This is a genomic window from Paractinoplanes ovalisporus (assembly GCF_016834655.1).
GTDB classification, from domain to species: Bacteria; Actinomycetota; Actinomycetes; order Mycobacteriales; family Micromonosporaceae; genus Actinoplanes; species Actinoplanes ovalisporus.
The window spans coordinates 1-114257 of sequence record NZ_JAENHP010000007.1; the positions used below are offsets into that span (position 1 = coordinate 1).

Sequence of the window (114257 nt, forward strand, 5' to 3'; positions counted from 1 at the left end):
GACATCACGGCGCTGCTGCAGCCCCGGATGGACGCCGTCTACATCGGTGACGCACCCGTGTCGTCGCTGACCACCGTGAACGACCAGCTGAACAACCTCTTCAAGGTCGCCCAGTAGAAGACCGGGATGCCTACCGCCACCAGTGCTTGCCGTTGGTGGCGTTGTAGTAGACGGCCTTGTACGCGGCGTCGGCGATCGTTCCGCAGCCCCGCGGGTTGCCATGCTTCGCGCAGATCGTCAGCATGTCCTGCTTGAACCGGTTGTTCACGCGGTCGAGACTGGCCGACGACGTGTCCAGCCCCTGGTGCTTCGGGCCGAACGTCTTGTTCCCCAGGTCGTGCCGGTGGCAGGCGTCGAGAAACATGGCGTCGAGATCGATGAACCAGGGTGCCGAGCAGCCGTCGGTGTCCCAGTTCAGCGGATCCCTCGACTTCTCGAGGCCGCGCTGGACGGCGACGAAGTTGTCGAGGCTCATGTCCTGAAGGCTGCGGGCCTCGCCGAGCATGTCGGCCCGCGAGGAGCTGCCGACCTTCGTGCTGCGCCCGTCCCAGACGACGTATCCGGTGGTGAAGAAGTTGAGCCGGCCGCCCGCCCACGGACCGGCGGCGTCCACCTCGTCGGTCAGCGGCATGCCCAGCCGGCCCTCGGCGTATCCGTTTCGGGCGTACACCTCGTTGATCTCGCCATGCACCTCGTGGGTGCCGGTCGGGCCGGAGAAATAGATCGAACCGTTGGTGAAACGGCTGCCGTACCGGCCGTTCGAGAACGATTCCCCGCTGGTCGGCAGGCCCAGAACACCACGCTCGGCGGCCATGGAGAAGTACTTGTCGCGGATGACGCCGCGTACGTCCCAGGCGCCGGTTCCGGCCGACCAATAGATCGACCCGGTGCGGAAGTGCTGCCCACGCCCGTTGTTGACGACGGCGAACTCGCCACTGGTGGGCGCGCCGAGAGGGCCGTCCGGGCCGCCGAGGGCCTGGTAGCGGGCGCGGATGTCGAAGCAGACCGGAGTTCCCGCGTACGGGGTGCAGCCGGAATCGCCGTTGCCATAGTGCCGGGCGGTGCCGTACGCGTACACCTGACCGGTGCTCGACATCGCGACCACCCCGCGACCGTCGCCGGTCAGGTCGAGCGCCGTCATCTCCCCGCTGAACCGGGTCGGGTTGGGCTGGGCGGTCGCGCTCCCGTAGGCGTAGAACTGCCCGGCCGAGCTCATCGCCATCACACCCTGGCCGTCGGCGGTCAGGTCGAGGCCGACGATGCGCCCGGAGAAGCCCGACGGGTTCTTCTGGGCCCGGGCGGTGCCGTAGGCGTAGAACTGCCCGATCGAGCTGACCGCCATCGCGCCCCGGCCGTCCGCGGTGAGCGCCACGTCGACGATCTCGCCGCCGAACCCGACCGGATTGTTCTGGGCCCGGGCGGTGCCGTAGGCGTAGAACTGCCCGGCCGAGCTGACCGCCATCGCGCCCTGACCATCGGCGGTGAGCGCGACCCCGACGATCCGGCCGCTGAACCCGACCGGGTTCGGCTGGGACCGGGCCGTGCCGTAGGCGTAGAACTGGCCGGCGGAGCTGACCGCGAGCGCCCCGCGGCCGTCCGCGGTGAGCGCCACGTCGACAATGTCACCGGTGAAGCCGGCCGGGTTGCGCACCGCGGACGCGCCGCCGAACGCGTACATCTCGCCGCGCGTCGACGACAGCAGGTATCCGTCCCCGCCGGACCGGGCCGCGATGCCCGTGAAGGCCCGGCCGACCGCGGCGTCCGCGTCGCCCAGCAGCAGCGGGCTCGCCCCGCCGATCAGGGCCGCGGTCAGCAGGGCGGCGCCCACCGTCCGCCGTGGACGGCGCGTCCGGTGCGGACGCCGGTGCCGGGCCGGTGGGGGAGGAGAGGATTGATTCGCCTGATTCACTCGAACGACTCCAGCCATAGGTCCGATGGCGGTTGATGTCACCGGTCGCAAGACCGGCACCGGCCGCCACCGGTGCCGGCCCGCTCCTGCGAACCGCACTCCGCTCCCCGCGACGGTCACCGTTCACCGAGGAATGTTTCGCGGTCTCAACCTAGGAAGGCCCGACCCGGCGCGATAGCGGGGAAAGCCCTCAGAATCGCGCCGCGGAATGCGAACACCCATGAGGCGAATCATCTTCGGAAGAGCCGGCAACGCCGGAAAGATCAACTCTGCTGTGCGTCCAACCAGCGGAGGATGGCGAGGACGCGCCGATTGTGGTGGGAGTCCGTCGGCAGGTTGAGCTTCCGGAAGATGGCGGTCAGGTGCCGTTCGACGGCGGGCTCGCTGATCAGCATCCGCGCGGCGACAGCCCGGTTGCTGAGCCCGGAGGCGACGTGCCGCAGCACCTCACGCTCGGCCGGGGACAGCTCCTCGGGCGCGGCGTCGGAGATGCGCTGGGCGATGATCGCGTCCAGGACGAGTTCGCCGTCGGCCACCCGGATGATGGCGTCCTTGAGCACCTCCTCGTCGCGGACGCGGTCCTTGACCAGGTAGCCGACGCCGCCCGGGATCTGCTCGACGAGTCGCCGCGCGTAGGCGTGGAACTCGTATGTGGAGAACACGAGTATCCCGACCCGAGGGTGCAGGCGATGCAGCTTCTCCGCGACACGGAATCCCTCCCCGTCGCCGGACGGGGGCATGCGGGCGTCCAGGACCACCACCTCGGGTGGATCGGCCGCGACGCCGGCCAGCAGCGCGGGCCCGTCGCCGACGGCGAGGACGACGTCGAATTCCAGGGCGCGCAACAGCTGCGTGAGGCTGGTCCGGAAGATCGCGCTGTCCTCGGCGAGTGCTACTCGCACGGGATCACCCCCTCGATGACCGTGCCCTCGCCGGGTGCACTGGTGATGGTCAGTTCGCCCCGCAGCGACCGGACACCCTCCCGGAGCGCCTCGAGCCCCGAATCGGGTTCGGCGCGGGCCCCGCCGCGCCCGTTGTCGCTGATCCGCACCGTGGCGACCCCGTCGGCGACTCCGGTGGTCACCGCGACCGCGGTCGCGTCGGCGTGCTTCAGCGCGTTGTTCACCGCCTCACTGGCCAGCCGGTACATCAGGAACTCGACTTCCAGGGGTGTCCGCCGATCGTCGATGTCCAGGGTGATCGGCAGCGGGACGCCGTCGAACTTGCGGCGGAGAGCGGAGTGAAGGCCCTCCTCGAGCACCTCGGGATGGATGCCGCGGGCCAGGTCGCGCAGCTCCTTGACGGCCACCTGCACCGCGGCCTGCGCGTCGTTCACGGCGTCGCCGAGCTCTGTGGTCTGGTCGGTTCCACCCATCTGCCGGCGCAGGTGGACGCGGATCCGGGTCAGGTGCGCCTGCACCGCCTGCAGGGTCGAGTTGACCCCGTCGTGCAGCTCGTGCCCGATGCGTTGCATCTCGTTCAGCGACGCCCGGGTCAGGCGCCGGCGTGATCTCTGCGACTGGGACAGCTTGGTGGTCAGGTCTCTCTGCAGCACCCCGTCGTTCAGAGCGATGCCGCACGCCACGGCGGCGGCGCGGACGGCGTTCTCCCGGCGGTGCAACGTGGGGTCGACCAGGAGCGCGCCGATCGATCGGCCGCCGCGGTCCGGGACCTCGACCTGCCAGCGCGTGTGCTCACCCAGCTCCAGCGGATAGCCGCTCGGCGCCAGGTAGCCCGACGGCGACGCGGACCGTACGGCGAGCACCAGGGTCTGATCGTCGAGAACGCGCCGGAGGGCGGCCTGCATCTGCTCGATGGTCTCGCTGCGGGAGATCAACCGGATGTCGTCCTCGCTGAGCCCGCTCTTGAGCCGGCGCTGCAGGATGCTCACGATGAAGGCGACCGGAGCGACCAGGGCCGCGAGCGTGGAGAGAGCGCGTAGTCCGTCGGTGAAGTGGCCTCTCACGTGCAGTTGGACCGCGATGAGATACAGCCCGCCGACGACTCCGATCGAGACGGCGGCCGCCGTCGCGGGCAACATGTCCGCGCGTTCGAGACCTTGCGAACGCCGTACCCGGTAGATCAGCAGCACGGGCAACATGAGAGCCAGCACGGTCACACCGCCGCCGACCACACTGCTGACGAGTTCGGACAGCGGCCGGTCGGCGACGATCGTGGGCCACCACGCGCCGGCATCCCACCGTTTCCATTCCGGCCGGGAGAGCGCGGCGACGACAAGTTTGCCGCCGAAGACCCACACCGCGAGCGTCACGAAGTAGACCTGCTCATGGCGACGCCGGAGCGCCGGTTCGGGATAGCGCACGAGGGCCAGCCCGCCGACGACGAACCACCCGTATCCGAGAACGAACGAGATCAGCGGAACCGGGCCCACGTGCCATTCCGGTGGCCAGATCCACCACCACGACACGGCATAGCAGAAGGAAGCACCGATCATGCCCCAGCCGAGCCGGCCCGTGCGGCCGTCGGAGAGCAGGAACGCGCCGGTCGCGGCGAACGAAGCGACGTCCAGCAGGTAGAGGACGCCCAGGAGGAAGTCGTCCTCCCACCGGGGCGCCCACGACAACCCGGCGAAGACCCCGGCGACCACGGTGGCGATCACCGGCCCCCACCCGACGACACGTCGGCCCGCCGCCCCGGTGTGGACATCGACCATGGTTCCGATGCTGGCCGAGAGCCGCCGCACCTGGCAATGGCGATCAGCCGGCCGGGGAGCTGGATCTTGATATTGAGGGGAAACCCTCAAAATTCCCGGTGCTACTGCGCGGTGCGCAGCGGCTTCAGGGCCTCGCTCACCTTGGCCAGCTCGTCGAGCACGGCGGTGGCGGCGGCGACGGTGGTCTCGTTCGGGGTGAACTGGCCCGTGTCGTCGATGAGGTTGCGGACGAACGGGATGTTCACCGACTCCGGGATCATGAACATGCGCAGCGCGTACGCGGTGGTCTGCAGGGCCAGGGCCGAGCGGGTGCCGGCGGAGACGCCGCCGTAGCTGACGACGCTGGCCGGCTTGTAGTTCCACTCGGCGTGCAGGTAGTCGAGGGCGTTCTTGAAGGCCGCGCCGAGGCCGTAGTTGTACTCGGGGATCACGAAGACGATCGCGTCGGCGGCGTCGACCTTCTCGCTCCACCGCTTGGTGTGGTCGTTCTGGTAGTTGCGCAGCCGCGGGTGGTGCGGCTCGTCGAGCAGCGGCAGGTTCTCCTCGGCCAGGTCGGCAACCGTCACCTGGAAGCCGCCGTGGGCCTTGGCCGCGTCGACGAACCACTCGGCGACGGTCGGGCCGACCCGTCCCGGACGCGTGCTACCGACGACCACCAGTAAATTGAGCTCGCTCATATCGTTCCCTCGGACGCGAAGTATTTGCGTAAGCAACTTTAACGGATCCGAGGGTGGCCCGTGTGCCCCTGAGTCAGAAGCATCACATGCCTATCTTTCCGGCGATCAGCTCTGACTTTACCGGGCGGACAACGGCAAGGCTGCCCCATGCGCCGGCGTACGGGCCGCGCCGCCGTCAGGCGGCCACGGGCGTGTGGCAGCCGCAGGACTCGCGGTGCTCGATCGAGGCCGGCAAGCGGATCGTCCGGGGCTCGCGCCGCTGGTCACCCAGGCGTTGCAGGGCCATCTGCACCGCCCGGCTGCCCATCGCGTGGAACGGCTGGGCGATCGACGTGACGCTGGGCGAGACGATGTCGGCCCACTCCAGGTCGTCGAAGGCCACCACGGCGAGATCCGACGGCACCCGTACGCGTTCCCGCCGGATCGCCCCGAGCAGGCCCATCGTCATGTTGTTGTTGCCGCAGAACACCGCCGACGGTGGGTTCGGTCCCCGCAGCATCTCCTCGGCCGCCGCGTAACCGCCGCGGACCGTGGACCGGCCGTCCCAGATCAGCGCGGGGTCCACGTCCAGGCCGGCGCCCTCGTGGGCCAGGCGGAAACCGGTCTCACGCTCGCGTGACGTGGACAGGCCGGTCAAACCGGTGATCATGCCGATCCGGTCGTGGCCGGCCGTGATCAGGTGCTCGATCAGGCGCCGTGTGGCCAGGGTGTTCTCGGAGCCGACCTGGTCGAAGCCGCGGTCCTCGAGACGGTCGGCGAGCACGGTGGCGACCCGCGCGTCGCGCAGCAGCGGGCGGGTGCGGTCGCGCCAGCCCGCCGTCGGCACCACGATCATCGCGTCGACGTTGCGGTCGAGCAGTGCCCGCACGGCCGACGCCTCCTTGGCCGGGCTCTCCCCGCTGGCGCTGAGCAGCAGCGTCGCCCCGGCCCGGGCGGCCTCGGCGTCGATGCTGTCGATCAGCTCGCCGAAGTACGGGCTGGACATGGCCGGCAGCACCACGCCGATGGTCAGCTTCGTCTCGCGGGCCCGCGCCACCCGCATGTCGTAGTAGCCGAGCGCCTCGGCCGCCTCCAGCACCCGGGCCCGGGTCTCCGCCCGGACGTGCCGCGTGCGGTTGAGCACGTGCGAAACCGTCGTCAGCGACACCCCGGCCGCCTCGGCGACGGAACTCATCGTGATCACGTCGTCTGTGTTACCCGGGGGTGTCGAGCTTGCGCAAATGCTTGCGCAAACAGTGGAGCCGCATGGCCCTCGATTCTTAGCCTCGACGCAATCCACCCGGTAACGACCAGCGCAGATGTGCTCACGTCGCGGTTTCGGGGTTTGCGCAAGAGGAGTCGAAGAGATGTCTACCGAAGTCCAGCGGGCCATCGACGAGGTCGCGACCGCCGTCGAGAGCGTCACCGAGGCGGAGCTCGACGCCATCGTGGACGAACTGCTCGCGGCCCGGCGGATCGCCGCTTTCGCCGGTGGCCGCGAGGGTCTGGTGATGCGCGGGCTGGTCATGCGACTGTTCCACGCCGGTCTCGACGTGCACTACCAGGGCGAGATGACCACCCCGCACATCGGCGAGGGTGACCTGCTGATCCTGTCGTGCGGGCCGGGCAACATCTCGATGGTCGAGGCCCTGGCCGGTGTCGCCCGGCGGGACGGCGCCCGTCTGCTCTATCTGACCGCGCAGCCGCAGAACCCGCCCGCGGACAAGGCCGACGTCGTGGTCAAGATCACCGCCCAGACGATGGCCGACGACCAGGCGTCCCAGGCCGTGCTGCCCATGGGTTCCGCGTACGAGATCGCGCTCTTCGTCCTGGTCGACCTGATCACCAACCGGGTCCGCGAGCGCCGCGCCGAGTCGGCCGAAGCGCTGCGCTCGCGCCACACCAACCTCGAATAACCCTGCGACACGAACGCCAACCAAACCGACATATCCCCCTTAAGGAGCCACACCAGCATGCGGGTACGCACCCACCTCCGTTGGATAGCCACCGCCGGCGCCGCCGCCCTGCTCGTCTCCGGCTGCTCGGTCGACTCGGGCGGCAGCAGCGAGGGCGGCGCCGCCGCCGGCGCGGCCAGCCCGGCCGCCAACTGCGCGATCGCCACCGCCGCCGACCCGGGCAACTCGCAGCCCGCCGACGACACCCCGATCGCCGAGAACGCCCCCAAGCTCGCCCAGAAGGACACCTACCGGGTCGCCTTCAGCCAGAACGCCAACAACGGCGCCTGGCGCATTGCCGAGACCCAGAGCATGCAGGACGAGGCCAAGCGTCTCGGCTACCAGATCCAGGTCACCGACGCTCAGAACAACCAGTCCAAGCAGATCCAGGACATCCGCAGCCTGATCGCGCAGAAGCCGGACGCGCTGTTCGTGGCCCCGATGACCGAGGAGATCGGCACCGTCATCGGCGAGGCCAAGGCGGACGGTATCCCGGTCTTCCTGATCGACCGCACGGTCTCGGACTCGCAGGCCAAGGCGGGCACGGACTACGTGACGACCATCGTCTCGGACTTCGTGCAGGAGGGTAAGCGCGCCGCGTACGCCCTGGCCAAGGCCACCGGCGGCACCGGCAAGGTCATCGCGCTCGAGGGCACCACGGGATCGTCCTCGGCCGTCGACCGCAAGAAGGGCTTCGAGGACGCGCTCAAGGAGTGCCCCGGCCTCGAACTGGTCGCCACCCAGGACGCCGACAACCAGCGGGCCCGGGCCCAGGACATCACCGAGTCGCTGCTGCAGGCCAACCCCGACGTGACCGCCGTCTATGCCCAGGGCGACGACATGGCCATGGGCGCGATCGCCGCGATCCGGGCCGCCGGCAAGGTGCCCGGCAAGGACATCCTGGTCGTCTCGGGTGACGGCTCCAAGGAGGCGCTGCAGGCGATCGTCGACGGCACCATGGCCGCCAACGTCGAGTGCAACCCGCGCTTCGGCCCCAAGGCGTTCGAGATCATGAAGCAGTACGCGGCCGGCGACGACGTACCCACCAAGATCCTCAACGAGGACCGGCTGTTCGACGCGTCCAACGCCGCCGAGTTCGTGAACCAGGCGTACTGAGTGCGATGACCGACGTGACCCATGAGGGCCCGCTGCTCGAGATGCGCGGGGTGACCAAGTCGTTCCGCGGCGCGCGGGCCCTCGACGACGCGACCATGACGGTCGGCCGCAACCAGATCCGGGCGCTGATCGGGCAGAACGGCGCCGGCAAGTCCACCCTCATCAAGATCTTGACCGGTGTGTACCGGCGAGACGGCGGCGAGGTGCGGCTCGACGGCAACGCGGTCGACTTCCGCTCGACCGCCGACGCCCAGAAGGCCGGCGTCGTCACCATCTATCAGGAGGTGAACCTGGTCCCGAAGCTGTCGGTGGCCGAGAACATCTTCCTGGGCCGGTTCCCGCGCCGTCGCGGCTTCGTCGACTGGGCCACCATGCGCTCCGGCGCCCGCGACGCCCTGGCCAAGCTGTCGCTCGACATCGACGTGACCCGCCCGCTGGGCAGCTACCGCGTCGCCACCCAGCAGATGACGGCGATCGCCCGCGCGGTGTCGCTCGAGGCGCGGCTGCTCGTGCTCGACGAGCCGACGTCGTCGCTGGCCGAACGCGAGGTCGAGACGCTGTTCGGCGTGATGCGCTCGCTGCGTGACTCCGGCGTCAGCATGGTCTTCGTCTCGCACCGCATGGACGAGCTCTACGAGATCTGTGAGGACGTCACGGTGCTGCGCGACGGCCGTACGGTCGCCGAGGAGAGCCTGGCCACGCTCAACCAGTACGAGCTGGTCAGCAAGATGCTGGGCCGGGCGGCGGAACAGGTGGCGTCGGGTGCCCGCACCTCGGCCCGTCCGAAGCAGCAGGCCGAGCCGGTGCTCGCGGTGAGCGGCGCGGCGTCGGCTCCGCGTCTGCGTGACGCTTCGCTTGCGGTGTACGCGGGTCAGGTCCAGGGCGTGGCCGGGCTACTCGGCTCCGGCCGTTCGGAGCTGCTGCGCTCGGTGTTCGGCGCCGACCCGCTCGACGCCGGCGAGATCAAGGTCAACGGCAGGACCGGTTCCCTCCGTACGCCGGGGGAAGCGATCGCCGCCAGGGTCGCGTTCCTGACCGAGGACCGCCGGGCCGAAGGCATCGTTCCCCACCTGTCGGTGCGCGACAACCTGACTTTGGCGCTGCTCCCGAAGCTGACGAAGCGCGGCATCGTCGACCGTAAGCGGCAGAGGCAGATCGTCACCGACTACATCGCCCGCCTCGGCATCAAGGCCCAGGCCGACCAGCCGATCGTCGAGCTCTCCGGCGGCAACCAGCAGAAGGTGCTGCTCGCCCGGTGGCTGGCCACCGAGCCGGCGGTGCTGCTGCTGGACGAACCCACGCGGGGCATCGACGTCAGTGCCAAGGCCGAGATCCTGGCGCTGGTCGACAAGCTGGCCGCGGACGGCATGGGCGTGCTGCTCGTCTCGTCCGAGCTGGAAGAGGTCGTCAGCGCCTGCGACGACGTGACCGTGCTGCGCGACGGCGTGTCGGTGGCCCGGGTCTCCCTCGACCGGCTCTCGGAGGAGTCGCTGATGGCCGTGATGGCGAGCGGCGAGGCGGTGCCGCCGTCCGAAGCGTCTTCGCCGGACGTGCCCCAGAAAGACAAGGCTGATGACTGACCTCGCGACGCGGCCGGCCGAGACCTCGGTCCTCCGCAAGATTGACTGGCCCACGTTCATCCGGCGCTACGGCGCGGCGATCGTGCTGGCCCTGCTGGTCCTGTTCAACATCATCTTCACCGAGAACTTCCTGGACCTGCGCAACATCCTGTTCGTGCAGCTGCGTCAGGCGGCGCCGACCGCGATCGTCGCCCTGGGCATGGCCCTGGTCATCGCGACCGGCGGCATCGACCTGTCGGTGGGCGCCGTGGTCGCGCTCTCCGGCCAGGTCACGGCGGTGTTCCTGCTCGACGGCGTGCCGCCCCTGGTCGCGCTGCCGATCGGCATCCTGGTCGGCGTGGCCGCGGGCCTGTTCAACGGCACGCTGGTCTCCCGGTTCGGCATCCAGCCCATGATCGCCACGTTGGTGCTGTTCACCGCCGGGCGCGGCCTGGCCCAGGTCGTCACCGGTGGCCGCATCCAGACCGTGAACCAGCCGATCGTCGAGTTCCTCGGGCTCGGCGTGGTCGCGGGGCTGCCCATCTCGGTGTTCTCGCTGATCGTGGTCACCGTCGCCATCATGCTGGTCACCCGCTTCACCCCGGCCGGAACCAAGCTGCTGGCGGTGGGCGGCAACGAGCGTGCGGCCGGCCTGGTGGGCATCCGCACGAAGCGGGTCAAGACCATGGCGTACGTGGTCGCGGGTGGTCTTGCCGGTTTTGTCGGCCTGCTCGAACTGGGCCGCATCCAGGCCTCGGACGCGACCAACGCCGGGCTCAACATGGAGCTGGACGCGATCGCGGCGGTCGCCGTGGCCGGCACGACGCTGGCCGGCGGCACCTTCTCGCCCGGGCGCACGATCGTCGGCGTCCTGATGCTCCGGCTCCTGCAGAACACCCTGGTGGCCCACGGCATCCCCCGTGAGGTCGCCCAGATCGCACAAGGACTCATCATCGTGGCTGCCATCTATCTGCTGCGCCGCTCGCGGGACGCGCGATGAGCGCCGCCACCGCCGACGTCGCGACCGTCGGGCACCGGCTCGCCCTCCAGCGTCGCGGCACGGTCGCCGTCCTCGTGCTGGTCGTGCTGCTGGCGTCGCTGCGTTACGGCGACGCGTTCTACTCCGGGATCAACCTGACCTCGTACTTCGACGACGCGGTCAAATACTCCCTGATCGCGCTGGGCATGACCTTCGTGATCATGACGGGCGGCATCGACCTGTCGGTCGGCTCGGTGATCCTGCTGGCCGGCGTGGCCGGGGGACTGGCCAGCCCGCACGGCGCGGTCGTGGCGGTGCTGGTCGGCGTCGGCACGGGCGCGGCGGTGGGCGCGGTCAACGGCCTGCTGATCGCGCACTCGCGACTCGAACCGTTCGTGGTCACGCTGGCCACGCTGCTCTGGGCCCGCGGGCTGGGCCTGCAACTGGCCGACACGCAGACCGTGGTCTACGGCAGCGGGGCGCTGACCTCCCTGGCCCGCGACAAGATCTTCGGGCTGACCACGGGATTCTGGCTCATGGTGGTGCTGTTCGTGATCGCGGCCGTGGTGCTCAAGTTCACGGCGTGGGGCCGTACGGTGCTGGCCATCGGCGACAGTGAGGAGTCGACCTCGCTGCTCGGCGTGCCGACCCGGCTCAACAAGTTCTCGGTCTATCTGCTCTCCGGTGCGCTCGCGGGCCTGGCCGGCGTGGTGCTCGGGTCGCAGACCGGCTCGGTCAGCATGGACACCGGCGTCGGCTGGGAACTGATCGCGGTGGCGGCCGTGGTGGTGGGCGGCACGCTGCTCACCGGCGGCGTCGGCTCGATCGGCGGCACCCTGGCCGGCCTGCTCCTGCTGCAGGTCATCTTCACGATCATCAACTTCGAGAACGGCCGCGGCGGCATCGAGATCAACTCGTACTGGCAGAACGTCGTCCGCGGCGCCTTCCTGCTCGTCGTGGTGCTGCTGCAGACCGGCGTGGGCCGCGGAAGGAAGAAGTCGTGACGGCGACCATCGGCGGCCCGCCGACCCTGCCCTGGGACACGACGACGCTGCACTCGCTGCGCCAGCGGGTCGAGGACCGCCTGCTGGTGCAGGACCGGGTGCTGATCGGCCTGACCGGCCCGCCCGGCGCCGGCAAGTCCACCATCTCGGAGCTGCTGGTCAGCGGTCTCGACGAGCTGCTGCCGGGCCAGGTCGCGCTGGTGCCGATGGACGGCTACCACCTGGCCCAGTCGGCGATCGAGCGGATGGGCCTGGCCGACGTCAAGGGCGCCCCCGAGACGTTCGACGGCGCCGGCTACGTGGCCCTGCTCCAGCGGCTGCGGCTGGAGACCGACACCACGGTGTACGCCCCCGAGTTCCGCCGCGAGATCGACGACGCCGTGGCCGCGGCCGTCGCCGTCCCGCCGCGCGTCCGCGTGATCATCACCGAGGGCAACTACCTGCTGCTGGACACCGCTCCCTGGACCCAGGTGCGGACCCTGCTGGACGAGGCCTGGTACGTCGAACTCGACGACGGCACGCGCATAGACCGCCTGGTCGAACGGCACGTGCGCTTCAAGGACGACCCGGTCACGGCCGAACGCCGCGCCCGGGGCTCCGACCAGCGCAACGCCGACCTGGTGGCCCGTTCCAAGAACCGGGCCGACCTGGTCCTCGTCCACGGTTGACGCCCGCGGGGCCGCGCGGCAGCCTCTGCCCCGCGTGCCCTGCGGGCCGCGCGCGGGGTGGGGGCGCTATCGTCGCCGCATGGGGCGGGGGCGCGAGGCCAACCTGGGTCTCGAACTGCGAGGGGCGCTGCGCGCGTTCGGGTTTCCGCCGGTGGCCAAGGCCCGCCGCGACGGACTGCTGGCCGTCGGGGGTGACCTCGGGCCCGAGCGGCTCCTGGTGGCGTACGCGAACGGGATCTTTCCCTGGCCCTCGTCGGGCTCGGAGTCGTTGCCCTGGTTCTGCCCGAGCCCCCGCACCGTGATCGTGCCGGGGGAGATCAGCGTCAACCGCAGCACACGCCGGGTCGTGCGGCGGGCGCCGTTCACGCTCACCTACGACCGGGCGTTCCCCGAGGTGATCGCGGCCTGCGCCACCGTTCCGCGCGACGACGACGGCACCTGGATCACGCCCGCCATGCTGCAGGCCTACATCCGGCTGCACGAGCTCGGCTTCGCCCACTCGGTCGAGGCCTGGAACGGGCCCAAGCTGGTCGGCGGTCTCTACGGCGTGTCGCTGGGCGGCGCCTTCTTCGGCGAGTCCATGTTCCACCTCGAGTCCGACGCGTCCAAGGTGGCCCTCGTCGACCTGCTCGACCAGCTCCACATGTGGGACTTCCAGCTGGTGGACTGCCAGATGACCACCCCGCACGTACGCCGTCTGGGCGCCGTCGAGTTGCCCCAGCCCCAGTTCCAGGCGCGGTTGGCCAAGGCACTGGAGCGGGACACTCGACGGGGACCCTGGGAGCGGGTGCGTTAGGCCACCGTGGCCGGGAAACGCTGCCACACCCGGTGCTTGGCCAGCAGCGGCTGCAGTTCGGTCAGCGCCGCCGAGCCCGAGTCGGCGCTGATCACGCCGGGGGAGCCGGCGATCCCGGCCTGAGCCAGCACGTCGGCGCCGCCACCCCACGCGGCGATCGCCTTGGCGTGCCGCCAGGCCTCCTCGACCAGCAGCAGCACCCGCGGGTCGACGGTGAGCGAGGCCTCGGCGCCCGCCTTGGCGTCCCGGGCCGGGGCCGCGTCGGGGGCGGGGGCCGGGGCGCCCGCGAGCAGGATGGCGTCGAACTCGACGGACCGGGCGGTGGCGAACGTGCGCTGCACGGTCACGCCGTCGATCTCGCCGCCGTGCGGGGCGATCACCAGGGGCGTCATGCCGGCGTTGAAGATCTCCGTCCGGACCGCGGCCACCCCGTCGAGCCCGGCCGCCGGGTCGACGACGATGCCGATCAGCCGGCCGTCGGCGGGCCACTCGCCGGTCACCTGCGACAGCGCCGGGCTCGGCTCGACCTCGACGAACTCGACCGTCGGCGACGGCACGGGCAGGCCCAGACCGGTGGCCACCTGTTCGCACAGCACCGGGTCGATGTTGGCCAGGCACTGCACCTGGCGCTCCTTGATCGCCTGCTCGTAGCACTTGGCCAGCTCGAACGTGTACGCCCGGATGATGTGCTCCTTCTCGACCGGCGACATGCTCAGCCAGAACTGGCGGACCTGGCTGTAGTGGTCGTCGAACGAGACCGGGTTCTCGCGCACCTTGGTCGACTCGGCCACCCGTACGGGAATGTCGAGGAAACCGGTGTCGGTGGTGGACGGGTTCCCGCCGTCGAGCGAGTTCGGCCGGTACGGCGCCACGCCACCGTGCACCGCGTGCTGGTGGAAGCCGTCCCGCAGCATGTCGTTGACCGGGCAGTGCGGCCGGTTGATCGGGATCTGCGAGTAGTTGGGGCCGCCCAGCCGGGTGAGCTGCGTGTCCACGTACGAGAAGAGCCGGCCCTGCAGCAGCGGGTCGTTCGTCACGTCGATGCCGGGCGGCAGGTGCCCGAGGTGGAACGCGACCTGCTCGGTCTCGGCGAAGTAGTTGGTCGGCACCCGGTTGAGCACGAGCTTGCCGACCCGCTGCACCGGGGCCAGCTCCTCCGGCACGATCTTGGTCGGGTCGAGCAGGTCGATGCCGGCGAACGTCTCCTCCGGGGTGTCGGGGAAGACCTGCAGGCCCAGCTCCCATTCGGGGAAGGCGCCGGACTCGATGGCGTCGTACAGGTCACGGCGGTGGAAGTCGGGGTCGACACCGGAGGCGATCTGGGCCTCCTCCCAGTCCAGCGAGTGCACGCCCAGCTTCGGCTTCCAGTGGAACTTGGCCAGCACGGTCTCGCCGGCCTCGTTGATCAGCCGGAACGTGTGGACCCCGAAACCCTCCATGGTCCGGTAGGAGCGGGGGATGCCCCGGTCCGACATGTTCCAGATGGTGTGGTGCTGGGCCTCGGTGTGCAGCGAGACGAAGTCCCAGAACGTGTCGTGGGCGCTCTGGGCCTGCGGGATCTCGCGGTCGGGGTGCGGCTTGCCGGCGTGGATGATGTCGGGAAACTTGATCGCGTCCTGGATGAAGAACACCGGGATGTTGTTGCCGACCAGGTCGAACGTGCCCTCGTCGGTGTAGAACTTCGTCGCGAACCCGCGCGTGTCGCGTACGGTGTCGGCCGAGCCGCGTGAGCCGAGCACGGTCGAGAAGCGTACGAAGACCTGGGTCTCCTTCCCCTTGGCGAGGAACCCGGCCCGGGTGAGGTCGGTGGCGGTGCCGTAGCCGGTGAACACGCCGTGGGCGCCGGCGCCGCGTGCGTGCACGACCCGCTCGGGGATGCGCTCGTGGTCGAAGTGCGTGATCTTCTCACGGAAATGGTGGTCCTGCAGCAGGATCGGCCCGCGCGGCCCGGCCTTCAGCGAATGGTCGGTGTCGCGCAGCCGCGCGCCCTGGGCGGTCGTAAGGAACTCTCCCTGCTGACTCTTCAGCGTCTTGTCGGCGCCGGTGGGGGCGCCGGTCGGCGTGACGGTCTCGGGGGCGTCCTGCTCGCTCTTGGGCGGCAGCGGCTCGATCGGCGTTGTCGGCTCGTCGACCGTCGGGGTGCCGCTTCCCGGCGAGCCGGGGATCCGGTCTCCGAGCGCCTCGGCGACCTTCGACGCGGCCTTGTTGGCGGCCTTCTTGACGGCCTTCTTGGCTTCCATGAACCCGGTCCTCCAAAAACATTTGCAACATCGCAAAGGAATGACGGGACTCGGCTACCCGGGGCCCGGGTCGACAAACTGGAACCAATAAGAAAAAAGAACCGGTTTCCCCGTACGCATGACACGCGCGCGGCGGGGTACGCGGGGTTCTTTTCAGGCCGGGGGCCAGGGCGGTCGAGTTCCGCGCCATTCAGGCCGGGGCCGGGCGGGTCGAGTCCCGCGCCATTCAGGCCGGGGCCGGGCGGGTCGAGTCCCGCGCCATTCAGGCCGGCGCCGGGCCGGTCGAGTCCCGCACCACGAGGGTGTGCCCGGTGGAGCGCCGGCGGGGACGGGTCGCCGGCGGACGCAGGGCCAGCGCCAGGGCCATCTTGCCCATGTCGGTCATCGGCAGGCGGATCGTGGTGAGGCTGGGGGCCAGGTCGGCGGCGACCGAGACGTCGTCGAAGCCGACCACCGACATGCGTTCCGGCACGGGTACGCCGTGGGCCCGCAGCGTCGACAGGGCGCCCATGGCCATGGCGTCGTTCAGGGCGATGATCGCGGTCGTCCGGGGATGGTCGCGCAGGATCAGCTCGGTCGCGGCCACGCCTCCGTCGCGGGTGAAGTCGGTCTGGATCACCGGCAGGTCCGCCATCGACCGGCCCGCGCTGGTGATCGCCGCCGCCACGCCGGCCATCCGGTCGACCACCGTGTTGAGGTCGGCCGACCCCGACGCGATGGCGATGTGGCGGTGGCCGAGCTCCAGCAGGTGTTCGCCCAGCGCTCGGCCGCCGGCCTCGTTGTCAGGCAGCACCGCGTCGACCCCGAGTGAGTGCCGGCCGATCACGGCGACCCGGCCACCACCCCGTACGTAGGCCGACAGCTCGTCGCGGGCCGCGGTCTCGTGGCGGGTGTCGGCGAAACCGGAGCCGGCCACGATGATGATGCGGACCCGCTGATTGATCAGGTGCCGGATCTGGCGCAGCTCGTGCTCGGGGTCGCGGCCGGAGTGGCAGATCTGCACGAGCAGGCCCTGTTCGTCGGCGACCCGGATGACCCCGCCCGCGATCTCGGAGAAGTAGGGGTCGTCGACCTGGTGCACGACCAGCCCGACGGTCGAGCTGGCGCCGCCGGCCAGAGTTCGCGCGTACGGGTTGGCGACGTACCCCATCTCCTCCGAGATCTGCCGGATGCGCGCCGCGACCTCCTCGCTCACGCCGTCGCGGCCGGCCAGCGCGCGCGAGGCCGTGGCCAGCGAGACGCCGGCGCGTTCGGCGATATCGACGAGGCGGAGCCTCACACCGGGCTTGGGCATGAATCAACTCTCCACGAGCCGGAATCGGGCCGGATCAACGGGTCGGGTCAACTCCACGGACGACAGGGGGACCGCCGGGCGGGCGCCAGGCGGATGCCGGGCGGGTGCTGGGCGGGTGCTGGGCGGTCTGCCGGGCGGGTGCTGGGCGGACTGCTGGGCGGGTGCTGGGCGGACTGCTAATAAGTTTCCGGGGTGTTGCATGTGACGCATCGATCACTTTAGGCTACGTAAGCGCTTTCGCAAGCGCTTACGTCCCGGCAAAGGAGCTGCGAGGATGCGTTCACCCGCGAGACGTACAACCTGGGCCCTGGCGCTCAGTGCCGGCCTGACCCTCGGCCTCGCCGCCTGCGGCGGGGGCGACGAGGGCGGCGGAAACAGCGCCGACGATCCGATCGTCGTCGGCATCTCCCTGCCGCTGACCGGCGACTTCTCCGAACCCGGCAAGGGCGTCCAGGAGGGCTACGAGGCCTGGGCGAAGATAACGAACGACAAGGGCGGCCTCCTCGGCGGCCGCAAGATCGAACTCAAGATCCTGGACGACCAGTCCAACGCGGACCGGGTCGTCGCCGACTACGAGCAACTCATCGGCAGCGACCAGGTCGACCTGGTCGTCGGTCCGTTCTCGACCCGCCTCGTCGTCCCCTCGGCACGGGTCGCCCAGGAATACGGCATGCTCTTCGTCGAACCCGCGGGCGCGGCCGCCGAGGTGTTCAACCAGGGCTTCAAGAACCTGTTCTACGCGGCCCCGGCGGTGGCCGACGACCACTACAACCACCTGGCCGAATACTTGTTGGCGATGCCCGCGGGCGAGAAGCCCAGGACCGTCGCCTATGCGGCCATGGACGATCCGTTCGCGCAGGGTACGGCGTACGGGCTCAAGAAGAAGTTGGAAGCCGCCGGTGTGAAGACCGTCGTGGACGAGGTCTACCCGCCCAACACCACCGACTTCGGCAGCATCGCCGCCAAGATCGCGGCCGCGAAGCCCGACATGGTGGTCGGCGGCTCGCAATATCAGGACGGCGTCAACCTGATCGTGGCCCTGCAGCAGCTGAACTACCAGCCCAAGCTGGCCGCGTTCTCGACCGCCCCGACGAGCCCCGAGTTCGCCAAGGCGATCGGCAACAAGACCGAGGGCATTCTCTCGCCCACCGGTTACAGCCAGGACGCGCCGTACGAGAGCAACAAGGAGTTCGTCGAGAAGTTCAAGGCCCAGTTCGGCAAGGTGCCCGAGGAGGACCAGGCCAACGGCTACACCACCGGCCAGGTCGTCGCGGCCGCGGTCGAGGCGGCCGGCTGCGCCGAGCAGGGCGACTGCCAGCAGAAGCTGATCGACTGGCTGCACGGCAACACGGTCGACACCGTCGTCGGCCCGCTCAAATGGGACGCCACCGGCAAACCCCAGGGCGCCCACATGATCCAGCAGTGGGTCGGCAACGACATCAAGATCGTGCTGCCGGCCGACGCCAAGGAGGCCGACCTGGTCTACCCGAAGCCGGCCTGGTGATTCGATGCCGTCCGGTGCGCTGCTGTTCCAGAGCATCATCCTCGGTCTGCTCCTCGGCGGGCTCTATGCCCTGCTCGCCGCGGGGCTGACCCTCTACTTCGGCATCATGCGGGTGGTGATGATCGCCCACTCGGCGTTCCTCATCCTGGCCGCCTACCTGGCCTGGTGGACCAACGACCGGCTCGGCCTCGACCCGCTGTTGTCGCTGGTGGTGACCGTGCCGCTGTTCTTCGGCGCGGGGGTGCTGCTGCAACGGGGACTGCTGTCGCGCCTGCGCCCGGCCACCCTGACGATGATGTCGGTGCTGATCACGTTCGCGATCGCGCTGATGATCGAAGGTCTGCTCGGGTACGCCTTCACCGGCACCCAGCGCCGCATCCAGCTCGGCTACGGCACGGCCAGCTTCGGGATCTTCGGGGCCCGGGTGGCCGTGGTCAAGCTGATCGCGTTCGCCCTGGCCGCGATTTCACTGGTGGCGTTGTACCTGCTGATGAAGCGCACCCAGTTCGGCTGGGCGCTGCGGGCCACGATCCAGCATCAGGACGCGGCCCGGCTGGTCGGCATCGACACCGAACGGACGGCCGGCTTCGGCTTCGGGCTGGGGCTGGCCACCGCGGCGGTCGGCGGCACCGCGTTGTCGCTCGACACCACCATCTATCCCAGCCTGCACTGGCACTGGATCGGCCCGCTGATGGCGATCATCGTGGTCGGCGGCCTGGGCAGCGTGCCCGGCGCCGCGGCCGCCGCGTTGCTGCTCGGCCTGGCCCAGAGCCTGTTGCAGATCCCGATGGGCGCCACGTGGGCCCAGACCGTGTTCTACGTGGCGCTGTTCGCCACGCTGGCCGTCCGGCCGCAGGGATTCTTCGGAGGCCGTCTTGCCCAACGCTTCTGACGCCGCACACTCGCCCAGAAACGCGCAGCCGCCCGCCGGTGCACATTCGCCCAGCAACGCGCAATCGCCCGCTGGTGAGCGTTCGCTCAGTGACGGGCAGTCGCCCGCCGGTGCACATTCGCCGAGCAACGCGCAGTCGCCCGGTGGTGAGCGTTCGTTCAGTGACGGGCAGTCGTCCGCCGGTGAGCGTTCGCTCGGTGGTGCGCAGCCATCCGGCAGTGCGCATTCGCTCGGCGGCGCCACGGGTCTCCGGGCTGCCCGCAACTGGATGCCGCTGGCCGCCGGCGCCGTGCTGATCGTCGCGATCGCGATGTTCCCGAGTCTCGCGCCCAACCCGTACATCCTCAGCTCAGGGGTGATCGTCCTCAACTGGGCGGTGCTGGCCACGGCGTGGAACTTCGTCGGCGGCTTCACCGGCTACATCTCGCTCGGCCACGGCGCCCTGGCCGGTCTCGGCGGTTACGCGACCGGGCTGCTCATCACGAAAGCCGACCTGCCCAGCTTCGTCGCGCTGATCGTGGCCGCCGTGCTCGTGGCCGCGCTGGCCGTGCCGATCGGGTTCGCCGCGTTGCGCGTTCGTGGCGCTTCGTTCGTCATCGTGTCCATCGCGCTGGTGCTCATCCTGTTGCTCGTCTTCCAGAGCTGGTCGTCGGTGACCGGTGGCTCGCGCGGTCTGGTGGTTCCGCGCCCGTTCCCGGGCATGTTGCGGCCGGAGCATCACCGGGTCTTCTTCTTCCTGTACGGGGGATTGCTCCTGCTCGCCCTGGCCACGTGGTGGCTGCTCGACCGGTCGCGGTTCGGCATGGGGCTGAAGGCGATCCGGGAGGACGAGGACAAGGCGGAGTCGCTCGGGACGCCCACGTTCGCGTACAAGCTGACGGTCTTCGTCGTGTCGGCGGCGTTCACGGCGCTGGCCGGCGGGCTGTACGCGCTGTGGTTCGGCGACCTCGACCCGGTGTTCCAGTTCAGCGTGCTCACCGGCTCGTACATCGTGCTCATGGCGCTGCTCGGCGGCGTGCGCAACCTGTACGGCCCGGTGCTCGGCGCGATCGTCGTCGGTGTCGCGCTCGAATACTTCAAGGTCGAGTTCGGCAACACGCCGCTGCACCTGGTCACGACGGGCCTGCTGCTCGGCCTGGTCGTGATGTTCATGCCGGACGGCGTGATCCCGTCGCTGACCGCGCTCGTCAAGCGGCTGCGCAAGCGGGAGGACAGTTCGATCCGCGAAGTGACCGCGGCCGACCTGGCCGAACAACGCAAGCGCGAGCGGGAGGCGGCCAACTCATGACGCCCGGGAATTGCGCGTTCACTCAACAACGGACAGCGCCGGCCCGGGTGCTCGATCGTGCGCGTTCGCTCAGCAACGGACGGCGGATGGCCGTTCGTGCGCGTTCGCTCAGCAACGGACGGCGGATGGCCGTTCGTGCGCGTTCGCTCAGCAACGGACGACGGATGGCCGTTTGTGCGCGGCGGCCGATGCGCGTCGATGAAGGGGGCTGCGCGTGACGCTCAAGACGACAGGGCTGCGCAAGGCGTTCGGGGGTGTCGTCGCGATCGACGGAGCCGACGTCGCGTTCCAGCCGGGAAAGGTGAACGCGCTGATCGGGCCGAACGGCAGCGGCAAGACGACGTTCTTCAACTGCGTGACCGGCATGATCAAGCCGGACGAGGGTTCCGTGCACTTCGGCGATCGTGACCTGACCGGGCGGGCGCCGCACGTGATCGCGCGGGCCGGGGTCGGACGGACGTTTCAGCTCTGCCGCACGTTTCCGCGCATGACGGCGATCGAGAACGTGCTTTCCGCCGTACGGCCGGGAGGGTTGTTGCACGGTCTGCGCAGCGCGCATCGGAAGACCGAGATCGACCGGGCCCACCACTGGCTCACCCGGCTCGGCATCGAGCACCTGGCCGGGGCGGAAGCGCGCACCATGTCGTGGGGGCAGCAGAAACTGCTCGAACTGGCCGGCGTGCTGATGGCCGAACCGAAGACGATTCTGCTCGACGAGCCCGCGGGCGGCGTGAACCCGGCGCTGCTGGACCGGATCGGCACGCTCGTGCGCGAACTGAACGCCGAGGGCCGCACGTTTGTGATCGTCGAGCACAACATGGACCTGGTCATGAGCATCAGCGATCACATCGTGGTGTTCGACCGCGGACGGCCGATCGCGGCGGGGCCGCCGGCCGAGATCCGCGCCGACGAACGAGTGCTGGGGGCCTACCTTGGTGTCTGAGATCGAACTGGTCGACGTCCAGGCCGGCTACGGACGGGCCGCTCCGGTGCTGCGCGGCTTCAGCGTCGCCGTTCCGGCCGGCACGGTGGTCTGCCTGGTCGGCCCGAACGGCGCCGGCAAGTCCACGGTGCTCAAGGTGGCGTCGGGGCTGCTCGGGCCACGATCGGGCCGGGTCATGGTCGGCGGCCGGGACATGACCGGCGCCGGGCCGCAGAAGATGCTCGCCGAAGGCGTCGCGCTGGTGCTCCAGGGCCACAGCGTGTTCCGTGAGATGACCGTCGAGGAGAACGTTCTGCTCGGCGGATACACGCTCAAAGACCGTACGAGGAAAGCGAAACGCGCGGCCTTCGTCAAGGAACTGTTCCCCGTCGTGGGCGAACGCTGGCACTCGCTGGCCGGGCTGCTCTCGGGCGGCCAGCAGAAACAGGTCGAGTTCGCGCGTTCGCTCATGGTCGATCCCAAGGTCGTGCTGCTCGACGAGCCGTCCATGGGTCTCGACCCCAAGGCCACCAGCACCATCTTCGAACAGGTCGTGCGGATGCGCGACGCCGGGACGGCCGTGCTGCTGGTGGAGCAGAACGCCCGGCGCGCGCTGGAGACCGCCGACCTCGGGTGCGTGCTCGATCTCGGGCGCGTGCACATCTCCGGGCCGGCCGCCGATCTGCTGGCCGACCCCCAGCTCGGAGAGCTCTATCTCGGCGGCCGTCCCGCCGAGAAACCGCCTGCTGTGTGAGGCGGGCCCGGCGACCGTCCCGCCGAGAAGCCGCCTGCTGAGGCGGGCCCGGCGGCCGTCCCGCCGGGGAACCACCTGTCACCCGCGAGATGAGAGGTGTTCCATGCGAAGAACAGGAGCCGTCGCTGTCTCCGCCGTCCTCGTGGCCACCCTGGCCGCATCGCCGGCCGCGGCCGGCAACTCCGGAGCGAGCGACGTCCATCCGTCCCTGCGGCCGAACCTGGTCGCCTACTACGACTTCGACCATCCGATGCGCGGCGACCCCGCGCTCGAACAGGACCAGGGCCGATCCAGCACCGAGATCGAACTGGTCAACGGCGGGGCCGCCATGCGGGTCGCCGACCGTGCCTATCCCGGGGGTGGGCGCGTTCTGCAGACCCGGCAGGTGAACCCGGGCGTCACCGGGAACGACGACTGGAAGGCCGGCACCTGGTCGGCGAGCGGCGTGCGCACGTTGCGCGCGTTCAGTGGCGTCGAGGGCAGCACGGTCATGGGCTGGTTCAAGCGGTCGATGGACGGGCCGGCGGCCGGTTTCAACGCGATCGGACTCGCGGGCGTGCTGACCGGCGATTCCGACGGTCACGGCGTACGGGCGCTGCTGGAACTCATCGATGTGAACGGCGAGCTGAAGCTAGTCGCGCTCGGCCGCCGCATCGACGGCGGCAACTCGCAGACGTTTGCCGCGAACGAGGACTGGAAGACGCTGCTGCCCAAGGACGAGTGGGTGCACCTGGCCGCCACGTTCGACTTCACCCGGGGCACGATGGCGCTCTATCGCAACGGCAAGCCGGTGCCCGGCTTCTATACCCGCACCGACGACCCCTGGCTGGTCAACGGGCCCGGTCCGCATGTCACCACCGCGACCGACCCGCGCGGCATCAAGATCGGCGGGAGCTTCCCGCAGAACACGCTCGAACGCAATCCGTGCGACTGCCGGATGGACGCGCTGATGTTCCTCGACCGCTCGCTGACGGCGCGCGAAGTCGCGAACCAGTACCGCCTCTATTAGGAGCCTCTTCATGCGCCGTATCTTGTTAGCTTTGATCTTAGTGTCCACATTGGTGAGCGCGCCCGCCTATGCCGCCGATCCGGGCCCGATCTACGACCCGGTTCCCACCGAGCCGGTCACCTCGAAGCTCGGGCTGGTCCTCACCGAATACGCCCAGTTCCCCAAGAGCGAGACCAATCCGCCGCTGATCGACCAGCGGCTCAACCGGGTCGCCCGGATCAACACCATCATGGAACTGCCCGACGGTTCCGGCCGGCGCGCGGTCCCCGACCTCAACGGCAACCTCTACATCGTGAAGAACGGCGTCCCGAGCGTCTATCTCGACGTCGCCGCCACGTTCGCGCCGCAGTTCTTCTCGGGCCGCGGCCTCGGGCAGGGCTTCGGATACGTGGCGTTCCACCCCGACTTCAAGCGCAACGGCCTGTTCTACACGATCCACACCGAGCAGGCGTCGCAGACCACGGCGGTGCCCGACTACGCCCAGACGAACGTGCTCTTCCACGGCGTCATCAACGAGTGGAAGGCCACCGACCCGGCCGCCGACACGTTCGCCGGCGCCCACCGGGAGCTGCTGCGGATCGGCTTCGGCGGCCAGATCCACGGCATCCAGGAGATCAACTTCAACCCGACCGCGCGTAAGGGCAGCGCCGACTACGGCAAGTTGTATCTGGCCGTGGGCGACGGCGGGCTCGGGGTGAACAACACCGATCCGCAGAACCTGGCCATCCCGCACGGCAAGCTGCTGCGCATCGACCCCGCCGGGCGCAACTCGCCCAACGGCAAGTACGGGATCCCGCCGTCCAACCCGTTTGTGAACCAAGCCGGGGCGGCCGGGGAGATCTACTCGTACGGCTACCGCGACCCGCACCGGTTCAGCTGGGACCGCGCCACCGGCAAGCTCTACCTGGGGCACATCGGTGAGCACGCCATCGAGGCCATCTACGAGGTCCGGGCGGGCGACAACATGGGCTGGAGCGAGCGTGAGGGTGCGTTCGTCTTCGACAAGACCCCGGCCACGGCATGCGACCGGCTGTTCCCGCTGCCGGCCGACGACAGCGGCTACACCTACCCGGTCGCGGCCTACGACCACAACCCGGCGCCCGGCTGGAACTGCACCTCCGACGTCGGCGTCGCGGTGGCCGGCGGCTTCGTCTACCGCGGCCAGGACGTGCCGGCGCTGCGCGGCAAGTACGTCTTCGGCGACCTCGTCGACGGCCGTGTCCTCTACACCGAGGCCTCGGAGATGCGCCGCGGGCGGGCTCCGGCCACGATCCACCGGCTCAACCTCTTCACGGCGACCGGCACCCCCGTACGGATGCAGGATCTGTCGGCACCCGGGGCGCCCGGCGATCCGAACCGGGTCGACCTGCGGTTCGGCACCGACGCCCGGGGCGAGCTCTACATCCTGGCCAAGGCCAACGGGAAGATCTGGAAGGTCACCGGCACCAGGACGTACGCCGGAGCCTCGGCCGGACACGTACGCGTGGCCCCCGCGCCGCGCGCCTCGAACTGGGCGCCCGTCACGCCCTCGAAGTGGCAGTTCACCAACGGGCAGGTCATCCTGGCCGAGGCCGGCAGCGAGCGGCCCGGACCGCGGCGGCCCTTCGAATACGCGGTGCTGAGCGCCGGGCCGGCGTGGAAGTCGGTCGACATCCGGGCCCAGGTGCGGCTCGACGAGCCGGTGACCCTGACGAACCGCGACGTGATCATCGTGTTCGGCTACCAGTCGGACACGCAGTTCTACTACGCGCACCTGTCGACGGACAACACGATCCTGCCCCACAACGGCATCTTCAAAGTCAACAACGCCGACCGCGAGCGGATCGACTACCAGTGGAACGGCCGCTCGCGCGGAGCGAACCCGGCCGTGGTGGACGAGAAGTGGCACGACGTACGGGTGAAGCACCTGCCGGCCACCGGGGAGATCGCGGTCTACGTGGACGGACGCTCGGACCCGCTGATGACCGCGCGCGACACCACGTTCAGTTCGGGCCGGGTCGGTTTCGGTTCGTTCGACAACCGCGGACGCCTGCGGGACCTGACCGTCACCGGCACACCCGCCGCATAACAGATCATCCTAGGTCCACCCCGGTCATCCACAATCCCGCGTCATCCACAGCCCCCCGAACAGAGATCGCCAAATCCGGTCACTCTGTTCGGGGGTGTCCCCATGCGCTCGTCAAGCGGTGACGGCGCGGGTTTCATCGGGGGCGTCGTCGCGGGGCTCGGCGGACAGGTCGTCGTTGCGGCCTCTCGGGCCAGGCAGATCAGTGCGGCGTTGTGTCTCTTGCCTTGGGCGCGTTCGGGGTCGTGGCTGGCCCGTGACGGTGGACGCCCCGGCGAGGCGAACGCGACGATGGGGTCAGCCGGGTCGATTCGGCGGCCGCCCGGTCGCCGATCTGGTCCCGACACCGGCCGCCACACTTCCCGCATGCAGTTGGGTGACCGGCTCGGATGAGCTCGCTCGCCGAGCTGTGCGGCCGCTGACAGTCCCCGACTGGGAGCCGCCCGATTGAACTCCGCTCGGATTCATCCGCGCCTGGGTGCAGCCATTTCAGGATGCTCGGCAACGATGCGAGCGGCCGGAGCGATCGAACAGCCCGTCAGCGCGCCCTCGGCGACTGGTCAGCCGGGTCCCGTCCCCTACCTGCCACTTGGCATGACTAGTGACGTGTGGAGATTCGGTCGGCCGGAGGTCTGAATCGACTCGGCCCCGGAGTGCCTGGGGGAGTCATCAGCCACGCGACGCGGCGGGCGCGATCCTGGGATAGATGTGTGCTGAAGGGGCGGAAACTGGACAGGACAGCGACGGGCCGGCGTTCCCTGGTTGGGGGCGCCGGCCCGTTCGTGTTGTCCGGGCGGCGGTCAGGGGGTGACCCCTTCCGCGGTGCCGGCGGTGCCGTTGAGGGTGGATTCGGTGCCGGTCACGTCGATGCCGCTGGTCACGTCGGTGACGGTGGGCTCGGTCGGCTCAACCGTCGGCTCGAGGGTGGGCTCAACCGTGGGCTCGGTGGGCTCGCCCGCGGTGGTGTCGGTCGGCTCGGGAGTGGCGGTGGCCGTGGGTTCGGTGGTGGGCTCGCCCGCGGTGGTGTCGGTCGGCTCGGGAGTGGCGGTGGCCGTGGGCTCGGTGGTGGGCCCGGCCGTAGTGGTGTCGGTCGGCGCAGGGGTGGCGGTGGTGGCGGGCTCGGGAGTGGCGGTGGCGGTCGGCGGAGCCGGCGTGGCGGCCGGGCCGGGTGCGGGCTGCCCCATCGGGCCGCCGGGTGCCGGTTGTCCCATCGGGCCGTTGGGGGCGGGCTCGCCCATCGACTGGCCGGGGGCGGGTGCGCCGTCGGGGCCCACGGGCTGGGCCCACGGCTGGGCGGGCCAACCGGCGGGGGCTCCGGGCATCCCGGGCAGACTCGCCAGGTCGGGCAGCTTGATGTCGCCCATGACGATCACGACGACCCGGGGTTCGCCGTTGGGGCCGGGGACGACGTACGACATGGGTGCTCCCGCCGGCGCGGTGGCCGGGTCCGGCTCGGCGGCGAACGCGGACGACGTGGGGCCGAGAGCCAGGGCGGCGCCGGCCGCGAGGCACACGCCGGCGGACAGTTTCCTACGCATCTGATTTCCCTCTCAGGACTTCGCTGGGTCCCGGACAGCTCAACACAACAATGCGTTCGGCAAGCGCGGTTCATCGCTATTCGCGCGGCCATTTTCCGGCGGCCGGAAAGAACAACAATTCGGCGCGGATAATGCTCTTGGAAGCGGGTATGCGGGCACTTCGATGCAGTGTCGCGTCTTCATTTCGTACACCTGGCGCGAAAGCGGACCCCACGCGGTGGACCGTATTTCCCGTGATGAACAGCGCGTTTCCGGATCGGGCGGGCGGGGTATCGCACGGTGCCGGCGTCGGCCGGGGAAAATGCGGAAAGAGGGTCGCCATGGCCTGGATGGACGAGGTGCGGGCACGGGCGCACGCGCGGCTCGAGCAGGCACGCAAGGGCGCGGGGGCGCCGCCGTTCGTGGGCGACATACCCGTCGGTGCGGGAACCCCGGTCGTGGTGGTCGACGCCCCGAGCCGCGACGAGGACGGTCTGCCCCGCCCGGTCCGGGTCGGCGCCGCGTGGGCCTGGCGTCTCCTGCTCTTCTTCGCGGTCGCCTGGCTGCTGTTGCGCATCATCGGCCAGCTGCGCGTGGTGGTCATCCCGGTCATCGTCGCGGTGCTGCTGGCCGCGATGTTCCAACCGGTCGCGGCCTGGCTGCGCAACCGGGGGATGGGCCGGTCCACGTCGGCCGCGCTGGTGCTGGTGGCCTCGCTGATCATCGTCTTCGGCGGCCTCGGCCTGATCATCAACACGTTCGTGGCCGAGATCGGCACGCTCAGCTCCCAGGTCGGCGACGGCGTCCGCGAGGTGCAGGACTGGCTGGCCCGCGGCCCGCTGCACATCTCGCAGCAGCAGATCGAGGACTACATCGCGCAGGCCCAGCGGGCGGTCACCGAGAACCGGGGTGCGCTCACCTCGGGTGCGCTGACCACCGCCACCACCGTCGGCGAGGTCGGCACCGGCTTCTTCCTGACGCTGTTCACGCTGTTCTTCTTCCTGCGTGACGGCGATCAGATCTGGCGGTTCCTGTGTCGGCTGCTGCCGCAGGGCGCACGGGTGCCGACCGCCCGGGCCGGGCACTACTCGTGGCACACGCTGGTCGCCTACGTGCACGCCACCGTGCTCGTCGCGTTCGTCGACGCGATCGGCATCGGCATCGGCCTGTTCGCGCTGCGGGTGCCGCTCGCCCTGCCGCTGGCCGCGCTGGTCTTCCTGGGCGCGTTCATCCCGGTCGTGGGCGCCACGGTCAGCGGGGCCGTCGCCGTGCTGGTCGCGCTGGTCGCCGTGGGGCCGGTCAAGGCGCTCATCCTGCTCGGTGTCGTCATCGCCGTGCAGCAGCTCGAAGGGCACGTGCTGCAGCCGCTCATCATGGGCCGGGCCGTGGCGCTGCACCCGCTCGCGGTCATCCTGGCCATCGCCTCCGGGGTCGTGCTGGCCGGGATCGTGGGTGGCCTGATCGCCGTGCCGCTGCTCGCGGTGCTCAACACCGCCGTCCGTTATCTGGTGCGCCATCCCGACGGGGAGCCGACCCCCGACCGCGAACCGCCCGGCACGGAACCTGCCGCGGAAGACTCGACTCCGGAGGAGCCCCCGCCGGGGCCGGAAACCCCGCCTCCGGCCAAGACTTCACTCGCCTGAGCAACGGGGAGTTGGGCCGCGAGGTGAGCGGCGGGCGGCGTGGTGAGCGGCGGGCGGCGTGGTGAGCGCGGCGGACGGTGGGTGAAGGCCGGGCGAAAGGTGCTGGCCTGACGGGCCGGTCGGCGCGAGGATGGCGGAATGCTGGAGTTGCGCCTGCTCGGCGCGTTCGAGCTGCGCGCCGGGGGAGAACCGGTGACGCTCACCTCCACGCGCGCTCAAGCGGTGCTGGCCTGCCTGGCGTTGCGCGGCGGAACCCCGTACGGACGCAAGCAGTTGGCCTTTGCCCTGTGGCCCGGATCGACTGAGCAGCAGGCGCGCACCAACCTGCGGCACGTGCTGCACACCTTGCGCGGCGCGGTGCCGGGTCTAGACGGACACCTGCGTGTGACGCCGCAGACCCTGACGCTGACCGGTGTCACAGTGGACGTCGCGGCGCTCGGCGGATCCACTGTGGACGAGTTGCGGGCTGCCGCCGACGCCTATCGCGGCGACCTTCTGGAGGGCTGGTACGACGACTGGGTCACCGCCGAGCGCGACGAGTGCCGCCGCCGGATCGTCGAAGTCCTCAACACGCTGGTGCCGCTGCTCGAACAGGCCGGGGATCGGCCCGCCGCGATCCGTTACGCCGAACGGCTGCGCGCCCTCGAACGCCTCGCCGAGGAGCCCTACCGGCTGCTGATCCGCCTCTATGACGCGATCGGCGACCGGGCGCGGGCCGTCCGGACCTATCACGAGTGCGCGGCCATGCTCCGGGACGAGCTGGGCGTCACCCCGTCCGAGGAAACCCTTTCCCTGTACGCGGTCCTGCTGCCACCCGCCACGCCGGCGCCCGTGGTGAGCGCCGTCGCCCCGTTCGTCGCCCGCGAGGACGAACGCCGCCGGCTGATCTCGCTGTGGCGCCGCGCCGCCCCGGCCCACCTCGTCGTGGTCGGCGGCGAACCCGGGATCGGAAAGTCGCGTCTGGCCGAGGAATTCCGCCTCTGGGCCGCGCGGCAGGGCGCCGCCACCGCTTCCGCCCGGTCCTATCCGGCCGAGGGCGAGCTCGCGTACGCCCCGGTGGTCGCCTGGCTGCGCCGGCTCGGCGTGGGCGGCCACGAATCGGGCGGGCTGGAGCCTTTGCTGCCCGACCCCGACCAAGAGCAGGGCGCCCGGCTGCGTCTGTTCGAAGCCATGGAACGCGCGCTGCGCCCGGGACCCGGCGGGCTGCTGCTCGTGGCCGACGACCTGCACGCGGCCGACCGGGCCACCTGCCAGTTCGTCCACTATCTCGTACGGGAATCGCCCGGGCCCCTGCTCGTCGTGGCGACCGCCCGCATCGCCGAGATCGACCCCGGCCACCCGGCGCACACCCTGCTGGACGGCCTGAAGATCCTGGGCCGCTGCACGGAACTGCCGCTGGAACGCCTCGACCGGGACGCCACCACCGCGCTCGCCGGGCGGCTCGGGCACCGGATGTCGGGTGCCGACGCCGCCCGGCTGCACGCCGAGACCGAGGGCAACCCGCTGTTCGTGGTCGAGACCCTGCGCGCGGGATGGGACGCGCTCACCCCACGCGTGCAGGCGGTTCTGGAGGCTCGGCTGCGGCAGCTTTCCCCGTACGCGCTGGAACTCGCCGGAATCGCCGCCGTGGCCGGGTCGTCCGTGCCGGTCGGCGTGCTGATCAGGCAGACCGACGAGCAGCAGGACCCGGCGGCCGGGCTCGACGAACTGTGGCGGCGGCAGATCCTCGTCACCGGCGGCGGGGACACGTACGACTTCAGCCACGACAAGCTGCGCGAGGTGGCGTACCGGATGCTCCCGCCCGCGCGCCGGCGCCACCACCACGCCCTCGTCGCGGCCGCGTTGCGCGAGATGCCCGACGTGGACACGGTCGCCGGTCGGATCGCGGTGCACCTGCTCGAATCCGGCGCGCGTGACGACGCGGTGGACTGGTTCGTGCGCGCCGCCCAGGCCGCCCAGCGGGTCTACGCCGACGCGGAGGCCGTGGGTCTGCTGCTGCGGGCGGCCGGGCTGGTCCGCGGTCAGGATCGTGAACTGGACGTGCTGACCGCGGTGCCCGGGCCGCTCAGTTCGGCCGAGGGATATGCGTCCCCGCGCCTGCGCGAGGTTCTGGACCGGGCGCTCGCGATCGCCGGGCCCGCCCCGGCCGCGCCGCTGTTGCGGGCCCAGGCCATGGCGGTGCTGTCGCGCGGTGACTTCCAGGCCGCGCTGCGGCACGGCGCCGAACTGCGGGCGCTCGGGGAGGACGACGACGTGCTCGCCGTCGAGGGTGACTTCGTGCAGGGCGTGGCGGCGGCCTGGCGGGCGGACAACGCCAAGGCCCGCGAGCATCTGTCCGCGGCGCTCGCCCGCTACCGGCCCGGGAACCGGTCGGCCCACCTTCTCGCGTACGGGCAGGATCCGCAGGTTCTCTGCCTGGTGCGGCTGGCCCACGTGTTCGTGCGGCTGGGCGATCCCGGTGAGGCCCGGCGGCGGCGGGACCGGGCCCTCGAACTGGCCCGGGCCGGCGGCCACCCGTTCACGCTGGGCGGCGCCCTGTTGTTCGCCGCGCTCTGCGACCTCGACCTCGGCGACCGGGCGGTGCTGCCGGAGCGGGCGGCCGAGCTGAACGAGGTCTGCGCGAAGGTCGAGGCGGCGCCGATCCGGGTCTTCGCCCAGGCGCTGAACGGTCTCCTCGAAGGGTGGCCCGGCCTGAGCCGCATCGACGCCGCCCTGGCCGATCCCGGCCGGTACAGCGCACCCGGGGTGCCGGCCATGCTGCTGCGCCTGCGACTGGAGGCGGTGCGGGCGCTCGACCAGCCGGACGAAGCGCGTGCGACGGCCCGGCGCCTGCTCGACGACGGCGTGCTGATCTGGGACGGCGAAGCCCGGGCGGTTCTCGGGGAACGCTGACGGAACGCACCCCGGAGCACACTGCCGGGCATGACAACCACGATTCACCGGAACGCGTTCGGGCACCTGCGCGGCGACTTCCGGGGCGCCCTGCTGCGGCCGGGCGAGGAGGGCTACGACGAGGCGCGGCGGGTCTGGAACGGCGCGTTCGACCGGCGTCCGGCCCTGATCGCCCGCTGCGCCGGAGCCGACGACGTACGGCGGGCGGTCCGCTTCGCCCGCGACCAGGATCTGCCGATCGCGGTGCGCGGCGGCGGGCATTCCGTGCAGGGTTACAGCGTCGCCGACGGTGGCCTGACCATCGATCTGTCGTTGCTCAAGGCCGTCGAGGTCGATCCGGTCACCGCGACGGCGCGCGTGGCCGCCGGGCTGACGTGGGCCGAGTTCGACCTGGCGACCCAGCGGCACGGTCTGGCCACCACGGGCGGCTCGGTCAGCTCGACCGGGATCGCCGGCGTCACGCTCGGCGGTGGCTTCGGGCATCTGATGCGCCGGTACGGCCTGAGCGCCGACAACCTGCGCGGCGCCACGCTCGTGACGGCCGAGGGCGACCTCGTCCGCGCCGACGACGATCTGCTGTGGGCGCTGCGCGGCGGGGGCGGGAACTTCGGGATCGTCACCAGTTTCGAGTTCGACCTGCACCCGGTCGGGCCGGTGGTGCTCGGTGGGCCGATGTTCTGGTCGCTCGACCGGGCCCGGGCGGTGCTCGAGTTTCTGCACGAATGGGCGCCGGGGGCGCCGGACGAACTCGGTGTCGCCCTCGTCGCCACGCAGTCGCCGCCGGTTCCGGCCCTGGCCGGCACGCCGGTGGTGGGGCTGCTGCCGGTGTGGTGCGGCGATCTGGCGGTGGGGGAGCGGGTGCTGGCGCCGCTGCGGGATCTGAGGCCGATCGCCGACCTCGTGCGGCCGATGCCGTACCGGGCCGTGCAGTCGTTGCTCGACCTGGCGGCCTCGCCCGGGTTGTGTTCGTACTGGCGTTCGCTCCGGATGCCCCGGCTGCCGGTCGACGTGGTGCTCGACCTGGCCGCGACCTTGCCGACGCCGTTGTCGCTGCTCAACGGCTGGGTGATCGGCGGCGCGGCGAGTCGGGTCGCCCCTTCGGCCACCGCGGTGGGGGCGCGGACACCCGGGTTCGAGCTGCGCCTGATCGCGAACTGGACCCCGGGGCCGGGCGACGGGGTCGCTCCCACGCCCGGCGAGGTCGCTTTTGCGCGCGGCGAGGTCGTTTCTGCGCGTGGCGAGGTCGTTTCTGCGCGCGGTGACGGGCATCGCGACTGGGTTCGTCGCGGGTGGGAGCGGCTTCGCCCGTACGCCGACGGGCAGTTCGCGACGTTTTTGTCCGACGAGGACCCCGTGACCGCGTACGGGGAAAGCCTCTCGCGGCTGACGGCGGCCAAGGACCGCTGGGATCCGCAAAACGTGTTCCGCCTCAACCCCAACATCCAACCGAGCGTCAGGAGTGCACGATGACCATTCTGGTGACCGGATCGACCGGCAATGTCGGTGCCCATGTTGTTCGTTCGCTCAACGCGCGCGGCGAGCGGGTGAGCGTTCTCGGCCGGAACGTGCAGGCTCGCTCATTCGACGGTGAGCGTTTGTTCCTCGCCTGCGCGAACGTGCCCGAGCAGGTTGCGTTCGAGTGTGCGGCGATCGACGCCGCCGTCGCGGCCGGGGTCAAACAGATCGTGAAACTGTCCGGGCCGGACGCGTCCGTGCATTCATCGCTCGTATTCGAACGGTGGCACGGCGAGATCGAGCAACACCTGGCCGCCTCGGGCATTCCGCATGTTCTGCTCCGGCCGCGCACGTTCATGACAAACCTTTTCGCGTACGCACCGGCGACCGTCCTGCGCGCCCCGGCCGGTGACGCGGCGATATCGTTCATCGACCCGCGCGACGTCGCGGACTGCGCGGTCGCCGCCCTGACCGGGGACGGCCATGAGGGACGGGTCTACACGCTGACCGGGCCCGCGGCCCTGACGTACGCGCAGATCGCCGCCGAGTTGTCGCGCGTCCTCGACCGTACGGTGGCGTTTGTCGACGTCAGTGACGACCAGGCCCGTGGGGGACTGCTGGCCGGCGGGGTGCCGCCGTTCCTCGCGGACGCGATCGTGGACATCTTCCGGTCGCAGCGCGCGGGCACCATGGCGGACACCACCGACACCGTACGGCGGTTGACCGGTCACGATGCACGATCCTTCGCGGAGTTCGCGCGGGATCACGCCGCCGTTTTCCGAGGTTGACTCCCGGGCGCGCCGGGATCACGCCGCCGTTCTCCGGGCTGACTCCCGGGCGCGCCGGGATCACGCCGCCGTTCTCCGGGGCTGACTTCCGAGCGCGCCGGGATCACGCCGCCGTTTCCGGGGCTGACTCCCGGGCGCGCCGGCCGGGGTCAGGGTCGCAGCGTGACGAGGCTGAATCCGGGCCGTCCGGCTGCGTGGGGCCGGCTCCCACCCCGACGATGAGCGGGCGGGATCGGCCTACCTTCACGCATGTCAATATTGAAGATCCGTGATTTGACCCCTAGGTTGCTTGTCAACGGGGATCGGCGGCCTGACCAGGGCCGTCCGTCCTCGCCGGATCACGAGCCGGATCGACGAGGAGGAACCCTTGGACACGCACTCGCGCCCCTCAGCGCTGAGCCGCAGGCGCATGCTGGCCGTCACGCTGGGTGGAGCGGCTACCGTCGCCCTGCCCGCGCCCGCCTGGGCCGCCACCGGGCAGCGTCCCGGCGCCGCGCTGCCGCCCACGCTCACCGGCCACGACATCAACGTGGCCAAGCAGGTCTCGGCCGAGCGCGCGCTCGCCCACCTCAAGGTGCTGTCGATCGGCATCGGCCCGCGCATCGGCGGCACCCGGTCGGAGCGGGTCGCCGCCGGATACCTCGCGGGTGTGCTCGACAAACTCGGCTACGACGTCGAACTCCAGCCCTTCCCCGTCGCCGACAAGTTCCTGGCCCAGCTCAGCTCGCCCCGCGGCCTGCCCAACGACCTGAACTGGCAGTGCGGCGCCTCGCCCCACGCCGCCCTCGACACCAAGGTGCGCGGCGACGTGATCGACGCCAAGCTCGGCGGCGAGGCCGACTACCCGGCCGACGTCAAGGGCAAGATCCTGCTGATCGACTACGTGGCCGACACCCGCGAGACGGTGGTCAACCTGGCCGTCGCGCGCAAGGCCGCCGCCGTCATCTTCCTGCCGGCCGACCTGGTCGAGCCCCGCCGCGCCTCGGCGTTCAGCCCGCAGCTGCCGGGCTTGGCCACCACGCCTGCGCCCATTCCGGTGGTCGGCGTGGCCCAGGCCCAGAAGCACCGCCTGCGCGCGCTGCTCACCCGCAAGCTGACGCTCACCCTCTCCACGGTCGCGCACCGCGGGCTGACCTCGAACAACGTCATCGCCAACCAGCCCCGCCGCTCGTCGACCGGTCCGGTCGTGATGGTCAGCGCCCACTACGACACCGTGATCGGCGCGCCCGGCGCGAACGACGACGGTTCCGGCACCGTGCTCTGCCTCGAACTGGCCCGGGTGCTGCGCAAACTGCCCACGAACGCGCAGGTCCGGTTCGCGCTGTGGGGTTCGGAGGAGCAGGGCCTGATCGGTTCGCGCTACTACGTGGCCCAGCTGCCGCAGGCCGAACGCGACCGGATCCTGGCCGTCTACCAGAACGACATGGTCGCCACGAGCTGGGACCCGGCCACCCGCTACTGGTTGCTGTCGTTCGACGGCCTGGCCAACCGCGCCACCGATGAGGTCGCCGCGGCCGCCGCCCGTCTCGGCTACCAGCCGCGGATCAGCCCGGTCACGTTGCGCGGTTCGTCCGACCACCAGTCGTTCCAGGAGGTCGGCATCGCCGCGGCCAACTTCTCGTGGCGTGGCGAGGAGTCCCCGGCGCTGCTGGAACCGCCGTACCACAGCCCCGAAGACACGATCGCCAAGAACATCAGCCTCGAGCGTCTGCAGGTGTCGCTCGAGCTGATCGGTTCGGCCGCCTACGCCACCGCGCGCTAGACCCCGGCCGCTGTCACGAACCGGCGGCGGGTGTGGTCGCCCATGCTCCGCCGTCGTCGCGGTTCGGTGGCGGGTGTGGTTGCCCATGTTCCGCCGTCGTCGCGGTTCGGTGGCGGGTGTGGTTGCGCATGCTCCGCTGCCATCCCGGTCCGGTGGCGGGTGTGGTTGCCCATCCTCTGCCTCCATCGCGATCCGGTGGCGACGCGGCAGTGCTTATGCTCCGCCGCCGTTGCGCGCCGCCAAAGCGCGCAGCAGCGGCGGGGCGTCGTAACGGTCGAGCATGACTTCGATGAAGCCGAACGAGTCGCCGGCCGCGCGCAACGCGTGGCGCAGGTCGGCGGCCGTTTCGGCCCGGTGGTAGTCCACCTTCGCCCCGGTCAGCGCGGTCACCAGCGTGGCCCAGTCCCAGTTCGCGACGTTGTTGTAGGCGGCGTCCGGGCTCTGCAGCGCCCGCTCGATGGTGTAGCCGCCGTTGTTGAGCAGCAGCACGATCGGCTTGAGCCCGGTGGCCGCGATGCTGCTCAGTTCCTGCACGGTCATCTGGGCCGCGCCGTCGCCGATGATCAGCACCGGGCGCCGTCCCGGGTCGGCCAGGCCCTGCCCCAGCACGGCCGGCAGCGCGTACCCGATCGAGTTCCAGATCGGCTGCCCGATGAATACCGTGTCGGCCGGAAGCCGCAACGAGAGCGCGCCCCAGGCCGACGTGCCCGTGTCGGCGATGAGCGCGGTGCCGCCGGGCAGCCATTCCTGCACGATCGACCAGAGCGCTTCCTGCGTGAGCGGCGCGTCGTCGTCCACATCCGCGCTCATGCCGCCTCGGGGCGTGTCGCCACGGTCGGCAAAACGAACAGAAGCGCAAAGTTCCTTCACCGTACGCATCATGTCCGGGAACCAGCCGTCCACCCGCCGCCCGAGCCCGATCGTCACGGTCGTGGCGTCGAAGTGCACAGTCTGCGCGTCGGCCGGCCGGTGCGTGAAGAAGCCCGAAAGCACGTCGGTGTTCACGGTCCCCAGTTCCAGGACCAGATCCGATTCCCGTACGAGCCGAGCCGTCACCGCGTCGACCATCGTCCCCGCGTAGTCGCCCCGATAGAGCCGATCGTCCTCGTCGACGACCCCCTTGGCGGCGATCGACGTGACGATCGGAATGTTCGCGGCCCGGGCCGCCGCCAGCACCGTCCCCGCCATCCCGAAACGCGCAACCAGATGCCCAGCCACGATCACCGGCCGCTCCGCCGCACCCAGCATCTCCGCGAGCACCCGACGGGCCGGGCCATCGTCCGCAGCCGCAGCCGCAGCCGCAGCCGCAGCCGCAGTCGCAGTCGCAGTCGCAGTCGCAGTCGCAGTCGTGCTCGTTTGCTGCACGCCGGGTTGAGCGATGGTGGTCGTTTGTTGTGCGCCGCGCTGGTTGATGCCAGTCGTTTGTTGTGCACCGGGCCGAGCGTTGGTGGTCGTTTGGTGCGCGGTCGGATGCGCGGGTTCGGCCGTTTGTGATGTGGCTGGATGGCGAGCGATGCCGATTGTCAACGGTGTGGCCAGGGGAGTGGGGTCTACCGGCAGTGCGGCCAGATCCTGGGGGATGCTCAGGTAGGCGGGTTTGCGGTGCGTCATCGCGGCGACCAGCACGGCGTCGATCTGGTCGGTCGCCCGGTCCACGCTCAGCGTCTCCTGGTGCACGGTTACCTCGGCGTAGGCGTTGGCGAACCGGTCGAAGACGCCGTCGGCCAGGGTGTGGTGCACGAGCCGGCGGGTGGCCACCGCGGCGGTGGAGGGGCTGCCGGCGATGTGCACGACCGGGACGTCCTCGGCGGCGCTGCCGGCGATCGCGTTGAGGCAGCTCAGTTCGCCGACCCCGTACGTCGTGACGATCGCGGCCAGGCCCCGGCGGCGGGCGTACGCGTCCGCCGCGTAACCGGCGCCCAGCTCGTTGGGTGAGCCGACCCACGCGAGCCCGTCGACGGTGGCCAGGTGGTCGAGCAGCGTGAGGTTGAAGTCGCCGGGCACACCGAACAGGTGCGTGACCCCGCATTGGAGCAGGCGGCGGCCCAGATAGTCGGCGAGCGTGACGGTAGCCATGGCCGCTACTCTCGCTACGGCTGATCATTCTGAGCAAGATGTGGCCACGTGACTGAGCATTCTGCTCAGATCAGATACCCATTCCCGGGATCGGTCCGGTCATGTTGATCATGCCGAGCACCGCCGGACCCGACCGGCGCGCGGTTCGCGGCAACATGCTGGGGTCGTCGGCGCACGTGATGGTGGCGTCCTCGTCGGCGGTTCCGGACGCGTGACGTGGTCGAGGGCTCTGGTGTGGGGGTTCAGGCGCGGCGGCACGTCTGAGCGGGTCGAACCTTAGAGCGTCTGGTCTGCGGGTGACGGTGGCGCGATTGAGCAGGTCGAACGTCGGGGCGGGGGGCAGGTGGCGGTGCGTCTGAGGAGGTCGAGGGGGGATGTGGGGGTTTGTGGGCGGCGGGCGCGTCTGACGAGGTTGAACGTCGAGTGTCAGGGTTTGCGGGCCACGGCCCCGAACTCGTCGGTCTCGCGGAGGTCGTCGGCGGTCGCGCCGGGTGGTGGACGCCAGCGGGAGCACGGCACCAGGCCGGGGTCGAGCACCTCCAGGCCGTCGAGGAAGCGGGCCAGCTCGGCGGGATCGCGCAAGTGGTAGGAGAGGGGTGCGTTGGCGTTCCAGACGTCGATCGCGGCTGAGAAGGCGGGTCCGTCCAGCACGTTCGTGCCGTCGGCGGTGACCAGGTAGCTGCCCGAGGGCAGGGACTCCATCAAGGTCTGGACGATCGACGTGGCCTCGTCGAGGTCGGGGATGTGGCCGAGGATGTTCATCAGGATCAGGCCGACGGGCTGGGACAGGTCGAGGCCGGAGGAAGCGATGACCGCGCCGGGATCGCGGGCGTCGGCGTCGACGTAGACGGCGCCGGTGGAGCCGGCCGCCAGCACCGTGTGGGCGTGGGCCAGCACCAGCGGGTCGTTGTCGACGTAGACGACCTGGGCCGACGGGGCCACGGCGTGGGCCACCTGGTGGGTGTGTTCGGCCGAGGGGATGCCGGTGCCGATGTCGAGGAACTGGCGGATGCCCTGCTCGGCGGCGAGGAACGTGACCGCGCGCTTGAGGAAGGCCCGGGAGCTGCGGGCCACCACGACGATGTCGGGGTAGAGCTTGGCGAACTCGTCGCCCACCGAGCGGTCGGCGGGAAAGTTGTCGGTGCCGCCGAGCCAGTAGTTCCAGACGCGGGCGGAGTGGGGGACGCCGGTATCGAGCTCCGTCATTCTTGCGACTCTAGTGTGGACGGAAGGCAAAGCACACGGGCCGACGTCAAAGCGCACGCCCGGACCGGGCGGCGGACAGAAGACGAAGCTCAGGGACAAGGCGGTTTGCGGACGGGTGGCAGGCTGCGAATGTGCCTGCGAACCGCGTTGCCCGCCTGCTGTCGCTGGGCTGCGCTGTGGCCGCCGTCCAGATGAGCGTCTTCGTGACGGTCGCCGGACTGCTGCGCCCGGGCTACGACTCGAGCCGCAACTGGATCAGCCAGCTCTCGCTCGGCCCGGGCGGGTGGCTGGCCGACCTCAACCTGGTGCTGTGCGGCCTGTGGCTGGTGGTCGGGGCCGAGGGCCTGCGACGCCGGCAGCGACGGGGCGTGGCCGTGCTCGTCGCCGGGTGCGGCGCTTGCCTGGCCGCTTTGGCGGTGCTGACGACCGACGCCGGGCTCGGCTATCCGCCCGGTGTCGCCCCGACCCACACCACGGCCGGGCTCATCCACCAGATCGTCGGGATCGTTCTCGGCATGGCCGGCATAGCGGCGGCCGCCCTGCTCGGCCCGCGGGCCGCGGCCCGCACGGTCGCCGCGGTCATGGCCGTCACCTTCGTGACGGCCAGCGTGCTGGTGCTGCTCGACGCGGGCGGTGTGCTGCCGGGCAACCCCAGCGGCCTGCTCGAACGGGTCGCGCTGTTCCTAGGTCTGGGTTGGATCGGCGTGACATCGGCGTTGGGCGGGGCGGCGGGGGAGGCCAGAGAAGAGGCCGGCCTGGCGCTGGAGAAGGCGAGGGTCGAGGTCGGCATAACGGCGGCGCCGGGCGCGGCGGCGGGGGAGGCCTGAGAAAAGGCTGGTCTGACATCGGCGCCGGGCGCGGAGGCGGGGAAACGAGGGTCGAGGCAGGCGTGATCTCGGCGTTGGGCGGGGAAGGCGAGGGTCGAGGTCGGCGTGACGTCGGTGCCGGGTGAGGAGACGTGGGAGGCGACGTCGGTGCTGGGCGCGAAAGGGGTCAGAGGTGCGCCATCGGGTTCTTCCGGGAGCGCACCCGGCCGCCCGAACGCAGCTCGAACAGCAACCGCAGCAGGGGGAACAGCGCCAGCAGCAGGCGGGCGGTGATCCAGGCCCGCAGCTGCGACCCGCGCGGCACCAGCGTGCGGTGGGTCCGGTATCCGGCCTCGCTCATCAGCAGGTAGCGCCGGTAGTCGCCGTAACGGTCGGCGATGCGCCGGGCCGATGTGGCGGCGCGCAACCGGGGTGCGTACGCGATGTGCCCGCCGCCGGCCGAGAGGTGGATGCCGAGGTCGACGTCCTCGTGGGCTTCCGCGGCCGCGCACAACGCCGGGCGTGCGGTGCGCCACGCGGACGCCCGGATGGCCATGTTCGCGCCGAACAGCCAGTCCATCCGCCCGACCACCGGCAGGCTCCACGCGCGCCGGATCGCCGCGTCGCCCAGGCCGAGCATCGGGGCCAGCGCCACGTCGTAGTACGTGGCCGGGCCGGTCACCGCGTCGACGCGTGGGTCGTCGAAGGCCCGCCGCACCCGGCGCGACCAGTCGGGCGGCAGCCGGGTGTCGGCGTCGATGCGGCCGATCACGTCCCCGGTCGCCGCGTCGAAGCCACGGTTGCGGGCGTGCTGCACGCCCTGCCGGGGTTCGCGAAGCACGATCACACGGCCCGCGTACGGCGTGAGGACCTCGGCCGTACGGTCGGTGGAGTTGTTGTCGACGACGATGACCTCGTGCACCGGCTCGTGCTGGGCGAGCACGGCGTCGAGGCACGGCCCGAGGAAGTCCTCCTCGTTGTAGACCGGCACCACCACCGACAGGAGGCTCATGGAGCGGGCGGCGCCGGAGGAGTGGGCGGCGCGTGGCGGGCGGCCGGAGACGGAGTTGCGGGCGGCGCGTGGCGGTCAGGCGGCGGTGGAGAAGCAGACGGCGCGTGGTGGGCGGGCGACGCCGGAGGAGCGGGCGGCGCGAGCCGAACCGGTGGAGTCGGAACCCGGCCGAGCACGATGCCGAAATTCTCCCGGTACGCGGCCAGCACCTGCTCGTCGGTGTCGAGCACGGTCTCCGTACGCTGTCCGCCGCCCGTGCGGATCAGGGTGCGCCCGCTGAGCGAGACCCGCCCGTCGCCGTCCAGTCGCGAGCAGACCGGGGCCCGGCCGAAGTGCGAGTCGGGTGACGTGGAGTGCCACCAGCAGGTCGGGATGAAGTCGGTGAGGGCCCGCACCCGGCGTTCGATCCGGTATTGCGGCTTGCCGTCCAGGGTCACGTCGACGTCGTCGCTGCCGTGCACGTCGACCAGCGTGAACACGCCGCCGGGGTCGGTCTGCGGCTCGGTGCGGCGGAAGTCGAGCGGGTCGGTGCTGTGGCGGCCGAACCCGACGTCGGCCAGCCACGGCCCGTCGCCGTCGGGCGCGGTCACCAGCAGTGCCAGGTGGTCGAAGGGCGGGCCGAGCCGTTCGCCGTGCACCCGGGCCCCGACCCGCTCCACCTCGAAGCCCAGGTCTTCCAGGAGCAGGGCGAACAGGCCGTTGAGCTCGTAGCAGAAGCCGCCCCGGCGCCGCCGCACGATCTTGTCGAACAGGGCGCCGGGGTCGAGCGAGATGGTCTCGCCGAGGTGGATGCTCAGGTTCTCGAACGGCACGGTCCGCTGGTGGGCCCGGTGCAGTTCGCGCAGCCCGGCCGCGTCGGGAGTGAGCGGCCGGTCCAGGTCGATCCGCGCGAGGTAGGCGTTCACGTCCATGCTGGACAGCCTAAGCGCGCATCACCGTCGCGATGGGGATTCCGGCCGCGCGCAGGGCCGGGATGAAACCGCCGAGCACGCCGGCCACGAGACCCGCGATGATGCCGGCGATGCCGGCCTCCCACGGGAACTGGACGTCGCTCAGGATCGGCTGCGAGTTGCCGACCAGCATCGTCACCACCTTGAGGCCGGCCGCGGCGGCCCCGATCGCGGCGGCCGCCGTGAGCAAGCCGGTCAGCAACGTCTCGGCCAGCACGATGCCGGCCAGCAGCGAGCGGGGCGTGCCGACCGCGCGGCGCAGCGCGAACTCCTCGACCCGTTCACCGACCGTGGCCAGGCCGACGTTGAGGATGCCGGCCACGCCGATCAGCAGCACGAGACCCGCCATCGAGAAGAACACCAGCCGCATCAGGGTGAGTTGCTTCTCCTGATCCTTGCGCGACTCGACGGTGTAGACGTACGGCTCGTTGCCCAGCGCCTTCAGCTTCGACACGACGACCGGCTCGACCGGCGATCCCGGGCTCATCAGCAGGCGCATCTCGCCGCCGGTCATCGGGTCGGCCATCCGCGAGGTGGGCAGCCAGGTGGTGAGCTCGTCGAGGCGTACGTAGGCCCGGGGTTGCATGTCGCCGTCGTCGACCACGCCCACGAACTGGGGCGTGACGTTGGCCGCGGCGCCCCCGACGCGCATCTCGGCCGGCACCCGATACTGGTTGAAGGCGTCGGCGGCGGCCCGGTTGAGCACCAGCTTGGGCGACATCGCGGGCACCTTGGAGAAGTCGAGCCACTGGCCGGTGACCGTGCGGAACGGCCGGAACTTGCGGACGTCGCCGGAGAGCGCGGTGAGCCGCACCTCCACCGCCTGGCCCTTCACACCCGGCGCGGGCTCGCAGCCCACGTCGTTGCAGACCATGGCCGGGCCCCAGTCCTGGTCGAGCGGCGCCGCGCCCGGGTTGACCGGGAGCACGCCGGGTTCGCCGACGATGCCGCTGACGCCCATCATCGCCACCGCGTCGGAGCGGCCGTGCACGGTGGCGGCCAGCATGTCGGTCGACGCCTGCTCCATCGGCATGTCCATCACGCGGGTGCCGTCGTAGCCCTGGGTGATCTCCAGGTCGGCCAGCAGCGCACGTTCGGCGATGCTGGCGCCGGCCTGCACGACCACGACCGCCAGCACACCCAGGAACAGGCTGATCATCGAGAGCAGGGTGCGCAGCTTGCGGGCCCGGATGCCCTGGAGACCGATGATCAGCGAGGACCGGAACCGGCCGGACAGCCGCCTCATCGGACCGCCACCCGCTCGGTCAGCACGCCGTCGACGAGGTCGTGGATGCGGCCCATGCGCGCCGCGTGGTCACGGTCGTGCGTCACCAGGATCAGCCCGCAGCCACGCTCGGTCGCCGCCAGCAGCGCGTCGATCACCAGCGTGCCCGTCTCGGTGTCGAGCGCGCCCGTGGGCTCGTCGGCCAGCAGGACCTTCGGATCCCGTACGAGGGCACGCGCGATCGCCACCCGCTGCTGCTCGCCGCCGGACATCTTGGTCGGGCGGCTCTTGGCGAGATGGGCGATGCCGACCTGGTCGAGCGCCTCCAGCACCCGGGTCCGGCGCTGCCGCCGGGGCAGCCAGCCCTGACCGTTGACCAGCGCCATCGCCACGTTCTGGGCCGCGGTCAGGTGCTTGAGCAGAAAGAACCGCTGGAAGACGAACCCGAAGTGGGAGCTGCGCAGCTTGGCCGCCCGCCGCTCGGGCAGGCGCGCGATCTCCTGCCCGTCGAGCTGGTAGCTGCCCTGGTCGGGCCGGTCGAACAGGCCGATGACGCTGAGCAGCGTGCTCTTGCCCGAGCCGGACCGGCCCACGATGGCCACGCTCTGCCCGGCGTCGACGGTCAGGCCGACGCCGTCGAGGATCGTGCGGGGCTGTTCCTGGCCCTTGAGAACCTTGGTGATGCCGTCGAGGGCGATCAGCGTCGTCATCCGTTCGGGCCCTTGCCGCCGTCACCCTCGGCGCCCGGCTCGGCCGCGGGCAGGTCAGGACCGGGTACGGCGATCGTCTCGTCGCCCTTGAGCCCTGACTTGATCTGCACGACCTTGCCGTCGGTGAGGCCGAGCACCACGTCGACCGTCTTGCGCTGCTGGTCCGCGCCGACGATGTCGACCTTGCCCTTGCCCTGCACGCCGGCCACCGCCTCGACCGGCAGCACCATGACCTTGGACGCCTTCGCGGTGACCACCTGCAGTGTCACCTGGGCGCCGTTGATCAGCTTGACCCCGCCCGGAGGGGCGCAGACCAGCCGCATGCCGGTCGCCTCGGAACCCTCGTTGCCGCCGCCGGTGTCTTCCTGTGTCGGGGGCTGCGCGACCGGGGGAGCGCCGGACGCCCCGGTGGTCGGCTCGGTGGTGGGTGGCGGTGGCTCCGGGATCGAGCCGGCGGGCAGAGCCGCGATCGTCCCCAGGGCCGTACACGCGAAGGGTCCGGGTCCGTTCTTGATCTGAGCCCGGACGTTGGTGATCGCGCCCGAGATGCGGTAGGCCTGAGCGCTGTCGATCTCGGCGACGATGCCGTAACCGGAGTGCTTGGCCGAGATGATCGGCATGCCGGCCGTGACGTCGGCCCGGTCGTCCATGAGCCGGCCGGCCAGCATCGAGCCCTGCGGGATCATCACCCGGCGCGGGGCCCCGTCGGAGTCCCACACGGTCGCGACCCACTTCGGGCGTACGGCCGGGACTTTGGACGGCTGCTTGTCGAGGTAACGCAGCTCGCCGTCGGTCGGCGCGACGATGCCGAACACCGGGTTGATGGTGACCGAGCCGGCCAGGCTGATCTGGTTGCTGAGGTCCTGCCGCGTCGGCTTGACCGTGGTGAGCACCGTGCCGTGCGCCTCGAGCCCGGGCGTGGTGACGGATTCATCGGACGAATCACACCCGCAGAGCACCGCGGCCAGCAACGCCGCCGCTCCCACTCCGGTCACTCTGCGTGTGTCCATCGTTCCCCTTTGCCTGACTTTTCGGACGGTCGGGTTCGCGTCCCGCGCGACCCGGCCGGGCAGAGGTTACAAGGATCATGCAAGCGTCGATGTCCCAGCGCCGCCCACCTGCGGCAAATACCTTGAGGTGATGGGGAAGTGGCTCCGCGTGATCGCGGACCTCGGCGTCCGAACCAAGATCCTCGGCGCGGTCTGCGTCGCGATCCTCGTCGCGGTCGTCGTGGGAACGGTCGGGCTCAGCGCTCTGGGTAGTTCGAGCGCGGCCGCCGACAAGATCTATGCCAGCAACGTGGCCGGGGTGAACGAGCTCGGCGACATCCGGACGGCGCTGGCGCGGGCCCGCCTCGACGCCGCCAATTTCATGATCTCGGAGACGGCGGCCCGAAAGGACGAGTACCGCCAGGCCTTCGACGCGGACCTCAGCGAGCTGCAGACCTCGCTGGCCGCCTACCGCACCAGCGACCCGGTGGTCGACGACGCCGCGATCGCCGAGCTGGCCGACGACTTCAGCAACTTTGAGCAGCTCACGAAGAACAGCCTGTTCCCGGCCGGCGCCCGCAACGACATCGACGCCTGGCAGACCGTCCGCGACAAGCAGCTCGCCCCGCTCATGGACGAGGTCGAGGGCGATCTGGTCGGCATGCGGTCGGCCGAGAGCGCCGACGCCAAGGCCAACGCGGACGCGGCCCGGGCCGGTTACCACCGCAGCCGGACGATCTCGATCGCGCTGCTGGTGACCGGCGCCCTGATCGCCCTCGCTCTGGGCGCGGTCGTGGCCCGGCAGATCGTCCGCTCGATGACCCGCGTCCGCTACGTCTGCGAGGGCCTGGCCGACGGCGACCTCACCCGTACGGCCGGACTGACGTCCCGTGACGAGCCGGGCCGGATGGGCCAGTCCCTCGACATGGCGGTGACCCGGTTGCGGGAAACGGTGATGACCATCGACCGGTCGGCGGACGCGCTGCGGGGTGCCTCGTCCCGCATGTCCGGCGTCGCCTCCGAGATCGCGGTGTCGGCCGACGAGTCCGCGGCCCAGGCCCAGACCGTCTCCACCTCGGCCGAGCAGATCTCGCGCAGCGTCGACGCGGTGTCGGCCGGCAGCGACGAGATGGGGGCGGCGATCCGGGAAATCTCCCGCAACGCCGGCGAGGCGGCCCAAGTGGCGAGCGAGGCGGTCGGACTGGCCGTCACCACGTCGGCGACCATGACCAAGCTGGGCGACTCGTCGGCCGAGATCGGCAACGTCATCAAGACCATCACCTCGATCGCCGAGCAGACCAACCTGCTGGCGCTGAACGCCACGATCGAGGCGGCCCGGGCCGGTGAGTCCGGCAAGGGGTTCGCCGTCGTCGCCTCGGAGGTCAAGGACCTGGCCCAGGAGACCGGGCGGGCCACCGAGGACATCTCGTCCCGGGTCCAGGCCATCCAGGCCGACCCCAGCGGCGCGGTCGTCGCCATCGAGGAGATCAGTCAGGTCATCGCGCGGATCAGCGACTTCCAGACCACGATCGCCTCGGCCGTGGAGGAACAGACCGCGACCACGGCCGAGATGAACCGCAGCGTCGGCGAGGCGGCCGCCGGCACCGGCCAGATCTCGTCGAACATCGCCGGTGTGGCCGACGCGGCCCGGCGGACGAGCGAGGGTGTCGCCCAGTCCCGCCAGGCCAGCGAGGAGCTGGAGACGATGTCCGGTGACCTCAACGCCCTGGTCGCCCGGTTCCGATATTGATCTCCTTAACGGCCGGGACATCGGGCCGCGACACGTCCGACACCGGGCCTGCCTAGAACTCCTTCATGGACGTACTCGCAGCTCTGGGAAGACGGACATTTCTGCGCGCGGCGGCCGCGGTCGGGGTGGGCGGGATCGCCGCCGCCACACCGGCCGCCCCGGCGTCGGCCTCGGCCGGCATCCTGCAGCCGGGCCGGGGGCCGATCCACGGCAAGCACTATCTGCGGTCACGGCCCGACGAGGTACGGTGGGGATATGTGCCGGCCGTGGGCAGCGCGCCGGTGCTGCGGATGCGGTCGGGCGAGACGGTCACCGTCGACACCGTTTCGCACGAGGGCATTCTGGAGGACCAGGGGCGCGATCCGGTGGCCTGGTTCGCCCGGCACGGGGTGTCCCGGCACGAGGTGCTGGCCGACGCGATCGACATTGCGCGGTCCTACGACCGTACGCCGCGCAATTTCGACGTCGACGGGCCGCACGTGGTGACCGGGCCGATCCATGTGGACGGAGCCGAACCGGGGGATGTGCTGAGGATCGAAGTGCTTTCGGCGCTGCCGCGCGTCCCGTACGGCGTGGTGTCGAGCCGCCACGGCAAGGGTGCGCTGCCGCGGCTCGCCGGGGGCGCGGTCCCGGCCGGGATCACCGAGGCCGAGATCATGCCGCCGGTCGCCACCGACGGACGGGCGAGCGGTGACCCCCGTACGTACGGGAATGTCTCGATCTTCACTCCGGTCCGCTCGAAGCGCGGGAAGCTGACCGGGGTGCTGCCGCCGGCCACGTTCCCGCTGGCGCCGTTCATGGGGATGATGGGAGTCGCGTTCGCCTCGGCCGCGTCGCCGACCGATCCGCTGCTCAACTCGATCCCGCCCACGCTCGGCGGCGGCAACATCGACATCAACCTGCTCGGGGTCGGATCGACGTTCTACCTGCCGGTGTTCGCCGAGGGCGCGTTGTTCTACGCCGGGGATCCGCACATGGCGATGGGTAACGGGGAGGTGGCACTGACCGCGATGGAGGGCTCGCTGCGGGCCACCTATCGGCTCACGGTGGTCAAGGCCGGTCGTCGCGGGGCGCCGGCGGTGGCGTTCGGCTATCCGTTCGCCGAGACCGCCGACGCGTGGATCCCGATCGGGCTGTCGGATCCGGACGGGTCGCGCGACGGGCAGGGCAACGATCTCGATGTCGCCATGCGGCGGGCCGTGGTGAACGCGCTCGACTTCCTGGAGGGCCACCTCGGGATGGACCGGGCGGTGGCCTACGCCTATCTGTCGGCGGCCGCCAACTTCGAGGTGTCGCAGGTCGTGGACCGGACGGTCGGTGTGCACGGGGTGATTCGCAAAACCGACTTCAACTGATTTCCCGTACGGGGCAGCCCGCGTCGCTGGGGTGCGTGGCTCCCGTCGCCCTCCCACGTGCGGGCGGCGGAAGCCGTACGGGCGCTAGATCTTGCCGGTTCCGGCGCCGGCGGTGACCGTGGCCTTGACCGTGTTGTTGGCCTCCGGGGTGTACGAGTAGGGGATCGCCGCGACCGAGGCGCCGTTGCGGACCTGCTCGGTGCCGGAGTTCACCTTGTAGTTGTTGAGCACCTTGAGGTTGCCGGGGTCGGAGTCGCCGGTCTGGGTGACCGTCGGGTTCTTCACGTTCTCGAAGTAGTTGCGCTCGACGTAGACGCCCGCGTTCTCGGTGGACGCCACGCCGTACGAACCGATGTTGCTGTAGTAGTTGTTGAGCACGTGCACCGGGTTGGCGAAGCGCACGCGCGGGTGCCGCTGGTTGGTGCCCTCGAACCAGTTGTGCACGTACGTCACGCGCAGGTGTCCGATGTCCTGCGAGCCGTTGTCGTCGCTGTGGCCCAGCAGCATCGACTTGTCGTGGTTGTGCAGCCGGTTCCACGACACCGTGATGAAGTCCGACCCGCGCTTGATGTCGATCAGGCCGTCGTAGCCGCTGGCCAGATCGTTGTGGTCGATCCAGACGTTGGTCGTGTTGGTCTGCACGTTGATCGAGTCGTCGCTCGCGTTGCGGAACACCATGTTGCGGATGATCACGTTCTTGACGCCGGACAGGTTGAGCCCGCCGCCGGTGATGCCCGAGCCCGAGCCGACGCCGATGACCGTCTTGTTCGACGCGACGTTGTACATGCCGGAGATCGAGATCAGGCCGCTGACGCGGACGGTCTGGGACGTGCTCGCGCTGAGCGCGCTCTTGAGGGCGGACGCGCTCGTGACGGTGACGACGGTGCCGGCCGAGCCGCCCGGGGTGCCGCCGTTGAGGCTGGCGTAGCCGACCGGGCTGCTCTCGGCGGCCGACGCCTCGAGCTGGCCGACGGCGATGACGCCGCCGACCATGAGGACGCCGGCCGAGACGGCGGAGACGAGCGTCCGGCGACGCTTTGTTGCGGGCATGATTCCTCCGTACGTGGGGGGTGCGGCGCCACGTGTCGGTGGAGGCGCGTGGCGCCCTTTCGCGCCGGGTAAGCGCTTACCCGGCGGCCAACAGGGTAAGCATCAATCGTGGTCGATGTCACGGGTTGGCCGGAATCGGGCACCTATGAAAACAATCCACGGTTATTTGCAGGAAGGTTCAAGAAACGTTGTTTGCGGAGATCTTGTCCGCTTGTGATACGGGCCGCCCCCGGAAACGCTCAGACCGCCGCCGCCCGGCCGATGAGCATCCACATGCTGTCGCGCTGCTATGCCGTCGTCACCTGGGCCCTGGTGGCGTCGTACCTGGCGTGGCCGTCCGCGCTGCAGCAGTGGCCGTTCCTCATGGTGACGATCGGCGCCGCCATGCCGGCCGTGGTGCTCGCGCTGCGCCGCGCACCGGCCGATGGGCGGGCGCCGTGGTGGCTGATCCTGATCGCCCTGGTCTTCTACAACATCGGCAACGTCATCTGGATCCGGCTGGCGATGGCCGGCGGCCGGGCCACCGGTGACGGCAGCGCGGCCGACCTGTTCTATGCCGTGGGCGGAGTGTTCGTGCTCGGCTCGGCGATCGCCCTGGTGCGCCACCGCGGCCGCGGCGACGTGGGCGGCGTCATCGACTCGGTGATCACCGCGGTGGCGCTGGGCGGGGTGCTGTGGACCGCGCTGCTCCTGCCCGCGCTCAACGCCCAGAACGTCGGCGCCGGCCGCCAGGCCTCCCTGTTCGTGCTCGTGCTGGTCATCAGCGGCACGCTGGGCGCGATGGTCCGGGTCTCGCTGTCCTCGGCGTCGGGCCGCCTGTTCAGCCTCGGCGTGGCGCTCACCCTGGCCGCGTACGTGGCCTCGGCGCTCACGGTCGACGCCACGGGCGCCCGCCCCGACTGGACGAACGTGGTGTTCCTGGCCGCGTACGCCGCCCTCTGCTCGGCCGCCCTGCACCCGTCGGTGGCCGCGGTGACCCGTCCCGGCGCGACTCCCGACGACGACCTGAGCCGGGGCCGGCTGACCTTCCTGGGCGTGATGCTGGCGCTGACCCCGCTGGTCGGCGGTGGCCGGGCCCTGCTCGGCCTGCCCACCGACGGGGTGCTGATCGCGGTCTCGTCGGCCGCCCTGGTGCCGCTGGTCATGGTGCGCATCGCCCGCCTGGCCGGGCAGCGCCGCGAGGCCGAGCAGGCCCTGCACCGCCTGGCCACGCGGGACGCACTGACCGGCCTGCCGAACCGGGCCGCCTCCCTTGAGGCGCTCGACGCAGACCTGGCCGCCTCGCTCGGCACCGATCGGTCCGCCTCCCTTGACGCCGACCGCATCGCCTCCTTCGGCGCCGGCCGGCCCGCCGCCGAAGACCTGGTGGTGCTCTTCTGCGACCTGGACGGCTTCAAGCCGGTCAACGACCGCCTCGGGCACGCGGCCGGCGACGAGCTGCTGATCGAGGTGGCCGCGCGGCTGCGCGCCTGCGTCCGCGACGGCGACATGGTGAGCCGCTTCGGCGGGGACGAGTTCGTGCTGCTCTGCCGGGGCGCCGACGCCGTGGACGCGGTGACCGCCCGGATCGCCGCGATGGCCGAGCGGCCGTTCACCGCGGGCGGCGAGCAGGTGCTCATCGGCCTCAGCGTGGGGGCCGCGTGGGCCCGTCCCGGCGAGACGGCCGACGAGGTGCTGGGCCGGGCCGACCTGGCCATGTACGAGGCGAAGAAGTCCAAGTCCGTGGGTGCCCTGAGCCTCGTCCTGGCCTGACTCCTCAGTTGTCCCTGAGGCGGGGCAGCGAACCTTTCCGGCCCCCTGAACCTCGTCCCGGCGTGGACGAGCTTTTCCGGGCGGGCTGTCTTGGGCCACATGCTGGCGTGAACGAGCTTTCCCGGCCGGGCCGTCCTGAGCCGCGTGCCGGCCTGAACAAACTTTTCCGGACGGGGCTGTCACGATGTGGCGGCGACCGGACATGGGAAGTGACGTGGGCATCGAGGATGAGGATCGCTTCCGGCAGATCTACGAAGGTTCGTTCGAACGGCTGCTGCAGTACGCGCTGCGGCGGGTCGGGCAGCCCGCGGACGCGGCGGACGTGGTCGCCGAGACGTTCCTGATCGCGTGGCGGCGGGGCCGGCAGATACCGGACGGGGATGAGGCGACGCTGTGGCTCTATGGCGTCGCCCGCCGGGTGCTGGCCAACCACCACCGGGGCGGGGTCCGGCGGGAACGACTCGGCGAGCGGCTGAGACAGCGGCTGCGCGAGACCGTCGGCGCCGATCCGGGTCACGAGGTGCCGGAACGGCTCTCGGTCCGCAGCATGCTCTCGCGGCTGGCCGAGCCCGACCGTGAGGTGCTGATGCTGACGTTCTGGGAGGGGCTGGAGCCGCGGGAAGCGGCGGTGGTCCTCGGGGTGAGCCCGACCGTGGCGCGGGCCCGGCTCTCACGGGCCCGCGCCCGCTTCCGCGATCTGGTGGACCCGTCCGATTCAGTGGTGGCCGCGCGTGGCCGGGAGGAGGAACGATGACCGGCAAGTCGTACGACCAGATGCTGCGCGACGCCGACCCGTACCGCTCGGGCTTGGCCGTCGCACCCGACGAGGAACTGCTGGGTCAGATCCTGGCCGAGCCGCAGACCCCGCGGACCTTCTACCGGCTCGCGGTCGTGGGCGTGGCGGCCGCGGTGCTGGTCGCCGCGGTCGGGGTCGCGGTCGCCCTGAACCGCACGTCGGCCGCGCCTCCGGTGCCCGCCGCGCCGTCGGCCGTTCCGAGCTCGGCTGTCCCGACCGAGGCTGTCCCCTCCCAGGCGGCACCGCCGGCGTCGAGCTCGCTGCTCGAACCGGAGAAGGTGCAGAAGGCGGCCCAGGAGGGTCCACGCTTCGTGTTCGGCGAGCCCGGCTGGAAGATCATCCACCTCGAGCCGTTCGGCGACCACATGGGCGAGATGGCGTGGGAGAAGGGCGACCGCATGATCAACTCGTCCTGGTTTCCGAAGAAGGAGTACGACGGTCGCCGCTCGGACAAGGACAAGAGCGCCGAGAAGGTGAAGGTCGGCGACCAGACCGGCTGGATCGTGACCCTCGGCCTGGGCCAGGACAGGGTGACGACCGAGCCGAGACCCGGCGACGGCGTCTTCGCCACGATCGACGGCGGGCCCGGCTTCACGCGGGCGCAGTTCAAGGCCTTCCTCGCCGAGACGCGCGTCGTCAGCGTCGAGGAGTGGATCGCCGAGGCGAACGGGACGGTCACCCGCGAGGGTGAGGCCGGCGACCGGGCGGCCCGGATCTTCGCCGAGGGCGACCTGCCGGGGCCGCCGCAGAATTGGGACCACGACGTGGTCCGGACGATCACGACCGGGGACGCCGTCGCCTTCGACACCACGCTGACGAAGCTGACAACCTGCGCCTGGCTGGCCGAGTGGAACAAGGGCGGCGCCGCCCGTACGGAGGCCGGAAAGGTTTTGAAGAACAGCCGGAACTGGCCGCTGCTGACCGACCTGGAGAGCCGCGGATCCGACCTGCGGAAGACCATCACGAGGATCACGGACGACGTCGTGAACGGCGGCGCCACCGAGGCCGAGGTGGAGGCGTACCGCAAGTCACTCTGTTGATTTTGCTGTTTGTCCGGCGTGGGACCGGGGAAGAGGATCACGGACCGTTTGATCCGATTCGAGGAGATGTGATGAGTGCTGTGACTGATCCCGCCACCGTGAGCGAGTGCCTTCGCGCCGGGGCCGGCTTCTCCCAGGGCGACCTGAACTGGATCGCCGAGCAGTTCGGCACGCTCGACTCACGCCTGGCCGCCTTCCACGCCGACTCGACCGAGCTCGAGGTGTCGGTGAAGGACCGGGAGGCCCGCGGGCAGAAGGTCACACTGGAGTGCTGGATCGCCGGACGGCAGAAGATCGTCACCACATCGACCGAGGAGGACCTGCGGGCGGCGCTCAACGACGTCCGCGACGACCTGCGCCGCAAGCTGAACGACTCGAAGACCAAGCAGGAGCCTCGCCACAACCGTCACCTGCGCGAGGCCGGCGAGGTCGAGACCGACGGCGAGCTCGTCGAATAACGCTCAGGAACCCGGTCGCCGGGTGCTGCCCTCGTCCACGATTCTCGTCGCGATGTTGTCGAGAGCCTGGTCGATCAGCGCCCGGTCGGCCGGGTCGGTCATCGTGATGTCCTCCAGGCGCGCGTCCAGCCAGTTGCGGTAGGCGCCCTGCACCCGGTCCAGCTGCTCCTGACCCGCGTCGGTGAGCCGGACCGTGTCGCCCTCGCGGCGGGCGTAACCGGCCTGCACGAGGCCGGTGAAGGCCGGCTCGATGACTTCGGGCGGCATCCGGTGCGTACGGGCAATGGCCGTCATCTCGGCATGGCCGCGTGCCCGCGTGTGCAGGTGTGTCTGGCCCACCGCCCACAACTGGGCCGGTGGCAGCGTGGTGCCCGACTCGGCGACCAGCCGTTCGATCTCGTCGCGGTCGTCGCGGGCCTTGAACATGGTGTCGCTGATCGCGCGTTCGAGCTGGGTGAGGCGGTCGCCGGACTGCGGCGGCGAGAAGCCCTCGCCCACGTCGGTGGCGGCGGCGCGGGCGCTGTCCCGCAGCGGCAACTCCTTGAGCAGCCATGCGACCAGGAATCCGAGCAGCGCCACCGGGACGACCCAGCGGAAGACGTATCCGATCGTCTCGGCGTACGCGGAAATGATGGGTGCCGCCTGCGCCGCCGCGAGCTTGTGCAGAGCCTCGGGACTGGCCGCGGCCTCGGGCGGCGCGCCGGCCGCGAACGCGTCGGCCAGGTTCGGCGTCAGCTGGTTGGTGAACAGCGTGCCGAAGATGGCGGTGCCGAACGAGCTTCCCAGCGTACGGAAGAAGGTCACGCCGCTCGTGGCGGTGCCCAGATCCCCGTACGGGACGGTGTTCTGCACGACGATGGTGAGCACCTGCATCGACAGGCCGATCCCGGCGCCCAGCACGAACATGTACAGCGACTCGAGCCAGGCGCTGGTGTTCTGGTCCATCGTGGACATCAGGTAGAGGCCGAGCGTCATCACGGCGCCGCCCGCGATGGGGAAGGCCTTGTACCGGCCGGTCCGGCTGACCAGGTTGCCGGACAGGATCGAGGTGAGGAACAGCCCGGCCACCATCGGCAGCGTCCGCACGCCCGAGTCGGTGGCCGAGACGCCGTTGACGTACTGCAGATAGGTGGGCAGGAACGTCATCGCGCCCAGCATCGCGAACCCGACGATGAAGCTGAGCGTCGAGCAGACGGTGAACACCGAGTTCCGGAACAGATGCATGGGCAACATCGGTTCCCGTACGCGGGTCTCGACCACCACGAACGCCGACAACAGCACCACCGCCGCCGCGAACAGACCCAGGATGACCGGTGAGCCCCACTCGTACTCGTTGCCGCCCCACGACAACGCCAGGATCATGCTGGACGCGCCGGCCGCCACCAGGCCGATGCCCGCGTAGTCGACGATCGGCCGGGCCGCCGACCGGATCGAGGGCAGCGCCCGGGCCGACATGGCCAGCACGACGATCGCCACCGGCACGTTGACGTAGAACGCCCAGCGCCAGCTCAGATGGTCGGTGAACAGCCCGCCCAGCGTCGGCCCGACCACGGTCGTGACGCCGAAGACCGCGCCCAGCGCACCCTGGTAGCGGCCGCGGTCGCGCAGCGGGATCACGTCGGCGATCAGCGCCATCGCGGTCACCATCAGCCCGCCGCCGCCGATGCCCTGGATCGCCCGCGCCCCGATCAGCATCACCATGTCCTGGGCGACGCCGCACAGCACCGAACCGCCGACGAAGACGACCGTGCTGATCTGGAAGACCAGCTTGCGGCCGAACAGGTCGCCGAACTTGCCGGCCAGCACCGTGCTGACGGTCTCGGCGAGCAGGTAGGCCGTCACGACCCACGACATGTGCCCGGCGCCGCCCAGGTCGGCGACGATGGTCGGCAGCGCGGTCGACACGATGGTCTGGTCGAGGGCCGCCAGCAGCATGCCGAGCAGGATCGCCGTGAAGACGACGTTCACCTGCCGCCGGCTGAGCACCGCGGGCGGGGCCTCCTGGGTCGTCACCGTGGCCATGCGCCCAGTCTTTCGGCCCGGCCCGCCGGGTGTGGCGACAATGCGGAAATGGAGCGGGGCTCAGCGCGGGCGGGCCAGGCCCAGGTCGTACGCGACAATGGTGGCCTGCACCCGGTCCCGCGCCCCGATTTTGGGCAGCAGCGCGTTCACGTGGGCCTTCACCGTGCCCGCGCCGATGCCCAGGGCCGCGCCCACTTCGGCGTTGGACAGCCCCTTGGCCAGCTCGACCAGCACCTCCCGTTCGCGTGGGGTCAACGCGTCCAGCCGCGGGTCGGGCACACGGGCGGCGGTGAGCGCGCCCGCGGCGAACGCATCGATCAGGCGCCGGGTGACCGCGGGGCTGAGCATCGCCTCACCACCCGCCACGGTGCGGATCGCGTCGACCAGCACGGCCGGGTCGGAGTCCTTCAGCAGGAAACCCGACGCACCCGCTTTCAGGGCCTGATAGACGTACGCGTCCTGGTGGAAGGTGGTCAGCACGATGACCCGGGGCGCGGACCCGGCCGCGGTGACCTGGGCGGTCGCGGTGAGCCCGTCCATGCCCGGCATGCGCACGTCCATCAGCACGACGTCGGGCCGCACCCGGGCCGCCAGATCGACCGCGGCCGCGCCGTCACCGGCCTCACCCACCACCTCGAGGTCGTCCTGCGAACCGACGATCGCGCACACGCCGGCGCGCACCATCACCTGGTCGTCCACGACCATCACGCGGATCGTGATGATGACACCTCCTGAGCCGGGCACAGGCCGTCGAGCAGGCCACGCATCGCCGCCAGGGCCTCGCGGGCCGCCTCGATGACACCGTCCAGGTCATTGTCCCCGGCCGCTTCCGGCACCCGGGCGGCGGCGGTCAGAACGGTGGCGCGCAGCCCCGCCGCGACCCGGGCCCGCTCGTCACCGGCCCGCAGCGCGGCCTCGGCCGACACCACCGCCACGGCGTTCTCCTCGTGGTCGAGGCGGCGCTGCCGGCGGCGTCGCGCGGCGAATCCGGCCAGCCAGCTCCCGGAGAACGGGGCGGCCAGCAGGAACCAGCCGAACACGGCCATCACCAGGAAGCCGGTGGGCCACGGGAAGTTGGGATCGCCGACGGTCATCATCAGGCCGAAGGTGACCGCGGCCGAGAACAACCCGGCCACCAGGCCGATCCAGGTGAGCTTCGGGCGTTTTCCGTACGCGGCCAAGGCGTACAGGGCCGTCAGATCCGCCCCCGTGCTGAACAGGAAGAGCCAGGCCTCCTCGGGCGGGAGCACCTCGGTGGCCACCAGCAGCGGGCCGGACCAGCCGGTCAGCGCCACCGCGATCAGCGCCGTCCACGGATGCTGCCGCCGCCACAGCAACGGCGCCGCGTGCGCGACCACCGCGAGCAGCACCAGTGTGGCGGCCGCGGGCGACGCGCCCTCCTCGTCGATCAGGAGGCCGACCCCGGTCAGTGGCAGCAGAAGAGCCAGAAGGACCAGACCCGCGTCCAGTACGACCTGACTCCGCAGCCAGACGCGCAGCCGCGCGGGTGCCGCTTCGGCCGGGAGGAATGCCCGCACCTCCCAGCCGCCCCCTTCTGCCGGGCCGGCTGTGACCGTTCCGCCCAGGGCGGCCGCGCGGTCGCGCATGCCGGCCAGGCCGCGGCCGCCGCCCAGGCCGGTTGTCGCTGTTGTCGCTGTTTTGGCTGGGGAGGTGGTCGCGGGGCCGTCGTCGGCCACGATGAGGGTCGCGCCTGCCTCGTCGTATGTCTGAGTTATGCGTACGGTCGCTCCCGGCGCATACCGCAGGGTGTTGGTCAGGGCTTCCCGCGCGATGCCGTGCAGGGCCTCGGCCCTGGTTCGGGCTGCGGCCGCTTCTTGGGCTGTGGCCGTGTTTTCGGGCATGGCCGTGTCTTGGGCTGTGGCCGTGCTTTGGGCCTCGGTTTTGCTTTCGGGCGCGGCGGTGTTTTGGGCTGTGGCCGTGCTTCCGGGCGTGGCCGTGCTTCCGGGCCTGTCCGTGCGTCCGGGCGTGGCCGTGTTTTTGGCCTCGCCCGACTCGGACAGGTGCACGACCTGACCGAGTTGCCGGAAGTCGTCGGCCAGGTCGGCCAGCGTGACCGCCTCGGGCGTGGCCGGCAGCACGGCGACCAGTTGGTGCAGCGCGACCATCGTCTCGCGGCCGGTGCGGGCGGCGAACGCGAGCGCCTCGTCGCGCAGCTCGGCCTTGCCGACGAACTGGGCCGCCGTGGCGTTGACGACGATCGAGGTGAGGTGGTGGGCCGTCACATCGTGCAGTTCGCGGGCCAGCCGGCGCTGCTCGGCCGCCGCCGCGTCCCGGCGCGCCTCCTCGGCCTCGACCAGCCGGCGCGCGGCCGCCGAACGCTCCCCGAGCCAGCGCCGCCGCACCCGCCCGGCGGCGGCGACCAGCGAATACATGACGAGGCCGACGAGCAGATCGAGCGGTTCGTCGGCGACGACCAGCACCACCTGAACGGCGAGCATGCCCAGCACAGCCAGCACGGTCGCCCGCCGCGAACAACGCAGCGCGACGTTGAACAGGGCCACCGACTCGGCGATCGAAAGCACGAGCAGGGCGTCGCCGGGATAGAAGTATTCCTGCTGCGGCGCGGCCCAGGTGCCGAGCGCGAGCCCGCTCGTCACGACCGCCGCCGCCACCAGGGGCCGTGAACGGCGTAGCGTCAGGGCCCCGGCGACCAGCGCGATCACGGCGAAGCCGGTGATGTCACGCAGGGTCGTTCCGAGGGCCGGCCAATACGCGAGCTGGGCCGTCGCGATGAGCGCGGGCAGCAGCCAGACCTTCCAGCGGGACATGATGGCTGACAGCCTATCCATGCCGTAGGGCGGGGCCGTCTTCTGTCGGTGACCTGTCTATGCCGTGCGGGTCGGCGCTTTCGTTGGCGGCTTGTCTGTGTCCTGCCCGTGCTCGGTGTTTTCGCCCGTGGCCCGCGTGTGCCTGGTGCTTGTCGTCCGTGGTCTGTCTGTGTGCTGCGCTTTTCCCTGGCCTGTCTCCGTCTTGGGTGCTTTTGTTCCTGGTCTGTCTGCCTCCTGGGGTAGGGCCGGATTTCGTTCATGGCCTGTCTATGCCCTGGGGCAGGGGCCGGTTTCCGTCCGCGGCCAGATTCGCCGGGCCGGGGGAGCCGACAGAATTTTCCCCATGTCCGCCACGCCGTACCACCGTCTCGCCCGCACCCCCGCCCACCGCTGGTGGCGCCCGGTGCTGGGGACCCTGTTCATTCTCGCCGGAGGCGTCTTCGCCACGCTGGCCGGCTACATGGTCGTCACCGCCGCCGCCATGCTGGCCGGCCGTCCGAACAATGTGGACGGCATGGCCAGCTTCGGCGAGCACGCCGACCTGGCCCTGGCGTTCCTGACCATCGCCGTCCTGCTGCCGCTGACCCTGCTCGCCGCCCGCTGGATCCAGCGTCGCCCGGCCGGGACGCTGTCGTCGGTCACCGGCCGCCTCCGCTGGCCGTTGCTGGCGAAGTTGGCGCCGGTCGCGCTGATCGCCGTGGTCGCCCTGATCGCCGGCGGTGTCGGACTCTCGGCGCTGACCGACGGCGCCGACTCCGGCCTCGGCGACCCGCTGGCCGGATGGGGCCCGTTCGCCCTGTCCATGCTCCTGCTGCTGGTAGTGGTTCCCCCACAGGCAGCCGCCGAGGAGTACTTCACACGCGGCTGGCTGCTACAGGCGACCGGCGTCTGGTTCCGCCGCCCCTGGGTGCCGATCGCTTTCCAGGCGCTAGTCTTCGCCGCGGCGCACGGGTGGGGGACCCCGTGGGGTTTCGCCGACCTGTTCCTGTTCGGCGCGGTGACCGGCTGGCTGACGGTCCGCACCGGCGGCCTCGAGGCGGCGATCGCCCTGCACGTCATGAACAACCTGGTCAGCGCCGGCATCGCAGCCGCCTACAACCAGCTGACCATCACCGAGACAGCAGCCGACATGCCGTGGCAGATGGCCGCAGTAGACGTGCTGGTCCTCACGGCGTACGCCCTCGTGGTCCTCAAGCTGGCCGAGCCCTACGCTTCCGTCGCGCCAGAACCCTCCACGCCGCCCACAATTCCCACGGGCCCTGTCGCGTCGCCTCTTCCTGCGGGCCCTGTCGCGTCGCCTCTTCCTGCGGGCCCTGTCGCTTCGCCTCTTCCCGCGGGTTCCCCTGCGTCGCCGCTCGTTTCGGAGGAAGGTCACCTTGTCTCAGCGCGGGTCGGATTGCCGTGGCGATGAGGTTGGGGGCGGGGCGGCCTGGCGCTGAGCGCGGTGAGCCGCCATCCGGACCGGGTCGTTGACGAAGCCGTAGCCGCGGTAGCCGCCGACCCGCTGGACGACCTCGAAGAAGACGCGCCGGCCGATCACCGGGGTGAACCTTTGCAGGTAATACCCGTGGGCGTCCTCGTCATAGAGGGCGTCCACAGCCGTCGTGCCGCGAGCGGCGAGGTCATCGAGGTAGTTGCGCGGGATGGGCACGGTGTCTTCGACCAGGGTGATGTCATCGGTGAGCAGGGTGATGTGCTGCGGGTGGGGGACGGCGGGCGCCCAGTCGCCCCGGCGTAGCAGGGGCACGCTGAGCGAGAGACGTACGCTGCGGTCCTCGTTACGGACGGCAAGCGTGCGCATCAGCCCGTACGGCGCCGCGAACTCGCCCGCCTCGTCATCGGTCATGCCGAGAACGCTGCGGTAGAAGAGCGCCGCCTCGTCATAACGGTCGAACGGCTGCGCCAGCGAAAGATGGTCGATCGCCCGCACGGTCCGCCCGGTCGCGGTCTCGCCGGTCGGCAGGAAGTCCCCGAGCCAGGCGTGGTCACCGCGGCAGAAGAACACTTCGGTGCCATCGGGCGCGGCCACCGCAGTCATCTCGGCTTCGCGCCAGCGCCGACGCCGGGGCAGCGGTTCGGCCAGCAGCTCGGCGGCCCGTTTCGCGCTCGCGGCCGGGTCCGCACTCTCCAGCGCGAACGCCCGGATAGCAGCCGACCCTTCAGCCAGCCGCGGCGCGCCGTAGTTCAACAAAATGCGCGCGGCCCCCTGTTCCCACAGCTGCACAGCTTTGGACCGATGCTGACCGGTGTGGGCAAAACCCAGGCCTCGCAACAAACTCTCCAGCTCAGGCCCGGTCCCACTATCAACACCCAGTTCAGCGAACGCGATACCGGCCAGACGCGGCGCAGGCGTGAGGACGCCGGCGTCCACAGGCCCCCCGCCCTCAACACGCCGTGCAGTTTCCACATGCCGTCTGTCGTCCACAGATCGCGTGTTCTCCTCAGGCGGTGTGTCGCCCTCAGGCAGGGTGGCGTGCACAGGTCGCGTGTCGTCCACAGGCCGCGTGGCGTGCACAGGTCGCGTGGTGTCCACAGGCCGCGTGGCGTGCACAGGTCGCGTGGTGTCCACAGATCGCGTGGCGTGCATAGATCGCGTGTCGTCCCCGGGCCGTGTGGCGTGCGCAGGCCGCGTGTCGTCCACAAGCTGCGCCTTATGGACGGGGCGGGCTGTGGAAGCGGCAATGGTGGGGTGGGTCGTGGGGGTGAGGGCGCCGGCCAGGGCGATGAGGGAGCGGCGGGCGTCTATGGCCGTACGGTGGGGGTCGGCCTGTCGGAAGACGTCGTTGAAGACCTCTAGTGACAGCGACCCGGCATAGCCGGACTGCAGGACGGCCTGGGTGAAGCCGATCAGGTCGAACCGGCCCTGCAACGGGAACAGGCGGTGGTGGCGGCTCCACTGCAGCACGTCCATGCCGAGGCGGGGTGCGTCGGCGAGCTGGAGGAAGAAGACGCGTTCGCCGGGCAGGTGGGCGATCTTGCCGTACTCGTCGGTGCGGGAAAGGACGTGGAACGAGTCCAGGCAGAGGCCCAGGGCGGGGTGATCGGCGCGCTGGACGATGTCCCAGGAATGCTCCCAGGTCGAGACGTGACGGCCCCAGGCCAGGGCCTCGTAGGCGATCCGCATGCCGCGTTCACCCGCCCGCTCGGCCAGGCGGCGCAGCTGGCCGGCGACCAGGGCGTCGTCGTCGATCGTGTCGGGCGCGACCGACGAGCAGATGAGAACGGTGTCGGCGCCGAGGCGGGCCATCAGGTCGAGCTTCGCGTTGAACCGTCGCTCGACGGCCTCGAACCTCGCCGGGGGAGCGCCCTCGGCGTCACGGAACGGCTGGTAGAGGTCGACGGTGAGGCCGAGGTCGGCGACGCGGGCCCGGATCTCCTCGGGGGAGCCGACGGAGGCGATCAGGTCGTTCTCGAAGATCTCCACGGCATCGAACCCGGCCGTCGAGGCGGCGTCGAGCCGTTCCTCGAGGCTCCCGGAGAGGCACACCGTGGCGATGCTCGTCCTCATGCCCGCCCTCCATCTATGTACGAACCAGTACGTTCAATCTAGAAGCGACACATCAGCACGGCAAGACAGGAACCAGGTTAGGATCCTAGGACGCTCAAGAGGGTGTGTGGGGTGAGATGTCGTGACTGAACAGCCGCGACGGAACAGCCGTAGTTTGAGCAGCCGCACCGGCACCCGGACCCGGCTCCCGGCTCCCGGCATCGAAGGAGAAGTCGTCGGCGGTGCGCCTGCGCAACGCGGGCGCGCGGCTGATGAGCCGGGCGGCATGAGGCGCGTTCGAGGCGGCGCCGGGATGTGCGTTTGGCGTGCGTGTTGGGATGCGCGCTTGAGATGTGCGTTTGAGCAGCCGGTGCGCGTCTGATGGAACGGGCGGCCTGGAAGGAACGACGGAGCGACGCGAATCTAGGCTGGCGGGCATGGCTGAGGTACGGCTCGAAGCGATGACCGAGCAGGAGTTCGGGCCCTGGCGGGCGGAGGCGGAAGCGCACTACGCGCGGAGCGTCACCAGCTCGGGTGTGCCGGCTGACGTGGCGGCGGCGGAGGCGGCCGAGACCTACGCGAACTTGCTCCCGGACGGTCCGGCCACGGTGGGGCATCACATCTGGCACGCGTACGACGGTGACCGGCGCGTCGGTTTTCTCTGGTTGAAGTTCTCGGGGCGGGGCGCGTTCGTCTACAACGTGGCGGTCGAGCCGGAGCTGCGCCGTCAGGGTTACGGCCGGGCCATCATGGAGGCCGGCGAGCGGTGGAGCCGGGAGAACGGCGCGTCGACGATCGGGCTGCACGTCTTCGCGCACAACCACGGCGCGCTCAGCCTGTACGAGCAGCTTGGTTACGCCGAGACCGGCCGCAAGATGGCGAAGCAGCTTTAGCGGCCGCGCGATGGCGGGACTGCCTCAGATCCAGCCCTGTTCGCGGGCCAGGCGGGCGGCCTCGTGGCGGTTGGCGGCGCCCAGTTTGCCGGCCGCCGCGGAGAGGTAGTTGCGGACCGTGCCGGAGGAGAGGGAGGCCCGGCGGGCTATCTCGTCGATGGGGGCTCCCGAGGCGGCCAGGATCAGGACGTCGGTCTCGCGGACGGTCAGGGGGCTCTCGCCGGCGCTGATGGCCTCGGCCGCCAGTTGGGGGTCGACGTAGCGGCCGCCGGCGGCGACCGTGCGGATGACGCCGGCCAGGATTTCGGCGGCGGCGGTCTTGGGCAGGAAGCCGCGTACGCCGGCGGCCAGGGCCCTTCGCAGGTGGCCGGGGAGGCCGTGGCTGGTGACGATCATCGTGCGGCAGGCGGGGACGTCCCGGTGCAGTCGTTGGGCCACGGCGACGCCGTCGAGGTCGGGTAGTTGCAGGTCGATGACGGCTACGTCGGGGTGCAGGGCGCGGGCCATCGACAGGGTTTCGGCGCCGGTGGCGGCCTGGGCGGTGACGGTCAGGTCGTCCTCCAAGGCCAGCAGCGCGGCCATCGCACCCCGGATCAGATGTTCGTCGTCGGCCAGCAGAACGCGGATCACGAGGCCCCCGACCCGGGCGGAGAGGCGTGCGGTGGCGCTGAAAGGGGTGCGGAAGGGGGCGCGGCGGGTGGTGTGAGGGGGAGCGAAGCGGCCAGCCGGAAGCTGTCGGGTGCGGTTCGGGTGGCGGTCGCGGTGCCGCCCAGGGCGGTCAGGCGTTCGGTGAGACCGGTCAGCCCGTTGCCGAGCTCGAAGGGTGTGTGCGGGGCGCCGTCGTTCTCCAGCGTCAATGACACCGTACGGGCCGTGGTGGTCAAGGTGATCCGGCAGGTCTGGGCCTCGCTGTGGCGCAACACGTTCGTGGTTCCTTCGCGGACCACCCAGCCCAGGGCGGCCTGGGCGGATTCGGCCAGACCGGCGCCGGCGGCCTCGCCGCTGACGTGGCAGGTGATTCCGGCCGACTCCAGCAAGGTGCGGGCGCCCGCCAGTTCGGAGGGCAGGCCGGCCGCGCGGTAGCCGCCGACGACCGTTCTGAGGTCGGTCAGGGCGGCCTGGGCGATGCGGCGCACCTCGAGCATCTCGTCGGCGGCCTCGGGGCGGCCGCGCTGGGCCAGGCGGGCGGAGAGTTCGGCCTTGAGCGCCACGACCGAGAGCGTACGCCCGAGCACGTCGTGCAGGTCGCGGGAGATGCGCAGGCGTTCCTCGGCGACGGCCAGCCCGGCCTGCACGTGGCGGGCCTGGTCGAGTTCGCGCACCAGGCCCAGGGTCCAGAGGGTGACCCGGGCGGCGGGGGCGAGCACGGCCAGGATGACCGCGAGCGTGAGGGCCGAGGCGGGGCGGTCGACGATGGCCAGGGTCACGCAACCGGCGGATCCGACGGTGCTGAGCACGATGGTTGCCGAGACGTGGGTGGCGAGGGCGACCGCGTAGAGGGCGGTCACCATGAGCAGCACCGGCACGAAGGGGCTGTCGGGGTGGCCGGGTGTCGGCCGGGGGTAGGTGACGACGGCGGTGGCCGCGGTGATCGCGGTCCACAGGCCGGTGGCGGCGATGAGGCGGGCGGGGCGGGGGCCGTCGGGGTAGTTGGCGATGCCGGACCGCATCAGCAGGACGCAGAGCACCACGTGGACGGTGGTGGCGGTGATGATCGGCACCACTTCGGGGCCGATCCGGTCGCCGACCAGGATGGCGCCGCCGGCGATGAGGGGCACGAGCAGCACGTTGCTGTAGAGCGTGACCTTGATGTAGAGCTCGAACCGGTCGGTCTGGCTGCGCATGTCCCCTCCTCGCCGCACGTGTCCTACGGAAGGAACCGCATCTCGGGGTAGCGGGCCGAGGGTGCGGCCAGCAGCCGGCCGTCGCCGTGGCGCAGGTGCCGGTCGAAGAAGGCCAGCACGTAGGGCCGTTGCACGGCGATGGACCGCTCGCCGTTGATGCTACCGATCAGGGGCCGGCTGTCGGCCGGTGGCGTGCCGAGCTGGGGGAGCAGGGTCTGCAGGTCGGTGAAGGACAGGTGGGCGGTGTCGCCGAGTTCGAGCCAGTAGCGGGGGCCGCGCAGCCGATCCCACATCTGGGGCCAGGTCTCGTCCTGGTCGGGGCCGTCGTGGGCGGCGCCCAGCATCAGGAACGGCCGGCGCAGGCCGGTGGTGAGGACGCGGCCGAAGAGGGTGCCGTCGAGGTTGGCACCGGCCCGTACCCGGCGGTCGACGCGCAGGATCTCGGCGGCGGTGGCGCCGCCCAGGGAATGCCCGGCCATGCCGATGCGGGTGAGGTCGAGGGTGTCGCGCAGGCCTTGAGGCAGGGGCCGGCGGGCGGCGTCGGGGTTGTGCCCGCGGGCGATGGCGGTGAGCCGGTCGAGCACGAAGCGGGTGTCGGCGACCCGGACGGCGAGGGCTTTGGCGATCATCGCCTGTTCCTCGGCCGGGGTCTGCGGTTCCGGTATGGCGAGGGTGGCGAGGCGGCCGTCGGGGAACTCGACGAAGTTGGCGTCGTGGGTGTGGTCGACGGTGACCACGACGAAGCCGTGGGAGGCGAGTTCTTCGACGAGGGCGGTGCTGGCGGTGCGTTCCATACCGAGGCCGGGTGACCAGAGCACGACCGGGTGCCGGCCCGCGGCGGCGGGGGCGCCGGTGTGCCCGTGGGTGACCGGCAGGACGGCGCCGGAGCCCGGGGGCGCCATCCGGGCGGCGATCTGGGGTGACACCCAGTCGGCGCGGGGGTATCCGCGGACGGTGGCGGCCGGGTACCAGATCTGGGCCATGAGTTCGCGGTGCTTCTCGGCGGGCACCCACGGGTCGGGGCGCGACGGGTCGACCAGGTGCAGCGACACCGTCCCGATCGGGAGGGGGCCGGTGGGTGCGGGCAGGGTGAGCTGAATGTCGGTGGCGGCGGGGGCGGCCGGGCCGGCGGCGAGGGCGGCGGCCAGGGCGACGGCGGCAATCTTCATGTCGTCGAGTCTCGGACCGGCGCGTAGCGGTCCGTAGTGCCGCCGCTCACCGGTCACCGATGACATCTGTCATAAAGCCCCGCCCGCTATTACCGGCCGGTAATTTGCTGCTCTTTACGTCGGACATTTCATGGACGTGTCGTGAACATTTGTCGGAACCGGACGTCGTAAGGGAAACGCGATTTCCAATTGATACGTCTCAATCACCGTGGTGGGCGTTGCGTCGGTGATCGGCCACGCTGTGTCCATCATCGACCGCCTAAACCCAACCGAATGCGCCCCGGTAGTGGATCCCGGCAACACGGCCAAGTCCGACGTAAGCCCATGTTGTCCTGCGAAACCGGCGCCAGCGGTCGCACCCCGGTTACGCCGCGCGACCAGGTCGATTGTTAACGGTCCATTACCCGTACGTGGGGAAATGGCTTGTCAGCACGATCAAGTGACGTCGTCACAGTGTTTTGAAAACGATCGAAGAACGACCGGGGATATCACTGCCGTCGATTCCCGTCAACTATCGGGAATGGTCGTGCCGCGGACAGGCCGATCGACCCGCGGCAATCCTTAATTCTTGCTTAGACTCGCCGCTGGCACGCCCCGCCCGTCCACCTCACTCCCGTCCACCGTGGAGGTTCCTCGATGGCCGCTGCCCGCCTGCCCGCCTACCGCCGTGCGGTACGCGCTCTGGCCGCCGCCCTCTGTACCGGCATGCTCGTGGCCGCGGCCTCACCCGCGGCCGCCAAGCCCGCCAAACCCAAGGCCCCGCCTCAGATTCCCGGCTACGGCCAGGTCGCCCCGCCGCGCGTCGCCCCGCCCGCCCCGCTGCCCGAGCGCGCCGGCAAGGTGACCCTCAACAAGAGCACCCCGCTGGCCCGCCCCACCACCAAGCTGGCCGGCCTCAACGACAAGGTCGCCCTGCGCGCGCTCGTCGTCGCCACCAACACCGACGACTTCGGGGTGCCGACCTGGAAGACCACCCTCGACCGGCTCGGCGCCGCCTACGACGTGCTCTACAGCGCCACCACCCCGCTGACCGTCGACACCCTCGTGCGCGCCGACGGCACCGGCAAGTACAACGCGATCCTGCTGACCAACACCATGCTCGTGTACGCCGACGGCGGGAACTACCTCAACGGCCTCGACCCGAACGAGTGGAACATCCTGTGGGCGTACGAGCGGAACTTCGGTGTGCGCCAGGCCGCGCTCTACACGTCGTACGGCTCCTGGCCCGAGGACTACTGCCTGCGCTCGGCCGGCGAGACCTCGGTCGGTGACACCCCGCTCAACGTGAACCTGACGAGCGCCGGCGCCGGCGTGTTCGACTATCTGAAGGCGGACGCCGCGATCCCGGTCGTGCAGTCCTATGTGTACAAGACGAGCATCGCCCCGGGCTGCGCCGCCGACCCGATCGCCACCGACGGCACCAACGTGCTCGGCGTGCGCTCGACCTCGACCGACGGCCGCGAACGCCTCGCCCTCACGTTCACGCTGAACCAGTACCTGCTGCAGTCCGACGTGCTGGTCTACGGGCTGGTCCGCTGGGCCACCAAGGGCCTGTTCCTGGGCGAGCAGCGGCACTACCTCAACGTCGACATCGACGACTGGTTCAACACCGCCGACCACTACTACCCGGACGGGCACATCGAGTACGACCCGGGCTTCAAGGTGTCGGCGCACGACATGGTGAACCTGGACCAGCGCCAGGACGCCCTCGGCCTCGGATTCAAGTTCAACCTGGCGTTCAACGGCGCCGACATCGACCCGTTCGCCGGCAACCAGTGCAGCCCCGGCGGCGGTCCCAACGACCTCACCGCGACCACCAAGTGCCTCGCCGGTGACTTCCGCTGGCTCAACCACACGCTCAACCACCCCGAACTCAACCACACCAGCTACGCCGCGACGTACGGGGAAATTCTCGACAACCGCAACGCCGGCGCCGCCATCGGTCTCACCGAGTCGGCCGGTGTGCTCAAGACCCCCGAGTACTCGGGTCTGGGTGTCTACACGGTCGACCCCGACGACGACACCGGCGTGCCGGTCGACCACGGCCTGGAAGGTTCCAACCCGAACCTGCTGCAGGCCGCGAAGGACCTGAACATCAGGTACCTGCACGGCAACATGTCGTTCGCCAGCCACAAGCCGGCCCACTTCAACGCCTCGATCGTGCACCCGATGGAGCCGGCCGTGGAGGTCGTGCCGGACTGGCCGACCAACGTCGCCTACTTCTGCACGACGCCGGAGGAGGAGACCGCCTTCTACAACTCCTTCTACGGGCCGAACGGCAAGTTCCCGTACTGGCCGACGAACCGCACCTACGAGCAGATCGTCGACTACGAGACCGGCATCGCGTTGCAGCACGTCGCTTCCGGCGGCATCAACACGCACACGCTGCACATCGCGAACGTCCGCGACTACGGCAACGGCCGCACGCTGGCCACCGACTGGGTCGAGGCCACCGTGGCCAAGTACCAGGCGATCTACTCGGTGCCGCTGCTGAACCTGGACTGGGCCCAGATCGGCGCCTACACCAGCGTCCGCACCCAGCACTTCGCGGCGCTGGGGGCCGGGGTCGACGCCGTCTACGACCGGTCGGCGGGCACGGTCACGGTCACCTCCCCGGCGGCCGGAACCGTTCAGGTCAGCGGGGTTCAGGCCGCGACCTCCACGACGTACGGGACCGATGTCACCGCCCCGCTGGCGCTCGCCGCCGGCACCGCGGTGACCGTGACCGCCGCGCCGAGGGCGTAACCGGCACATGCGGATAGCACTCGTGTCCGAGGGGACCTATCCCTACGCGATGGGCGGCGTCAGCATCTGGTGCGAGCAGCTCATCAAGGGGATGCCCGACTACCGCTGGGAGGTCGTCGCGCTCACCGTCGACGGCTCCGAGCAGTCCGTCTTCGCCACCCCGGCGAACCTCGACCGGGTGCATTCCGTGCCGTTGTGGGGCGGCCGTCGCGCCGACAAGCGCGACGGCCCGCCCGGGCCCGCCTTCACCGGCCCGTACGAGATGTTCCTGCGCACCCTCATCACCCCGCTGGACACCCTGAACGCCGAGCAGGGACGCGGCCTGTTCCTGCTGGCGCTCCGGGGCCTTTACGAGTATGCCGAAGCGGGCGGGAACCTCGGCGAGGCGCTGGTCTCGAACGAGGCGGTCACGATGATGCTCGACGCGTGGCGTGACCTGCGTGTCGAGGAGACCTCGGGGGCGCCCACGGTGGCCGACGCGATCCAGGCGACGTGGCTGCTCGAGCACATGCTGCGGCCGCTGAGCGCGCCCGCGGTGCAGGCCGACATCGTGCACTGCTCGATGAACGGCCTGTCGATGCTGGTGGCGATGGTCGCCAAGTGGAAGCACGGCACTCCGCTGGTGATGAGCGAGCACGGCATCTACCTGCGCGAGCGCTACATCTCCTACCTGCACGACGACGCTTCCCACGCCGTACGGGTGATGGCGTTGAGTTTCTTCCGTTCGCTGGCCGGCGCCGCCTACCTCATCACCGACGTGCTCGCGCCGCACTCGGCCTACAACCGGCGCTGGCAGCTGCACAACGGCGCCGACCCGGAACGCATGTGGACGATGTACAACGGGGTGGAACCGGCCGAGTTCCCGGCCGCCACCTCCGAGCCGTCGGTGCCGACCATCTCGTTCATGGGCCGCGTCGACCCGCTCAAGGACCTGCACACGCTGATCCGGGCGTTCGCCATCGTCCGCAAGGAGATCCCGGAGGCACGGCTGCGCATCTTCGGCGGCACCCCGGCCGTCAACCGCACCTACCACGAGTCGTGCGAGCAGCTCATCACCGAACTCGGCCTCGACGGCGCGGCCGTGCTCGAGGGCCGCATCGAACGGGCCGTCGACGCCTACCACGCCGGCAGCATCGTCGCGCTCACCAGCATCTCCGAGGGCTTCCCGTACACGGTGGTGGAGGCGATGGCGTGCGGGCGGCCCTGCGTGTGCACCAACGTGGGCGGGGTGGCCGAGGCGGTCGGTGAGACCGGCCGGGTCGTGGCGCCGCGCGACCACGCGGCCGTCGCCGAGGCCTGCATCGAGCTGCTGCGCGACGACGAACTGCGCCACAACCTCGGCTACGCGGCCCGTGCCCGCGTGCTCGAACACTTCACGCTGGCCCAGTCGCTGCAGATGTACCGCGACGTCTACGAGAAGCTGGCCCGCCCGATCGAAGGCCCGGCCATGCCGCGTCTGCGCCCGGCCGCCCCGGCCTGGTTGGGCGTGCGATGACAGTCGAAGCTGAGCTGGCTGGAGACGACGCGGTGCCCACCGCGCCCGCGACCCATCCCGTGGTGCTGCCACGGATCTCCACCGACCCCCTGGACATGCTCGTCGACCGGATCCGGCCGTCGGTCGCGCGGGCCGTCGAAGCGCTTCAGGTGGCCGCCGCCCTGGAGGCCGACGGCGTCACCGACCGCATCGCCCGGGTCGAGTACGGCTTCCCCGACGTGTTCGCACTCGCCGGCGAGGTGTTCCGCCGCCTCGGGCCGCCCGCCGACGACCCGCCCGCCCCGGTCGCCACCGGCCACGGCCGCCGCCAGACGTTGCGGCTGCTGCTGCACGGCCCCCTCTACGCCCTGCCCAGCGCGGTGTTCCCGGCCGTGCTGTCGGTGCTGGGGCAGCGCCACGCCATCGTTGCGCTCACCCTGGCCGGGGTGGTCGGGTGGGCGTACGCGGGCACGGTCGCCTTCGCCGCCTACAAACTGCTCGGCGCCAACCGGCCGCACCGCGCGGCCCGGCTGCTGCGCTTCTCGCTGGCGGCCGCCCCGCTCACCGGCGCCCTGCTCGGCGCCGCGCTCGGCGACTGGCGGCTCGTGCTGCTGGCCGCCGGGCAGCTCACCTACCAGCTCGCCGGCACCGTCCTCATGTTCTACCGCCGCGAACTGTGGCAGGCCCTGGCCATGGTTCCGGCGGTCGTCACCGGCCTGGCCTACCTGCTCGGCCCGGTGCTGCGCGACGCGGCGCTGGTCACCGCGGCGGCCGGGATCCTGGCCGCGTTCGCCCTGGCGCTGTGGTGCACGCTCAAGAAGGGCGGCGCCGACGAACAACCGGCCCGGCTGCCCCGGCACGCGCTGGCGGGCGTCACCGCGTACGGAATCCTCTCGGCTCTGCTGCTGCTGCACGCCGCCGCGCCCTACCTGTCGGACCGCCTCGACATCGCCGTCGCGGTGGCCCCGCTCATCCTGTCCATGGGCTTCGTCGAATGGCGCGCGGAACGGTTCCGCGCCCAAGCCGTCGGGCTCACCCGCACCAGCCGGCGACCGGCCGACTTCGAAATCGGCCTGGCCCGCGCCATCGGCCGTGAGATCGCGCTGTGCACGGCGGTCCCGGCCGCCCTCGGCGTCGTGCTCGTGGCCGTCCTGCGCTCCACCGACCCGGCCGTCATGGTGATGGTCGCCGCCCACGTCGTGCTCGGCGGCGCCTACTACACCGCGTTCCTGCTGGCCGGCTTCGAACGGTTCGGCCGGCTCTGCGCGTCGCTGACCGCCGCCCTGGCGCTGCACCTCGGCGCTGTTTTCCTGCTCGGCCGGCCGGTCGCTCCGCTGACCGACACGGTGCTCTATCTCGGCAGCGTCCTCGCGCTGCTGGCCCTGTTCCTGCTCGGCCTGGCCCCGTCCGTCCGCCAGGTACGCCACTTCCGGTAGATCACGCAAGGGGGAGATCTGCATGCACGCGGTGATTCTCGCCGGCGGCAAGGGGGTGCGGCTGCGGCCGTACACCACCACGCTGCCCAAGCCACTGATGCCGATCGGTGACAAACACGCGATCCTCGAGATCGTCCTGGAGCAGCTCGCCGGCTGCGGCTTCACGTCGGTGACCCTGGCGATCAACCATCTCGGCCCGCTCATCAAGGCGTTCGTCGGTGACGGCGCCCGCTGGGGGCTGCGGGTCGACTACATCGAGGAGGATCGTCCCCTGTCGACGGTCGGACCGCTGTTCGGGCTCAAGGACACGCTGCCCGACCAGTTCCTGGTGATGAACGGCGACGTGCTGACCGACCTCGACTACGCCGACCTGCTCAACCAGCACACCGTCAGCGGGGCCGGGCTCACCGTGGCCATCGCCGAACGCACCCACAAGGTGGAGTTCGGCGTGCTCGACGTGGAGGCGTCCCGCATCACCGGTTTCCGTGAGAAGCCGAGCCTGCGCTACCAGGTCAGCATGGGCGTGTACGGGATGAGCCGCCGCACCCTGGCCCCCTACCCGGCGGGCCGCTCGTTCGGCTTCGACGAGCTCGTGCTCGACCTGCTCGCCCGCCGCGAGAACCCGGCCACCTACCCGTTCACCGGCTACTGGCTCGACATCGGCCGCCCCGAGGACTACGACGAGGCCAACCGCATCTTCGACGAGCTGCGCCCGCTGCTGCTGCGCGAACGCGCCGGGGAGCCGGTATGAGGATCCTTCTGTTCGGCTCGTCCGGGTTCATCGGGCGTCACGTCCGCGCCGCCCTGGAGGACGCGGGTGAGCTCATCACGCCCGGCCGTGACCGGCACGACCTGGTCAACGGTGACCTGGACGAGCTGAAAGCGCTGGTGCGCACCGAAAAGCCGGACGCGGTGGTGTGCTGCGTGGGTGCGCTCACCGGCACGGCGGGCGAACTGATGCGGGCCAACGCCATGGTGGCGGCCAACCTGCTCGAAGCCGCCCCGGGCGCGCGCCTGGTGCGGCTCGGCTCGGCCGGGGAGTACGGGGTCGTCCCCAAGGGGCACGCGGTGGCCGAGGACGACCGGCTGGAACCCGTTGGCGCGTACGGGGTCAGCCACGCCGCCGGTACGCGGTTGTTCGCGCTGGCCGACAACACGGTGTCGTTGCGGGTGTTCAACCCGATCGGCTCCGGGCAGCCCGCCGAGAACGTGCTGGGCCGGGTCGCGGCCCAGCTGCGGGCCGGGCAGCGGAGGCTGACGCTGGGACCGCTGGGCGCCTACCGCGACTTCGTGGACGTGCGCGACGTGGCCTCGCTCATCCGCGCGGTCGTGACCGCCGACGCGGTGCCGCACAAGGTTTACAACGCCGGCAGCGGGCGGGCGGTGACCGTGCGCGAGGCGGTCGGGATGCTCGCCCGCGAGGCCGGGTTCGACGGGGAGATCCTCGAACAGGGGGCCGGGCCGCAGCGGTCGGCCGCCGTGAACTGGATCCGGGCCGACATCAGCCGGGCCGCCCAGGACCTGGGCTGGGCGCCCGCCTACGACCTGAGCGACTCCGTCAAGAGCATCTGGGAAGACGCGTGAGAAGGGCGGTGACGGTCATGGCGGCGGTTCTGGTGACCGTCACCGCCTGCACGTCCGACCCCACCCCACCGTCCGGACCCTCATGGGCCTACCAGCTCCAGGACTATCGCGACGGCCGGCTCGACGAACTCGCGTCCGGGCCGTATCAGACCGTCGTGATCGACCTGGCCCGTGACGCCCATACCGACTGGTTCACCGCGGCCGAGATCGCGAAGGTGCGGGCCACCGGCAAACGGGTTCTGGCCTACTTCGAGATCGGCAGCATCGAGGACTTCCGGCCCGAATACCCGCGGCTGGCCAAGGATCTGATCGCCAACGAGTGGACCGACTGGCCCGGCGAATACTTCGTGCGGTTCTACGACGAGCGGTGGTGGCGTGACGTCGTGCGCCCCCGCGTCGACCAGGCGCTGAAAGCCGGGTTCGACGGCGTCTACCTCGACACCCCACTGGCGTACGAGGAGATCTCGCTGGACGCCGTGCAAGGGCGTGACCGCGACGCCCTGGCCCGGGACATGGCCTCGCTCATCGCGCGGATCTCGGCGTACGGGAAAGCTCGTCGCCCCGGTTTTCTCATCGTGCCGCAGAACTCGCCGGAACTGCGGCACCAGCCCGGATACACCCCGGCCATCGACGGGATCGGGATGGAGGAACTGTTCTTCCTGGCCACCGACGAACCGTGCACCGAGGACTGGTGCGCCGAGAACCTGGCCGACACCCGCGCCCTGCGCGACGCCGGCAAATTTGTGCTCAGCGTCGACTACGCCACCCGGGCGGCCGACGTGAAGACCGCCTGCGAGCACTACGCCACCGAACGTTTCACCGGCACGGTCACCGTGCTCGAACTGGACCGACCCGCACAACCCTGCCCCTAGAAGAGTTCCCGGAGGAGAGAAACCGCATGCCACAGACGATCGGAGTCGTCGGCCTAGGCTACGTCGGGCTGACACTGACGGCCGCGCTGGCCGACAAGGGCTACGTCGTGCACGGCGCCGACGTGTCGAACCACGTGCTCGACACCCTCTCCCAGGGGCGCTCGCACATCTTCGAACCCGGCGTCGAGGAGATCTTCGCCGACAAGGTCGGCAAGACCGTCCACGTCGCCGAAACGTTGCCCCGCAACACGGTCGACGTCGCCGTCATCAGCGTCTCCACGCCGGTCGACGAGACCACCCGCCGCCCCAACCTGGCCAACCTGGCCGCCGCCGCGCGCAGCGTGGCCGCCACCTGCGCGCCCGGCACCCTGGTGGTGGTGCGCAGCACCGTGCCGGTCGGCACCAGCCGCAAGGTGGTGCTGCCCGAACTGCGGGCCGCGTGGGGCGACAACGTGAAACTGGTGATGGCCCCCGAACGCACCATCCAGGGCCAGGCCCTGCGCGAACTGGTCGAACTGCCCCAGGTGGTCGGCGGCCTCGACGACGCCTCCCGCGACGCCGGACTGGAGTTCTTCGGCGGCCTGGCCCACACCGTGGTGCCGGTCTCCAGCCTCGAAGCGGCCGAACTGGTGAAGCTGTCCAACAACTGCCACACCGACCTGATCTACTCGTTCGGCAACGAGATCGCGCTCATCGCCGAACAGCACGGCCTCGACCCGCTCGAGGTCATCCGAGCCGCCAACGTCGACTACCCGCGGCCCGACCTGTCCAAGCCGGGCTACGTCGGCGGCGGCTGCCTGTCCAAGGACCCGTACATCATGCTCGACAGCGCCGGCGACTACACGCCGTTCCTGGTCGGGCAGGCCCGTGCCCTCAACGAGCATCTGCCCAAGCACGTGGCCGAGATCGTGGTGCGGCTGCTGCGCGAGATCCGCGGCGAGACCCGCGGGCTGCGCCTGGCCGTGCTCGGGTGGGCGTACAAGGGATGGCCGCCCACCGACGACATGCGGGGCACCCCGATCGCCACCATGATGCCCATCTTCAGCGAGGCCGGCATCACCGTCACCGGCCACGACCCGATGGTCACGGCCGAAGTGGTGCGCCAGTACGGCGGTGACCCGGTCAGCCTCGACAAGGCGTTCGCCGACAGCGATGCCGTGCTGGTCATCAACGACCACCCCGACTACCGGGGCGTCGACATCACCGCGATGCTGGGCGACGCCCGGCCCGCGCTCATCTTCGACTCGTGGCGCATCCTCGACGCGGACGCCATCCGCGCCGCCGGAATCCGCTACGCCGGCCTGGGGCTGGTGGCGGCATGAGGGCCCTGCTGCTCGGCGGCGCCGGCTTCATCGGCGCCCACCTGGCCCGGCGCCTGATCGCCGACGGCCACGACGTGACCATCGTCGACGACTTCTCCCGCGGCCGCTCCGACACCGCCATTTCCGAGCTGGGCGCCCAGGTGGTCTCGGGCGACCTGACCGACCCCGCCTTCTATGCCGGGCTGGAGCACGGCTGGGACCAGATCTACCTGCTCGCCGCCGTCGTGGGTGTGCGCAACGTGGAGAAGGACCCGGCCCGCGTCGTCCGCGTCAACACCCTCGTGGCCATGCACCTGCTCGACTGGCTCCAGCCGGGCGAGCGGGTCTTCTTCGCCTCGACCAGCGAGGTCTACGCGGGCGGCGTCGACGCGGGCATCGTGCCGGTGCCGACACCCGAGACGATTCCCACGATGATCTCGGACATCACGGCACCCCGGTTCGCGTACGCGGTCAGCAAGCTCCTGGGTGAGGCCGCGTTCCTGCACACCGCGCGCGCCCGCGGGTTCGACGCCGTGGTCGGGCGCTTCCACAACGTGTACGGGCCGCGGATGGGCGCCGACCACGTCATCCCCGAGATGTCGCTGCGGGCCCGCTCCGGCGAGGACCCGTTCCGGGTGCCCGGCGCCGACCAGTTCCGCGCGTTCTGCCACGTCGACGACGCGGTCGAGGCCATGGTGCGCCTGATGGCCACGCCGGAAGCGGCCGGGCAGATCGTGCACATCGGCAACGACCGTGAGGAGACCAACATCGGCGACCTCGCCAAGCTGGTGCTGCGCGTGGCCGGGACCAGTCCCGTCCTGGCGCCCTCCGACGCCCCGGCCGGGTCGGTGCACCGCCGCTGCCCCGACCTGTCCAAACTGCGCGAGCTGACCGGCTACGAACCCACGGTCACGCTCGAAGAAGGCGTGCGGACAACCTTCGCCTGGTACGCCTCACACGGGCGGCCGTCATGAGCGAACGCGCACCGATCTGCTTCTACTACGGCAACGGCAAACTGGTCGACCTGGCCGAATACCCGCGCGTGGTGCTGCAGCCCGACTTCTACAACGCCGAGGAGATCGCCTTCCTCAAGGCCAAGGGCGTGCACGTGCTGGCCTACCTGACCCTGTCCGAGGACACCGGTCCGCCCGCCGATTGGCAGCGCACCGAGGTCAACCCCGACTGGGGCGGCAAGTTCGTCCACGTCGGACACCCGGACTGGGTGTCGCACGTGGTCGGGCAGGCCCGCGACGCGCTGGCGGCCGGGTTCGACGGGCTGTTCCTCGACACGCTCAACGTCGAGCTGACCTTCCCCGAGGACGTGCCGCACCTGCTGACCCTGGTGGCCGCGCTGCGGGCCGAGGCCGGATCGGCCTACATCCTGGCCAACCGGGGCTTCGGGATGCTGCCGCGGCTGGCCGAACTGGTCGACGGGGTGGTGTTCGAGTCGTTCTCGGCCCGCTGGACCGACGAGGGCTACGCCGCCTGGCCGGCCGACACCCTCGAGTTCCACGCGCAGATCGCCGAGCAGCTGCTGCGGCTGCAGCTCGACCTGTACGCGCTGGACTACGCCGACGACCCGGGCCTGACCGACTTCGCGATCCGCCGGGCCCGGCAGTTCGGCATGCAGTGCATCGTCAGCGACCGGGCCCTGTCACGGGTTTGAGTCGCTGACATTGCGGTAGACGGCGAACGTGGTCCGCTTCCGGAGTCGGAAAACCGATCGACTCGTAGAGGCGGATCGCGCTCGCGTTGGCGGCCGAGGTGTGCAGGTCGCCGAGCTCAATGGTGCGCAGCCGCGGACCGCTTTCCCGTACGCCTGAGCGAACCGCGCGTGCTCACCGCGGAGTGAAGCCACGACCGGGTCGTCGAGCCCGGCCCCGACCGTGGTCACCGGTCCAGCCCGAGGTTCTCGCGCAGCGTCTCACCCTCGTACTCGGACCGGAACACGCCGCGCTCCTGCAGCAGCGGCACCACCGTGTCGGCGAACTCGTCGAGCCCGCCCGGCGTCACGTGCGGCACCAGGATGAAACCATCGGCGGCGTCCTCCTGCACGAGGTGGTCGATGCGGTCGGCAACCGTCGCGGCCGAGCCGATGAACGTCTGCCGGCCGGTCACCTCGATGATGAGCTCGCGGATCGACAGCTTCCCAGCGGCCGCTTTCGCACGCCACTCCCGCGCCACGGCGATCGGGTCACGGTGCATCCGCACGCTGGCCCGGCCCCGCGCGATGTGCTCGTCCGACACGTCCGGGTCGACTTCCGGCAGCGGCCCGTCCGGGTCGTACGAGGAAAGGTCGCGGTTCCACAGCTGCTCCAGGAACTTGATGGCGGTCGCCCCGCTGACTTGTTGCCGCCGCACGATCCGCGCCTTCTCCTGCGCGTCGTTGTCGGTGTCGCCGAGCACAAAAGTGGCCGCCGGCAACACCTTGAGCGAGTCGTGGCCGCGGCCGTAGCGGGCCAGGCGGTCCTTGACATCGGCGTAGAACTTCTGGCCGTCCTCGAGGGTTCCGTGACGACTGAAGATGGCGTCGGCGGTGGCGGCGGCGAACTCGCGGCCCGCATCCGAGTCACCGGCCTGCAGGATCACCGGGCGGCCCTGCGGGCTGCGTGGGACGTTGAACCGGCCCGCAATGTCGAAATGCTGGTCGGTGTGCCGGAACGTTCCAGCCTGTGGGTCGCGCAGGAAGACGCCGCTTGCTTTGTCGGCGGCGATGGCGTCGGCCGGCCACGAGCCGAACAGTTCCTTGGCGGTCGCGAGGAACTGGGTGGCGCGGCTGTAACGGTCCTCCTCGGCCAGGAAACCGCCGCGGCGGAAGTTCTCGCCGGTGAAGGCGTCCCAGCTCGTGACGACGTTCCACGCGGCCCGGCCGGCCGAGAGGTGGTCGAGGGAGGCGAACTGCCGGGCCACCTCGTACGGCTCGTTGAAGGTGGAGTTGATGGTGCCGGCCAGGCCGAGCCGCTCGGTCACGGCCGCCAGCGCGGCGAGAACGGTGAACGTGTCGGGCCGGCCCACCACGTCCAGGTCGTAGATCTGGCCGCCCTGCTCGCGCAGCCGCAGGCCCTCGGCGAGGAAGAAGAAGTCGAACTTGGCGCGTTCGGCGGTCTGCGCGAGCTTCACGAAGGAGTCGAACTCGATGTGGCTGCCGGCGGCGGGGTCGCTCCAGACGGTGGTGTTGTTGACACCGGGGAAGTGCGCGGCGAGGTGGATCTGCTTAGGCAACGCGGGCTCCTTCGGCGGCGGCGTAGCGGTTGGCCGGGCGCTCGAGACCGAGCAGGCCGCGCAGGGTGGACGCCTCGTACTCCGTACGGAAAACGCCTCTGGACCGCAGCTCGGGGACCAGGCCGCGGGTGATGCCGCGCAGGTCGTGGGGGAGGCGGCCCGGGCGCAGACGGAAGCCGGTGAGGCCCGCCTCCTGCCACTCCTGCAGCAGATCGGCCAGCTGGGCCGGGGTCCCGGCGAAGACACGGGCGTCGGAGGAGAGCTGCGCCGCCTCGCGTTCGGTGGGCTCGAGGAACACCACCAGGTCGGCGAAGACGTGACGCACCTTGACCTGCGAGACGATCTCCCGGGCGTTCGCGGCGTCGGCCGGCGTCACATAGACGACGTCGGCCGCCTTCTCCGCGAACCGGTAGGGGATTTCGCTGTGGGCCAGGGCGGTGACCACGGGCTGGCCCTGGGGCGGGCGTGGGGTGATGGACGGGCCCTTGACGCTGAAGTGGCGGCCCTCGAAGCCGATGTAGTGCAGCTTGTCGCGATCGATGAAGCGGCCGGTGGCGGCATCGCGGATCTCGGCGTCGTCCTCCCAGCTGTCCCAGAGCCGGCGCACGACCTCCACGTAGTCGGCGGCTTCGTCGAACAGCTCCTGGACGGAGCCTTCTTCTTCGACGCTGACCGTCCGGCGCCCGAAGTGTGCCGCCTCCTGAGGTCGCGCGGACAGCTGCACCCGCCAGCCCGCGCGGCCCCGGCTCACGTAGTCGAGGGTCGCGATCGCCTTGGAGATGTGGAACGGCTCGGTGTGGGTGACGGTGGCGGTCGGGACGAGCCCGATGTGGCGGGTCAGCGGGGCGACCCGGGAGGCGATCAGCACGGCGTCCAGGCGGCCCTGCACCAGCGTGGGGTCGTCGGTCTGCACGCCCAGCGCGTCCTCGATGGTGACGAAGTCGAGCTTGCCCGCCTCGGCCTCGGCGACCAGATCGATCCAGTAGCGGGCGGTGAACAGCTCGGCCGGGCGGGCGTCCGGCTCCCGCCAGGCGTCCGGCGCCCAGCCGGCGCCGTCCAGCGCCACCGCGAGATGCAGGTGCGTCACCGGGTCACTTCCCCTCGATCGGCAGGCCGGGCGGGTTGATCTCAGGCGCGTCGACGCTCTCGTTCGCGAGGTTCCAGCGGTCCAGGATCTTCTTGTAGTCACCCGACTTGACCAGCTCGTCCAGGGCCGCCTTGTAGGCCTCGACCAGTCCGCTGCCCTTCTTCGTAGTCAGCGCGATCTTGCCCTGCAGGGTCGAACCGGCCCCCGAGTAGGTGCCGACGATCTCGCTCTCGCCCGCCTTGGCCACGTGGTAGGCCGAAGTCGGGTTCGGGCCCAGGTAGAGGTCGATCGCGCCCGATCCCAGAGCCAGATAGGTGGCCTGGTTGGTCTGGTAGTACTTGATGTCCACCTGGGGCAGCCCCTGCTTCACGGCCTCCTCGCTCCACTCGACGAGGATCTTCTCCTGGTTGGTGCCGGAGCCGACCGCGACCTTCTTGCCGGCCACATCCTTGGGGCCGCTGACCTTGAGGCCGCTGCCCTTCTTGGCCTCGAACGCGAGCTCGTCCTTGCGGTAGGTGGCGAAGTCGTACTTCTGCTTGCGTTCCTCGGTGACCGTGATGTTCGAGGCGCCGACGTCGTACTTGCCGCTGTCGAGACCGATGAACAGGTTCTCCCAGCTCGTGTTCTGCAGATCCGGCTTCAGGCCGAGGACGCCGGCGACGGCCACGGCGATGTCGGGCTCACTGCCGATCAGCGTCTTGTTGTCGGTGGCGGTGAAGGCGAGCGGCGCGAATCCGGCGCCGGCCGCCCCCACTCCGATGGTGAGCGTGCCCTTCTGCTTGACGGCGTCGGGCAGCAGGGCGGCGGCCGCGTCCACCTTGGCCGGCACGATGCGCTGCTGGTCGGGGCCGTCGTTGATGGTGACCGCGGCGGCCTGCTGCACGTCGGCGGCGGCCGGGGGTTTCTCGTCCGGCGCGGCGCAGGCGGCCAGTCCCGCGAGCGCGGCGATGAGGAGCACTGCTGATTTCGTACGCATGGAGGGGTTGCTCCTTCTAGACCAGGACTTCGGAGAGGAAGGCACGGGTGCGTTCGTGCCGGGGTTTGTCGAGGACCTCGGTGGGCGGGCCCTGTTCGAGCAGACGGCCCTCGTCGAGGAAGACGATGGTGTCGGCCACCTCGCGGGCGAAGCCGATCTCGTGGGTGACGACCACCATCGTGGTGCCGGCCTTGGCCAGGTCGCGCATGACGTCGAGCACCTCGCCGACCAGTTCCGGGTCGAGAGCCGAGGTGGGCTCGTCGAACAGGATCAGCTTGGGCCGGCGGCCCAGGGCCCGGGCGATCGCGACCCGCTGCTGCTGGCCGCCGGAGAGCTGACGGGGATAGGAGTGCGCCTTGTCGGCCAGTCCGACCCGCTCGAGCAGCTCGATCCCGCCGCCGGCTTCGGCCACGTTCTGCAGCGCGGTCATGTGCGGGAACAGGTTGAACGTCTGGAAGACGAACCCGATGCGGGCGCGCTGCTTGAGGATGTGGCGCTCGCTCAGTTCGTGCAGCTTGGTGCCGGCCCGGCGGTAGCCGATCAGCTCACCGTCGACGCGCACCCGGCCCCGGTCCACCTTCTCGAGGTGGTTGATGCAGCGCAGCAGCGTCGACTTGCCCGATCCCGAGGGGCCGAGGACGACCGTGACGCTTCCGGCCGGGACGGTCAGGGTGATGTCGTGCAGGACTTCGAGCGTGCCGAACGACTTGTGCACACCGCTGATCTCGATCATCGGACGTACCCCCGGGAGTAGCGGCGCTCGACGTAGTGCTGCAGGACCGACAGGGCGGCGGTCAGGACGACGTACCAGACGGTGGCGACCATCAGCAGCGGCACGACCCGTCCGTTGCGGCCGTAGATGACCTGCACCTGATAGAACAGCTCGCCGATGGCCAGGACGTACACCACCGAAGTGCTCTTGAGCAGGTTGACCAGTTCGTTGGCCGCGTTCGGCAGGATCGCCCGCATGGCCTGGGGCAGCACGATGCGGCGGAACTGCCGCAGCCGCGGGATGCCCAGCGCGGCCGCCGCCTCCATCTGACGCGAGTCGACCGACAGGATCCCGGCGCGCACGATCTCGGCGGCGTACGCGGCCTCGTGCAACGCCAGGCCGAGCAGGGCCGCCCCGAATGCGCTGACCAGGCTCGAGGTCTCGAAGTGGAGGAAGCCTGGGCCGAACGGGACGCCGATCTGCAGCCGGTCGTAGAGGTAGCCCAGGTTGGCCCAGAACAGCAGCTGCACGATCAGCGGCACCGAGCGGAACACCCAGATGAACGTCCAGGACACCGTACGGAGAACCGGGTTCTTCGACAGGCGCATCGGAGCGAGCAGGATGCCGCCCGCGAACCCGAGCACCGCGCCCGCGAAGGTGAGTTCGAGGGTGATGAGCAGCGCGTCCATCACCGACTTCTCGAAGAACCAGCCGAAGAACGTGCCCCACTCCCAGCCCGGGTTGGTGACCAGGCCGTGCAGGAACTGGGCGACGACGAGCAGGACGGCGGCGGCCGCGACCCAGCGCCAGGGGTGCCGGGCCGGCACCACGACCAGGTCGTCGGGAGGGTCGGTGCTCGGGCGGCTGGTTGCCGCGCGAGCCGAGGACAGAAGACTCACGGGGGTCCTTCCGGCGAGGGGCTGCTTCCGACGCTAGGGCAGCACCCCTAAAACCCTCAATACCTATCGGGTGTATATGTTTTACGGGCCTGTCAACGACGCGGGCCGCCGCCGGCCCGGCCCTTGCTTATCTCCTATTCAAGCTATAGGAAAAAGGGGGTCGACCTCTGGAGGTGGAGATGCGTCGCCGGTCCCGGCTGATCGCCGCCGTGACAACCGCGCTGGTCGCGGGCTGCTCCGGCAGCGCCGGCACCGACTCCGCGGCGGCGGGCTGCTCCGGCAGCGCCGGCACCGACTCCGCGGCGGCCGGCTCGCCGGCAGCGGGACGGGCTGGTGGTCGAGCAAGGACGTGTTGACGACGTTTTTCAACGTCCTCAACACGAATACACCCGTGCACTGATTGACGCGGTGCCGACGCTGGAGGTGTCGCGATGAAGTTTCTGTTGATCACGTTGATTGCCGAGCAGGACGCGAGCCGGCCCGCGCGGGAACGACTGCGCGAGGTTGTGGACAACGCCGTGCTGGCCGAGGAGCTGGGGTTCGACGGGTTCGGCGTGGGGGAGCGGCACGAGCGGCCGTTCTTCTCGTCGTCGCCGCCCGTCGTGCTCAGCCACATCGCCGCCATCACCTCGCGGATCCGGCTGTTCACCGCGGTGACCACGCTCAGCCTGCTCGACCCGGTGCGGGCGTTCGAGGACTACTCGACGCTCGACAACCTCTCCGACGGCCGTCTCGAGCTCATCATCGGCAAGGGGAACGGCGCGGCGCAGGCCAAGTTGTTCCACGTCACCGCCGACGATCAGTGGGACCGCAACCGCGAGAGCTACGAACTGTTCCGACGCCTGTGGAGAGAGCCGCGTGTCACCTGGGCGGGGCGTTTCCGGCCATCGCTGACCGACGCCGAGACCTGGCCCCGCCCGCTGCAGCAGCCGATCCGGGTGTGGCACGGCAGCGCCACCAGCCGCGAGTCGGTCGACCTGGCCGCCAAGTTCGGCGACCCGCTGTTCTCGGCCAACGTCACCAACCCGATCGAGCCCTACGCGGAACTGATCCACTTCTACCGTGAGCGGTGGGCCCACTACGGTCACCGGCCCGAGGACGCGCTCGTGGGCGCGGGCAGTGCCGGTTTCTACGCCGCCCGCACATCGCAGGAAGCCGTCGAGACGTACCGGCCGCTCTACGAAGCCCGGATCGCGCTGTTCCGCAAGGTGGGCGTCGAGCCGGTCTTCCCCACCCTGGAGGACGCGATCGAACGCAGCTCCATCCTGGTCGGCAGCCCACAGCAGATCATCGACAAGGTTCACCGCTACCACGCCGAGTTCGGTCACGAGGTCATGCACCTGCACGCCGACGCCGACGGCCTGACCGACAAGCAGCACCGGGCCACGCTGGAGCTTTTCCAGTCCGAGATCGCCCCGGCGCTGCGCCGCGACATCCCGAGCCGCCCGTTTCCCGCCACCCTTGGAGGAATCTCATGACCGTGCCGCTGTCCATTCTGGACCTCGCTCCGCTGGTCTCCGGCGGCACCGTCGGCGACGCCCTGCGCCGTACGCTCGACCTGGCGCGGGCGGCCGAACGGTTCGGCTACCACCGTTACTGGGTGGCCGAGCACCACCTCACGCCCGGGGTGGCCAGCTCGCAGCCGGCTCTGCTGCTGGGGCAGATCGCGGCCGCCACCGAGCGGATCCGGCTGGGGTCGGGGGCGCTGCAGACGGGGTATCTGACGCCGTTGGCCGCGCTGGAGCAGTTCGGGTTGCTCGACGCCCTCTATCCGGGCCGTTTCGACCTCGGGCTGGGTCGCTCCGCCCAGCGCCGCAAGACAGCCGTCACCGAGGCCTCGTCACCGTCGTCCACAGCTTCCGAGGCCGTGCGGGTGTCGTCCACAGGCTCTGAGGCCTCGTCACCGTCGTCCACAGCTTCTGAGGCCGCGCCGGTGTCGTCCACAGGTTTGGGGGCGACGCCTGCGTTTTCCACGGGTTCGGGGGCGGCGTCGGCGGTTTCCACAGCTTCTGGCTCTGGGGCGGTGTCGTCCACAGGTGCTGAGGCGCGCGAGGTTGACGGGCTGCTCATTCCGGAACACTTCGACTTCACGGCGTTGGCGACGTCGCCGCGGGCGGCGCTGTTCGGCAAGCTGCTCAAGCAACCCGGCGCCGAACCGCTCGACCTCGAGCAGGTGGTGGACGACATCCAGACACTGATCGCGGGGCAGTACACCGACGGGCTCGGGAACGAGGCTCACGCCGTACCCGGGGAAAACGCCGACCTCGAACTGTGGATTCTCGGCAGCAGCGGGGGCGAGAGCGCTCGGGTGGCCGGAGCACGCGGGCTGCCGTTCGCCGCGAACTACCACGTCGCGCCGGCCAAGGTGCTCGAGGCGGTGGACGCGTACCGGGCCGCCTTCCGCCCCTCGAAAGTTCTGTCGGCGCCGCACGTCATGGTGAGCGCTGACGTCGTGGTGGCCGAGGACGACGCCACGGCCGAGCGGCTTGCCATCCCGTACGGGCTCTGGGTCCGAAGCATCCGCAACGGCACCGGCGCGATCCCGTTCCCGTCGGTCGAGGAGGCGCTGGCCCACGAGTGGACCGGCGCCGACCGTGAACTGGTGGCCGACCGGCTCGACACTCAGTTCGTCGGGACGCCGCGCAGGGTGGCCGAGCGGTTGGAGACCCTACGGCGGGTGACCGGAGCCGACGAACTGCTCGTCACCACCATCACGCACGAGCACACGGACCGTGTCCGGTCGTTCGAACTGCTGGCCCGGCACTGGCAGGGCCACTAGCTCACGGTGACGCCGGCCCGTGCGACCAGTTCGGCCGACTCGGCCAGGAATGCCGCGCGGTGGCTCTCGGTCAGGCCGGGGGAGGGCAGGATGACGGCGCCCTTTCGGTCGAGCAGGGCGCCGCTGTGGCCGTCGAGGTCGGGTGACATCAGGACAGGCGTGAGGCGTTGCGCATACCGGTCGGCGCTGGTCGTGACGAGGCCGAGCGCGCCCTCGAAGAGGCGGTGGCGGAGGGTTCCCGGGCCGAAGAGGTTGCCGCGGATCTCGGACTTGACGAAGCCGGGGTTGAGGCCGAGGACGTCGAGGTGGGGGTACCGGGCGGCGGCGTCGAGGACGAGGATCTCGTTGCCGGCCACGGTGTTCATGTGCACGGGCATGCTCTTGTACGTACGTTCGGCGTTCAGGTCACCCAGGGTGCCGGTCTGGCCGTTGCCGGGGAAGCCCATGACGAACACGCGGGGCCGGCCGTTGGCGCCTTGCTCGTACGGCCCATGTTCGTTTGATCCTTGCTTGTGCGCGCCTTGTTCGTTTGCGCCCTGGTTGTGCGCGCTCTGTGCGTTCGGGCCCTGCTCGTTCGCGCGTTGTTTGTCTGCGCCCAGCCTGTCGGCGATCGCGCGGAGGATGACGAGCCGGCTCAGGTAGCTGACCGCGGTGTCACGTTCGATGCCCTCGGCCGTCTCCTGGCGCTGGGGCGCGGCGAGGATGCCGGTGGTGAAGATGAGCAGGTCGAGCGACTCGGCCGGCAGCTGCTCGGCGACACGTCCGGCCTCGCGCATCAGGCCGAGGTCGGCCGGGCGGAACTCGATGCCCGGCACGTCGGCGTCACGGAACGTACGGCCGACCACCGTTACATGTGCCCCACCGGCCGCCAGGGTGCGGCTCAGGGCTCGGCCGATGCCGCCGGTGCCACCGATCACGGCGACGTTCAGGCCGGTCACGCCGGCGGTCCGCAGGGGCCGGGGCATCGTCTCGTCGCGCTTCATCGCCGTGCTCCTTCGAATCGGTTGACCCGTTCAATGGTTGAGCGAGTCACGTATCCGAGAGTAGCCTAATGCGTGAGTCAGTCAACTGTTGAGTCGGCGTAGTAATCTTGGTCGCATGTCGTCGACTCGAGAGGTCCGGTTCGCGCAGGCGAGCAGGCTGTCGCAGCTGCTGATCGGGATCGCCGAGCAGGCGCGGGCCGACTTCACGTCCACGGTTGCCGAGTTCGGGCTGCCGGTGCCGCTGGCCCGGGTGCTCGTGCTGCTCACCACGCCGGCGCCGATGCGCGACCTGGCCGCGCAGATGCACTGCGACCGGTCGTACATCACCGGTCTGGCCGACCAGCTCGAGGAGCGCGGCCTGATCACGCGCATCCCTGGCCGCGACCGGCGGGTCAAGCTGCTGACGCTGACCGAGGCCGGGGTGGCGTTGCGTGACCAGGTCTCCGAGGCGGTCGCCGAGCGCAACATCATCCTGCGCCGCCTCAGCGACGACGAGCGGAGCACGCTGGCGCCGCTGCTGGAACGCCTCTACGACGGCGACCCCGACAACGCGTGCGGCCCCGAAGACCCGGCGTGCGGCCCGACCTACCTGGCGGGTCAGGCGTCACCCGGTTCGCGCTGAGATTCCCGCGCTGCCCACTCAGCGTCTCCTGCGTCGCTTCGTCGCTGCGTCGTGATGCGGCCGCGAGCGTGCGTGCCCGCTCGCGGCCTTGGCCGGTCGACTGCGTGGGTCCGCTCGTGCCCTTGGCCGGTCGACTACGTCGCCCCTGCTCACGCCCTCGGTCTTCCGACCGCGTGGGCCCGCTCAGGCCCTCGGTCCCCGACCGCTCGTGCCCCAGTTCGGCAGCGTCGCCCCCGCTGGACGGAGGCGACGCGTATCAGGCGATGGCGCAGCCGGTGCCCTTGAGCGAGTAGGACGTCGGGGCCGGGTTCGTGCCGTTCCACGAGCCCAGGAAGCCGAACGAGGCCGACGCGCCCGGGGCGAGCGAGCCGTTCCAGGCGGCGTTCGTGACGGCGATCAGGCCGTTCGACTCGGTGACGGAACCGTTCCAGAGCTGACTGATCTTCTGGCCGGCGCCGAACTGCCATCCCAGCGTCCACGTTGTCCACGCGGTGGTGCCGGTGTTCGTCAGGCGGACGTCGGCCTGGAATCCGCCCGGCCACGTGCCCGTCACGCGGTAACTCACCGAACAGGCCGTCGTCCCCGGGGTGCCGCCCGTCGAACTGGGGCTGCTGACGCTGGGTGACGGGCTGGTGGGTGACGGGCTGTTGGGGGTCGGGCTGGTTGTGGCCGGGCTGGTCGTTGTCCCGATCTTGGTGGGGTCGACGACACCCCAGTACGCAGACTTGGCCTGCAGACGTGTGTCGAACAGGAGCGGCGCGTCCTTGCGGGTCACCGGGAACGTGTCGAGCCACGTGTTGTCGTCCGCGAGCCCCCACAGTGTCACCGAGGTGATCTCACCCTCGTACTGGCGGAACAAGGCGAACATCCCGCGGTACACGTAAGCCTGCTGCAACAGCCGATCGGCCGGCGGCGTCGGGAACGACTCGCCGTTGCTCGTGTAGATGCTCACGTCCATCTCGGTGACCTGCTGCTCGATGTTGAGCGGAAGGAACTTGTCGAGCATCGCCTTGGTGTCCGAAACGCTCGGCCATTGCACGTTGATGTGCATCTGATGCCCGACGCCGTCGATCGGGACACCTTCGCTCTTCAACTGCGCGATCAGCGCGTACAGCTTGTCGCGTTTGGCCGGCACGTTCGTGTTGTAGTCGTTGATGAAAAGCTTGGCGTGCGGCGCGACTTCGCGGGCCACACGAAACGCCGTACGGATGTAATCGAGGCCCGTCACCGTGAACCATGTGCTGCGCCGCAGACCGTCCGTCTGGTTCTCGTCGATCACCTCGTTCACGACATCCCAGACGCCGATGTCGGTGCCGTAGTGCGCGGCCACGTTGCGGATGTGGTTCTCGAGCCGTTCGAGCAGCAGGGCCTTGTCCTCGGCGGTCGCCGTCATCGGCTGCCCGTCGGCGCCGGTGAACACCCACGCCGGCGTCTGGTTGTGCCAGACGAGCGTGTGCCCCCGCACGGCCAGGTCATGGGTCTTGGCGAAAGAGATCAAAGGATCGGCTTGCGCGTACGTGAAATTGCCCTCGGACGGTTCGGTCGCGTCCCACTTGAGCGCGTTTCCGGGCGTCACGCTGGAGAAATGCTTCGCGAGCAGCTGGCCGTGCCCGGTGACGATCTCGGCCCCCGTAATCGCCGCGCCGACCGGGAATTCGTCCACCACATCGCGTACGGAGGGAATATCGGTCTGAATCGGCAGCGCCGGCACGTAGCTCGCGGTCACGTCGTCGATGTAGAAGGCGCCGGTCGTCGAGGCGGTCTCCACATAGAGGCGAAGGAACTCGACATCGGCGGCCACCGTGTAACGCCCGGTGAGGTTGACCCAGCCACCGTTGGTGACAGCCGTGTTGCCCACCACCTGGTCGTAGGAGGCCACCCCGCCCGTACGCCGTTCCACGCTGAGCCGCGCGTTGTCCGAGCCCTCGGCCATGCGGACCCAGGCCGAGATCGTGTACGCCGTCCCCTTCTCGAACGTGTCGAGCACGTCGAGTGAGGGCCCTTGCCAGGTCGCCGTACGCCCCGTGACCGCCAGGCTGCCACTGCCACCGTGCGCCACGGCGGTGCTGTGGGCAACCGCCTCGGAGGCGCGACCAGCCCACCCTTGGCTGGTCCCGTCCTCGAAGTCCTTGCTCAGAACGGTGATCGGGGCGGGTTCGTCGGCCGCCCCGGCGTCGGTCGTCGCCACCACCACCGCCGCGACGGGAAGGGCGGCCACGAGTGACACCAGAGCAAGCCGCAGAGAAGCACGCATAGAACGTCCTTAGAGACGCAGCCAGAAATTGACAGTCATAGTTGCATGGGAGCGCTCCCAAGGCAACGATGATGGTAAATCGGCAGCGCGAAGGGCAGGGGACGGCGCTGCGGTGCGGGCAGCGTGTTGGTTTTGGGCCGCTCCGAGCGGGCGCTGGTCAGGCGGTGGGAGGTTCCCAGAGCAGGATCTGGCGGTGGTGGGTGAAGCCGTTCCGCAGGTAGAAGTCGACGGCTCGGCGGCCCGAGTGGACGGTCACATGGAGCAGCTTCCGGTCCTGGGCCTCGGCCAGGATCGCGGCCATGAGGGCGGAGCCGATGCCCTGGTTCCGGTGCGACTCGCGAACCATGACCGACTGGACGTCCCCGAAGCGGCGGTCCAGCGACTCGTCGCCGGGCACACGTTCGGCGACCAGCAGCCACGCCGAGCCGACCACCTGCCCGTCAATCTCGGCCACGAACGGCAGATGGGTCATCGTGTGGGCGGCCACCCAGCCGGTGAAGGCTTCGAGGTTGTCGGCCGCGATGCCCCGAAGCTCCGCAAGCGCCGGCACATCCGCGACGTCAGCCATGCGTACCATCACCCGTCGCAGCCTAAAGGTGATCACAACAACCGGCCAATCCGGGCTGGAACCGGCTGGACGACGTCGTGACGATGTGATGCCGCGAGACAAGTCAAGGCGGGCGAGCCCTCGGCACCCGCCGATCCGCTCCTGAACCGGCCGCATCCGGCGACGGCGTCCAGGACGGGGGTCTCTGGGTTGGCGAGGGGCGTAGCTAGCGGTCGACGACTCGGTGGGTTGGGGCGTAATCGACGCGCGGGCGTTCGAGGTGCCGGTCAAGCCGGGCGTGCGGTTCCGCGACGGGGCCGATGGCTAAGCATTTCGGGTCTGGAAGGTCAGTGCTGCGGCTGCGGTCAGCAACGCGGCCCACACGGTGGTGGCCAACGCTGTGGTCGGGGATGAGGTGGTCAGCAGGGTGTCGGGGAGCCACGACGAAGCTGTCGGGAAACGGGCGCGCAGCAGCGGGAACGCGACCATGAAAGCCGACAAGGACACGGCAGCGGCGGCCAAAGGGTTTCTTGTCAGGGTTCCGCAGGCGGCGCCCAGCAGCGTTACGGCGACCAGGTAGAGGGCGGTCGCCGGGTGGGGTGTGGCTGGGACGAACCAGAGGGTGGCGACCAGGAGCGGGAGAGCGGCCAAGATGGCAGTCGCGGCGGTGGTGGCGGTCTTGGCGGCCAGAAGAGGCAGACGGCGTGGGACGGTCAGCAACGTGGCTCGGATCTGGGCGCCTGGCTCGTATTCCTGAGTTGCGGACAGCACGCCCAGGATCAGGAAGCCGGCCTGAGTCCAGCGAAGGGCCAAGCGGATCGGGTCGTCGGCCACGGCGGCGCGGTGGGCTGCATAAGCGACCAGCAGGGTGGCCAGCCACGTCAGGAGAATGGTCCAACGGAGGGCGGGGAGGGTGGCCAGCTTGCGGAACTCGGCGTTCACGATGGTCACGCGGGGCGCCTCCGGAACAGGAACGCCGCCACGGCCAGCAATGCGCCCACCCAGAGGGTCATGACCACGCCGGCTGTGACCGGAGGGATGGTCTCGTCGGCGGGGTGGGAACGCAGGAACATGTGGGCGCCGACTATGTCGGGCAGGTAGGCGGCCAACGGGGTCAGCTTGGTCAGCAGGTAGGAGACCGAGACGACTGAGCTGTTCACGATGAAGAGCGTCAGCGTGACGATGCCGTTCCGGAAGATAAAGGTGATGGCGTACGCCAACAGGGCGAGCAGGATCCAATAGAGAACTGCGGCGGCGACCCGGACCGGATCGAAGCTGGGTGCGAAGGGCATGAGCGACCGGGTCAGGACGATGGTGGTCACCGCGGTCACGGCGCCCTGCACGCCCACCACCAGGGCCAGCGCTGACCCCTTGGCGGCCAGCAGACGCTTGCGGCCGGGCATGGCCAGCAGCGTCGACGTCATCTGGTGGGCGCCGGGGGAGTCGTCGCCCGTTGACGTGTATTCGCTGCTCACCACGACCACGCCCAGGATCAGGGCGCCCAGCAGGCCGATGCCCAGGTTTTCGTAGCCCACGTCGGCGGGGTCGGGCAACTGCCCGGAATCGGCCATGCGGCGCAGCGCGGGGGCGTTCACGAAGACCAGTAACGGGGCGGCGATCAGGCCCAGCACCAGGCCCACCCACGCCGTCGGCAGGCCGAGGAGTTTGCGGAGCTCGGCGGTCACCATGGGGTGGGGGTCGCGGTCAGGGCCAGGAAGGCCTCTTCGAGGGAGTCGTGGCCGGCGGTGACCTCGGCGACCGTGCCCCGGGTGATCACGCGGCCGCGGTCGATCACGACCACGTCGTCGGCCGTGGAGGCCAGCTCGGTCATCAGGTGGCTGGAGAGCAGGACGGTGCGTCCCTCGGTGGCGCACTGGCGCAGGAACGTGCGCATCCAGCGGATGCCCGCGGGGTCGAGACCGTTGATCGGCTCGTCGAGGACCAGCACCGGCGGGTCGCCCAGCAACGCGGCGGCCAGGCCCAGACGGCGGCCCATGCCGAGCGAGAAGCGGCCGGCACGCTTGCCCGCGTCTTCGGACAGGCCCACGATCGACAGCACCTCGTCGACCCGTGAGCGGGACAGGCCGTTGCTGGCGGCCATCCATCGCAGGTGTGCGCGCGCCGACCGGGCCCGGTGTGCGCCGCTGCCGTCGAGCAGGGCGCCGACCACGGTCAGAGGGCGCGGCAATGATGCGTACGGAAGGTTGTTGATCAGTGCCGTGCCGCTCGACGGGCGGTCGAGGCCGAGCAGGATGCGTACGGTAGAGGTCTTGCCCGCGCCGTTGGGACCCAGGAAGCCCGTGACGCGGCCGGGCCGGGCCTCGAAGGACACGCCGTGCAGGATGCCCGGGCGGGTCACGCCGTCGATCGAAATCATGCGACGAGTCAACCGGAGGCGGGCGCTGGAATCGTCAAACCACGGGTCCATCTTTTCGACCCCCAGATCTCAAACCCTGGTTTGATTTCAGACCCTGGTCGGAGAACTACAGTCGGCGGCATGAACGCAAGGCATCGTCCCGAGTGGCGCTCCCGGGCCGTTCCGGTGCTGGTGGCGGTGGCTACGGTCGCCGTCGTCGCAATGGTGACCGGAAGCGCCCAAGGCGCCGTCGCCACCATTGTTCCGCTGGTGGTGGTCGGCGGGTCGGTGGCGGCCGCGGTCTGGGCCGTGAGGCGGTGGCGGGCCGACCGCCGAGCCTATGAACAGCGGCTGACCAAGTGGGCCGTGGTCGAGGAACGACTGAAGATAGCGCGCGACCTGCATGACATCGTGTCGCACGGACTGGGCCTGATCACCGTGCGGGCGGCATCGACCCGGCATCTGGAGAAGCCGGCCGAGGTGGACAGTGCGTTGACCGATATCGAACAGGTCAGTCGCACCGCGACGGCCGAGTTGCGGCGGATGTTGGACGTCCTGCGCGACAAATCCGGTGACGCGCCGATACAGCCCGCGGATGACCTCACGGTGCTCCCGGAGATCGTCCGGGCCGCCGAGACAAGCGGCGTCCGGCCGGAACTGACGGTCACCGACCTCGGAAAGGTGTCACCCGGCGTGCAGTTGGCCATCTGCCAGACCGTAAGGGAAGCCTTGAGCAACACGGCCCGTCATGCGGGACCGACCGACGTACGGGTGGTGGTCCGCCGTGATGAGGAGACGCTCGTGGTCAGCGTGGTCGATGCGGGCGCGACGCCGGGGTGGCGGCGCGAACCGGGTGCCGGCCACGGGCTGGTCGGACTGCGGGAACGCATCACCGCGCTGGGCGGCACCTTGGCCGCGCGGCCGAAGAACGGTGGCTTCCAGCTGACCGCACGGATCCCCGACGAGGTCGTCGCGTGACGTCACGGGAGCGCGTGATGGCGGCGGCCGCGTGCTGGCGGTGGGCTGATGGGGGCGCAGAAGCGAGCGGCGGAACGCGTGGCGGCGGTGGACTGGTGTGGGTGCGGGAGTGAGTCATGGCGGTGGGCGCGTGCGGTGGGTGAACGCCGAGCGGCTGGTAGGCGCGTGGCGGTGGGAGATCGCTTGGCGGAGGTCGGGGTGACGGCGGGAGAAGAGGCGCCTGTACGGGTTCTGCTTGTTGACGATCAGCCGCTGCTTCGCCACAGCCTTGCGCTGATCATCGACAACGAGGTTGACCTCGCAGTTGTGGGGCAGGCCGGCGACGGTGCCGAAGCCGAGGTGTGTGCTCGGGAGACCCGGCCCGACGTCATTCTGATGGACGTTCGCATGCCGCGGGTCGACGGGCTCGAAGCGACCCGTCGGATCTGCGCCGATCCTGCCCTCACCGGGGCGCGAGTGCTGGTGCTCAGCATGTTCGAGCTTGACGAATACGTCCATGAGGCTCTGCGCGCGGGTGCGTCCGGTTTTCTGCTCAAGGACGCTCACCCGGAGCAGTTGCTGGAGGCCATCCGGCGGACTCACCGTGGTGAGTCGCTGTTCGCGCCGTCGATTCTCACGCGGCTTGTCGATCACTTCCGGTCAGTGCCGGGACCGCATCGTGAACGACCGTCGCTTCGAGGACTTACCGTGCGTGAGGTTGATGTGCTCGCGCTGGTTGGGGGCGGGTTGTCCAACGACGAGATCGCGGCCGCGCTGGTGATCTCGGTGAAGACCGTGAAGACGCATCTGACGCATCTTCTGGCCAAGCTTCGTGCGCGTGACCGGGCCCAGTTGGTTATCGCGGCGTACGACGCGGAGCTGGTCACACCGCGGATTGCCGGATCGTTCGTCCAACCGGGACACTGGCGCGGTGACCGATGACCTGGCTTCGAGGCTCAACGTCGAGGTGCCGCACAGTGCCCGTGTCTGGAACTACTGGCTCGGCGGCAAGGACAACTTCGCCCCCGACCGGGCGGTCGGTGATCAGGTGAAGGCCGTCTTCCCCGAGATCGTCGACGCGGCGCGCCAGACCCGGGCGTTTCTCGGGCGGGCGGTCACGTTTCTGGCCGCCGAGCAGGGCGTCCGGCAGTTCCTCGATGTCGGCACCGGCCTGCCGACCGTCGACAACACCCACGAGGTCGCGCAGCGTGTCGCCCCCACCGCGAAGATCGTCTATGTGGACAACGACCCGCTTGTCCTCAGCCATGCCCGAGCGCTGCTGACCAGCACCGATGAGGGCGTCACGACGTACATCGACAAAGATCTGAAGGACGCCCGCGCGGTGATCGCGGAGGCCCGGCGCACCCTCGACTTCTCCCAGCCGATCGCGCTGATGATGCTCGGCGTGATGGGGCACGTGGAAAGTCCGGCCGAGGCGCGCGACGTCGTAAGGGGGTTGGTGGCCGAGCTGCCGTCGGGAAGCTTTCTGGCGATGTCCGACGGTACGGCCACGAGCGAGCGGGTGATCGAGTCGCACCGGCAGTACAACGAGAGCGGCGCCGTGCCCTACCACCTGCGTTCGGTCGAGGACTTCACCGCGTTCTTCGACGGTCTCGCCCTGGTGGAGCCCGGCATCGTGCCGATCCCGGAGTGGCGGCCGGCCGACGACACGAAGATCGTCGTGGACGGGTACGCGGGAGTCGCGCGCAAGCCCTGACACGCGGGAGGGGCAGCACGCGCGAGCCCCCCGACACACGCGAGCCCCCGACACGCGTGAGCTATGACGCACGGGGCGGTGACGCGCGCGAACCCTCGACGCGCGGAGCTGTGACGCGGGCGCGCGAGCCGGCTCGACTGGGCGAACTTTGGGATACCGGAGCCGCGATGCGAGTGGGCTTTGGCGGGGTCAGGCAGCCAGGTCGAAGTCCATGCGGCGGGTGGCGCGAGGCTGCGGAGCCGACTCGAAACGGGCCAGGTCGCCTCGCGTCGACTTGAGGCGGGCCAGGTCGGCGTGTGCCGATTCGAGGCGGGCCAGGTCGAAGCGGGCCAGACGCGGCTGCTGCGGGGCCAGGTCGCGCAGGACGGCGATCAGCAGGTCGGCCATGGTCAAGCCGAGGGCCCGGCAGATCGCGGCCAGCAGTTCGGACGACGGTTCTTTGCGGCCGCGCTCCACCTCGGAGAGGTGCCCGATCGACATGCCGACGGCGTCGGCGACCTCGCGCAGCGTGCGGCGTTGCGCCTGCCGTGTTTGCCGCAGCACGCGGCCGATCAGCTCCCGCAGCATCATGTGACGACCCTAGCCCTTGAGCCGCGTTCCGTGGTTCCCGCAGGCAGCGTGGGCGCTAATCGGCGTGCGCGGTCGTGGGACGGGGCCGGCTGGTCGGTTCGTGTTCGCGGTCGGCGGCTCGTCTGCGTGGCCGTGGGGGTGCGGGCTGGCCGGCCGTCTTGCGATCGCGGTCGGCGGCTCGCGTGCGCGGTCGTGGTGTGCGGGTCAGCCGGCCGCTTTGCGTTCGCGGAAGGCGATCATGTTCATGCGGTTGCCGCAGCGTACGGTGCAGAAACGCTTGGAACCGTTGCGGGACAGGTCCAGGACCAAGCCGTCGCAGTCGTCGGCCTCGCAGATGCGTAGGCGGTCCATCTCGTCCATGCGGATCACGTCGGCGAACGCCAGGCCCATCTCGGCGCGCATGCGTTCGGCCAGCGGGGCGTCGGGTGAGGTGGCGTGCATGTGCCAGTCGAGCTGGTCGTGACGCACCAGGAAAGGCAAGGCCTTGGCGTCGCGCAGCATGCGGTTGACGACCTCGACGGCCTCGTCGCGGTTCAGGTCCCAGATCGAGCGGAGCAGCGTACGGGTGTCTCGCACCTCACGAAGCTCGGCCTCGTCGTGGTCGATGCGCCCGGTATAGGAGAAACGCACCAGCAGCTCGGTGAGCTGTCCGGTCGTTGCGAGCTCGTCCGAACCGCTGCGTGAGCTGCCCGGAGTCGTGTTTCCGAGCGCGACCACGAAGTTGAGGGACTCCTCCGTGTCAGGGGCAAAAAGCAATTTGACTCCTCACCGAGACCGGCCTAGCGTCAGGGTCATAAGCAATTTAGCTCATGACGGCAGTGGGGCCGCCGCGCAACCGCCGGTGAAGTCAGGGGAGGCGTCGTGAATCTCGCACCGAAGCACGTCGGACTGGCCGCGATGATCCTGTCCGCGGTGTCGTTCGGAACGTCCGGCGCGTTCATCAAGCCGCTGCTGGAGGCCGGGTGGTCGCCGGCGGCCGCGGTCACCGTACGTGCCCTCGCCGGCAGCCTGGTGCTGCTCCCGTTCGTTCTGTTCGCGCTGCGCGGGCGCTGGTCGGCCCTGTGGCGCGCCCGGTGGCGGGTGCTCGGCATGGGCGTGATCGCGGTGGCGTTCACCCAGCTCACGTACTTCGCCGCGGTCGCTCGCATCCCCGTCTCGACGGCTCTGCTGATCGAATACCTGGCGCCGCTGCTGCTCGTGCTCTGGGCGTGGGCGACCACGCGACGGGTGCCGCGCCCGACCGTCATCCTGGGTTCCGTGCTCGCGATCGGCGGCCTGGTGCTGGTGATCGGCCCGGGCGCGCTGCAGGCGGTCGACCCGGTGGGCCTGATGCTCGCGTTCGCCGCCGCGATCGGCTGCGCTGTCTACTTCGTCGTCGCGGCGCGCCCCTCCGACGGCCTGCCGCCCGTGGCCCTGGCCGGTTCCGGGCTGCTGCTGGGCGGTCTCGTTCTCGGTCTGGTCGGCCTGACCGGCGCGATCCCGTTCGAGACGGTCGGCGGCAGCGTTCCGATGCTCGGCGCCACCGCCCCCTGGTGGGTTCCGCTGGGCGTGGTGGCTATTGCGGGCACGGCCATCGCGTACGCCACCGGGATCGCCGGTTCCACCCGGCTGGGCTCGCGCCTGGCGTCGTTCCTGGGCCTGCTCGAGGTCGTCTTCGCGTCGATCTTCGCGTGGCTGGTGCTGGGCGAGTCGCTGACGCTGCTCCAGATGTTCGGCGGAGCCCTGATCCTGGCCGGCATCGCCACAATCCCGGGCGAGCCGACCGCCGCGGTCGCCGAAGGGGCGAACGAGAGCAGCGAGAACCACGACGGTGACAAGAAGGAGGGCGAGGAGCCGGTGACCGCGCCGGTGCCGGCCTGACCGCGTCCGGGGATCTGCCGGCTCGCCGCTACGCCCCGCTTGACCCCCGTTGCCACGCAGGCCCGTCGCATTTGCTCGCTCGTGGCATAGAGGGAAGACCGCTTTCCCGTACGGCCGGACGACCGTGACGCCGCCTGCCCGCCGCGTCGGGCGGTCGTCGTGCCGGTCCGTTCTCGGGCCCTGTCCAGCCTTGCCGCTGGTGGTCAGGCGTGTGCGCCGACCGTCACCTCGCCGATCGTCAGCGTCGGGGTGGCGGCGAGCGCGTGACCCAGGCGCTCGACCTCGTCATCCAGGGCGGACAGCCGGGCCCGTGACAGCGGCGACAGGGGTTCCACGGTGACGTGGACCCGGCGCCCCGAGCGGCGCTGGTGCCAGACACCCGCGGCCCGCCCGTCGATCAGCAGAACGGGATAGTTCCCGGCCTGCCCCCGGGCCAGCGCCCGCTCGAAGGCCCGCCCCGGAAACACCTCACGGCGCGGGTGCGACGCCACCGTGTACGCGTCGAAGTACGGCAGCAGCCGCAAGGTGGCGTCGCCTTCAGAAAACGAATCGTCGTTCGTCAAGAGCCACGCCTGCCGACCAGCAGCACCGGCACCGGCGACTCCGGCGGCGGCACCAGCGACTTCGGCAGCAGCTGCGGCCCCGGCAACAGCGGCGGCATCGACGGGGGCGGCATCGGCGCTGATAACGCTCGCGGCATCACGGGCCGGGGCAGCACCTGCGGCGGCACTCGCAGCGTTCACGTTGGCGGCACCATAAGCGGCGGCGTCGTCGCTGGCGGCTGTGAACGGCTCCAGCATCTGGCCCATGGCGGCGAACGCCTTCGTCACCACCGGGACGGGTGTCGAGAGCCACCGCGCCACCTCGGCCGGCGTGGCCGGGCCGTAGGACCACAGGTACCGCCGGATCACCTCGTGCAACGCGGCCGTCGGCTCCCACGCCGTGAAGCCCGGCGACCACAAGGACGGGCTCGTGTAGGTCACCTTGCGTCCCCGCAACGGGCCGAAGCACAGCACCCCCTGCGTCAGCGGCGAGCCGACGATCTGACGCCACCGCGGCCAGTAGGTCTGGAACGCCGGCATCACCAGGTCACCCGCCCACGAACCGGTCCGCTTCACCACCTCGTCCGACAGCTCGTCGACGGTCAGGCATTCCCCGGCTGTCCGCACCGCGTCGTCGAGCGCCGCCACCACGTCGGACGACTGTGCGGGTGACATCCGGACGTCCGCGGCGAACGGGTTGGTGTGCGGCAGCGCGGCCAGCGCCGCCGTCCACAGGCCCAGGTCGCGGGTGGGCAGCAGGTGCACGGTCCCGCGCGGCCCCCACGTCTTGACCAGTGTGCGGTCGGTCCAGAGAGCTTCCCGTACGGCCGCCAGCGTGCCCCCGCCCATGCGGAGCGCAACCGAGGTTTCGGCCGCCGACATCACCTGGGCGTGCGCGCCGCACATCGCCGCCACCACGTCGGCGCAGTCGGTGCCGGGCGAGGCCAGGTAGTTGCGGACGACTCGGCGGCGGAGGACGGATGACCACATGCAGGCCACGCTAGCGGCGATTGCGGCCAGTTCCCGACCGCAACAACCGCCCACCCGGATCACGCCAGTGGCGCAGGAAAAGCAGCACCGCCTACCCGGATCACGCTAGCGGCGCAGGAAAAGCAGCAATCGCCTACCCGGATCACGCCAGTGGCGCAGGAAAAGCAGCAACCGCCTACTCGGATCACGCTAGCGGCGCAGGAAAAGCAGCACCGCCAGGACCCGCCGCGACTCGCCGCCGGTGGCCGGCAGGCCGAGTTTGCCGAAGATGCTCGACACGTACTTCTCGACCGCGCGCAACGTCAGCACGAGGCGGTCGGCGATTCCCTGGTTGGAGTGTCCGCTCGCCATCAGCTCCAGCACCTCGCGCTCGCGCGGCGTCAACCGGCCGAGCGGATCGTCGGGCCGGGGCCGCGCCACCAGCGACGACACGATCACCGGGTCGACCGCGGTGCCGCCCGCGGCCACCCGGCGGAGCGCGTCGGTGAAATCCGTGACCTCCGCGATGCGGTCCTTCAACAGGTAGCCGGCCCCGGAGGCGGAATCGGCGAACAGCGTCATGGCCAGCGCCGGTTCGACGTGTTGCGACAGGACCAGCACGCCCGTACGGGGGAAGGCCGCTCTTATCTCGACCGCCGCCCGCAAACCCTCGTCGGTGTGGGTCGGCGGCATCCGGATGTCGACCACCGCCACCTCGGGCGCCAGGGCCGCCACCGCGCGCAACAGCGCCTCGGCGTCGCCGCACCGGGCCACCACCTCGAACCCGGCGTCGGTCAGCAGGCGGGCCAGCCCCTCACGCAGGAGCACGCTGTCTTCGGCGATCGCTACCCGCACGGCAACTCCGCCCGGACCCGCGTGCCGCCGCCGGCCGGGCTCCACACCCGCAGCGTGCCACCCAGCGCCTCGACCCGATCGGCCAGTCCGCGCAACCCGCTGCCGAGCCGCGTGTCGGCCCCGCCCACCCCGTCGTCCTCGATCTCCACCACCAGCCGGTCGCCGTCGGAGTGCAGGCAGACCCCGGCCGAGGAGGCGCCCGCGTGCCTTCCCACGTTGGTCAGGCTCTCGCACACCACGTAGTACGCCGCCACCTCGACCGCCTCGGGCAGCCGCCCGTCGAGACGCACGTCGAGCCGCAGCGGCACCGGCGCCGGCACCGACTCCACGGCCACCGCCAGCCCGTGCGCGCTGAGCACACCGGGATAGAGGCCGCGGGCGATGTCACGCAGCTCGGTCAGCGACGTCGCCACCTCGACCCGGGCCTCGGCCACCGCCTCCCGCGCCGCCGGGTCGCCGCCGAGCCGGGCCTCGATCAGGCTCAGCCGCAGCGACAGGCCGACCAGCCGTTGCTGCGCACCGTCGTGCAGGTCGCGTTCCAGGCGGCGGCGCTCGCGGCGGCCGGCCTCGACCACTCGCGCTCGGGAACCCCGTACCTCGGCCAGCCCGGCTTTCAACTCGGCCCGCAGCCGCCCGTTGTCGAGCACCATCTCGACCGCCGCCACGACGGCGTCGAGCAGGTCCCGTTCCGCCGCCACGGCCGGGTGGTGGGCGATCGCGGCCACCGGTTCACCCCCGCGCCGGATCAGCGTCGCCGAGGCGGGCAGCTCGGCCGGGGCGCCGTCGTGGTCGACCCAGCTGCGATATTGCGGCAGCCAGTAGAGCAGCCGGGCGGTCGGATCGCGCAGCACCCGGGCCAGCGCGGGGGAGAGGTCGCCGGGCGCGGTCCGCAGCTCCACCATCAGCTCGCCCAGCGCGGCCCGGGCCAGCCGCGCGTCGAGCAGCCCGACCAGGAACGCCACCGGGGCCAGGCCCAGCACACCCAGCGTGACCGCCTGCACCAGCGCGAAACCGGGAACCGAGAGCACGCCCATGACCAGCAGCACGGCGAGCGACACCAGGCCGAGAGCGAACGCGTCGACGAGCCATCGGACCGAGCGGCGCAGGGGGAGGTTGTCGGCCTTCCTCCGTACGGCGAGAAGCCCGACCCCGGCCAGCAGCAGCGCGCTCAGCGTGACCAGTTCGACCGCGTGCACCACGGTGGCGGCGGTGGGCGCGTCGACGATGCGGAGCAGGTTGCCGGGTCCGAACGCGCCCAGCGTCATGGCCGTCAACTGCAGACCGACCGAGGTCCCGTACGCGATGAGGACCAGAACGCGTGCCGTCCCGTTCAGCCGCCCGGCCGGGAAGGCCAGGAACACGTGCAGGAACAGCACCACCACGAGCAGGTCGAGGGCCTGTCCCACGGTGAACAGCACCGGATCGGACGACCAGGCCAGGGTCGACAGCGCAGCCCCGAACCCGACCAGAACCATGAGCCGCCCGAACGCGCTGCCCGGCCGGCGCGTCCACGCCAGCAGCCCGCAGAACACGTACGCCAGCAGGATCCAGACGAACAGCGTGGCCTGCGGGAGCCGGTCGGCGGCGCGGGCCAGGGCGAGAGACATCGCCGCTGCGGCCACCGCGGCCGAGGCCAGGGCCACCCGCAGCGTACGGCTGGGAACCTTCTGCCCGTCGATGCCAGCAGGATAGGCGCGCCGGGCGGCCGCGAACATGCCAGAAAACCGGCCTACGGCTTGCGGGTACGCACGGTGCCGCGCGACCCGCACAGCGACGACCGTCGGGGCATGTCCACCATTACCGCGGCGATCCGCCGCCACCCCCTCGTCTCGTTCTTCACCATCGCGTTTGTCGTCGGATGGTCGCCGTGGCCGTTCGGCATCGAAGGAACCAGCCTCCTGCCGGTCGCGCCGCTGGTCGCCGCCCTGATCGTCGCCGCCGTCACCGGAACCCTGCGCGACCTCGGCCGCCGCATGATCCGCTGGCGGGTGCCCTGGTGGTGCTACCTGGCCGCGGTCGGGCTGCCGCTGGCCGTCATCTTCTCGACGGTCGCGATCGCCCGCGGCGCCTCGTGGCAGTTCGCGTGGGCCGACATCGCGATGGTGTTCGCGCTGCGCTGGGTCAACCCGATGGACGGCCCGCTCGGCGAGGAACCCGGCTGGCGCGGGTTCGCCCTGCCCCGCCGGGACGCGCTCCACTCCCCGCTCGCCTCGGCGGCCGTGCTCGCGTCGCTGGTCGCGCTCTGGCACCTGCCGCTGGTCTTCGTGACACAGGGGAACCACATCGGCTGGATCGGGCTGCCGATCACGTTCGTCATCACGTTCGTGTACTGCTGGCTGTTCCGGCGTTCGGACGGCAGCGTGCTGCTGACGATGCTCTTCCACGTGGTGCAGGGCACGATCACCCCGGAGACCTTCGGGTACGAGGGTTCCGACATCGACCGCGTCCTGACGTACGGGCTCGTCGCCTGGACCGTGATCGCGCTCGCCACCATGGTCCTCGACCGCGGCGCCTGGACCCGCCGGCCCTCGACCCCCGAGGCCCGTCGCCCGGACGGTGTGCTGACGACCCCGATCGTGCAGCCCTGAGCATTCTCAGGGTGATCTCGGGGTAGAGCCCGATGGTTCGGCGGGCCGGGGAGCGGAAGGCTGATCCTGTGCTCGCCGAACTGATGAACGCCGCCACCGCCTTCGTCGACTGGCTGTCCACTCTCGACCGATGGACGGTTCTGGTCTTCACGTTCCTGTCCGCCGCCGTCGAGATGACATTCCTGGCCGGTCTGCTCGTGCCCGGCGAATCCGTGGTCATGCTGGCCGGGTCGCTGCCGGACGGGCCGATGGGCTTCGTGGCGGTGCTGGCGGTCGGCACTGCGGGTGCGCTCGCCGGTCAGATGTGCGGCTACGCGATCGGCCGCGCCTTCGGTCCCCGCCTGCGCGGAACCCGGCTGGGCCGCCGCATCGGCGCCGAACGTTTCGACCGGGCCGAGACCTACCTGCGTGAGCGCGGGGCCCCGGCCCTGGTCGCGGTGCGGTTTGTGGCCGTGGTGCACGCGGTGGTCCCGATCGTGGCCGGGGTGGTGCGGATGCCGTTCGGCCGGTTCGTCCTCTGGTCGGGTCTCGGCACGGCCCTGTGGGTGGGCGCCTTCGCCGGCGTCGGGCTGATCACGGCGGGGGCCGACGCCACGGGCGGTCTCGGCCTCGTGCTCACCGCGGTCGGCGCGACCTGCCTCGGCGTGGTGCCGTTCCTGGCCCGCCGCCTGCGCCGCCCCGCTGCGGCGGTCGCTGCCTGAGACGCCGAACGGCCAGGGACCGTACGGCGGGAACTGGTCTTCCGGGGTGAACCTGCGGGCCACGTACGGGGGATGGCATGCCCGTTTGTCACGCCGCTGATGGGGGATGCAGGCGTGATGACGAGCGACAGTGGTCAGCGGCGGGACGTGGTGGTGCTGGGCGGTTCGGCCGGTGGGGTTGAGGCGCTGCGCCAGGTGGTTGCGGGTCTGCCGGCCGATCTGCCGGCGGCGGTGCTCGTCGTGCTGCACATACCGGCTCAGAGCGCCAGCCGGCTGGCGGCGATCCTGGACCGCTGCGGACCCCTGCCGGTGCGCGCGGCCGAGCACGGGATGCCGCTGCGGGAAGGCCAGGTTCTGGTGGCCGTGCCCGGGCGGCATCTGCTCGTCCGGGACGGGCACGTGCTGCTCAGCGGCGCCCCGAAGCAGAACCGGGCCCGCCCGTCGGTCGACGCCCTGTTCCGTAGTGTGGCGCGCTGGCGAGGATCCCGTACGGTGGCCGTGGTCCTCTCCGGAAACTTGGACGACGGCGCCGTGGGGCTGGCCGCGGTCGATGCCGCCGGTGGCGCCTGTCTCGTGCAGGACCCGGAAGACGCGGACTACCCGGGCATGCCCCGCGCGGCGCTGGCGGTCGTTCCCCGGGCCGAACGTCTGCCCGCCGTCGACATCGGTTTCGGCATCGTGCAGCTGCTGGCCGAACACATCGAACCGACATCGTCCAGCCCGGACGCCGACCTGCTGGCGGAGACCGACATGGCCGAGAACTTCAACGACATCCCGCAGCGTCGGCAGCCCGGACGTCCGGTCGCGCTCAGCTGCCCCGACTGCACGGGCGGCATGAACGTCGTCGACACCGGGCCGGCGCTGCACTACACCTGCCACATCGGGCACATCTGGTCGCCGCAGAACCTGCTCGCCGCCCAGCAGGAAAAGATCGAGCAGGGACTGTGGACGGCGCTGAGCCTGCTCGAGGAGCAGGCCCGCCTCTACGAGGACCTGGCCGGCCGGCACCGCGGCAACACCACCGGGCTGGCCGGGGCCCATCAGCGGGCGGCGGCCGAGGAGATCCGGGCGGCGGCCGAGGTGATCCGCAAACACTTCCCGGACATCGTGCTCGACGACCTCGACGACGTACCGGGCCTCGACAGCATTTCGGGTCTCGACAGCGCTCGTAGTCTCGACAGCGTTCGCGGCCTCGGCGGGTGAACGTCGGCGGGGTGCCTCGACGGGGCTCCCCGGCGGCGTGCCTCGACGGGGAGCCTCGATAGGAGCCTCGACAGGTGCGCCTCGCCCGGCGATGCTGAGGTCTGGCGTCGTAGGGAGGCGAGGCATGATCGCGCGGACCTGGCACGGCTGGACGACGGCGTCCCTGGCGGACGAGTATCAGCATCACTACGCGACGGTGGTGGCGACCGAGCTGCGGGGCATCCCGGGTTTCCGGGGCGCCCGGCTGCTGCGCCATCAGAGCGGCGGCGAGGTGCGGTTCACGTCGATCACGTTCTTCACCGACGTCGACGCGATCCGGGCCTTCGCCGGCGACGAATACGAGTTCGCGGTCGTGGCCGAGCAGGCGCGCAAGGTGCTGACCCGCTGGGACGAGCGGGTGGTGCACGACGAGGTCGCGATCTTCGTTACGGGCTGAGGGTCAGCCCCGGCGGATCGTAGGCAGCCGGGACGCCCTCACGGTGGCGCGACGCGGGCCGACGACCTGGCCCTGGTCGCTCACCTCGACGCCCTCCACCTCGTACCAGAGATCGCCGTCGTGCTGCAGCGGCGAACCGGCCAGCACGCGGTTGATGTGCATACGGAGCGGGCCGGTGCCGTACCGGTAGTCCTCCTCGGCGAAAGTCCAGAGGGTGCCCGCGGGTCTGTCGTCGATGGTCATCTCACCTCGCGGGGTCGGGTCCCCTCCCAGGGACGGCTCAATCGGGAACGCTGGCGTCCATCCTGCGCTGTCCATTGCAGCTGCACAAGGGCATCTGCACGTGCACGTGCGCTTGCACGAGGGATTTATGTCCGATTGTTGGAGGGATCGTCCGACGAACGCACCGGTGATTCCGTGGAAGCGGGTATCCGTCCGGTTACACGCTGTGCTACCCAGCCGGCGGGGACGTGACGTCCGGTAAGGACGTACTCGGCCACGACCCGGTTCGTCATCGTGTCGAGCAGAGCCCGCGGAGTGCGCCCACGACCCGCCATCAGGACCTGATCACCGGATTCGAGCACCGTGTCGTCGTCCGGCCCGAGCGTCGTCTCGTCACCCCGGAGCAGCATCAACGGCACCGCGTCGAGCCGCTGCCCACGATCACCGGGAGACCGCAGAAGATCGCCCAGCCGTACGCCGGAGGGCAGCCACGGCCGCAGCCCGGGCGCCTCGGCGTCGGTCAGGTTGACCTTCCACACCGGCCCCAGCTGCATGCCGCAGTACGCGCGCATCCGCTCCAGCGTGTCCGCGGCCCACTGCTCGCCCAGCGCCGGCATCTCCTGCAGGAAGCGCCACAGCAGCGGTGTGCTCAGCCGCGCGTAGATCTCCCGGGCCGCCATCTCGCTCGGCACCAGCAGCCAGTCGATCTCCATGGCGGCGAAAAGGGGAGCGTTCTGCGGGCGGTTCTGCCGGGCGCCGATGAACAGCGCGTTGTTCTCCTTGCGGGCCGCCGCGACCAGCGACAGGTTGGTGGCGTCGTTGTCGGTGCCGGCCACGAACCCGGCCGCCGTCGCGAGGTCGGCCGCGGCCAGCACCGACGGTTCGGACGCGTCGCCCTCGATCACGGTCAGGCCCGGGTCCTCGTCGGGGTGCAGGTCGATCACGGTGACCTCGAGGCCGTCGGCGCGCAGGTCGTCGACCAGCTTGTGGCCGAACCGCCCGAAGCCGCACACCACCCAGCGCCCCGTCGCCGGCGGCCGGCCCGGCGCGGGCATCTCGGCGCCCTCACCCCGCACGAGCCACGACATCAGCAGGTACGCCGAGGGCGCGCGCAACGCGATACGCAGGTGATCGCCGTACCGGTCGAAGGGGTTGACCACGGTCGGCGAACCGAACGCGTGCATGCGGTGCTCGATCGCCGGGGACACCGTACGGGCGATGACCGGCAGCCCCGGACGGATCAGCGCGGCCGTCATGGCGACGATCAGGTTGACCTCGTCGTCGTCGGTCAGCGCGACCACGCCCTCGCAGCACGGGTGCTCGAGACCGGCCACGCCCAGGTGGTGCGGGTTGGCGGCGTTGGCGACCAGACCCGGGATGTCGGCGTGGTACGGGTCGATGTCGAGCGTGTCGACGTGCTCGGGGGAGCTGTCGACCACCACCATGCGCCGGCCCAGCGCGTCGAGCGCGTGCCCGAGCAGCTGGCCGGTCTGGCCGTAGCCGACGACCAGCAGGAACGGTTCCCGCAGGCGCTTGACGGTGCCGGTGAAACGGCGCAGGGCCAGCGCGTCGCGGAACGCCCGGTCGCGCAGGGTGGCGAGCAGCGAGCCGATCGCGTACGCCCAGCCGATCACCGTGAGATAGATGGTGGCCGTGACCCAGAGTCGCTGGGCGCCGGTGAACGGGTGCGGGATCTCGCCGTACCCGATGGTGGTGGCGGTGTAGCTCATGAAGTAGAACGCGTCGAAGAACCCCATGCGCACTGGGTTGCCGTCCGCGTCCTGCCCCGGGATCAGCGTGAGGCCGAAGACGCTGATCGCGAATATCAGGATGAGCACGATGAGGGGCGCCCGCATGCGGCGGAGCACCAGAAAGACGGTCGGTGACCCTTCGGTGGGCCGGGCGATGGTCGTACGCCGCTTCATGTTTTTGTCCGCGCCTCGGCCGTCATCTGCGCTTTCACCCGCGCCGTGGCCGTCGTTTGCGCCTTCACCCGCGCCGTGGCCGTCATCTGCGCTTTCATCCGCGCCTCGGCCTTCACCGGCGCCGGAAGGTCGTCGTCTCTATCACCAGCAGCGCGACCGAGACCAGGTTGGCCAGCAGCGCGCCGCCGGACAGCGACACCACGCTCGCCGTGTTCTCCGGGGTCATGCCGGCGCTCGAGATCTGCGTCGCGTAGACCCACGTGATCGTCGCCGCGATCAGCTGCAGGTCGGCCACGAGGCTGGTCGCCAGGTGCACCGCCCCGATCTGGGTGCGGTCGCCGAACTTGAGCACGGTCGCGATCAGGTTGACCACCACCGCCGCGAACAGCTCGTATTCGTTGTGCAGGGCCGCATCGTCGATGTCGCCGATGAAGAACCCGAAGTTGAGGGTCGCGGCCAGCAGCACGAAGAAGCCGAAGATCACCTTTTCCAGACTCACACCCTCACCCCGGGACACACGCTAATGCAGCAGCGGTTCCCCCGCCCGCCGGATCGCCGCTCAACTTCGCGTCTTATGGTTCGCCCGTGACCGTTCTCCAGCATCTACCCGACGTGGGACTTTCCGACGTGGGGCCGGCCCTGGACGGCTCCGAGCCGTTCCTGGGGGAGTTGCCGCCCGACTATGCGGCGACTCTGCGCGTCGCCAACGGGTTCACCGTGCACCGGGGGATGAACCGGGTCTTCGGCGTCCGGCCCGACCGGCACATGGATGTCCGCTCCTGGAACGACGAGCAGGCGTGGCGTTTCGCCTGGAACGGCCGCGCCGACTCGTTCCTCATGGTCGGCGGGACCGCGTTCGGGGATCAGTACGCACTACGCCGCCGCGCCGACGGTTCCTACGACGACGTGGTGTATCTGCTCGACGCGAACCTGCTGGGCGCGCGGCCGGTGTTCGACTCGTTCGAGCAGTTCCTCGAGCGCGAGATCGTCCACAACGCGCTCACCCCGACCCACCCGGTCGCGCTGGCCTGTGTCGCGAAGTTCGGGGAGGTGCCGCCCACCCGGAACGTCGTGCTGACCCCGTCCATGTTGCTGGGCGGGCCCGAGGACGTGGCCACCATGGTGACCATCGACAGCTACACCGCGATGATCTATGGCGGCGACATCTATGCGGCGGTGATGTCGGTTCCGGACGAGGCGCCCGTGGTGGGTGTCGAGCCGTGGTCGGACGACGAGGGGCGGCAGCGGCTGCGGGTCAGGTTCGGAGAGGGAGATCCGGGTTGGGGCGCAGCGCCACTTTGACTGCTGAGGCGCGGGGGCCGGCGGCGGCGGTGGTCAGGGCGGTGCGCCACTCGGGCAGGTCGTGGATGTGGGTGACCAGGCCGTCGACCGGGTAGGCGGGGTCGGCCAGCCACTCGACCGCCTGCGCCATCGTGTGGCGGCCGTCCAGGGCGGGTTCGGGGCCGAAGTTGACGCTGCCCTGCACGGTGAGCTGTCGGTTCCAGACCAGCGACCAGTCGACGGGCTGCCTGCCGGCGCCGCCGACCAGCACGAGCATGCCGCTGGGGCGCAGCAGGTGCAGGCCCAGGTCGATCGTCGAGGACAGGCCGACACAGTCGAAAACCACGTCGACTCCCTGTTCCAGCAGCGGGACACGGGTGAGCCGGGGGCGGATGACCCGGCCTCCGTGCAGACCGGCCAGGGTTTCCACGACCTCCGGGCCGGGCGGCAGGGTGCGGTCGGCGCCGGCCCTTTCCGCGTACGGGGGAATGAATGTGCCCGGACCCACCGCCGTGATGTCGAGGCCGGGGTGCAGCCGGCGCAACGCGGCGATGACGAGCAGGCCGATCGTGCCCGGCCCGATCACGACCGCCCGGTCGCCGCGACGCTTCCACTGCAGGGCCGCGTGCAGGGCGATCGAGGTGGGCTCGGCCAGCACCGCGCGGCGTGACGGCAGATCGCCCACCGGGTGCAGCTGGGACTCGTGGGCGACCAGCACCTCGCCCCAGCCGCCGCCGAGTGCCGCGTCGAAGCCGAGTGCGGGGGCGTGGCACCCGGAGACGCCGGGTTGGTCGAAACGCTCACAGACGTACGGGAAGCCGTCCTGGCAGGACCGGCACGGCGGGAACCCGCGGTGGACACAGGACACGATCGGGTCGACCACGACACGCTCGCCGGAGTCGGTGACCGCGACGATCTCGTGGCCGAGAATCTGGTGGCGCGCGGTGTAGAAGGCGCTCAGCACCAGCGACGACTTGGCCTGGGCGACACCGACGTCGCTGCCGCAGATGCCGGTGAGCTCGGGCCGCAGACGCACCCAGCCCGGGGCCTCGGGGAGCTTGGGTTCGGGCCAGTCGTCGCGCAGCGAGAGCAGGGCCCCGGCGTTGATCCCGACCCGGTGGGCGGCTTTTGTCAGCAGATATCGAGGCACTGCCAGATTTGTCAGGATAGCGTGCATTTGTCGAAGCGCCTTCCCTAACCCCCACCCACCTCGGGGAGCGGCGGTGATGACCCTACGCCGTGTCAAGCCCGGGGCGGGGTTTGTCCACAGGCGACTGTCTATCCACAACGGGGCGGCGGCGCAAGTGCGTTCTGTGCTAGTCCCCGTGCATGTCGTCCTAGCGTGGCTGTCACCGTCGCCGCAGGATGTGGACCAAGGGCGGAAACATTCCCGCTACTCGATGGAAACAGATCCGTCCCGGGATGTGCCGCGATGGCGTGCGCTCCGATCCAGTCCGCATGACCGACTCCGAGCGATGCAGCACCTCGAATGAAACGTATCAACCTCCAAAGGGGCCCCGGATGAGAAGAACTCTGGTACTGGCCTTACTGGCACCGATCGCCATCGCCGTCACCGCAGCACCCGCGTCGGCTGCTCCCGCGCTCGCGTCGGCCGCCCCCGCGTCGGCTGCCCCAGCGGCGTCCGCGGCGCCCACCGCCGCCGAGTGCAGGACCTATCCCTGGATGGACACACGCAAGTCGCCCGAGAAGCGCGCCCAGGCACTGCTCGCCGCGAGCAGCCAGCATCAGAAGTACCGCTGGCTGGTCGAGCAACCCGCGAACAGCCCGCAACAAACCGAGTGGACAGGCGGCGTCGTCTATCCCGTCCAGGTGCCGTGCACCCCGACCGTCGTCTACTCCGACGGGCCCGACGGTGTGCGGTTCACGCCGGGCGTCACCGCGTTTCCGGCCACCATCGCGACCGCGGCCACCTTCAACCAGCCCCTCGCGTACGCGAAGGGGGCCGCCCAGGCGACCGAGGCGTTCGACAAGGGCAAGAACGTGCTGCTCGCCCCGGGCCTGGCCGGCGGCCGTACACCGTTGTCGGGGCGCACGCCGGAATACCTGGGCGAGGACCCGCTGCTGACCGGGCTGCTCGCGGCGGCCGGCACCAAGGGCATTCAGAGCCGCGGAGTGCTCGCCACGCTCAAACACTATGTCGCCAACGAACAGGAAGTGGACAGGCAGACAAGTTCGTCCAACGCGGATGAGCGAACGTTGCGCGAAATCTACGACCTGCCGTTCGAAATCGCCGTCAAGCGTGGCGGCCCGGAGAGCGTCATGTGTTCGTACAACCAGATCAATCACGTGTACGCCTGTGAGAATGCGCGTTTGAACAACGTGCTCAAGGACGACATCGGCTTCGACGGCTACGTGATGAGCGATTTCGGTTCCGTCCACTCCACCGCGCCCAGCCTGGTCAACGGGCTCGACCAGGAGCTCAACCGACCGATCTGGTTCACACCGGCTCGGCTCGACGAGGCCCTGGCGGCGGGGCTGATCACGCAGAAGCAGATCGACGCGGCGGCGTTCAAGGTTGTGCGTTCGTACATTCGGGGTGGACTGTTCGATCGTGCACTTCCGGCCACGCCGGTGGAGGACGCGTCCACAAACGCGCACAAGGCGATCGCTCGCGCCACCGCCGAGCAGGGTTCCGTGCTGCTCAAGAACAACGGACTGCTACCGCTCAATCCGCGCAGGAACGATCAGATCGCGGTCATCGGCGCCACCGCGTCGAGCACACCGACCAACGGCGTCAGCGCGTCGTCGGTGTGCAGCCTGCCGTGGCGGTTCGGCAACCCGACGACCCTGCAGTGCGAGGATCTGGTGTCGCCGGAAACGAGCATTCGCGCACGAGCGGCCCGGAACGGCGCCACCGTCGCCTTCGACAACGGCAGTGATCTGACGGCCGCCGCCACGGCGGCCAGGAACGCCGACGTCGCGGTCGTGTTCGCGTACGTACGCATGGGTGAATTCACCGACCTGACCGACCTCAGGCTGCAGGGCAACGGCGACGCGCTCATCGAGGCGGTGGCGGCGGCCAATCCCCGTACGGTGGTCGTGCTCCAAACCGGAAGCGCCGTCGAGATGCCCTGGCTGTCGCGGGTGCCGGCCGTTCTCGAGACGTGGTACGCCGGTGAGCAGATGGGTCCGGCGGTCGCGTCGCTGCTGTTCGGTGACACCAACCCGTCGGGCAAGCTGCCGATGACGTTCCCGAAATCGCTCGCCGACACGCCCACCGCGGGCAGCGCCGCGCAGTACCCGGGCGTGGTGACCGGCGGCATCCGGCAGGTCGACTACAACGAGGGCCTCAAGGTCGGCTACCGCTGGTACGACAGCCAGGGCATCGCGCCGCTGTTCCCGTTCGGCCACGGCCTGTCGTACACCACGTTCAAGTATTCGGATCTGCGCGTGTCGGCGTCACGCGGCGAAGTGAACATCCGGGTTCGGCTCACCAACACCGGCCGGCGGTCGGGCACCGAGGTCGCTCAGGCGTACGCGACCCTGCCCGCCTCGACCGGGGAACCCTCGAAGCGGCTCGTGAGCTTCCAGCGGGTCACGCTCGCGCCGGGGCAGAGCCGCACGGTCGACCTGTCGCTGTCCCGGTCCGACCTGGCCGATCTGCACCTGCTGCAGTACTGGTCGGGCGGGTGGAAGACGGCCCACGGAACGTACGGCGTGCAGGTCGGCGGCGTGCGGGCGAACTTCCGCCTGTAAATGGTCGCGGGGGGCCGTCAAAGCCCCCCGCTTCGCCACTCATTCGGGCAACGTGACGTCTTCGTTGCCCTTGAAGTCCTGCGGCTCGCCCTCGCCACCGGCCGCCGGGTCACGGTGGCCGAGGGCCGTCTCGCCGGGCAGCTCCTCCATCCGCTCCTCGGCGATCTCCTCCAGCTGGGCCTCGGTGTCCTTGCTCAGATCCGACATGACGTACCTCCGACGTGGTCTGCTTCTACGGATTTGCTAAGGCTCTCCCGCTGGGCCCTCGAAGAGCGCCCGGTTGTCGCGGCTCCAGCGGACGCGGTCGGCCGTCTGATCGAGAAAGCCGGTCTGCTGCCACTCGGCCTGCGGTTGCATACCCTGCGCGGCGAGCCGGCGGGCCCGCTCCCAGACAGCCTCCTGCTGCGCGATGACCTCGTCAACCAGACCCACAGCTTCCATCCCGTACGCCTCGGCGAACAGTTCCAGGCGACGGCGCCGGTCGGGCACATCCGGGTAGGCCAGCCACTGCCGGCACATGTCGTCGTCGCGGAACGGCGCCACGTATTCCAGCGCGTAGGCCACGTCGTGGACCGGCCGCCCCGGCCACGCGTAGTCCCAATCAAGAATCCCGACCGGTTGGGTGCCGTGCCAGACAAGGTTCCACGGGCCGAAGTCGCCGTGCAGCACGATCTCGCCGTCACCGGTGAACCCGGCCCACCCCGCCGCGGCTTCCGGGCGAAACCCCCGTACGGCGTCGTGGTAGTCCCGGAGCAGCCGTGCCATGGCCACCAGGCCGCGCTCGTCGACCACCCGGGCCCACCCGTCGGGGCCGGAGTCGCCCTCGACAAACGTGAGTACTTCGCGCCCTTCGTCGTCGATGCCGAGGAACCGGGGAGCGTACGGGAAATCGATGTCCTCAAGGTGCCGCAGAAGCTCATGCACGCTGGCGGACCACGGTTGCAAGGGCCGCCGTACGGTGTCGCCGACGCGAACCACCTCACGGTGCGGCTTGTCCTGCAACATCTCATGATCCACCATGCCCGCGACGGTAATAGCTATCGTCGCCGCATGCTGCGCAGAATCCAATCGCCCCCGGTTTGATATCGGCCCGGTCTCCCGGAGGATCGAGTCATGTCACGCCCTTCGCCGTACCCCGCGGAATTTCGTGAGCGGGCGGTGCAGATGGTCGCCGAGGTACGGCCGGGTTACGCCGCGGTCGCCCGGAAACTGGGTATCGGCACTGCGGAGACGCTGCGCAAGATGGGTCCGCCAGAATCAGATCGATGACGGGCAACCGGCCGGGACCACGACCGATGAATCAGCAGAGTTGAAACGGCTGCGGCAGGAGAACGCCGAGCCGACGTGAGCCGGTCCCTTCGGTAAGGGCTCGATCTGCGCCGCGTCAGGCCGGCGGGGTTGCTCGCAGCGGCACCGCCACCTCCGCATACCAGCCGTCGACATTGACGACGACCCGATAGGGAAAGGTCGTGGCCTGGTTACAACCGTTCGACCGGAAATACTCGACCACGTGTTCGGTGCGGCCGTAGCCGTCGGTCTGCCAGTTCTGGAAGCCGATACGCTGGCCGTCTGCTCGGAGCTGGTGAATGTTGATGTTGGCGTCGGGAGGGAAGCCGCTTGCCGTGAGCTCCACGCGGGCTCCGTCGTCGCGGCACACGTCGCCGCGGATGTCCACTGCGACCGCGGGCGTCCCGGTCAACGGCGGCAGCCACGTCATCCGGCTCGGCCACTGGTCCGGCCCAGGGGTTTCAGGGCCGCTGGTCACACGCAGCGACGTCTTCTTCGTCCGCCTTGATGTGCGGTCGGTGACCTGGACAGACCAGGCACCGTTGCTGCCGGCGACGCCCATGTCCTGCAGCGGCCACCAATACAGGCCGGTCGCGAACTTGCCGTCGGCCCCGACGTAGGTTGCCGTGCCCAGGTAGGTGCCGCCGTCTGGCGTCCTCCAGTCGATGTCGGCGAGTCCCTCCGGCTGGAATCCACTACCGCGCAGCATCACCGGGACCGGTTTACCCGGATTGACGATCGCCGGGTCGTCGAGCCAGATTCGAATCGGCTCTCCCGTCGCGGGCACCTCCGGCCCGGGGACCAGGAACGGTTCGTCGTCGGCGGGAGCGACGTCGACGAAGGTTCGAGTGGTCGTGGTCGGAACCGGCTCCGGGCACGGGCTCAAGCCGATGTGGCAGCGGATCTCCGGGACCAGCACCGCCACCGCTGCACCGGCCACGATCGCCACGACGCCGACGATGATCGTGGTGATCTGCAGGGTGATCGGGCGGCTCATGGCTTTGGCCGCAACAGGATGGCGCCGGTCGCTGTGCGGTTGGTGCCGTCCTCGATGGCGCGTGCCTGATAGACGGACTCGGTGCAGGACGCCGACCGCCACAGGGTGATCACCGTGACGCGGCCTTGCCCGTCGACGCGTACGCCTTGGGTCAGTACGACCTCGTTGCTGGGCGATCGGTATTCGAGCCGGACCCTTGCGTCAGGGGTGTAGCCCTCGAGGTTGATGGTGGCGAATGCGCCGGTGCCGTCGCAGAGAGCCCCGCTGGTGCCGCCACGGACGCTCGCCGGCCGGAACGCGCTGGCTTTCGGCTCCGGCCACGAATCGGGGTCGGGTGTGCCGTCGTCGCTGTGCACGGTCAGTTGAGCGGCGTCGTCCCAGCCTGAGGTACGGTCGGTGACCCGTACCGTCCACCCACCGTCGTTGCCGGCCCTCTTCAATTCAGGGTCAGGCCGCCACAGCAACGCGTAGTCGAACAACCCGCGGTCGTCGGTCTGTGCCGCGTAGGTTCCGGCCGTCTTCCCGTCGGGGCGCGACCAGACGATGTCGACGCTGCTGTAGGCGTAGAACCCGCGGCCGCTCAACCCGACCTGGACGGGCTTGCCTTGGTTGGTGAGTTCGGAGATGGTGAGGAGAACCTCGGGCTGGACTCCCGCTGGCGCTACCGGCGCCGGTAGCGTCGCGTTGTACGGCATGCGGGTGCCGCTGAGCGGCTGCCCGATGGTGTGGGCAATGCCCGTCCAGTTGTCGGCGGTGGCGGGGCACTTGTCGAGACCCAACTTGCACCGGATCTCGGGAACCGCGATCGCGAACGTCGCTCCGACCACGATCGCGATGACCGCCACGACGATGCCGATCAAGGCGAGGACGTCGGCGCGCGGCCAGCCTTGGCGAGGCGGTGCGACGGTCACGTCCGGCCTCCTGCTGTCACCCGGCGACCCAGTTTGTCCTATGGCTCGACACGTCCCGGCAAGGATACAGATGAGTGGTGCCGTTATTGCCGGCTGCATATCACCCGTCGATGGGCTGACCCAGCGATCGTCGCGTCGATCCGGCATCGATCTCCGAACGCGGAACCGGCTCGGGCGGTCCTGACCACATTGCCGGCATCGATGCCGGCGGGAACCTGGTGCCCGGCCGTGCCGCATTGAACCGCGGAATCTTGACCGCCCCCACCAAGGGGCGGCCTTGGGGAGAGCGGCAGTCGCCGGCCTGCTCGGGTGTTAGCTGTTCGTGGACTCCTGAGGAATGAGGGTTATCGCGAATGTGGCGACGGCAATGAGTTCTTCACGCGTTGCGCCCAGTTCGGCTCTAGTCGAGAGGCCCTGCCACAAGGTCTGCACAAGATCGGCGAGCATGGTGGCTTGCACGGTGGGCGGCAGTTCGCCGGCGCGTGCTGCCTGCTCGAGGCGACCTCGCAGGCGTGCCTCGTCGGTGCGCTGGAGGCCGGCGACGTATTTGCGTACGTCGAAGGTGGAGGAGGTGTCGGCCATGACCGCGCTGCTTGTCAGGCAACCGGGGTGACCCTCGTCGGTCCGGGTGAACTCCGTGACGGACTCGAGCAGGAGCCGCTCGACGACTGCGGCCGCCGTGGGCTCGGCCACGGCCCGCTCGTAGATCGCGCTGTAGCGCAGCGCATAGCTGCGGATCGCTTCGGCGAACAGGTCGGCCTTGGTTCCGAACGCGGCATAGAGGCTTGAGCTCGAGATGCCCAGGGCTGCCGTCAGCATGCGGGTCGAGGTGCCGGAGAAGCCGTGCTGCCAGAACAGGTGAGCGGCATGACGCAGCGCCTCGTCGCGGTCGAATGCGCGGGGCCGGCCGGCGGGTCGTGGTGCCATGTTGACGATTCTAGAGCAGATGC

Annotated in this window: 99 protein-coding genes and 1 pseudogene; 52 read left to right on the forward strand and 48 right to left on the reverse strand. The window is 70.3% G+C overall.

Translation table 11 applies throughout. The features are described from left to right. Positions 1 to 130: 130 nt before the first annotated feature. From JIG36_RS54110 to JIG36_RS22170, 5 genes are all read right to left on the reverse strand, one after another. A complete protein-coding gene (locus tag JIG36_RS54110; RefSeq protein ID WP_203378291.1) occupies positions 131 to 1828 on the reverse strand; it encodes a phospholipase A2 in 1698 nt (565 codons plus the stop codon). 344 nt (positions 1829 to 2172) lie between these two features. Beyond that, complete coding sequence (locus JIG36_RS22155) at positions 2173 to 2811, reverse strand: response regulator transcription factor (protein WP_203378292.1); 639 nt, start codon at positions 2809 to 2811, stop codon at positions 2173 to 2175. Then, the gene (locus tag JIG36_RS22160; RefSeq protein ID WP_203378293.1) at positions 2802 to 4583 is read right to left on the reverse strand and encodes an ATP-binding protein; all 1782 of its coding nucleotides are present in this window, start codon (positions 4581 to 4583) and stop codon (positions 2802 to 2804) included. Before JIG36_RS22160 ends, JIG36_RS22155 begins: the two co-directional genes overlap by 10 nt. A 101-nt stretch (positions 4584 to 4684) precedes the next feature. After that, positions 4685 to 5260, reverse strand: a complete 576-nt coding sequence (locus tag JIG36_RS22165) for an NADPH-dependent FMN reductase (RefSeq protein ID WP_203378294.1) — start codon at positions 5258 to 5260, stop codon at positions 4685 to 4687. Positions 5261 to 5435: 175 nt separating this feature from the next. Further along, the gene (locus JIG36_RS22170; RefSeq protein ID WP_203378295.1) at positions 5436 to 6434 is read right to left on the reverse strand and encodes a LacI family DNA-binding transcriptional regulator; all 999 of its coding nucleotides are present in this window, start codon (positions 6432 to 6434) and stop codon (positions 5436 to 5438) included. A gap of 172 nt (positions 6435 to 6606) precedes the next feature. Here JIG36_RS22170 and JIG36_RS22175 point away from each other — a divergent pair, with 172 nt between their 5' ends. From JIG36_RS22175 to aat, 7 genes are all read left to right on the forward strand, one after another. Next, positions 6607 to 7155 (forward strand): phosphoheptose isomerase family protein, encoded by a 549-nt coding sequence (locus JIG36_RS22175; RefSeq protein ID WP_203378296.1) that lies wholly within the window; start codon positions 6607 to 6609, stop codon positions 7153 to 7155. 57 nt (positions 7156 to 7212) lie between these two features. Next, positions 7213 to 8310: an ABC transporter substrate-binding protein gene (locus tag JIG36_RS22180; RefSeq protein ID WP_203378297.1), complete on the forward strand. Its 1098-nt coding sequence runs from the start codon at positions 7213 to 7215 to the stop codon at positions 8308 to 8310. Between the two features lie 5 nt (positions 8311 to 8315). Further along, the gene (locus tag JIG36_RS22185) at positions 8316 to 9890 is read left to right on the forward strand and encodes a sugar ABC transporter ATP-binding protein (protein ID WP_203378298.1); all 1575 of its coding nucleotides are present in this window, start codon (positions 8316 to 8318) and stop codon (positions 9888 to 9890) included. Continuing rightward, the gene (locus tag JIG36_RS22190; RefSeq protein ID WP_203378299.1) at positions 9883 to 10869 is read left to right on the forward strand and encodes an ABC transporter permease; all 987 of its coding nucleotides are present in this window, start codon (positions 9883 to 9885) and stop codon (positions 10867 to 10869) included. The genes JIG36_RS22185 and JIG36_RS22190 overlap by 8 nt, the downstream gene beginning before the upstream one ends. Continuing rightward, on the forward strand, positions 10866 to 11852 hold the full coding sequence (locus tag JIG36_RS22195; RefSeq protein ID WP_203378300.1) for an ABC transporter permease: 987 nt from the start codon (positions 10866 to 10868) through the stop codon (positions 11850 to 11852). Before JIG36_RS22190 ends, JIG36_RS22195 begins: the two co-directional genes overlap by 4 nt. Next, a complete protein-coding gene (locus tag JIG36_RS22200; protein WP_307872852.1) occupies positions 11849 to 12520 on the forward strand; it encodes a nucleoside/nucleotide kinase family protein in 672 nt (223 codons plus the stop codon). The genes JIG36_RS22195 and JIG36_RS22200 overlap by 4 nt, the downstream gene beginning before the upstream one ends. A 79-nt stretch (positions 12521 to 12599) precedes the next feature. Next, positions 12600 to 13316, forward strand: a complete 717-nt coding sequence (gene aat, locus JIG36_RS22205) for a leucyl/phenylalanyl-tRNA--protein transferase (RefSeq protein ID WP_203378301.1) — start codon at positions 12600 to 12602, stop codon at positions 13314 to 13316. Here the strand turns inward: aat and JIG36_RS22210 are convergent. Together JIG36_RS22210 and JIG36_RS22215 are read right to left on the reverse strand one after the other, a co-directional pair. Beyond that, a complete protein-coding gene (locus tag JIG36_RS22210) occupies positions 13313 to 15556 on the reverse strand; it encodes a catalase (RefSeq protein WP_203378302.1) in 2244 nt (747 codons plus the stop codon). The genes aat and JIG36_RS22210 overlap by 4 nt on opposite strands. 262 nt (positions 15557 to 15818) lie before the next feature. Continuing rightward, positions 15819 to 16850, reverse strand: coding sequence for a LacI family DNA-binding transcriptional regulator (locus tag JIG36_RS22215; RefSeq protein ID WP_203378303.1), 1032 nt, complete (start codon positions 16848 to 16850; stop codon positions 15819 to 15821). Positions 16851 to 17124: 274 nt separating this feature from the next. On the opposite strand from JIG36_RS22215, the gene JIG36_RS22220 reads away from it, so the two are divergent. The 7 genes from JIG36_RS22220 to JIG36_RS22250 all read left to right on the forward strand — a co-directional run bounded on the left by JIG36_RS22220 (position 17125) and on the right by JIG36_RS22250 (position 25287). Next, entirely contained in the window at positions 17125 to 18354 is a 1230-nt protein-coding gene (locus tag JIG36_RS22220) for an amino acid ABC transporter substrate-binding protein (RefSeq protein ID WP_236048086.1), read from the forward strand. Between the two features lie 4 nt (positions 18355 to 18358). Next, positions 18359 to 19246, forward strand: coding sequence for a branched-chain amino acid ABC transporter permease (locus JIG36_RS22225; protein ID WP_203378304.1), 888 nt, complete (start codon positions 18359 to 18361; stop codon positions 19244 to 19246). A gap of 268 nt (positions 19247 to 19514) precedes the next feature. Then, the gene (locus tag JIG36_RS22230; RefSeq protein WP_203378305.1) at positions 19515 to 20534 is read left to right on the forward strand and encodes a branched-chain amino acid ABC transporter permease; all 1020 of its coding nucleotides are present in this window, start codon (positions 19515 to 19517) and stop codon (positions 20532 to 20534) included. Between the two features lie 214 nt (positions 20535 to 20748). After that, positions 20749 to 21477, forward strand: a complete 729-nt coding sequence (locus tag JIG36_RS22235) for an ABC transporter ATP-binding protein (protein ID WP_307872853.1) — start codon at positions 20749 to 20751, stop codon at positions 21475 to 21477. Then, entirely contained in the window at positions 21470 to 22210 is a 741-nt protein-coding gene (locus JIG36_RS22240) for an ABC transporter ATP-binding protein (protein ID WP_307872854.1), read from the forward strand. The genes JIG36_RS22235 and JIG36_RS22240 overlap by 8 nt, the downstream gene beginning before the upstream one ends. 103 nt (positions 22211 to 22313) lie before the next feature. Next, on the forward strand, positions 22314 to 23219 hold the full coding sequence (locus JIG36_RS22245; RefSeq protein ID WP_203378307.1) for a LamG-like jellyroll fold domain-containing protein: 906 nt from the start codon (positions 22314 to 22316) through the stop codon (positions 23217 to 23219). Between the two features lie 52 nt (positions 23220 to 23271). After that, positions 23272 to 25287: a PQQ-dependent sugar dehydrogenase gene (locus JIG36_RS22250; RefSeq protein ID WP_307872855.1), complete on the forward strand. Its 2016-nt coding sequence runs from the start codon at positions 23272 to 23274 to the stop codon at positions 25285 to 25287. 797 nt (positions 25288 to 26084) lie between these two features. Here the strand turns inward: JIG36_RS22250 and JIG36_RS22255 are convergent. Continuing rightward, complete coding sequence (locus JIG36_RS22255; protein WP_203378309.1) at positions 26085 to 26822, reverse strand: hypothetical protein; 738 nt, start codon at positions 26820 to 26822, stop codon at positions 26085 to 26087. A 320-nt stretch (positions 26823 to 27142) separates the two neighbouring features. Here JIG36_RS22255 and JIG36_RS22260 point away from each other — a divergent pair, with 320 nt between their 5' ends. The 5 genes from JIG36_RS22260 to JIG36_RS22280 all read left to right on the forward strand — a co-directional run bounded on the left by JIG36_RS22260 (position 27143) and on the right by JIG36_RS22280 (position 35341). Further along, positions 27143 to 28444 (forward strand): AI-2E family transporter, encoded by a 1302-nt coding sequence (locus tag JIG36_RS22260; RefSeq protein ID WP_203378310.1) that lies wholly within the window; start codon positions 27143 to 27145, stop codon positions 28442 to 28444. A gap of 138 nt (positions 28445 to 28582) precedes the next feature. Then, positions 28583 to 31336 (forward strand): ATP-binding protein, encoded by a 2754-nt coding sequence (locus tag JIG36_RS22265; RefSeq protein ID WP_203378311.1) that lies wholly within the window; start codon positions 28583 to 28585, stop codon positions 31334 to 31336. Positions 31337 to 31366: 30 nt separating this feature from the next. Beyond that, complete coding sequence (locus tag JIG36_RS22270; protein WP_203378651.1) at positions 31367 to 32806, forward strand: FAD-binding oxidoreductase; 1440 nt, start codon at positions 31367 to 31369, stop codon at positions 32804 to 32806. Continuing rightward, positions 32803 to 33579 (forward strand): NmrA family NAD(P)-binding protein, encoded by a 777-nt coding sequence (locus JIG36_RS22275; RefSeq protein WP_203378312.1) that lies wholly within the window; start codon positions 32803 to 32805, stop codon positions 33577 to 33579. The genes JIG36_RS22270 and JIG36_RS22275 overlap by 4 nt, the downstream gene beginning before the upstream one ends. Positions 33580 to 33946: 367 nt before the next feature. Continuing rightward, complete coding sequence (locus JIG36_RS22280; protein WP_236048087.1) at positions 33947 to 35341, forward strand: M28 family peptidase; 1395 nt, start codon at positions 33947 to 33949, stop codon at positions 35339 to 35341. 213 nt (positions 35342 to 35554) lie between these two features. Here JIG36_RS22280 and JIG36_RS22285 read toward each other — a convergent pair whose 3' ends face one another. Next, complete coding sequence (locus JIG36_RS22285; protein WP_203378313.1) at positions 35555 to 37417, reverse strand: alpha-keto acid decarboxylase family protein; 1863 nt, start codon at positions 37415 to 37417, stop codon at positions 35555 to 35557. A 426-nt stretch (positions 37418 to 37843) separates the two neighbouring features. After that, positions 37844 to 38623 (reverse strand): SAM-dependent methyltransferase, encoded by a 780-nt coding sequence (locus tag JIG36_RS22290; protein ID WP_203378314.1) that lies wholly within the window; start codon positions 38621 to 38623, stop codon positions 37844 to 37846. 131 nt (positions 38624 to 38754) lie between these two features. Between JIG36_RS22290 and JIG36_RS22295 the strand changes: the two genes are divergently transcribed. Next, positions 38755 to 39450, forward strand: coding sequence for a DUF998 domain-containing protein (locus JIG36_RS22295; protein ID WP_203378315.1), 696 nt, complete (start codon positions 38755 to 38757; stop codon positions 39448 to 39450). A 166-nt stretch (positions 39451 to 39616) separates the two neighbouring features. Here JIG36_RS22295 and JIG36_RS22300 read toward each other — a convergent pair whose 3' ends face one another. The 5 genes from JIG36_RS22300 to JIG36_RS22320 are packed head-to-tail and all read right to left on the reverse strand — an operon-like array spanning position 39617 to position 44336. Next, complete coding sequence (locus JIG36_RS22300) at positions 39617 to 40441, reverse strand: glycosyltransferase family 2 protein (protein WP_203378316.1); 825 nt, start codon at positions 40439 to 40441, stop codon at positions 39617 to 39619. Beyond that, positions 40438 to 41352 carry an arylamine N-acetyltransferase family protein gene (locus JIG36_RS22305; RefSeq protein WP_203378317.1) on the reverse strand — a complete coding sequence of 305 codons (915 nt, stop codon included), beginning with the start codon at positions 41350 to 41352 and terminating at the stop codon, positions 40438 to 40440. The genes JIG36_RS22300 and JIG36_RS22305 overlap by 4 nt, the downstream gene beginning before the upstream one ends. Before the next feature lie 10 nt (positions 41353 to 41362). Beyond that, entirely contained in the window at positions 41363 to 42637 is a 1275-nt protein-coding gene (locus JIG36_RS22310; RefSeq protein WP_203378318.1) for an ABC transporter permease, read from the reverse strand. Continuing rightward, positions 42634 to 43326: an ABC transporter ATP-binding protein gene (locus JIG36_RS22315; RefSeq protein WP_203378319.1), complete on the reverse strand. Its 693-nt coding sequence runs from the start codon at positions 43324 to 43326 to the stop codon at positions 42634 to 42636. Before JIG36_RS22315 ends, JIG36_RS22310 begins: the two co-directional genes overlap by 4 nt. Then, positions 43323 to 44336: an efflux RND transporter periplasmic adaptor subunit gene (locus JIG36_RS22320; RefSeq protein WP_203378320.1), complete on the reverse strand. Its 1014-nt coding sequence runs from the start codon at positions 44334 to 44336 to the stop codon at positions 43323 to 43325. The genes JIG36_RS22315 and JIG36_RS22320 overlap by 4 nt, the downstream gene beginning before the upstream one ends. A gap of 130 nt (positions 44337 to 44466) precedes the next feature. Here JIG36_RS22320 and JIG36_RS22325 point away from each other — a divergent pair, with 130 nt between their 5' ends. Next, positions 44467 to 46065 carry a methyl-accepting chemotaxis protein gene (locus JIG36_RS22325; RefSeq protein WP_203378321.1) on the forward strand — a complete coding sequence of 533 codons (1599 nt, stop codon included), beginning with the start codon at positions 44467 to 44469 and terminating at the stop codon, positions 46063 to 46065. 65 nt (positions 46066 to 46130) lie between these two features. Continuing rightward, entirely contained in the window at positions 46131 to 47420 is a 1290-nt protein-coding gene (locus tag JIG36_RS22330) for an acetamidase/formamidase family protein (RefSeq protein ID WP_203378322.1), read from the forward strand. A gap of 84 nt (positions 47421 to 47504) precedes the next feature. Here the strand turns inward: JIG36_RS22330 and JIG36_RS22335 are convergent, their stop codons facing one another. Beyond that, entirely contained in the window at positions 47505 to 48470 is a 966-nt protein-coding gene (locus JIG36_RS22335) for a pectate lyase family protein (RefSeq protein WP_203378323.1), read from the reverse strand. A 213-nt stretch (positions 48471 to 48683) separates the two neighbouring features. Here JIG36_RS22335 and JIG36_RS54115 point away from each other — a divergent pair, with 213 nt between their 5' ends. The 4 genes from JIG36_RS54115 to JIG36_RS22355 all read left to right on the forward strand — a co-directional run bounded on the left by JIG36_RS54115 (position 48684) and on the right by JIG36_RS22355 (position 52516). Next, a complete protein-coding gene (locus JIG36_RS54115) occupies positions 48684 to 50222 on the forward strand; it encodes a diguanylate cyclase domain-containing protein (protein ID WP_307872856.1) in 1539 nt (512 codons plus the stop codon). A gap of 202 nt (positions 50223 to 50424) precedes the next feature. After that, positions 50425 to 50976: an RNA polymerase sigma factor gene (locus tag JIG36_RS22345; protein WP_203378325.1), complete on the forward strand. Its 552-nt coding sequence runs from the start codon at positions 50425 to 50427 to the stop codon at positions 50974 to 50976. Then, the gene (locus JIG36_RS22350; RefSeq protein ID WP_203378326.1) at positions 50973 to 52058 is read left to right on the forward strand and encodes a hypothetical protein; all 1086 of its coding nucleotides are present in this window, start codon (positions 50973 to 50975) and stop codon (positions 52056 to 52058) included. Before JIG36_RS22345 ends, JIG36_RS22350 begins: the two co-directional genes overlap by 4 nt. A 71-nt stretch (positions 52059 to 52129) precedes the next feature. Next, positions 52130 to 52516 carry an HPF/RaiA family ribosome-associated protein gene (locus JIG36_RS22355; protein ID WP_203378327.1) on the forward strand — a complete coding sequence of 129 codons (387 nt, stop codon included), beginning with the start codon at positions 52130 to 52132 and terminating at the stop codon, positions 52514 to 52516. Positions 52517 to 52519: 3 nt separating this feature from the next. Here JIG36_RS22355 and JIG36_RS22360 read toward each other — a convergent pair whose 3' ends face one another. From JIG36_RS22360 to JIG36_RS22370, 3 genes are read right to left on the reverse strand one after another with little or no spacing between them, the layout of a single operon-like run. After that, positions 52520 to 54538 (reverse strand): MDR family MFS transporter, encoded by a 2019-nt coding sequence (locus tag JIG36_RS22360; protein WP_203378328.1) that lies wholly within the window; start codon positions 54536 to 54538, stop codon positions 52520 to 52522. Positions 54539 to 54598: 60 nt separating this feature from the next. Then, the gene (locus tag JIG36_RS22365) at positions 54599 to 55243 is read right to left on the reverse strand and encodes a response regulator (RefSeq protein ID WP_236048088.1); all 645 of its coding nucleotides are present in this window, start codon (positions 55241 to 55243) and stop codon (positions 54599 to 54601) included. Then, the gene (locus JIG36_RS22370) at positions 55243 to 57327 is read right to left on the reverse strand and encodes a sensor histidine kinase (RefSeq protein ID WP_203378329.1); all 2085 of its coding nucleotides are present in this window, start codon (positions 57325 to 57327) and stop codon (positions 55243 to 55245) included. Before JIG36_RS22370 ends, JIG36_RS22365 begins: the two co-directional genes overlap by 1 nt. A 343-nt stretch (positions 57328 to 57670) precedes the next feature. Here JIG36_RS22370 and JIG36_RS22375 point away from each other — a divergent pair, with 343 nt between their 5' ends. Then, complete coding sequence (locus JIG36_RS22375) at positions 57671 to 58738, forward strand: CPBP family intramembrane glutamic endopeptidase (RefSeq protein ID WP_203378330.1); 1068 nt, start codon at positions 57671 to 57673, stop codon at positions 58736 to 58738. On the opposite strand, the gene JIG36_RS52050 is transcribed toward JIG36_RS22375, so the two are convergent. Beyond that, positions 58709 to 60835 (reverse strand): sugar phosphate isomerase/epimerase and 4-hydroxyphenylpyruvate domain-containing protein, encoded by a 2127-nt coding sequence (locus JIG36_RS52050; protein WP_236048089.1) that lies wholly within the window; start codon positions 60833 to 60835, stop codon positions 58709 to 58711. The genes JIG36_RS22375 and JIG36_RS52050 overlap by 30 nt on opposite strands. 332 nt (positions 60836 to 61167) lie before the next feature. On the opposite strand from JIG36_RS52050, the gene JIG36_RS22390 reads away from it, so the two are divergent. Further along, a complete protein-coding gene (locus JIG36_RS22390) occupies positions 61168 to 61707 on the forward strand; it encodes a GNAT family N-acetyltransferase (RefSeq protein WP_307872857.1) in 540 nt (179 codons plus the stop codon). A gap of 24 nt (positions 61708 to 61731) precedes the next feature. Here the strand turns inward: JIG36_RS22390 and JIG36_RS22395 are convergent, their stop codons facing one another. The 3 genes from JIG36_RS22395 to JIG36_RS22405 are packed head-to-tail and all read right to left on the reverse strand — an operon-like array spanning position 61732 to position 64720. After that, positions 61732 to 62337: a response regulator transcription factor gene (locus JIG36_RS22395; RefSeq protein WP_203378332.1), complete on the reverse strand. Its 606-nt coding sequence runs from the start codon at positions 62335 to 62337 to the stop codon at positions 61732 to 61734. Then, positions 62334 to 63551: a sensor histidine kinase gene (locus JIG36_RS22400; RefSeq protein WP_203378333.1), complete on the reverse strand. Its 1218-nt coding sequence runs from the start codon at positions 63549 to 63551 to the stop codon at positions 62334 to 62336. The genes JIG36_RS22395 and JIG36_RS22400 overlap by 4 nt, the downstream gene beginning before the upstream one ends. Before the next feature lie 23 nt (positions 63552 to 63574). Next, entirely contained in the window at positions 63575 to 64720 is a 1146-nt protein-coding gene (locus JIG36_RS22405; RefSeq protein ID WP_203378334.1) for an alpha/beta hydrolase family protein, read from the reverse strand. A gap of 636 nt (positions 64721 to 65356) precedes the next feature. Here JIG36_RS22405 and JIG36_RS22410 point away from each other — a divergent pair. Genes JIG36_RS22410 through JIG36_RS22450 form a run of 9 tightly spaced genes read left to right on the forward strand, consistent with a single transcriptional unit; the run spans position 65357 to position 75798 of the window. After that, entirely contained in the window at positions 65357 to 67465 is a 2109-nt protein-coding gene (locus JIG36_RS22410) for an Agd3-related carbohydrate-binding protein (protein ID WP_203378335.1), read from the forward strand. 7 nt (positions 67466 to 67472) lie between these two features. After that, positions 67473 to 68960, forward strand: coding sequence for a GT4 family glycosyltransferase PelF (gene pelF / locus JIG36_RS22415; RefSeq protein ID WP_203378336.1), 1488 nt, complete (start codon positions 67473 to 67475; stop codon positions 68958 to 68960). After that, on the forward strand, positions 68957 to 70375 hold the full coding sequence (locus JIG36_RS22420) for a hypothetical protein (protein ID WP_203378337.1): 1419 nt from the start codon (positions 68957 to 68959) through the stop codon (positions 70373 to 70375). The genes pelF and JIG36_RS22420 overlap by 4 nt, the downstream gene beginning before the upstream one ends. 22 nt (positions 70376 to 70397) lie before the next feature. Continuing rightward, positions 70398 to 71126 (forward strand): sugar phosphate nucleotidyltransferase, encoded by a 729-nt coding sequence (locus JIG36_RS22425; protein ID WP_203378338.1) that lies wholly within the window; start codon positions 70398 to 70400, stop codon positions 71124 to 71126. After that, positions 71123 to 71959: an NAD-dependent epimerase/dehydratase family protein gene (locus JIG36_RS22430; RefSeq protein WP_203378339.1), complete on the forward strand. Its 837-nt coding sequence runs from the start codon at positions 71123 to 71125 to the stop codon at positions 71957 to 71959. The genes JIG36_RS22425 and JIG36_RS22430 overlap by 4 nt, the downstream gene beginning before the upstream one ends. 17 nt (positions 71960 to 71976) lie before the next feature. After that, entirely contained in the window at positions 71977 to 72831 is an 855-nt protein-coding gene (locus JIG36_RS22435; RefSeq protein WP_203378655.1) for a glycoside hydrolase family 191 protein, read from the forward strand. A 26-nt stretch (positions 72832 to 72857) separates the two neighbouring features. Then, positions 72858 to 74153: a nucleotide sugar dehydrogenase gene (locus JIG36_RS22440; RefSeq protein ID WP_203378340.1), complete on the forward strand. Its 1296-nt coding sequence runs from the start codon at positions 72858 to 72860 to the stop codon at positions 74151 to 74153. Beyond that, positions 74150 to 75106 carry an NAD-dependent epimerase/dehydratase family protein gene (locus tag JIG36_RS22445; protein WP_203378341.1) on the forward strand — a complete coding sequence of 319 codons (957 nt, stop codon included), beginning with the start codon at positions 74150 to 74152 and terminating at the stop codon, positions 75104 to 75106. Before JIG36_RS22440 ends, JIG36_RS22445 begins: the two co-directional genes overlap by 4 nt. Next, positions 75103 to 75798: an endo alpha-1,4 polygalactosaminidase gene (locus JIG36_RS22450; RefSeq protein WP_203378342.1), complete on the forward strand. Its 696-nt coding sequence runs from the start codon at positions 75103 to 75105 to the stop codon at positions 75796 to 75798. The genes JIG36_RS22445 and JIG36_RS22450 overlap by 4 nt, the downstream gene beginning before the upstream one ends. A 224-nt stretch (positions 75799 to 76022) precedes the next feature. On the opposite strand, the gene JIG36_RS22455 is transcribed toward JIG36_RS22450, so the two are convergent. The 5 genes from JIG36_RS22455 to JIG36_RS22475 are packed head-to-tail and all read right to left on the reverse strand — an operon-like array spanning position 76023 to position 81028. Next, positions 76023 to 77354 carry an NtaA/DmoA family FMN-dependent monooxygenase gene (locus JIG36_RS22455; RefSeq protein ID WP_203378343.1) on the reverse strand — a complete coding sequence of 444 codons (1332 nt, stop codon included), beginning with the start codon at positions 77352 to 77354 and terminating at the stop codon, positions 76023 to 76025. Next, a complete protein-coding gene (locus tag JIG36_RS22460) occupies positions 77347 to 78441 on the reverse strand; it encodes an LLM class flavin-dependent oxidoreductase (protein ID WP_203378344.1) in 1095 nt (364 codons plus the stop codon). Before JIG36_RS22460 ends, JIG36_RS22455 begins: the two co-directional genes overlap by 8 nt. A gap of 4 nt (positions 78442 to 78445) precedes the next feature. Further along, positions 78446 to 79417, reverse strand: coding sequence for an ABC transporter substrate-binding protein (locus JIG36_RS22465; RefSeq protein ID WP_203378345.1), 972 nt, complete (start codon positions 79415 to 79417; stop codon positions 78446 to 78448). A 16-nt stretch (positions 79418 to 79433) separates the two neighbouring features. Next, positions 79434 to 80150, reverse strand: a complete 717-nt coding sequence (locus JIG36_RS22470; protein ID WP_203378346.1) for an amino acid ABC transporter ATP-binding protein — start codon at positions 80148 to 80150, stop codon at positions 79434 to 79436. Further along, a complete protein-coding gene (locus tag JIG36_RS22475) occupies positions 80147 to 81028 on the reverse strand; it encodes an amino acid ABC transporter permease (protein WP_203378347.1) in 882 nt (293 codons plus the stop codon). The genes JIG36_RS22470 and JIG36_RS22475 overlap by 4 nt, the downstream gene beginning before the upstream one ends. A 333-nt stretch (positions 81029 to 81361) precedes the next feature. Between JIG36_RS22475 and JIG36_RS22480 the strand changes: the two genes are divergently transcribed. The 3 genes from JIG36_RS22480 to JIG36_RS22490 are packed head-to-tail and all read left to right on the forward strand — an operon-like array spanning position 81362 to position 83807. Then, complete coding sequence (locus tag JIG36_RS22480; protein WP_307872858.1) at positions 81362 to 81463, forward strand: ABC transporter ATP-binding protein; 102 nt, start codon at positions 81362 to 81364, stop codon at positions 81461 to 81463. Next, positions 81460 to 82506 carry an LLM class flavin-dependent oxidoreductase gene (locus tag JIG36_RS22485; protein WP_203378348.1) on the forward strand — a complete coding sequence of 349 codons (1047 nt, stop codon included), beginning with the start codon at positions 81460 to 81462 and terminating at the stop codon, positions 82504 to 82506. Before JIG36_RS22480 ends, JIG36_RS22485 begins: the two co-directional genes overlap by 4 nt. Beyond that, complete coding sequence (locus tag JIG36_RS22490; protein WP_236048090.1) at positions 82503 to 83807, forward strand: LLM class flavin-dependent oxidoreductase; 1305 nt, start codon at positions 82503 to 82505, stop codon at positions 83805 to 83807. Before JIG36_RS22485 ends, JIG36_RS22490 begins: the two co-directional genes overlap by 4 nt. On the opposite strand, the gene JIG36_RS22495 is transcribed toward JIG36_RS22490, so the two are convergent. Beyond that, positions 83804 to 84790, reverse strand: a complete 987-nt coding sequence (locus JIG36_RS22495) for an SDR family NAD(P)-dependent oxidoreductase (protein WP_203378349.1) — start codon at positions 84788 to 84790, stop codon at positions 83804 to 83806. The two genes, JIG36_RS22490 and JIG36_RS22495, sit on opposite strands and share 4 nt — an antisense overlap. Positions 84791 to 84905: 115 nt before the next feature. Between JIG36_RS22495 and JIG36_RS22500 the strand changes: the two genes are divergently transcribed. After that, positions 84906 to 85412, forward strand: coding sequence for a MarR family winged helix-turn-helix transcriptional regulator (locus tag JIG36_RS22500; RefSeq protein ID WP_203378350.1), 507 nt, complete (start codon positions 84906 to 84908; stop codon positions 85410 to 85412). Between the two features lie 256 nt (positions 85413 to 85668). Here the strand turns inward: JIG36_RS22500 and JIG36_RS22505 are convergent, their stop codons facing one another. The 5 genes from JIG36_RS22505 to JIG36_RS22525 form a co-directional block, all read right to left on the reverse strand. Then, positions 85669 to 87666, reverse strand: a complete 1998-nt coding sequence (locus JIG36_RS22505; protein WP_203378351.1) for an endo-1,4-beta-xylanase — start codon at positions 87664 to 87666, stop codon at positions 85669 to 85671. Between the two features lie 157 nt (positions 87667 to 87823). After that, positions 87824 to 88234: a GNAT family N-acetyltransferase gene (locus JIG36_RS22510; RefSeq protein WP_203378352.1), complete on the reverse strand. Its 411-nt coding sequence runs from the start codon at positions 88232 to 88234 to the stop codon at positions 87824 to 87826. A 303-nt stretch (positions 88235 to 88537) separates the two neighbouring features. Continuing rightward, on the reverse strand, positions 88538 to 89164 hold the full coding sequence (locus JIG36_RS22515) for a hypothetical protein (protein WP_203378353.1): 627 nt from the start codon (positions 89162 to 89164) through the stop codon (positions 88538 to 88540). After that, the gene (locus tag JIG36_RS22520) at positions 89161 to 89901 is read right to left on the reverse strand and encodes a hypothetical protein (RefSeq protein WP_203378354.1); all 741 of its coding nucleotides are present in this window, start codon (positions 89899 to 89901) and stop codon (positions 89161 to 89163) included. Before JIG36_RS22520 ends, JIG36_RS22515 begins: the two co-directional genes overlap by 4 nt. Continuing rightward, positions 89895 to 90590 carry an ABC transporter ATP-binding protein gene (locus JIG36_RS22525; RefSeq protein WP_203378355.1) on the reverse strand — a complete coding sequence of 232 codons (696 nt, stop codon included), beginning with the start codon at positions 90588 to 90590 and terminating at the stop codon, positions 89895 to 89897. The genes JIG36_RS22520 and JIG36_RS22525 overlap by 7 nt, the downstream gene beginning before the upstream one ends. 120 nt (positions 90591 to 90710) lie before the next feature. Here JIG36_RS22525 and JIG36_RS22530 point away from each other — a divergent pair, with 120 nt between their 5' ends. The 3 genes from JIG36_RS22530 to JIG36_RS22540 all read left to right on the forward strand — a co-directional run bounded on the left by JIG36_RS22530 (position 90711) and on the right by JIG36_RS22540 (position 93243). Then, on the forward strand, positions 90711 to 91547 hold the full coding sequence (locus JIG36_RS22530) for a sensor histidine kinase (protein ID WP_203378356.1): 837 nt from the start codon (positions 90711 to 90713) through the stop codon (positions 91545 to 91547). Positions 91548 to 91778: 231 nt separating this feature from the next. Then, a complete protein-coding gene (locus JIG36_RS22535; protein WP_268919674.1) occupies positions 91779 to 92468 on the forward strand; it encodes a response regulator in 690 nt (229 codons plus the stop codon). After that, positions 92422 to 93243: an SAM-dependent methyltransferase gene (locus JIG36_RS22540; RefSeq protein ID WP_236048091.1), complete on the forward strand. Its 822-nt coding sequence runs from the start codon at positions 92422 to 92424 to the stop codon at positions 93241 to 93243. Before JIG36_RS22535 ends, JIG36_RS22540 begins: the two co-directional genes overlap by 47 nt. Positions 93244 to 93432: 189 nt before the next feature. Here the strand turns inward: JIG36_RS22540 and JIG36_RS54800 are convergent, their stop codons facing one another. Both JIG36_RS54800 and JIG36_RS22550 read right to left on the reverse strand, forming a co-directional pair. Continuing rightward, positions 93433 to 93813: a helix-turn-helix domain-containing protein gene (locus tag JIG36_RS54800; protein WP_203378358.1), complete on the reverse strand. Its 381-nt coding sequence runs from the start codon at positions 93811 to 93813 to the stop codon at positions 93433 to 93435. 204 nt (positions 93814 to 94017) lie between these two features. Continuing rightward, positions 94018 to 94569 (reverse strand): CGNR zinc finger domain-containing protein, encoded by a 552-nt coding sequence (locus JIG36_RS22550; protein ID WP_203378359.1) that lies wholly within the window; start codon positions 94567 to 94569, stop codon positions 94018 to 94020. A 105-nt stretch (positions 94570 to 94674) separates the two neighbouring features. On the opposite strand from JIG36_RS22550, the gene JIG36_RS22555 reads away from it, so the two are divergent. Beyond that, complete coding sequence (locus JIG36_RS22555) at positions 94675 to 95673, forward strand: EamA family transporter (RefSeq protein ID WP_203378360.1); 999 nt, start codon at positions 94675 to 94677, stop codon at positions 95671 to 95673. Between the two features lie 203 nt (positions 95674 to 95876). Here the strand turns inward: JIG36_RS22555 and JIG36_RS22560 are convergent, their stop codons facing one another. The 3 genes from JIG36_RS22560 to JIG36_RS22570 all read right to left on the reverse strand — a co-directional run bounded on the left by JIG36_RS22560 (position 95877) and on the right by JIG36_RS22570 (position 99754). Further along, complete coding sequence (locus JIG36_RS22560) at positions 95877 to 97205, reverse strand: winged helix DNA-binding domain-containing protein (RefSeq protein WP_203378361.1); 1329 nt, start codon at positions 97203 to 97205, stop codon at positions 95877 to 95879. Positions 97206 to 97394: 189 nt separating this feature from the next. Then, complete coding sequence (locus JIG36_RS22565) at positions 97395 to 98039, reverse strand: response regulator transcription factor (protein WP_203378362.1); 645 nt, start codon at positions 98037 to 98039, stop codon at positions 97395 to 97397. Beyond that, positions 98030 to 99754, reverse strand: a complete 1725-nt coding sequence (locus tag JIG36_RS22570; protein WP_203378363.1) for a sensor histidine kinase — start codon at positions 99752 to 99754, stop codon at positions 98030 to 98032. Before JIG36_RS22570 ends, JIG36_RS22565 begins: the two co-directional genes overlap by 10 nt. A gap of 72 nt (positions 99755 to 99826) precedes the next feature. On the opposite strand from JIG36_RS22570, the gene JIG36_RS22575 reads away from it, so the two are divergent. The 4 genes from JIG36_RS22575 to JIG36_RS22590 all read left to right on the forward strand — a co-directional run bounded on the left by JIG36_RS22575 (position 99827) and on the right by JIG36_RS22590 (position 102967). Beyond that, on the forward strand, positions 99827 to 100627 hold the full coding sequence (locus tag JIG36_RS22575) for a CPBP family intramembrane glutamic endopeptidase (protein ID WP_203378364.1): 801 nt from the start codon (positions 99827 to 99829) through the stop codon (positions 100625 to 100627). Between the two features lie 68 nt (positions 100628 to 100695). Beyond that, positions 100696 to 101328, forward strand: coding sequence for a DedA family protein (locus tag JIG36_RS22580; protein ID WP_203378365.1), 633 nt, complete (start codon positions 100696 to 100698; stop codon positions 101326 to 101328). A 117-nt stretch (positions 101329 to 101445) separates the two neighbouring features. Then, complete coding sequence (locus JIG36_RS22585; RefSeq protein ID WP_203378659.1) at positions 101446 to 102531, forward strand: chemotaxis protein CheB; 1086 nt, start codon at positions 101446 to 101448, stop codon at positions 102529 to 102531. 124 nt (positions 102532 to 102655) lie between these two features. Continuing rightward, a complete protein-coding gene (locus JIG36_RS22590) occupies positions 102656 to 102967 on the forward strand; it encodes an antibiotic biosynthesis monooxygenase family protein (RefSeq protein WP_203378366.1) in 312 nt (103 codons plus the stop codon). A gap of 3 nt (positions 102968 to 102970) precedes the next feature. Here JIG36_RS22590 and JIG36_RS22595 read toward each other — a convergent pair whose 3' ends face one another. The 3 genes from JIG36_RS22595 to JIG36_RS22605 form a co-directional block, all read right to left on the reverse strand. Further along, positions 102971 to 103210, reverse strand: a complete 240-nt coding sequence (locus JIG36_RS22595) for a hypothetical protein (protein WP_203378367.1) — start codon at positions 103208 to 103210, stop codon at positions 102971 to 102973. Positions 103211 to 103335: 125 nt separating this feature from the next. Beyond that, on the reverse strand, positions 103336 to 105114 hold the full coding sequence (locus JIG36_RS22600) for a potassium channel family protein (protein ID WP_203378368.1): 1779 nt from the start codon (positions 105112 to 105114) through the stop codon (positions 103336 to 103338). A 112-nt stretch (positions 105115 to 105226) separates the two neighbouring features. Beyond that, the gene (locus JIG36_RS22605; RefSeq protein WP_203378369.1) at positions 105227 to 105613 is read right to left on the reverse strand and encodes a DUF6394 family protein; all 387 of its coding nucleotides are present in this window, start codon (positions 105611 to 105613) and stop codon (positions 105227 to 105229) included. Positions 105614 to 105699: 86 nt separating this feature from the next. On the opposite strand from JIG36_RS22605, the gene JIG36_RS22610 reads away from it, so the two are divergent. Further along, positions 105700 to 106416 carry an SMI1/KNR4 family protein gene (locus JIG36_RS22610; protein ID WP_203378370.1) on the forward strand — a complete coding sequence of 239 codons (717 nt, stop codon included), beginning with the start codon at positions 105700 to 105702 and terminating at the stop codon, positions 106414 to 106416. Here JIG36_RS22610 and JIG36_RS22615 read toward each other — a convergent pair. Then, positions 106370 to 107545 carry a zinc-dependent alcohol dehydrogenase gene (locus JIG36_RS22615; RefSeq protein ID WP_307872859.1) on the reverse strand — a complete coding sequence of 392 codons (1176 nt, stop codon included), beginning with the start codon at positions 107543 to 107545 and terminating at the stop codon, positions 106370 to 106372. The two genes, JIG36_RS22610 and JIG36_RS22615, sit on opposite strands and share 47 nt — an antisense overlap. A gap of 371 nt (positions 107546 to 107916) precedes the next feature. Here JIG36_RS22615 and JIG36_RS22620 point away from each other — a divergent pair, with 371 nt between their 5' ends. Further along, the gene (locus tag JIG36_RS22620) at positions 107917 to 110112 is read left to right on the forward strand and encodes a beta-glucosidase family protein (protein ID WP_203378372.1); all 2196 of its coding nucleotides are present in this window, start codon (positions 107917 to 107919) and stop codon (positions 110110 to 110112) included. A 39-nt stretch (positions 110113 to 110151) separates the two neighbouring features. Here the strand turns inward: JIG36_RS22620 and JIG36_RS22625 are convergent, their stop codons facing one another. Both JIG36_RS22625 and JIG36_RS22630 read right to left on the reverse strand, forming a co-directional pair. Then, a complete protein-coding gene (locus tag JIG36_RS22625; RefSeq protein WP_203378373.1) occupies positions 110152 to 110319 on the reverse strand; it encodes a hypothetical protein in 168 nt (55 codons plus the stop codon). Between the two features lie 36 nt (positions 110320 to 110355). Further along, complete coding sequence (locus tag JIG36_RS22630; protein WP_203378374.1) at positions 110356 to 111132, reverse strand: phosphotransferase; 777 nt, start codon at positions 111130 to 111132, stop codon at positions 110356 to 110358. 93 nt (positions 111133 to 111225) lie between these two features. Between JIG36_RS22630 and JIG36_RS22635 the strand changes: the two are divergent. Continuing rightward, positions 111226 to 111451 (forward strand): annotated as a pseudogene (locus tag JIG36_RS22635) (transposase); the annotation flags it as partial. A gap of 45 nt (positions 111452 to 111496) precedes the next feature. Here the strand turns inward: JIG36_RS22635 and JIG36_RS22640 are convergent. The 3 genes from JIG36_RS22640 to JIG36_RS22650 all read right to left on the reverse strand — a co-directional run bounded on the left by JIG36_RS22640 (position 111497) and on the right by JIG36_RS22650 (position 114234). After that, on the reverse strand, positions 111497 to 112396 hold the full coding sequence (locus JIG36_RS22640; protein ID WP_203378376.1) for a hypothetical protein: 900 nt from the start codon (positions 112394 to 112396) through the stop codon (positions 111497 to 111499). Then, the gene (locus JIG36_RS22645; RefSeq protein WP_203378377.1) at positions 112393 to 113307 is read right to left on the reverse strand and encodes a hypothetical protein; all 915 of its coding nucleotides are present in this window, start codon (positions 113305 to 113307) and stop codon (positions 112393 to 112395) included. The genes JIG36_RS22640 and JIG36_RS22645 overlap by 4 nt, the downstream gene beginning before the upstream one ends. 312 nt (positions 113308 to 113619) lie before the next feature. Further along, positions 113620 to 114234 carry a TetR/AcrR family transcriptional regulator gene (locus tag JIG36_RS22650; protein WP_203378378.1) on the reverse strand — a complete coding sequence of 205 codons (615 nt, stop codon included), beginning with the start codon at positions 114232 to 114234 and terminating at the stop codon, positions 113620 to 113622. Between the last annotated feature and the right edge of the window lie 23 nt (positions 114235 to 114257).

Bases quoted from the DNA above. Each gene is read 5' to 3' on its own strand.
- JIG36_RS22160 (WP_203378293.1), bottom strand. From the start codon at position 4,583: ATGGTCGATGTCCACACCGGGGCGGCGGGCCGACGTGTCGTCGGGTGG.
- JIG36_RS22165 (WP_203378294.1), bottom strand. From the start codon at position 5,260: ATGAGCGAGCTCAATTTACTGGTGGTCGTCGGTAGCACGCGTCCGGGA.
- JIG36_RS22170 (WP_203378295.1), bottom strand. From the start codon at position 6,434: ATGAGTTCCGTCGCCGAGGCGGCCGGGGTGTCGCTGACGACGGTTTCG.
- JIG36_RS22175 (WP_203378296.1), top strand. From the start codon at position 6,607: ATGTCTACCGAAGTCCAGCGGGCCATCGACGAGGTCGCGACCGCCGTC.
- JIG36_RS22180 (WP_203378297.1), top strand. From the start codon at position 7,213: ATGCGGGTACGCACCCACCTCCGTTGGATAGCCACCGCCGGCGCCGCC.
- JIG36_RS22185 (WP_203378298.1), top strand. From the start codon at position 8,316: ATGACCGACGTGACCCATGAGGGCCCGCTGCTCGAGATGCGCGGGGTG.
- JIG36_RS22190 (WP_203378299.1), top strand. From the start codon at position 9,883: ATGACTGACCTCGCGACGCGGCCGGCCGAGACCTCGGTCCTCCGCAAG.
- JIG36_RS22195 (WP_203378300.1), top strand. From the start codon at position 10,866: ATGAGCGCCGCCACCGCCGACGTCGCGACCGTCGGGCACCGGCTCGCC.
- aat (WP_203378301.1), top strand. From the start codon at position 12,600: ATGGGGCGGGGGCGCGAGGCCAACCTGGGTCTCGAACTGCGAGGGGCG.
- JIG36_RS22210 (WP_203378302.1), bottom strand. From the start codon at position 15,556: ATGGAAGCCAAGAAGGCCGTCAAGAAGGCCGCCAACAAGGCCGCGTCG.
- JIG36_RS22215 (WP_203378303.1), bottom strand. From the start codon at position 16,850: ATGCCCAAGCCCGGTGTGAGGCTCCGCCTCGTCGATATCGCCGAACGC.
- JIG36_RS22220 (WP_236048086.1), top strand. From the start codon at position 17,125: ATGCGTTCACCCGCGAGACGTACAACCTGGGCCCTGGCGCTCAGTGCC.
- JIG36_RS22225 (WP_203378304.1), top strand. From the start codon at position 18,359: ATGCCGTCCGGTGCGCTGCTGTTCCAGAGCATCATCCTCGGTCTGCTC.
- JIG36_RS22230 (WP_203378305.1), top strand. From the start codon at position 19,515: ATGCCGCTGGCCGCCGGCGCCGTGCTGATCGTCGCGATCGCGATGTTC.
- JIG36_RS22245 (WP_203378307.1), top strand. From the start codon at position 22,314: ATGCGAAGAACAGGAGCCGTCGCTGTCTCCGCCGTCCTCGTGGCCACC.
- JIG36_RS22255 (WP_203378309.1), bottom strand. From the start codon at position 26,822: ATGCGTAGGAAACTGTCCGCCGGCGTGTGCCTCGCGGCCGGCGCCGCC.
- JIG36_RS22260 (WP_203378310.1), top strand. From the start codon at position 27,143: ATGGCCTGGATGGACGAGGTGCGGGCACGGGCGCACGCGCGGCTCGAG.
- JIG36_RS22265 (WP_203378311.1), top strand. From the start codon at position 28,583: ATGCTGGAGTTGCGCCTGCTCGGCGCGTTCGAGCTGCGCGCCGGGGGA.
- JIG36_RS22270 (WP_203378651.1), top strand. From the start codon at position 31,367: ATGACAACCACGATTCACCGGAACGCGTTCGGGCACCTGCGCGGCGAC.
- JIG36_RS22275 (WP_203378312.1), top strand. From the start codon at position 32,803: ATGACCATTCTGGTGACCGGATCGACCGGCAATGTCGGTGCCCATGTT.
- JIG36_RS22285 (WP_203378313.1), bottom strand. From the start codon at position 37,417: ATGGCTACCGTCACGCTCGCCGACTATCTGGGCCGCCGCCTGCTCCAA.
- JIG36_RS22290 (WP_203378314.1), bottom strand. From the start codon at position 38,623: ATGACGGAGCTCGATACCGGCGTCCCCCACTCCGCCCGCGTCTGGAAC.
- JIG36_RS22300 (WP_203378316.1), bottom strand. From the start codon at position 40,441: ATGAGCCTCCTGTCGGTGGTGGTGCCGGTCTACAACGAGGAGGACTTC.
- JIG36_RS22305 (WP_203378317.1), bottom strand. From the start codon at position 41,352: ATGGACGTGAACGCCTACCTCGCGCGGATCGACCTGGACCGGCCGCTC.
- JIG36_RS22310 (WP_203378318.1), bottom strand. From the start codon at position 42,637: ATGAGGCGGCTGTCCGGCCGGTTCCGGTCCTCGCTGATCATCGGTCTC.
- JIG36_RS22315 (WP_203378319.1), bottom strand. From the start codon at position 43,326: ATGACGACGCTGATCGCCCTCGACGGCATCACCAAGGTTCTCAAGGGC.
- JIG36_RS22320 (WP_203378320.1), bottom strand. From the start codon at position 44,336: ATGGACACACGCAGAGTGACCGGAGTGGGAGCGGCGGCGTTGCTGGCC.
- JIG36_RS22325 (WP_203378321.1), top strand. From the start codon at position 44,467: ATGGGGAAGTGGCTCCGCGTGATCGCGGACCTCGGCGTCCGAACCAAG.
- JIG36_RS22330 (WP_203378322.1), top strand. From the start codon at position 46,131: ATGGACGTACTCGCAGCTCTGGGAAGACGGACATTTCTGCGCGCGGCG.
- JIG36_RS22335 (WP_203378323.1), bottom strand. From the start codon at position 48,470: ATGCCCGCAACAAAGCGTCGCCGGACGCTCGTCTCCGCCGTCTCGGCC.
- JIG36_RS22345 (WP_203378325.1), top strand. From the start codon at position 50,425: ATGGGAAGTGACGTGGGCATCGAGGATGAGGATCGCTTCCGGCAGATC.
- JIG36_RS22350 (WP_203378326.1), top strand. From the start codon at position 50,973: ATGACCGGCAAGTCGTACGACCAGATGCTGCGCGACGCCGACCCGTAC.
- JIG36_RS22355 (WP_203378327.1), top strand. From the start codon at position 52,130: ATGAGTGCTGTGACTGATCCCGCCACCGTGAGCGAGTGCCTTCGCGCC.
- JIG36_RS22360 (WP_203378328.1), bottom strand. From the start codon at position 54,538: ATGGCCACGGTGACGACCCAGGAGGCCCCGCCCGCGGTGCTCAGCCGG.
- JIG36_RS22365 (WP_236048088.1), bottom strand. From the start codon at position 55,243: ATGGTCGTGGACGACCAGGTGATGGTGCGCGCCGGCGTGTGCGCGATC.
- JIG36_RS22370 (WP_203378329.1), bottom strand. From the start codon at position 57,327: ATGTCCCGCTGGAAGGTCTGGCTGCTGCCCGCGCTCATCGCGACGGCC.
- JIG36_RS22375 (WP_203378330.1), top strand. From the start codon at position 57,671: ATGTCCGCCACGCCGTACCACCGTCTCGCCCGCACCCCCGCCCACCGC.
- JIG36_RS52050 (WP_236048089.1), bottom strand. From the start codon at position 60,835: ATGAGGACGAGCATCGCCACGGTGTGCCTCTCCGGGAGCCTCGAGGAA.
- JIG36_RS22400 (WP_203378333.1), bottom strand. From the start codon at position 63,551: ATGCGCAGCCAGACCGACCGGTTCGAGCTCTACATCAAGGTCACGCTC.
- JIG36_RS22405 (WP_203378334.1), bottom strand. From the start codon at position 64,720: ATGAAGATTGCCGCCGTCGCCCTGGCCGCCGCCCTCGCCGCCGGCCCG.
- JIG36_RS22410 (WP_203378335.1), top strand. From the start codon at position 65,357: ATGGCCGCTGCCCGCCTGCCCGCCTACCGCCGTGCGGTACGCGCTCTG.
- pelF (WP_203378336.1), top strand. From the start codon at position 67,473: ATGCGGATAGCACTCGTGTCCGAGGGGACCTATCCCTACGCGATGGGC.
- JIG36_RS22420 (WP_203378337.1), top strand. From the start codon at position 68,957: ATGACAGTCGAAGCTGAGCTGGCTGGAGACGACGCGGTGCCCACCGCG.
- JIG36_RS22425 (WP_203378338.1), top strand. From the start codon at position 70,398: ATGCACGCGGTGATTCTCGCCGGCGGCAAGGGGGTGCGGCTGCGGCCG.
- JIG36_RS22430 (WP_203378339.1), top strand. From the start codon at position 71,123: ATGAGGATCCTTCTGTTCGGCTCGTCCGGGTTCATCGGGCGTCACGTC.
- JIG36_RS22435 (WP_203378655.1), top strand. From the start codon at position 71,977: ATGGCGGCGGTTCTGGTGACCGTCACCGCCTGCACGTCCGACCCCACC.
- JIG36_RS22440 (WP_203378340.1), top strand. From the start codon at position 72,858: ATGCCACAGACGATCGGAGTCGTCGGCCTAGGCTACGTCGGGCTGACA.
- JIG36_RS22445 (WP_203378341.1), top strand. From the start codon at position 74,150: ATGAGGGCCCTGCTGCTCGGCGGCGCCGGCTTCATCGGCGCCCACCTG.
- JIG36_RS22450 (WP_203378342.1), top strand. From the start codon at position 75,103: ATGAGCGAACGCGCACCGATCTGCTTCTACTACGGCAACGGCAAACTG.
- JIG36_RS22465 (WP_203378345.1), bottom strand. From the start codon at position 79,417: ATGCGTACGAAATCAGCAGTGCTCCTCATCGCCGCGCTCGCGGGACTG.
- JIG36_RS22470 (WP_203378346.1), bottom strand. From the start codon at position 80,150: ATGATCGAGATCAGCGGTGTGCACAAGTCGTTCGGCACGCTCGAAGTC.
- JIG36_RS22485 (WP_203378348.1), top strand. From the start codon at position 81,460: ATGAAGTTTCTGTTGATCACGTTGATTGCCGAGCAGGACGCGAGCCGG.
- JIG36_RS22490 (WP_236048090.1), top strand. From the start codon at position 82,503: ATGACCGTGCCGCTGTCCATTCTGGACCTCGCTCCGCTGGTCTCCGGC.
- JIG36_RS22495 (WP_203378349.1), bottom strand. From the start codon at position 84,790: ATGAAGCGCGACGAGACGATGCCCCGGCCCCTGCGGACCGCCGGCGTG.
- JIG36_RS22500 (WP_203378350.1), top strand. From the start codon at position 84,906: ATGTCGTCGACTCGAGAGGTCCGGTTCGCGCAGGCGAGCAGGCTGTCG.
- JIG36_RS22505 (WP_203378351.1), bottom strand. From the start codon at position 87,666: ATGCGTGCTTCTCTGCGGCTTGCTCTGGTGTCACTCGTGGCCGCCCTT.
- JIG36_RS22510 (WP_203378352.1), bottom strand. From the start codon at position 88,234: ATGGCTGACGTCGCGGATGTGCCGGCGCTTGCGGAGCTTCGGGGCATC.
- JIG36_RS22520 (WP_203378354.1), bottom strand. From the start codon at position 89,901: ATGGTGACCGCCGAGCTCCGCAAACTCCTCGGCCTGCCGACGGCGTGG.
- JIG36_RS22525 (WP_203378355.1), bottom strand. From the start codon at position 90,590: ATGATTTCGATCGACGGCGTGACCCGCCCGGGCATCCTGCACGGCGTG.
- JIG36_RS22530 (WP_203378356.1), top strand. From the start codon at position 90,711: ATGAACGCAAGGCATCGTCCCGAGTGGCGCTCCCGGGCCGTTCCGGTG.
- JIG36_RS54800 (WP_203378358.1), bottom strand. From the start codon at position 93,813: ATGATGCTGCGGGAGCTGATCGGCCGCGTGCTGCGGCAAACACGGCAG.
- JIG36_RS22560 (WP_203378361.1), bottom strand. From the start codon at position 97,205: ATGTGGTCATCCGTCCTCCGCCGCCGAGTCGTCCGCAACTACCTGGCC.
- JIG36_RS22570 (WP_203378363.1), bottom strand. From the start codon at position 99,754: ATGTTCGCGGCCGCCCGGCGCGCCTATCCTGCTGGCATCGACGGGCAG.
- JIG36_RS22575 (WP_203378364.1), top strand. From the start codon at position 99,827: ATGTCCACCATTACCGCGGCGATCCGCCGCCACCCCCTCGTCTCGTTC.
- JIG36_RS22585 (WP_203378659.1), top strand. From the start codon at position 101,446: ATGACGAGCGACAGTGGTCAGCGGCGGGACGTGGTGGTGCTGGGCGGT.
- JIG36_RS22590 (WP_203378366.1), top strand. From the start codon at position 102,656: ATGATCGCGCGGACCTGGCACGGCTGGACGACGGCGTCCCTGGCGGAC.
- JIG36_RS22595 (WP_203378367.1), bottom strand. From the start codon at position 103,210: ATGACCATCGACGACAGACCCGCGGGCACCCTCTGGACTTTCGCCGAG.
- JIG36_RS22600 (WP_203378368.1), bottom strand. From the start codon at position 105,114: ATGAAGCGGCGTACGACCATCGCCCGGCCCACCGAAGGGTCACCGACC.
- JIG36_RS22620 (WP_203378372.1), top strand. From the start codon at position 107,917: ATGAGAAGAACTCTGGTACTGGCCTTACTGGCACCGATCGCCATCGCC.
- JIG36_RS22625 (WP_203378373.1), bottom strand. From the start codon at position 110,319: ATGTCGGATCTGAGCAAGGACACCGAGGCCCAGCTGGAGGAGATCGCC.
- JIG36_RS22630 (WP_203378374.1), bottom strand. From the start codon at position 111,132: ATGGTGGATCATGAGATGTTGCAGGACAAGCCGCACCGTGAGGTGGTT.
- JIG36_RS22640 (WP_203378376.1), bottom strand. From the start codon at position 112,396: ATGAGCCGCCCGATCACCCTGCAGATCACCACGATCATCGTCGGCGTC.
- JIG36_RS22650 (WP_203378378.1), bottom strand. From the start codon at position 114,234: ATGGCACCACGACCCGCCGGCCGGCCCCGCGCATTCGACCGCGACGAG.